Source organism: Achromobacter sp. 10T422 (assembly GCF_056394065.1).
This window is the reverse complement of the sequence record NZ_JBFTHD010000005.1, coordinates 281,172-395,206: the sequence shown is the minus strand read 5'-3', so window position 1 is coordinate 395,206 and position 114,035 is coordinate 281,172. Positions and strand designations below refer to the sequence as shown.

Below are 114,035 nucleotides of genomic sequence, written 5' to 3'. Positions count from 1 at the left end.
GCTGGCCGCGGCGGTGCGCCGCCTGGCCTACGACGGCGAAATACGCGAACAACTGGCCGCCCAAGGCCCCGAACGCGCCGACGCCTTTTCCCTAGAGCGGCATTGCCGCAACGTCATCGCGCTATTCCAGCCGCTGATGCAACGCGGCACGCCCTGAACAGGACAGCATCATGCAGAAAATTCCGGTTTCCGTGGTCGTCATGACGAAGAATGAAGAACGCAATATCGCCAAGTGTTTGAAGGCGCTGGTTGAGTTCGACGAAGTCTTCGTGGTGGACTCCAACAGCACCGACGCCACCTGCGCGATGGCGACGGCGCTGGGCGCCCGCGTCTCCAACTTCCAATGGAATGGCAAGTATCCGAAGAAGAAGCAGTGGTGCCTGGAGCAGTTGCCGTTCTCGCACCCGGTCGTGCTGTATGTGGACGCCGATGAAGAAATGACGCCCGCCCTTGCTGCCGAAATTCGCGACGTGCTGCCGCGCTTTGCCGCGGGGGCAGGCGGCGCGTTCGTGCCGTTTGACTACGTGTTCTGCGGCAAAAAGCTGGAGCACGGCCACCGCGTCTACAAGCTGGCGCTGCTGGCGCGCGACCAGTCCCGCTTCCTGGATTACGACGACCTGGACGTGGCGCACATGTGGGAAGTGGAAGGCCACTATCAGCCGCAGGTTCAAGGCGAAACGTTCGCGTTGCGCCAGCGCATRGTGCACAACGATCACGATTCGCTGTTCCATTATTTCGACAAGCACAACCGCTATTCGGACTGGGAAGCGAACCTGCGCACCAAGGGGCTGATGAACGATCCGCGCGAAGCCAACGTCGGCGCACGCGCCTTGCTCAAGCGCATTTTCCAGGCCCTGCCCTTCAAGGCGCCGATCTCGTTCCTGCATTCCTACGTCTTCAAGCTGGGCTTCCTGGATGGCAAGGCCGGCTATGACTACGCCGTTGCGCGCGCCATGTACTACTGGCAGATCCGCATCAAGACCGAAGAATTGCAGAAGGCGCGGCTGGCGCAAGATGACACGCAAGCCGACACCGTAGCGGGGGCCGCCAAATGAGCACCCTTCAGCAACTGGATCGCTTTGCGCTGGCCCCGGGCCAGCGTGGCCGCTCCGCGCTGACGGTGCAGCTGTGGTGGACGGTGCAAAGCACATTGTTTCGCTGGTCGCCCCAAGTGGCGTATGGATTTCGCCGCTGGCTGCTGCGCTGCTTTGGCGCGCAGGTGGGCCGCAAGGTGCTGATCCGCCCGACCGCCACGGTGACCTATCCGTGGAAGGTCGAGATTGGCGACTACGCCTGGATCGGCGACGACGCCGTGATCTACAGCCTGGGTCCCATCCACATCGGCGCACACGCCGTGGTGTCGCAACGCAGCTATCTGTGCGCGGCCGACCACGACGCAGGCCAGCCGGATTTTCCATTGCGCGAACGCGCGGTGCGGATTGAGGATGGCGCCTGGGTTGCAACAGACGTCTTCGTGGGGCCGGGCGTGACGATCGGCCGTGAAGCCGTGGTGGGTGCGCGCAGTTCGGTGTTTCGCAACATGCCGCCCGCGATGGTGTGCCACGGCAACCCCTGCCGCCCCGTGCGCCCTCGCATGGCGACATCGCCATGAAAATACTGATCTACGGCATCAACTACGCGCCCGAACTCACCGGCATCGGCAAGTACAGCGCCGAGCTGGCCGAATGGCTGGCCGCGCACGGGCATGAAGTCAGCGTCGTCACCGCGCCGCCCTATTACCCGCAATGGCAGGTACACGACGGCTATCGCGCGGGCCGCTACCAAAAGGAAGACCGGCGCGGCGTCACCGTGCGCCGCGCGCCGCTGTGGGTGCCGAGCAAGCCGGGCGGGCTGAAACGCCTGATTCACCTGGCCAGCTTTGCCGTATCCAGCTTGCCGTCATTGCTGCGCGCGGCAGCCGGCCGGCCGGACTTGATTCTGGTGGTGGAGCCCGCGCTGTTCTGTGCGCCCGCCGCGTGGATCACCGCACGCTTGTGCGGCGCGCGCGCCTGGCTGCACATTCAAGACTACGAGGTCGACGCCGCGTTTGAGCTGGGGTTGCTCAAGGGCGCCGGCTTGCGGTCACTGGTCAAGCGTGCCGAACGCTGGCTGATGCGCCGCTTTGACCGCGTGTCGACGATATCGAACCGCATGCTAGACCTGGCGCTGGCCAAGGGCGTGGACGCCGATCGCGCAGTGCTGTTGCCCAACTGGATCGACGTCAACGCCATCACGCCGCGCGCTGACAGTGGCGACTACCGCGCCGAACTCGGCATTCCTGCCGATGCAGTGGTGGCGCTGTATTCAGGCAACATGGGCGGCAAGCAAGGCTTGCAGACGCTGGCCGATGTGGCGCGGCGGTTAAGCCACGACAAGCGGCTGTGGTTCGTGTTCTGCGGCCAAGGCCCCGAACGCGCCCCGCTTCAGGCCGCCTGCGAAGGCTTGTCGCAAGTCATCTTCCTGGACTTGCAACCGGCCAACCGCCTGGGCGCGCTGCTGAACACCGCCGACATACACCTGCTGCCGCAACGCGCCGGCGCGGCCGACCTGGTCATGCCGTCCAAGCTGACCGGCATGCTGGCCAGCGGCCGACCGGTGGTCTGCGGCGCGGCGCCTGGCACCGAGCTTGCCAGTGTCGTCACGCATTGCGGCCTGCTGACGCCGCCTGAAGACGCCGACGCCATGGCCGAAGCCGTGCGCAAGCTGAGCTGCAACGCGCAGATCCGCGAAACGCTGGGCGCCGCAGCGCGCCAGTACGCGTTGAATCATTTGCATGTGGACGCCGTGCTGGCCGCGGCCGAGCGTGAATTCGAAGCCGTGGTGCAAGGCCGCGCGAAACCGCTGGACTCGCGTACGCGCGAAGGCGATATCTAAGCCCTGTGTTGCGTCTGATGCGCACGCCGCGGCCCTCTGGGCATTGGCATTGGGCAGCGAAAACTCAGACCGTTATCGCGCGTGACCCATCACTGCGCCAGCGCTGCACCATCGCTGCACCATCACCCCACCGTCCGAACGACATCCGAACGATGCCTGACGCGCGCGTGGCCACTCCGTTCTTGCGAACGTCGTGGCGCGCTTCATTTCTCTTACGGATCATTCCTTTCCGGGCGGCACATTGTTGCCGCTGCGCACCAACCCCATCTGCACAGCGATATAAGCCGCCTCTGCCTGGTTCCGCGCATTGAGCTTCCAGTACAGCGTGCGCGCATGACTCTTTACCGTCGCCACCGAAATGCCGACCTGCTGGCCGATCTCGCGCATTGTCTTTCCCTGCACCAGCAGTTGCAGGATTTCTTCTTGCCGTTGCGTCAGCTCCCGTAGTTCTTGCGTGGGCGCATGCGTTGCGCCTTGGGGCCGGCCGGCAGGCTGCGGATAGCATTCACCGCCCGCCATCACCAGGCTCACGGCCGCCGCCAGCGCGTCCGGGTTGGACGCTTTAGGCAGATAGCCCGCCACGCCCGCCCGCGCGCATGTTCCCATCACGGCGGGGTCCAGTATCGAGTACAGCACCAGCACCAGCCGGGGCATGAAAAAAGCCATCGCCTGCGAGATAAGCCCAATATCCTGCTCGGCCACGCCACTACAACCAACGACCAGTAATTCCACTGGGCGGTTGATCGAACTGGACATGTTGAGCAGGTGAGCTGGCGAGATGGCCAGGATGTCGTCGGCGTTCCGTACACGTTCCAGGACATGCTGGATTGCGACGCGAAGCAGAGCGTAGTCTTCGATCAGTACGGTTGTCATCCCGGGAAGAACCTTGTGACACATGGCCCATACACGGTTCCCACGGTGTTGGCGCATCACGCTGCAATGGCAGGTTCTTGTGCGGCGACGCCCCCTTGGGAATCTCGTCCGCGCTATTGGATCGTGATGGCGAGGCGTTGTGATTCGCGCTCTCAACCCATGCTTGCGGACACAACCCATGCTATCAGCGGCTACGTTCGCTGAATCTCGTTCAGGAGGATGAATGGTGGTTGAAAGGTGCGCCAGCAAAGGCGCTGCGAACTGCGATGTATGTATTAGGCGGGATGGTGGGGCGAACCCGGCAGCAACAGAACAGAACCTGTTCCTGGGCTGCCGGGCAGGCGGCGCGGCCTGTTAACTACCCAAGCTTGCGCCCATAGAGCTGCCCGGCGTCCGAATCCCTGTTATTGGGTTCATGCCACTCCAAGGTTGCGCCGCGTTGCAGCGCTGCATACACGGCTTCGCCCTTGTTCTTGACATGCAGGCGCTGGTAAAGCGTGCACGCGTGCGTCTTGGCGGTTGCAACCGAGATGTTGAGCATGCGGCTGACCGTCTTGATCGGATAGCCTCGGGCCAGCAACACCAACACTTCATATTGACGGGGCGTGATCTGCAGCAATTGCGCACCCGCACTGACCGGCATCGTGCCCTTGCTGGACACGTCATCGGCATCACGGGACGGCAAGGCGCAGACCGCAGCTGCGGGCGCTTGCATCGCCTGCTCGCTGGGAAAGCACTGTCCACCCGCCATCACCAGGCGTATCGCAGCTTCAAGAATCTCGACCGAGGCGGTCTTCATCAGGCAGCCATACACGCTTGCGCCAGGCAGGCCCTGCACCGGCATGGGCAGGGGCATCACATCCGTCAGAAGCAGAATCCGCTTCGGCGTGAGCACGCGCTGAATTTCGTGCAGCGCGCTCCATGCTTCATCGGTATCTACCGGCAACCCATAGATCAGGAGATCGGCGCCCGCGTGCGCGCCATCGGCCTTGGACAAATCTGCCAGGCCCATCCCCTCGATTTCCCACACATCATCCAACTTGCTAAGTATCTGCCACAACCCCAACCGCAGTAGCGGATGGGCTTCAATCAGGACCATCTTGGCCATGGTGTCCTCCCGGTTTTTCGACGGGCCTAGAAGGGATCTTCGCTGTGCTGAAGACTATTTTTTTTCCAGCCCCACGGGGGTGGTCCGCAATATCCCGGAATATCTAATGAAGCTGGACCGGGACATTTGGGCTGGGCAACTTTGGTAGCCAACATAACGGATGGCATGAACCCATCTTATGGTTCGAAACCTTCAAAATCAAGACGTTTCAGGGCGATATAATCCGATAAAAACAGAAATCATTCGTTAGCCTTAATCACCATCCTAAATAGGGATGAGATGACGTCCTCAACCTTTTAACCGCTAGGGTTTTTACTAGCTGTCGCCTTGCGCCCTGGGGATTCCCTCTATGAGGACCTGCCGCCAGCGCCAACATCAACGGGGTTTTGACCCCGTTACCTGCCGAAAAAAAGCCGCGACCCGGCACATGCCGGGCGCGGCAAGAAAGAGGCTTTTTCGACGAAAAGACTGTCGATATGTTTCCGCCGACACAACCTGCCCGTGCCGGGGATGCGCAATCGAAATATAGGTAACATTTTTATTTTTGTGCCGGACCTTCCATTTACTCCATATAGGCGAAGTCAAATACCGTATGACCCCCCTGATGGTGCCAATGGTGCATTGAAGCATGACGCTTCCTCAGGAAGCTTGCGTAGTGGATTTCGCCGTCCGTTTCAACGTAAGTGGACGGCGTGAGCTCTTCGATGCGGTTGAGCGACACGCCCTTTCCGTAGTGGCAAAAGCCCTGGTACTGGGCGCAGCGGATCACCTCTCCGCTAGGCGAGACAACGATTCCCGCGTTGCGGGCCCGCATGGGGTTGCGAACGATGGGGTTGCAGGCGTGAGGCGTCCACTCGGTCGAGCGCGGCGAATCCGAGAAAAATGCGAAAAGCTCGTCGCAATGGCTTTGGCCATCTGTTCGATCAATATTCGTTAATAACCACCAGTATTCGCCGTGTTTAAAAATAATAGTATCCACGGCGGATATATTGGTCATTAACGTGACATCTAATTCCCATTTAAGCGGAAATTCAGTGCACTTCCACAGCTCTATACTGCGATTTCCGCACGTCTCCGGCACCATGTACGTGACGCCTTCGTGCTCAAAAATATACGGAAAAGATAAATGATAGGGCAGGTTCAGCGCCGTGCCCAACAGCCGGAAAGCCCCGTCGGAGTAGGTCGCAACGGAAATTGTGCCCTTGCGGGAAGTGAAGTCGTAATCTTCAAAAAATATATAAGGTTTTTTATCGTGGGTATAAACAAACGGATCTGCGAAGAACCTGCCTTTTGGAGGTTGCAGCACCATGGCTTCGGATACCACCGCCTGTTGGCGGGATGACGGGAACATACCAATCCGCCATCGCACATTGCGTTTCATGATGCGCCGCACAATCAAATCCGAAATTAACCAAGCTTGTCGCGCAATATACGAAGCGCTGTCCCACTCCGCCGGGTCGCCCCGCCGAGGCCCGCTCATGATCTGCATCTCGGGCGTGGCAACGGCTTGCCTGGCCCGCGCCAGCGCCTGCAACGCGTCGTAGACCATGAAATTTCCCAGGCTGAATGCGCGGGCCTGATTTTTCAGCCAGAACACTTCCGTGTTGAAACTGCGCTGGTCCAGCAGTTCGTCCTGATCGGCTTCCGGCCCGACGCGCCAGAGTTTCACCGTGGTGTGATCCTCGCGCTGATAGACCTCCCAAAATCCGGCGTAGCGGCTGGTCGACACGGCAATGTCGGAATAACTCAGCTGCCAGACCCCCAAACGCGCCCACCCCGTCATTTGCGCGCGTGTGGCCAGCGACGCTCCCAAGGTGATCACCAAGTCCAGCCCCAACGCCTCCACCGCCTCTTGCGCCCCCGCATCGGGCTCGCCCGGCTCAAGCGGCAACACCGGCGTACTGGCCGGCAGGCTCTGGCGCAGATCACGGCAGTCCGCCAGCATCTGCCGCTGCTTGAGTGGCAGCATGCGGGCCTCTAGGCGCGACAAGGTGCCGAACAACGCCCTCATCCCCAGCCTTGGCCCTTTGGTGACGCCCGCCGCCGTCATCACCAGCACCGCGGACATGACGAAGTCCTGACTATGGATCAGCCAGTCAACCATCTCATGCATCCAGCCGGGTTGCTCATACCCGTCAACCAGCAGTCCCACTCGGTAGGTCTTCATTTTGTCCTGCTCCTGTGTCAGGGCGTGCGGTTCGCCGGGGCTACGCATAGGTCTTCGCGCTGATACTGATGCGTTTTCGCCCTGCCTTCCAGACCACATTCATCCTAGGGCGGCCGTCCGAGGACAAACGATTCACCTACCCCCCTGTGACCGACGCCCGGCTCGTCCGACCGCGCGAGCCGCCTCATCCATCTGAGCTAACTGTCCCGGTGCGTCAGTACCTGAAGGGTGCACATCGTGGAACCACGCAGGAACGTTAGGGGTAAACCCTATTGGGGATAGCCGAGGCTCGCGTCTCCTTCATCCCTCACGCATAATGATTTTTAAACGAACGTTTGAATTCAACCATATGCAAGAAATCAGAACACCCAACACTCGCGAAACCATCCTCGACACGGCCGAAGCCCTGTTTGCGCAACAAGGTCATGACGGCACGTCGATGCGTCAAATCACCGGCGCGGCAGGCGTCAACCTGGCTTCGGTGAACTACCACTTCGGCTCGAAGGAGTCACTCGTGCAGGCGGTGCTCAAACGCCGCCTGGAAGTCCTGAATCACGAGCGCCTGCGCCTGTTGGACGAACTTGAGGCGCAATCCGGCGGCAAGCCCTTGAAGCCGTCGCAAATCGTCGACGCCTTCTTCGGCACCCTCTTGCGCCTGGCCGCCGATCCAGCCCAGGCAGGCAGCACGTTCCTGCCCCTGCTGGAACGCACCATGACCGACCCGTCCGACTTCATCCGCGCGCTGTTCGCCGAGGAATACGCGGATGTGCTCGAGCGCTACCGCAACGCCCTCTTTGCCGCGCTGCCCGATGTGCCCAAGGCGGAAATCATGTGGCGCTTTCAATTCATGTTGGGCGCGACGTCCTACGCCATCATTGGCACCGACCTGCTGCGCTCCGTGACGGGAATGACGGTTGATGAATCCGAACAGCCCAACAACCCCGAACTGCTGCTGCCGCGCCTGATGAGCTTCCTGCTGGGCGGCCTGCGCGCGCCGTTGCCGCCGGTGGCGGGCACCTAGCCGCGCCGCCCGGGCGGCGGCAAGGACAGCGGCAAAGACAGAACAAGACAGAACCCCTACGGAGACAAAGAAATGAACGCAGTCATCCTCGCGCTGGTCGTCATCGCGCTCCTTGCCGTCATCGTGTTGGCCGTGCGGCCCGTGCGCCGCGCACTGCTGTCGGCGCCGATCTTCAATCTGTACCGCAAGGTGCTGCCGCAGATGTCCGACACCGAGCGCGATGCGCTGGAAGCCGGCACCGTGTGGTGGGAAGGGGAACTGTTCCGCGGCCGGCCCGACTGGAGCCGGCTGCTGGCCTATCCACGTCCGCAGCTGACTGCCGAAGAACAGCACTTTCTGGACAATCAGGCCGAAGAGGCCTGCCGCATGGTCAACGACTGGAGCGTCACGCAGGAACGCTACGATCTGCCGGCCGACGTCTGGAACTATCTGAAGACCCAGGGCTTTCTGGGCATGATCATCCCCAAGGAATACGGCGGCCTGGCGTTCTCGGCCTATGCCCATTCCGAAATCGTGACCAAGCTGTCCACGCGCTCGTCCGCGCTGGCCGTCTCGGTGATGGTGCCCAACTCGCTCGGCCCGGCCGAGCTGCTGCTGCACTACGGCACCGAAGAACAAAAGAACCACTACCTGCCGCGTCTGGCGCGCGGTGAAGACGTGCCCGCCTTCGCGCTGACCAGCCCCTGGGCCGGGTCGGACGCCGCCGCCATTCCCGACAGCGGCATCGTTTGCAAAGGCGAATGGCAAGGCCGCGAAGTACTCGGCATGCGCGTCACCTGGGACAAGCGCTACATCACGCTGGCGCCCGTCTGCACGTTGCTGGGGCTGGCGTTCCGCCTGTACGACCCCGATGGCCTGTTGGGCGGCAAGAAAGACCTGGGCATTACGTGCGCGCTGGTGCCGCACGACCACCCTGGCGTGGACACCGGCCGCCGCCACTTCCCGCTGAACGCCATGTTCATGAACGGGCCGACCCGCGGCGATGACGTCTTCATGCCGCTGGACTTCATCATCGGCGGCCCGGCCATGGCCGGCCAAGGCTGGCGCATGCTGATGGAATGCCTGGCCGCCGGCCGCTCAATTTCGCTGCCCTCTTCCAACACCGGCATGTCCAAGCTGACGGCGCGCGCCGTGGGCGGCTACGCCCGCGTGCGCAGCCAGTTCCGCATGCCGGTTGGCAAGTTCGAAGGCGTGGAAGAAGCGCTGGCCCGCATCGGCGGCAACACCTACATGATGGACGCCGCGCGCAGCATGACGGCGGGCGCGGTGGACCTGGGCGAGAAGCCTTCGGTGGTATCGGCCATCGTCAAATACCACGTCACCGAACGCGCGCGCCAAGTCGTCAATGACGGCATGGACGTGATTGGCGGCAAGGGCATCTGCCTGGGCCCCAACAACTTCCTGGGCCGCGCGTATCAGCAGATTCCCATCGGCATCACGGTCGAAGGCGCAAACATCCTGACGCGCAGCCTGATCATCTTTGGCCAGGGCGCCATCCGCTGCCATCCGTACGTGCTGGCGGAAATGCGCGCCGCGCAATCGCCGGATCGCAAGCAAGGCCTGACCGATTTCGACACCGCCTTCTGGGGCCACGTGGGCTTTGTCGTGCGCAACAAGCTGCGCGCGTTGGGCACCGCACTGACCGGCGCGCGGTTCGTCACCGTGAACGCCGATGTCGCACCCGGCATGAAGCGCTACTACCAACTGCTTAGCCGCTATTCCGCCGCCTTCGCGCTGCTGGCCGATACATCGATGCTGGTGCTGGGCGGCAGCCTGAAGCGTCGCGAGCGGCTGTCGGCGCGCTTAGGCGACGTGCTGTCGCAGATGTACCTGGTGAGCGCCACGCTCAAGCGCTATGAAGATGAAGGCCGCCAAGCTGCCGATGCGCCGCTTGCGCACTGGTCCATTCAAGACGCGCTGTACAAGTTGCAGGAAGCCATTAATGGCGTGCTGGAAAACTATCCCAACCGATTCGTGGCCTGGGGCCTTGCCCGCATCATCTTCCCGTGGGGCCGCACGCAGATGCTGCCTTCTGACCAGTTGGGTCAGGATGTGGCGCGGCTCTTGATCAACCCCTGCGACACGCGAGACCGCCTGACCGCCGGCTGCCATTTGCCCGCCACCGAAGACGAACCCGTGGGCGCGATCGAACAGGCGCTGACCGCAACGCTGGACGCCGAACCCATCGAAGCCAAGATCCGCGAACTGGAAAAGCGTGGCGCGCTGGAAGGCAACCCCCAAGCCAACGTGCGCGATATTGCCGACGCCGCGTTCGCCATGGGTGGCATCACGGCGGAAGAATATACGGTTGTAAAACGCCGCAATCGCTTGCGCGATGCCGTCGTGAAAGTGGATGATTTCCCCTTTGATCTTGGCGCATCGGACGCAATCAAGCCTGCGGCCGAACGCAAGGTCGCTTAAGGGAGGGTACGGATGGCATTCAAACCGGTTTACGTCGTTGACGGCGCCCGCACTCCATTCCTGAAAGCCCGCACCGGGCCAGGGCCCTTTTCCGCCGGCGACCTGGCGGTGCAAGCGGGCCGCGGCCTGCTGCTGCGCCAGCCCTATGCGCCCACCGACCTGGACGAGGTCATCATCGGCTGCGCGGCCCCCTCGCCCGATGAAGTMAACATCGGCCGTGTGATCGCGCTGCGCCTGGGTTGCGGCAACAAAGTGCCCGGCTGGACGGTGATGCGCAACTGCGCGTCCGGCATGCAGGCATTGGACTCCGGCATCGCCAACATCCAGTCCGGCCGCTCGCAATTGGTGCTGGCCGGCGGCACCGACGCGCTGTCGCGTGCGCCGCTGTTGTTCTCAGACGACATGGTGCGGTGGCTCGCGGGCTGGTACGCGGCGCGCGGCATGGGCGCAAAATTGGCGGCGCTGCGCGGCTTCAGGTTGAAAAATCTGGCGCCCGTCATCGGTCTGCTCAAAGGCCTGACGGACCCCGTCGTGGGCCTGTCGATGGGGCAGACCGCCGAGAACGTCGCGACCCGCTTCGGCATCGACCGCGCCGCCATGGACGCCTACGCGGCCAGCAGCCATCGCCGTGCGCTGGCCGCCCGCGCCGCCGGCGCCATGACCGAAATTACCCCGCTGATCGACACGCAAGGCAAGCTCTACCCCGACGATGACGGCGTGCGCGAAGATTCAACGCCAGAGAAATTGGCCAAGCTCAAGCCCGTGTTCGACAAGCCCTGGGGCAACATCACCGCCGGCAACAGCTCGCAAGTGACGGACGGCGCGGCCATGCTCGTGCTGGCCTCCGAAGAAGCCGTCGCCAAATGGAACCTGCGCCCCATCGGCCGCATTGTCGACAGCCAGTGGGCCGGCCTGGACCCGGCGCAGATGGGGCTGGGCCCGGTGCATGCCGCCACGCCCATCCTGCAACGCCACGGCCTGGGCTTGAACGACCTGGACTTGTGGGAAATCAACGAGGCGTTCGCCGCCCAAGTGCTAGGCTGCCTGGCAGCATGGCAAGACGACGCCTATTGCCAAGAACACTTCGGTACGCCAGCATGGGGGCCACTCGACCCCGACAAACTCAACGTGGACGGCGGCGCCATTGCGATCGGGCACCCCGTGGGCGCTTCCGGCGCCCGCATCGTGCTGCACTTGCTTGACGCCCTGAAGCGCCGAGGCGCCAAGCGCGGCATGGCCGCCATCTGCATCGGCGGCGGACAAGGCGGTGCGATGCTGGTTGAAACCCTGGACGAGGACCGCCCATGACGACACTGGACACGCTTTCCCACTGGCGCCTGGACCGCGACCCTGACGGCCTGGCCTGGCTGACGTTTGACCGCGCGGGCAGCGCCGTCAACGCGCTGTCGGCCGACACCATGACCGAGCTTGGCATCGTGCTGGACGCGCTGGACGCCGCGCCGCCCCCGGGCCTGATCATTCAATCCGGCAAGGCCACGGGATTCATCGTGGGCGCCGACGTCAACGAATTCGCCAGCCTGGATACCCCCGAACAAGCGCGCGCGCTGGTAGCTCGCGGCTGGAATCTGTTCAAGCGGCTGGCCGCCGTGCGCTACCCCACGCTGGCGCTGATCCAGGGCCACTGCCTGGGCGGCGGACTGGAACTGGCGCTGGCCTGCCGCTACCGGCTGGTGGCGGACCAACCCGGCACTTCCCTCGCGTTGCCCGAAGTGATGCTGGGCATCTTCCCGGGCTGGGGCGGCATGCTGCGGCTGCCGCAGGTGATTGGCGCGCCCGCCGCACTGGACATGATGCTGACCGGCCGCGGTGCGGATGCGCGCCGCGCGGCCGCATTGGGCTTGGCCGATKCGCGCGTGCCGCCGCGTTTGCTGCTCGCGGCCGCCCGCCAGACGGTGCTGTCGAAAAAGCCGCCGCGCCGCGCACGCGGCTTCGGTGCGCTGGCCAATCTCTGGCCGTTGAAATTGCTCGTCGCCAACCGCGCCCGCAAGCAGATTGCCGCCAAGGACCCCTTGGGCCACTACCCCGCCGCGCCCGCCATCGTGACGCTGTGGGAAAAGCATGGCGGCAATGCGCTGCAAGCACCGGAACTTATCGACGGCATCATCTCGTCCGACACCGCCCGCAATCTGCTGCGCGTGTTCCGCCTGCAAGAACGCCTGAAGGCGAACGGCAAACAACCGGGCGTGACGCCTGCACGGCACGTGCATGTGGTGGGCGCGGGCGTGATGGGCGGCGACATCGCCGCGTGGTGCGCGCTCAAGGGCATGACCGTCACGTTGCAAGACCAGGACATGGCGCGCATTGCGCCCGCCATCAAGCGCGCGGCCACGCTGTATGCGCGCCGGTTGAAAGACCCGCGTCTGGCGCGCGCTGCGTTTGACCGGCTGATCCCCGACCCTGCTGGCGGCGGCGTGCCGCTGGCCGACATCATCATCGAAGCCATCAGCGAACAGCCCGAAGCCAAGCGCGCGCTGTACGCCTCGCTGGAACCGCGCATGAAGGCCGGCGCGCTGCTGGCCACCAACACGTCCAGCCTGTCGCTGGAAACGCTGCGCACGGGGCTCGCCCGCCCCGAGCGGCTGGTCGGCATTCATTTCTTCAACCCGGTGGCGAAGATGCCGTTGGTGGAAATCGTGCATGCCGAGGGCGATGCCGGCGACGCCACGGCACGCGCCTGCGCGTTCGTCGGCCAGATCGACAAGCTTGCGCTGCCCGTCAAGAGCGCGCCCGGCTTTCTGGTCAACGCGGTGCTGGCGCCCTACATGCTGCAAGCCATGCGCAGTGTGGATGAAGGCATCGCGCCCGAAACCATCGACGCCGCCATGGTGGCCTTTGGCATGCCGATGGGGCCATTGGAATTGGCCGACACGGTGGGCCTGGACATCGCACGCGCCGCAGGCGAAGAACTGGCCGGCGGCGCCGAACCTCCGCGATGCCTGGCCGAACGGCTGGCGCGCGGCGATCTCGGCAAAAAAAGCGGCAAGGGCTTCTACACATGGCGCGACGGCAAACCGGTCAAGCAAGGCGGGGCCAGCCCCGCCGCCGCGCCCGCAGGTTTGGCGGAGCGCCTGATTCAGCCCCTGGTGGACGCCACCCGTCAGCGCGTGCAAGCCGGCGTCGTCGCCGATGCCGATCTGGCCGACGCCGGTGTGATTTTCGGAACAGGGTTCGCGCCATTCACGGGCGGCCCCTTGCATTACCAAGGCAGCAATGCGTAGTACCACGGCAAAACCCGCGGCAAAAGCCCACGGCAGAACCCGCGGCAAAAACCCGCAGCAAAACGGCTCACGCCGATTAGACCGGCCAGCATGCAGACCGGCAGTGGAATAGAGACATCATCCAACTCGAGGAGGCAGTACCATGCGCAGACGTTCATTGTCCCTGAGCACCTTGTCGGCCCTAGTGGTCGGCCTGGGCGCATCCGCAACGTCCTACGCTGCCGGCTTTCAGCTTTTAGAGCAGAACGCCAGTGGCCTGGGCAACGCTTATGCAGGCTCAGCGGCAAATCCGGAAAACGCCAGCATCATCTACTACAACCCGGCAGGCATGACGTACTTGCCCGGCGTGAACTTTTCGGGCGGGGTCAACCTGATCAAACCGTCCTTCAAGTTCAAGGACAACGGCGACAGCCGCAACCCCAGCGTGCCCGGCCTGCCCGGCTCGGGCCTGAACGGCTCGGTTCCCACGGGCGGCAATGGCGGTGACGCCGGCAACCTGGGCGTGGTCCCGAACCTGTACGCCTCCTGGCAGTTGAACGAACAGTGGTATCTCGGCCTGGGCGTGGGCGCCCCCTTCGGCCTGATGACCGAATACGACGATGGCTGGGTCGGCCAATACCATTCCAACAAATTCGAGATCAAGACGATCAACGTCAACCCGTCGATCGCCTACAAGGTCAACGAAAAATTCTCGATGGGCTTCGGCGTGAACTGGCAGCACATCGACGCCAACTACAAGAAGAAAACGGTGGTGCCGATTGCCGGCCTGCCGGTCGCCACCAACGGCGACGCCGACTTGAATCTGAAGGGCGACGCCTGGGGCTGGAACGTCGGCTTCATGCTGCAACCCACGGAAGACACGCGCATCGGCCTGTCGTACCGTTCGAAGATCAAGCACACCGCCAAGGGCGACACCGAGATCACCAGCATCGGCCCCACCAAGCAGTCGGTGTCGTTTGACGCCAAGGCCTCGGTGGACCTGCCCGACACGCTGATTCTCAGCGCCGCGCATCAGTTGAACGAACGCTGGGAACTGCTGGGCGACGTATCGTGGACGGGCTGGAGCAGCATTCCCGACCTGAAGATCCGCAACTCCGGCGCAGGCGCGCGCGATGACGACCTGCCGCTGAACTTCCGCGACACGTGGCGCGTGGCAGTGGGCGCGAACTACAAGTTCGCCCCGGACTGGAAGTGGAAGTTCGGTCTGGCCTACGACCAATCGCCCGTTCACAAGGAAGCCGACCGCCCGACCTCGCTGCCCGACAACGACCGCTACTGGTTCTCGACGGGCGTGCAGTGGCAAGCCACCAAGAGCACCACGCTGGACCTGGGCTACACCTATCTGTACCTGCGCAAGACGGACATCGACACGACGTCCGGCAATCAGCTGACCAAGGGCCGCGTGGCGGGCACCTATGACAGCAGCGGCCACATTCTCGGCCTGCAACTGTCGTCCCGCTTCTAGCCTATGCGCGGGCGGCCGGCCACGCGCCGCCGCCCGCTTTTTCAGGAGAATCCCTTGAGCAAGTTCGTCGTCAAACACGTTGCCGTGCTGGGTGCCGGCGTCATGGGCGCGCAAATCGCCGCCCACCTGGCCAATGCCGGCGTGCCCGTCACGCTGTTCGATCTGGCCGCGGCCGAAGGCGACCGCAACGGCATCGTCAACAAGGCGCTGGCCGGCCTGAAAAAGCTGGAACCCGCGCCGCTGGCGGGCGCCGCCCGCATCGCGCTGATCACCCCCGCCAATTACGACGACCATCTGGACGCGCTACGCGGCTGCGATCTGGTCATCGAGGCCATTGCCGAACGCATGGACTGGAAGACGGCGCTGTATGAGCGCATCGCCCCGCATGTGTCGCCCGACGCCATCATTGCGTCGAACACGTCCGGCCTGTCGATCGACGCGCTGGCCAACGCGCTGCCCGCAAGCCTGCGCAACCGTTTCTGCGGCATCCACTTTTTTAATCCGCCCCGCTACATGCGGCTGGTGGAAATCATCGCCACGTCGCACACGCAGCCGGCCGTGCTGGACCAGCTGGAAACCTGGCTGACGTCCACGCTGGGCAAAGGCGTGATCCGCGCACTGGACACGCCCAACTTCGTGGCCAACCGCATCGGCGTGTTCTCCATTCTGGCCGCCATGCACCACACCGCGCGCCTGGGTTTGGGCTTTGACGAAGTCGACGCGCTGACCGGCCCGAAGATTGGCCGCCCCAAGAGCGCCACGTACCGCACGGCGGATGTGGTCGGCCTGGACACGCTGGCCCACGTGGTTGGCACGATGGAAAAGAATCTGCCGAACGACCCGTGGCACCGCCACTTCGCGCTGCCCGCGTGGTTGTCTGCACTGATCCAAAAAGGCGCGCTGGGCCAGAAGACGGGCGCAGGCGTCTACCGCAAGCAAGGCCGCGACATCCTGGTGCTGGACCTGAAGGCGCAAGACTACGTGCCCAGCGCCGGCAAGCTGGCTGACGAAGTCGCCGCACTGCTGAAAGAACGCAACCCCGCCAAGCGGTTCGCCGCCTTGCGCGCAAGCGAACACCCGCAGGCCCAGTTCCTGTGGAGCCTGTTCCGCGACATCTTCCACTACAGCGCCGTGCAGCTTGAGCACGTGGCTGATAACGCCCGCGACCTGGACTTGGCCATGCGCTGGGGCTTTGGCTGGTCGCAAGGCCCGTTCGAAACCTGGCAGGCTGCGGGCTGGCAAGACATCGCCGCTGCGGTGGCCGAGGACATCGCCGCAGGCCGCGCCATGAGCGATGCGCCGCTGCCCGCCTGGGTTCAGGAGCCCGATCGCCAGGGCGTGCACACGCCCGAAGGCTCGTATTCCGCCCGCACCGGCACGCTGCACCCGCGTTCGTCGCTGCCGGTCTACCAGCGCCAGCTGTTCCCGGAACGCGTCTTTGGCGAAGGCGCCGACGACCGTGGCGTCACCGTCTGGGAAAACGAAGGCGTGCGCCTGTGGAACCTGCCCGACGTGGATGCCGGCATCGCCATTCTGTCGGTCACGTCGAAGAACCACACGCTGGGCGGCGAAGTGCTGGAAGGCGTGCTGCAAGCCGTGGCCCGTGCGGAACGCGAATTCGACGGCTTGGTCATCTGGCACGAACCGCCGTTTGCCGTGGGCGCCAACTTGYAGCAAGTGGTCGAAGCCTGCGCCGCCGGCCAGTTCGACATGCTGGAAGCCATGGTCGAAAAATTCCAGCGCGCGTCCCAGTCGTTCAAGTACGCGCAGATTCCTACCGTAGCCGCCGTGCAGGGCATGGCGCTGGGCGGTGGCTGCGAATTCCTGATGCACGCCTCACACCGCGTCCTGGCGCTGGAAAGCTATATCGGCTTGGTCGAAGCGGGCGTCGGCCTGATTCCAGCGGGCGGCGGCAGCAAGGAATTTGCGGGCCGCGCCGCTGCATTGGCGGCCAAGACCGCAACCCCCGGCGAAGTCTTCCCCTATCTGCAACCCGTGTTCCAGACCATCGCCATGGCGCAGGTGGCCAAGAGCGGCCTGGAAGCCATCGACGCCGGCTTTGCACGCGAGCACGACATCGTGCTGTTCCATCCCGACGAGCTGCTCTTTGTGGCCATCGGCCAGGCGCGCGCCGCCGCCCAGGCCGGCTACACGCCGCCCCCGCGCCTGTCCAACGTACCGGTCGCAGGCCGCAACGGCGTCGCCAACTTTGAAATGGTGCTGGTCAACATGCGCGAAGGCGGCATGATCAGCGCGCACGACTACCGCGTGGCCCGCAGCGCCGCCGTGGCTTTGTGCGGTGGCGAAATCGAAACCGGCACCAAGGTGGACGAGGAATGGCTGCTGGCCGTGGAACGAAAGGAATTCGTTGCGCTCTTGCGCACGCCTGAAACCCAGGCCCGCATTCGCCACACGCTGGAAACCGGCAAGCCCTTGCGCAACTGAGGAAACGATCATGACGAAGCAGATTCAAGACGCCTACATCGTCGCCGCCACGCGCTTGCCGGTGGGCAAGCGCAACGGCGCCTACATCACCACCCGCCCCGACGACATGCTGGCCGCCGCGCTGAACGGCGCGCTGGCGCAAGTGCCAGGGCTGGACACTGCGCGCATCGAAGACGTCATCGCCGGCTGCGCCATGCCGGAAGCCGAGCAAGGCATGAACGTGGCGCGCATCGGCCTGCTGCTGGCGGGCCTGCCGCAAAGCGTAGCGGGCGTGACCGTCAACCGCTTCTGCGCATCGGGCCTGCAAGCGGTGGCGGACGCCGCCGCCCGCATCCGCACGGGCGAAGCCGACATCATGATCGGCGCAGGCACCGAGTCCATGAGCGCCATGCCGCAGATCATGGGCAACAAGGTGTCGATGAACCCCGCCATCTTCGCGCACGAGGAAAACATCGGCATGGCGTTCGGCATGGGCCTGACCGGTGAAAAGGTGGCCGAGCGCTGGAAGGTCTCGCGCGAAGATCAGGACGCCTTTGCGCTCGCCTCGCACCAGAAGGCCTGCGCCGCCATTGCCGCGGGCCATTTCCGCGCCGAGACCACGCCGTTTGAAGTGGTGCAACATCTGCCTGACGGCGCAAGCGGCGCAGTGCGCGTCGTGCGCCGGCTGGTGGAAGTGGACGAAGGCCCGCGCCCGGACAGCAGCGCCGAAGCGCTGGCCCGCCTGCGCCCCGTGTTCTCGACGCGCGGCAGCGTCACCGCCGGCAACAGCTCGCAGATGTCCGACGGCGCGGCCGCCATCGTGCTCGTGTCCGACCGCATTCTGCGCGAATTCAACCTGAGCCCGCTGGCGCGCTTCGTCAGCTTTGCGGTGGCCGGCGTGCCGCCCGAAGTGATGGGCATCGGCCCGGTGGCCGCCATCCCCAAGGTGCTCGACCGCGCGGGCATCACGCAAGACGCGCTGGACTGGATCGAACTGAACGAGGCGTTCGCCGCGCAATCGCTTGCTGTGATCCGGGAGCTGAAGCTGGACCCCGCCAAGGTCAACCCGCTGGGCGGCGCCATCGCGTTGGGCCACCCGCTGGGCGCGACCGGCGCCATCCGCACCGCCACCATCACGCACGGCTTGCGCCGCACGGGGGGCAAGTATGGTCTGGTCACCATGTGCATCGGCACCGGCATGGGCGCGGCCGGCTTGTTCGAAGCCTTGTGATTCCGGCCCCGTGATCCCTGCCCCATGATGCTCACCCAAACGGACCCCGCGTGAAGCCTTATTGGTTCAAGAACCTGTCGCCAGAATGGCGCGCGCGCCTGATGCGGGTGGGCTTCAACCTGCATCCCGCGTTTCGCGCCACCGGCGGCCGGGTGTTGCACGTGTCGCCGGACTTTCAGCACATCCGCATCAAGCTGCCGCTCTTGCGGCGCACGCGCAATATTGTTGGGTCGATGTACGGCGGGTCGTTGTTTGCGGTGACGGACGGCGCCCATCCCACAATGCTGATGTCCGCGTTGGGCGCGGATCACATCGTGTGGGACAAGGCGGCGTCCATCCGCTACCGCAAGCCCGCCTACACGACGTTGTATGTCGACTTCCGGTTGCCGCCCGGAGAAATCGCGGCCATCCGCGAGACCCTTGCGCGCGACCATGAAACCACCCGCACGTACACGGTGGAATTGAAGGACAAGGACGGCGTGGTGTATGCCGTCGTGGAACGCACGATCTATATCGCAGACAAGAAGTTCTACAAGCGAAAAAACACTGGAGGAGACACATGCAACGCATCTCTGGAGGGCGATCCGCCGCCCTGAGCCTCATCCTTGCCGCCAGCCTGGCGGCCGCGCCCGCGTTCGCCGCCGACATCGAGGTTGCCGGCAAACGCGTCCCCGAACAATTGTCCGACGGCAGCCATGCGCTGGTATTGAATGGCGCGGGCGTGCGCACCAAATTCGTCGTGAAGGTCTACGTGGCCGCCTTGTACGTCACCGCTAAAAGCAGTGACGCGGCCACCGTGATCAACAGCACCGAGCCCCGCCGCATCCGGCTGCAATTGCTGCGCGAGGTCGATAGCCAGAGCCTGAACGAAGCGCTGCAGGAAGGTTTGCGCGACAATACGCCCAAGCAGGAACTGGCCGCGCTGAAGGCGGCTGCGGATCGTTTGTCGCAAATGATGGCCGAGATCGGCAACGCCAAAGAGGGCGATGTGGTCGATCTGGACTTTGACGCCCGCGGCGTCACGTTCACCGGCAACGGCAAGCAACGGGGCCGCATCGACAACCCTGCATTCGCGCGCGCCTTGCTGCGCGTCTGGCTGGGCGACAAGCCGGCACAGACCTCCCTGAAGAAAGCCCTCTTGGGCAACTAGGCGGAACCTCACCACGATGGAACGAATCTGGCATAAGAGCTATCCCTCTGGCGTCCCCGCAGAGATCGCGATGGACGGCGTCACCACGCTGGTCTCGGTTGTGCGGGACAGCTGCCGCCGCTACGCCGAGAAGACGGCGTACATCAGCATGGGCAAGTCCATCCGCTACGCCGAGCTGGACGCGCTGACCCGCGACTTCGCCGCCTGGTTGCACGCCAATGGGCTGGGCAAGGGCGACCGCATCGCGCTCATGATGCCCAACCTGCTGCAATACCCCATCTGCCTGTTCGGCGCGCTGCGCGCCGGCTGCATCGTGGTCAATTGCAACCCGCTCTACACCGCGCACGAGCTTGAACATCAATTGGCTGATTCCGGCGCGCGCGCCATCGTCGTCGCCGACAACTTCGCCGCCACGCTGCAAAAGGCCTTGCCGAAGACGGCAGTCGAACACGTGCTGGTAACGTCCATCGGTGAAATGCTCGGCCCCGTCAAAGGCCGGCTGGTGGACTTCGTGATTCGCCGCGTCAAGCGCATGGTGCCGGCGTGGTCGCTGCCACGCGCCATTCGCTTGGGCGACGCGCTGCGCGAGGGGCGCAAAGCGCCTTTCACCGAAGTGCCGCTGGACCAGCGCGACCTGGCCTGCCTGCAATACACGGGCGGCACCACGGGCGTGGCCAAGGCTGCAATGCTGTCGCACGGCAATCTGGTGGCCAACCTGAGCCAGGCGCATGCGTGGATCAAACCGTTGGTGAAAGAAGGCGAAGAATGCGTCGTGACGGCGCTGCCGCTGTATCACATCTTCGCGCTCACAGCGAACTGCCTGACCTTTATGAAGATCGGCGCCAGCAACCTGCTGATCATCAACCCGCGCGACATTCCCGGCCTGATCAAGGAAATGAGCAAGGTGCCGTTCTCGGCCTTCACGGGCGTGAACACGCTGTTCAACGCGCTCCTCAACCATCCCGATTTCGCCAAGCTGGATTTCTCGCGCCTGCGCTTGACCATGGGCGGCGGCATGGCGGTGCAACGCGCGGTTGCCGACCGCTGGCGCGCCGTCACCGGCAAGTCGCTGGCGCAGGCCTACGGGCTGACCGAGACCTCGCCCGCCGTGACCGTCAACCCGCTGGACGTCAAGGTGTTCACGGGCTCGATCGGGCTGCCGGTGCCATCTACCGAGATCTCCATCCGCAACGATGACGGCGAAGAACAAGGCATCGGCGAAAGCGGAGAAATCTGCGTGCGCGGGCCACAGGTCACGCAAGGCTACTGGAACCGCCCCGACGAAACCGCGCTGGTCATGTACCCCGACGGCTTTCTGCGCACGGGCGACATCGGCTACGTGGACCAGGATGGCTACGTGTTCCTGATCGACCGCAAGAAAGACATGATCTTGGTGTCGGGCTTCAACGTGTATCCCAACGAGGTCGAAGACGCCGCCGCGCTGCATCCCGGCGTGCGCGAAGTGGCGGCCGTCGGCGTGCCAGACGAACGCTCGGGCGAAGCGGTAAAGCTGTACGTGATCCGCAAAGACCCGGGGCTGGATGCCGAAACGCTGATCGCCCATTGCCGCACGCAACTGACGGGCTACAAGGTGCCGCGGTACGTGGAGTTTCGCGATGACCTGCCGCGCACCAACGTGGGCAAGATTTTGCGTCGGGAGTTGAAGCCGGAAGCGCAAGACGCGGCCCCGGAAAAAGCCGAGGCACGGTTTACAACTTAACACATATAGTATTTACTCCCCCCTTTTCGACTCACGCGAATTCGGAAAGGGAAGAATGAAAAATAAGAATGTAGAGACTCGCAATCGCGGAAACGGGCCGCGATTGCTCCCCCTGGCAGCAGCGTTGATTGCCGCGTTTTCCGTGCTGCATGGGGCAGCGCCTGCTCATGCGCAATCGATTGTGGTGACGGGCGACGTCTCGCCGGGAATGCCCAGCCCTACAGCAACGAATTGGGTCGTGGACGGCGGTCTGTTCGTCGGCATGAACGGCGTCGGCACCATGCGCATCTCGAATGGCGCTACGGTATCCAGCGACAGTGGACATCTTGGTTCTTTTCCATCCGGTAATGCGACAGTAGACGTGTCAGGACTAGGTTCGACCTGGGCGAACGCTGGTGTTCTTTCAGTTGGGGTGATGGGGACGGCATCGCTCACCGTACAGGACGGCGGAACGGTTTCCGCCAGATCGGTCCTTGTCGGAGGAGCCACGCCGGGTTACCAGAGCCGCGGGGCATTGCGGGTGTCAGGGAGCGGATCGCAACTCCTTAGCGGCGGCATATACATTGGTGGAGACCTGCCCGCCAACATACGCATAGAAGATGGCGGCGCCGTCAACAGTGCCTCCAGCACTCTGGGCTCCTCGCGCAACGAGGTTGGTATCGCCACAGTCACCGGTGAGAACTCTAGTTGGTCACTGTCCGGAACCCTCCATGTAGGCCTATCTGGTGCCGGCACCCTGATCCTGGAAAAAGGCGGTAGGGTCGACGCGAACAGTATTTCCCTAGCTTCGAACAACAGCGCGGCTGGAACGCTTAATTTGTTCGGCGACGCCTTGCACGGACGTGGAGTCCTTGCCACAGGGCAACTCATGAAGGGATCTGGCCTTGCCTCCCTGAATCTAAACGGTGGCATCCTCGAAGCCACCGAACAACAGCACAATTATTTCTACGGTTTCGACTCCCTAGCGGTCGGTGCTGAAGGCGCTTGGTTCAACACCAACGGTCATGACATCGCCTTTGGCACCCGCTTGTCATCCGCCACGCAAAGCAGCTTGAACAAGCTTGGGGCGGGGACGCTGAGCCTGCGCGGCGACAGCTCGGGTTTCCTGGGCGATACGAACGTGGAAGCGGGTACGCTCCTGCTCGCAGGAGGCAAGCTCGCCAGCGTCAACGGCTACATCGGCACGCGCAGCGGGAAGTCGGGTTCTGTGATGATGGTCGACCCGACATCGAGTTGGATTAACACAGGGGAACTTGTCGTCGGGCAAGAGACAGGCAGCGAGGGCGCCGTCACGCTTAGGAACAGGGGCAGTCTTACGGTGGGCGGTGGCGCCGGCACGGTGACCTTGGCGCGTGCGGCAAACTCCGTGGCGAACCTCAATATCGGCGCGGACGCCACGCAAGCCAACGCCGCTACGGGCGCAGGCAGACTCGAGGCTGCCAACGTCGTGTTCGGTGCGGGCCGCGGTTCACTGAATTTCAACCACGAGGACCTGAATTTCGATTTCGGAGCATCGCTGAGCAGTCTGGGCTCGGGCACTCACCAATTGAATCAATACGCAGGCCATACCCGGTTGACGGGTGATAGCTCGGCCTTCCAAGGGCTAACGTCGGTCCATGGCGGCGTCTTGACCGTGTCCAGCGCGCTAGGCGGGTCCGCAGCCGTCATGGGGGGCCGCATGCAAGTGGACGGTCGGTTCAACGGCCCCGTTTCTGTCGCACAAAGCGGCTTGCTAACGGGGCACGGCACGATCTCCGGCAATGTCGATCTAATCGGCGGCGAATTATCCGGCGTGCAGGGACAGACGTTGAAAATCGCCGGCGATTTGGTCATGGATCCCTCCAGCCGCGTCAACGTCCAGCTCGGCGGGACGGCGGCCAACACGCTTTTCGATGTCCAAGGCAACCTGGCCTTGAATGGAACGCTCAACCTGGAAAGTCCCGGCGGATTTGGCTCCGGTGTGTACCGCCTGTTCAACTACGGCGGCACACTCAGCGGCAATGGATTGACGATTGGCAACGTTCCCTTTGGACTAGACGCTCGGAAGCTCTCGGTCCAGACGGCAATCGGCGGCCAAGTCAACCTTGCCTCGACTAACGACGCTAATGTCGTCTACTGGGACGGCGGGGATACGTCCAAGCACGACAACGGCGTGATCGATGGGGGCTCTGGTAGCTGGGGGCTCGGTGGCCGAAACTGGACCAACGCCGATGGCACGGTAAACGGTTTCTTGCCTTCAGACCCCGTATTTGTGGTGTTCCAGGGCGCTGCCGGATACGTATGGAGCAACAGCTTCGACGACGACTTCGGCATGGCTGGCATGCAGATCGCCACTGATGGCTATCACATCCAGGGTATCCCTATTGCCCTGAAGGGCAAGGGAGGCGAAACGATTATTCGCGTTGGCACTGGACTGGCCGACAGTGCAAATACAACGGGTACCATCAGCGCGACGCTGATCGGCGCCAGCAAACTGGTCAAATCGGATTTCGGCACGCTGGTGCTGACGGCGTACAACCGCTACACCGGCGACACGGAAATTCGCGGCGGCGTATTGTCCGTGAACCTGGACGCCAATCTGGGCGAAGGCGGTGGAATCATATTGAATGGCGGCACGCTGCGAACAACAGAGAGCATCCAAAGCAACCGCAGCGTCATCGTGGCCAAAGCAAGCAGCATTGATGTCCCAGATCTTTACGACTGGACGGTCTTCAGGGGCAACGTTTCCGGCCCCGCAGATCTGACCAAACTCGGAGCGGGAACGCTCGAGCTGGCCGGGACAAACAGCTATGGCAACACACGCGTGGAGGCCGGCACGCTGATTGGCAATACGGCGTCAATTCGTGGGAACGTGCTGAACAACAGCATGGTCCGCTTCGATCAACTCGTCGACGCCAGCTTTGCCGGCCAGATCACAGGCATGGGCACGATGACCAAGCAGGGCATAGGGACGCTGACACTCAATGGAGCCAGCAGCCCGCGTTGGGATGTGCTTGCGGGCACGCTGGTGAGCAGCGCGAATCGCTATGCAAGCGATTCATTCATCAACGGGAACAGCACATTGCGACTGGACGACGCATCAAGCGCAACCTACGCAGGGCTGATGTGGGGAGGCGGCACCTTCGTCAAAACAGGCGCGGGCCGTCTGCAACTGACCAATGATAATCCTGCCTTTTTCGGCAAGACGCTGGTCAATGAGGGCACGCTTTGGATTTCCGGCACACATGGCGGCGATATCATTGCGACCCACGCCAACCTGCAAGTTGACGGTCTGCATGAAAGCTCCGCGACCATTCTCGGTGGCACGTTGTCCGGATCAGGCAAGATCGCAGGGCCCACCCAGATCCAAGGCGGTATTCTCGCTGGCGAACAAGGGCAGACGCTGAAACTGAGCGGCGGATTGACTTTGGACAGCGCCAGTCAGGTCAATGTCGCGTTAGGCAAAGCGCCGACAGCCGCCCTTTTCGATGTTGGAAGCAACCTGACCCTGAACGGCACGCTCAACATCAAGGACCAGGGCGGCTTTGGCGTTGGTATTTACCGGCTGTTCGATTACCAGGGGATGTTGACCGGCAACGGACTAACAATAGGAACCACGCCGTCCGGCATCGCTTCCGCCGATCTTTCCATCCAGACCGCAGTCCCCGGCCAGGTCAATCTGGCCTCGACGGGCGGTGCGACCCTGGCCTTCTGGGATGGCGGCAATGTCTTGCTGCACGACAACGGACAGGTCAACGGCGGCGTTGGCGTATGGAGCGTCGGCGGCCGCAACTGGACGGATGCCAATGGCGCCGTCAACGGTCCCTTGCAGCCGGCTCCCACCTTCGCCGTGTTCCAAGGCGCCGCAGGCACGGTCACCGTCGATGACTCTGCCGGCCCAATCGGCGTGACCGGCATGCAGATCGCCAGCAACGGCTACCGCATCCAGGGCGCCCCCATCGCGCTGCAAGGCGCGGGCGGTGAAAGCATCATCCGCGTGGGCACAGGTGCAGCGGACAGCGCCGGCATAACCGGCACCATCGCGTCAACGTTGACCGGCGCGGGCAAATTGGTGAAAGCGGACTATGGCACGCTGGTACTGGCCGGCGACAACCGCTACAACGGCGGCACCGAAATCCGGTCGGGCATCTTGTCGATATCGTCCGATGCAAATCTGGGCGCGGCCGGGGGTGGCCTGGAATTGAACGGCGGCACCCTGGCCACTATCGCAAGCTTCGTCACGGGCCGCGCCATCAACGTCACCCAGGACAGCGGTATCGACGTGTCGGCCGCCACGTCGCTCGGACTGACCGGCAGCCTTTCGGGCAACGCCAGCCTGACCAAGCGTGGAGCAGGTACGTTGGTGTTTTCGGGCGACGGCAGCGCCTATACCGGACGCACCGTGGTCCAGTCGGGCGCGCTGAACGTCGCTGCGCAGAGCGTGCTTGCTGGCCCCGTCACCGTCGCCAATGGCGCCGTGCTGCAAGGCGCGGGGCAGGTGGGAACGACCACGTTGGAAAGCGGCGCAATACTTGCCCCAGGCCACATCAACGGCGCGCTGCGCGTCGCGGGTGACCTGGCGTTCATGCCTGGCTCGCTGTTTCAGGTGTCGGCCAACCCGGACTCGTCCTCCAGCGCGCGTGTCACGGTCAGCGGCACGGCCAGCCTGGCGGGATCTGTGGTGCACGTCGGCCCCGACGGCGGTTTCGGCACCACGCGCCAATACACCATCCTGACCGCCGATTCGGTGCAGGGGCAATTCAGCTCGGTCAGCTCCAACTATGCCTATGTGACTCCCGAGCTACGCTACGGCACCCAAGATGTCACGCTGCAACTGGAACGCAAGCAAGCGTCCGTCGACCCGGGCGTCCCGACACGTCCTATCTCGTTTGCCGACAAGGCCCAAAATTCCAACCAGCGCGCCGTGGCCAACGCTTTGGACAGCCTGCCAGCCGGCAATGCATTGCACGAGTACATTCTGACCCTGCCAGAAGGCACGCCCCCGGACGCGTTTAACAGTCTGTCGGGCGAAGCGCATGCCAGCGTAACGTCGGGCCTGGTCAACGCCGGGGCCACAACACGCACGCTGCCCCTGTCGCATCTGCGTGCCAATCTGGGCGCTGGAATGCGCCCAGGCGCGCCCACTGCGCAGGCTGGCGGCGATCTGCTTGCCTCGTCCTTGCCCACTTCCAATGCCCAGCCTGCATGGGCCGAACTGGTGGGCAACTGGCAGACCCAGCAAGGCAATGGCAACGCGGCCCAGCTCAAGCAACACACCGGTGGCGTTTTCGTCGGCGCAGACCATGCCGTGGGCGGCGGCTGGCGTCTGGGCGGCGCGTTGGGCTACACCGACGGCAAGATCCGCGTCGATGACCGCTCATCCAAGGCGGATGTCTCCAGCTACAGCGCCGCGCTCTATGGCGGAAAATCGTTCCAGGCTGGCGCAGGCAAGCTGAACCTGATGGCGGGTGCGTCCTACACCTGGCACGACATCGGCACCGAGCGCCGTGTCGCCATCGCAGGCACGCAGCAGGAGCTGACCGCTGATTACGGAGCCAGCACGACGCAGCTGTTCACGGAACTGGGTTACGCGATGCCGCTATCGGAACGCGCCAGCATCGAGCCCTTTGCGGGCCTGGCCTGGAGCGATTTGCGCAGCCGCGCCTTTGCGGAGTCGGGCGGCCTGGCTGCACTGCGCGGCCAAAGCAGCAGCGACAAACAGACCAGCAGCACCTTGGGCGTACGCGCGCAAACGGACTTCACGCTCGGCCAAGCCGAAGGCCGTCTGCAAGCCACCCTGGGATGGCGCCATGCCTTTGGGGATGTCGTCCCGCAGTCGACGATGGCGTTTGACGGCGGGCAGGCCTTTACCGTCGCCGGCACGCCCATCGCTCGCAACGCGGCACTGGCCGAACTGGGCGTGGATGTCGCTGTATCGCGCTCGGCCACGCTGGGCCTGAACTACAGCGGCCAGTATGGCGGCGGCAATCGTGAGCACGCGGGCGCGCTCAGCGTGCGCTGGCGCTACTGATCCAGCGACACGAAGCGGCGGCTCCGGATTTCTCTTGAGCCGCCCCTGCCCCTACCACTGCCCGAAAAACACCCCCGCCCGCTTGTGCGCGTTCGTGGCTTTTTCAATGGCTTCGTCGCTGATGGTGGTTCGGCGTTTGCCGCGCAGCATCCAGTCCAGCAGGCGTTCGCGCAATGCTGCGCGGACGTCTGCATGCGCGCTGCTTCTGCCCAGGTCCTGGAACTCGTCGGGGTCGGCGTGCAAATCAAAAAGCTGTTCGGGTTCGTCCAGCCAATGCACGTAGCGCCAGCGGTCGGTGCGCACTGACCATGCGCGTGCGTTCTGCGGCGTTTTGCCGCGCAGGATGCGCGCTTGGCGGAAGCTGTAGTCCAGCTCCGAAAACACGCAGTCGCGCCAGGGCGTGGCGGCATCCCGGCCGTGCAGCAGCGTTTGCAGTTCGCGGCCTTCCAGCCGATGCGCAGGCCCCAGTGTGCCTAATGCGCGCAGCACGGTTGGCACGACGTCCACGCTTTCGACCATGTCGTCCAGCGCCTGGCCGCGCGTGGCGTTGGCGGCGGTGGACGGGTCCATCACGATGAACGGCACGCGTTGCACGGTGTCGTAGAACAGTTCCTTTTCGCCCAGCCAGTGGTCGCCCAGGAAGTCGCCGTGATCGGCCGTGAAGACGATCAGCGTGTTCTGCATCAGGCCCGCGCCTTCCATGTAGTCGAACAGACGGCCAAGGTGATCGTCCAGTTGCCGGATCAAGCCTTGATACGCAGGGCGCACGACGCGCACGCATTCGTCCGTGGAAAAGCTGATGCTTTCTTCCTGCTGCCGATAGGCGGCCACAACGGGATGCGCGTCACGCAGCTCTTCCTGGTTGCGCCGCACCGGCAGGCATTGATCGGCGGTGTAGCGCTGGTGGTAGGGCGCAGGCGCCATGTAAGGCCAGTGCGGCTTCACGTAGCTTAAGTGCAGCACCCAGGGCTGGCTGCCGCGGCGCTTCATGAAATCCAGCGCCTGGTCCGTCATGTAGGCGGTTTCGGAATGCGGCTCGGCCACTCGGGACGGCAGATGCACGTTGCGCATGTTCCAGCCGCTGACGACCTGGCCGCTGGCGTCCACGCCCGCGATGACGTAGTCGGTCCAGGGGTCTGCGCTGTCGTAACCGTGGCGGCGCAAGAAGGCGGGGTAGCCGCTTTCCTGACCGGGGGTGTGGTGGCCGTCGTAGCGGTCCAGTTCGGTGAAACCGCCCTGGCTGAGCAACACGCCCAGCTCCGACGCGCCATCGATGGCCAGGCGTTCCATGCCGGCGCGGTCAGGGATGATGTGGGTTTTGCCAGCCAGGGCCAATTCCCGCCCCTGCCCCGCCAGGTACTCGCCCAGCGTGATCTCGTTGACGGACAGCGGCACGCGGTTCCACGTTGCGCCATGACGCGACGGATAGCGGCCGGTGTAGTAGCTCATGCGTGACGGCCCGCACACGCCGGAATTCACGAAGGCGCGATCAAAGCGCACGCCGCGCGCGGCCAGCGCGTCCAGGCTGGGGGTCTGCAAGTACGGATGGCCATAACAGCTGAGGTGGTCGGCACGCAGCTGGTCGGCCATGATGAACAAGACATTTTGTACAGTGCTCATTGCGGCGCCCCTTATTGTGTGGCCGTGAAGCCGGAGGCCCGCACCACGGGTTCCCACTGCTTGCGGTAGGCGGCCAGCGCGTCAGCGGTGGCGGCGGCGTCCAGCGACACCGGCTCCAGGAACACGCCGCGCACGGCCTCCTGCATGGCGGGTTCGCGCAGGATGGCGGCAATGTCGGCGCCCAAGCGGTCGATCTTTGCTTGCGGCATTGCTGCCGGGGCGAAGAAGGCGTTCCAGCCGTCTGCGGCCAGATCCACGCCACTTTCCTTGAAGGTGGGCACGTCTTTCAGATCAGCGTCGCGCGTGTCGCCGGAGGTTGCCAGGATGCGGATCTTGCCCGCGCGGTGTTGCGGCAGCAGCGTGTCCAGCGTGTCGATGCCTTGCGGCAGGATGCCGCCGATCAGTTCCGAGATCAGCGGGGCCGAGCCGCGGTAGCCAATCACTTCTGGCTCCTGCTTGATTTCACGGCCCAGCATCAGCGCGAAAAAGTGCGGCAAGCTGCCGGTGGCCGGCACGCCGACGGTGAACTGTTTGGGGTTGGCGCGCAGCCACTGGCGCAATGCCGGCACATCTTGAATCGGCGAACTGGCCGGCACAGCCAAGGCGAACTTGTAGCGGCTGGCCAGCGACACGGGTTTGAAGTCCTGTTGAGCGTCGTAGCCCGGTTGCGCATACACCAGCGGCGCCACCACCATGACCGCCGGGTTGGCCAGCATCAGCACATTCTGATTGGCGGGCGCGGCGTGCAGGCCCTGCGCCGCGATGCGGCCGCCCGCGCCCGTCTTGTTCTCGACCACGACGGGCACGCCGACCCGGTCTTTCAGACGGTCAGCAACCAGCCGCGCAATGCGGTCGGAACTGCCGCCCGGCGGATAGCCAACCACGATGGTCAGCGCGCCGTCCAGCGCCGGTTGCTGCGCACCGGCCAGCGGCGCCAGCCCCGTCAACGCGGTCGCCGCCAGGGCGCTCGCCATCCATTTCCGCATCGTCTTCTCCTGGAGACAGTGGCCTGCTGTCGGTTATGGTTATTGATGCCTGGCCGATACCCAAATAAGCAAATTGAATGTAGCAACGGGGCCATTGCTTGATCTAATCCAGCACTATCCATAACGATATGAAGAACGCGATGCGCGCTACACGCCATCCGACCCGGAAAGAGACGCCATGCCTGAATTGCCCGCCCCCGCGCCCGACCCCCGCCATCTGGCCGACATGCTGATGTACCGGCTGTACCAGGCCTGGTCGCAGTCCAATCCTGTTTTTGTGCGGCTGTGCGAAGGGCGCTTTGGCATCACGCGGCGCGAATGGCGCATCCTGGCCTGTGCCGTGGAAGGCGGCATCATGAATTCGGCCGAACTGGCCGCGGCCGCCAAGCTGGACCTGGCCCGCACCTCGCGCACCTTGGGCGCGCTGTGCGAAAAAGGCTGGCTGCGCCGCTTGCACGACAGCGCTGACCGGCGCGTGGTGCGCGTCGAAGCCACCGTCGAAGGCCTGGCCCGCTATCACGCCCTGCTGCCGGAAGTTGCGGGCTTGAATGACCTGCTGGTGCAAGACCTGAGCGATAGCGAAATCGCGGTCTTGCGTGACCTGTTGGGCCGCATCGAACAACGCGGCCGACGCATGGCGGAAGACAACATCGTGTCGGAAAAAGCCAGCCGCCGCGAAGGCGGCACGCGGCGGGCGCAGTACGCCTGAGGCGACGGTTGTCGCGTGCGGCCAACAACGCGATCATTGGCCCATCGCCACAAAGAACTGCGCCAAACCCCTGAAAAATAGGCCTATTTTTCTATCTGCCCTGCCCGCCAACGTGCCTTGCAGGGCTTTTTTACATCTGCGTTGGGCGCAAATGCCGGTGGTCCCATAAACATTAATTAATAATAATTATCGTTGCTATTCCTATATGTAATCGGCGGCCGACGGGCCGCGAGGGGACTCTCTTGAAACGCCACCTAGTCCATGCCGCCCACCGGGTGCGGCCTCAACCGCTATTGCCCATCGCCGCCGCGCTGGCGGCCTGCTTAAGCGCGGCCACGCATGCCCAGACGGCCGAACCCACCACCGTCCTGCCCGCGGTGCAGGTGACCGGCACGGGTGAAACCGCGACGGGGCCGGTTGATGGCTACGTCGCCACGCGCAGCGCCACCGGCACCAAGACCGATACGCCGCTATCGGAAACGCCGCAGGCCATCACCGTGATTCCGCGTGACCAGATCGTGGACMAGGGTTCGCAGAACGTGCAGGACGCCATGAACTACGCGGCCGGCGTGCGCCCTAACGCGTATGGCGTGGACAACCGCGGCGACTATGTGCGCATCCGTGGCGTGGAGCCCGCCCAGTACCTGGACGGCCTGCGCCAGTACTTCAACTACAACAACCCGCGCACCGAGATCTACGGCATGGAACGCGTGGAAGTGCTGCGCGGCCCGTCGTCCATGCTGTACGGACAGGGCAGCACCGGCGGCATCGTGAACCTGGTCAGCAAGCGCCCGCAGGCCGAAGCCCAACGCGAGATCGGCGTGGTGCTGGGCAACGACCACCGCCGCGAAATCCAGGCCGACCTGACCGGCCCGGTGACGGAAGACGGCCAATGGCTGTACCGCGTGGTGGCGGTGGGCCGGGACAGCGACACGCAAGTGCAGCACGCCCCCGACGACCGCCTGATGCTGGCGCCGTCCCTGACGTGGCGCCCCAGCGCCGCCACGTCGCTGACGTTGCAGGCCTTGTGGCAAAAGGACAAGGCCGGCACGACGCAATCGTTCCTGCCCTGGAGCGGTTCGGTACAAGAGAACCCCAACGGCCGCATTCCCACCCGCCGCTTCGTCAGCGAACCGGGTTGGGACGCCTACGACACTGAACAGTTCAGCGTGGGCTGGCTGTTCGAACACCAGTTCAACGACACCTGGAAATTCCGCCAGAACTTCCGCAACACGGTCAGCCGCGTCGACTATCAATCGCTGTACCCGAACGTGTATGGCGAGCGCCGCGGCAATTCCTATATCGACCCGGACCAAACCACCACCGACCGCTTCTTCTACGTCAACAAGCCGCGCATGCGCACGCTGCTGGCCGACCAGAACATCGAAGGCAAACTGAACTGGGGCCGCACCGAACACACCGTGATCGTCGGCATGGACTATTCGCATTACCGCGAAACCAGCCAGACGGCCAGCGGCCTGGGCGCGCCGCTGAACCTGTACCACCCCGTGTACGGCAACATCCCGGAATACGAGCTGTCAGACACCCCCAAGCAAAAGCAGCAGCAACTGGGCTTTTACGCGCAGGACCAGATCAAGTTCGACAAGAACTGGATCTTCCTGGCGGGCATCCGCCGCGACCGCGCCGACAACCGCATCGATGGCCAGGACAAGGAAACCGATTACGCCACCACGAAGCGCTTCGGCCTGATGTACGCGGCCGACAACGGCTGGTCGCCGTACCTGAGCTACAGCGAATCATTCACGCCGATCGCCGGATCGAACTTCTACAACCAGCGCTACAAGCCGATGCGCGGCAAGCAGGTCGAGGCCGGCATCAAGTACATGCCGAAGGACGCCGACATCGAATTCACCGCCGCCGCCTACGACCTGCGGGAAAAGAACCGGCAGACGAACGACCCCGAAAACCCCAACAACCAGCTCCAGGCCGGCAAGACGCGCACGCGCGGGGTGGAACTGGAACTGCGCGGCCGCGCCACCAAAGACGTGGACGTGATCGCCAACTACATCTACACCGACCCGGACCCGCAGCTGGAAGGCCTGCCCAAACACATGGCGTCGTTGTGGGGCAAGTACCGCTTCGCACTGGCCGGCCAGCCCGGCTTTGCCGTGGGCGCGGGCGTGCGCTACCTGAGCGCATTCCGCGATGGCGGCGCGCCGCAAACGCCCGCCGTCACCTTGTTTGACGCCATGGTCAGCTACGACAACGGGCCGTGGCGCTATGCGCTGAACGTCAACAACATTGCCGACCGGACGTACGAAGTGGTTTGCCTGGATCGGGGCGACTGTTTCTACGGCGCGCGCCGCACGGTGATGCTGAGCGGGGCCTACCGCTTCTAGGCGGCATCGCGCACTCCAGGACGGGTTAACCTGTACGTACAGCTAGTACGTACAGGTGTACACTACGCGTTTTCAACCCCCACTGACAGACGCGTCAACGAACGTCTGCAACCCACCAGAACCGTCCTGGAGACTTACGCAAGTGTCGACCGCTGCCTCTTCCCGTTCGCCTTTTTTTGGCACCATGCAGAAAATCCCTGGTGGATTGATGCTTGTGCCGCTGATCCTGGGTTCCCTGATCGGCACCTTCGCCCCTGATGCGCTGGCCATCGGCGGCTTCACCACCGCCCTCTTCAAGAACAGCGCCCTGCCGCTGATCGCCCTGCTGATCTTCGCGACCGGCACGCAAGTCAACACCCGCACCGGCGGCCCCATCCTGGCTACCGCCGGCACCATTCTGTTGATGAAGACGCTGGTACCCGCCACGCTGATCATCATTCTGGGCAGCTACGTCGGCCTGGACGGCGTGCTGGGCGTGTCGATCCTGGCCATGCTGGCCGCGTTCGACAACAGCAACGGCGGCCTGTGGCTGGCCTATACCGGCCAGTACGGCGACGCCCGCGACCGTGGCGCCTATGTCGCCAGCGCGGTCAACGATGGCCCCTTCTTCAGCCTGCTGTTCCTGGGCGCGTCGGGCCTGGCCGATATTCCGATGATTGCCCTGGTGGCGGCCCTGGTGCCGTTCCTGCTGGGCGTCGTGGTCGGCAACCTGGACCCGAAGTGGCGCGACGTGCTCAAGCCCGTGCCGAACATCGTCATCCCGTTCTTCGCCTTTGCGCTGGGCACCGGCATCAACCTGGGCGCGGTCGTCAGCGGCGGCATGAGCGGCCTGATCCTGGGCCTGATCATCAGCCCCATCACCGGCGGCCTGGTCTACCTGGGCTATCGTATGATCCTGCGCCGTGGCGGCAAGAGCGGCCTGGGTTTTGCAGCGGGCACGACGGCCGGTAACGCCATCGCCACGCCCGCCGTGGTGGCGGCAGCCGACCCGAACTTCCAGCAGTACGTCGCGACCGCCACCGCGCAGGTCGCCGCGTGCGTGCTGATCAGCTCGATCCTGGCGCCGATTTTGGCTTCGTACTTCCTGAAGCGCGCGGGTGAACTCAAGTCCGAAGATGCGGACACAACCAGCGGCACGCCCACCTTGGGCGAGGCGCGCGGAGAGGCGCTTTGACTCCCACCATCGCCATCGTCGCTGATGATCTGACCGGTTCCGGTGACACCGCGGTGCAGTTTGTGCGCGCCGGCTGGAGCACGCACCTGTCCATCGGCGGCGCCGACGAAGCGTTGTCCGGCCCGGCGACGGCCGGGGTCGAAGTGCTGGCCGTCACCACCAACAGCCGTGCCCTGCCCGCCGCCGACGCCGCCCGCGTCATCCAGCAAAACGTGCAGCAGCTGCGCGCGGCCGGCGTGTCGCGCCTGTACAAGAAGGTGGACTCCACCTTGCGCGGCGCGTTCAAGGCCGAGATCGATGCGGCGCGCGAGGCCTGGGGCCCGAACACGGTGGCGGTGATCTGCCCCGCGTTCCCGGCCACCGGCCGCACCGTCGAGCAAGGCATTCTCTACGTGAACGGCAAGCCGGTCACCGAGACCTCGGCGGCAACCGACCCCGTCACGCCCGTGACCGAAAGCCATATCCCCACGCTGCTGGGCTGCGCCCACGTGGCCGCGCAAGACGGCGATACGCCGGAAACGCTGGCCCAGCGCATCCGCCAGGCCGGCAACACCGTGGTGGTGGACGCCGCCTCGGACGCTGACCTGGAGCGTCTGGCGCGCGCCATCGGCCTGCTGGGCGAACACGCGCTGCCCGTAGGCGCGGGCGGCCTGGCCGTGCCGCTGGCCCGCGTGTGGGCGGGTGCGGATCAGACGGCGCCCGTCGTGGTCGTCGTCACGTCGCAGCACAGCGCGGCGCGTGCACAAGCGGCCGCGCTGCAAGCGTCGGGCGCCGACACCTGGACGCCGTCGCTGGCGCAACTGGCCGACGACGCCGCGTGGCAGGCCTGGAGCCAGCCGCTGCTGCAATCGCACGCGCAAGCCCCCGCCGAGGCGGGCACGGTGCTGCTGCTGGCGCCCGAAGGCCAACTCGACGGCCTGGATTCTGAAAAAGTCGCTGACAGGCTGGGCAGCCTGGCGGCGCAATTGATCACCACCTCGCGAGCCGCGGGCGTGGTCGCCACCGGTGGCGACGGCGCACGCAGCGTGCTGGTGGCGCTGGCCGCGCGCGGCATTGCGCTGGTGGATGAAGTGATGGGCGGCGTGCCTTTGGGCACGCTGACCGGGGGCACGGCCGCGGGCCTGCCCGTGGTGACCAAGGCCGGCGGCTTTGGCACCGAAGACGTACTGGTTCGCGCAGTGCGCGCGATCCGCGACAGGAGATTCAAGCGATGACACAACCCCAACCCAACAAGCTGCCTTTGCTGGCCGTCACCCTGGGCGACGTGGCGGGCATCGGGCCGGAAATCACGGCCAAGATGCTGATGGGCCACGACGAACTGCGCCAGAAGGCCCGCCTGCTGGTGGTCGGCGACGTGGACGTCATGGTCAACGCCGTGCGCAGCCTGGGCGGCGACCCCGCCATTGTGAAAAAGCTGGACCGTCCGGCTGACTGCACCAACACGCCCGGCACGATTGAAGTGCTGCAAGCCGGCCCGTCGCTGGCCCACGTCAAGCTGGGTGAAATCAGCGCCGATGCAGGCGACGGTTCGGTCCGTTTCGTGACCACAGCTTGCGCCCTGGCCCGCGCCGGTGAAGTCGACGGCATCGTCACCGCGCCGCTGAACAAGGCGGCCATGCACGCCGCTGGCCACAAGTGGCCCGGCCATACCGAACTGCTGGCCCACGAGTTCGGCGTCAAGACCTTCTCGCTGGTGCTGTCGGCCGGCGACCTCTACATCTTCCACGCCACCACCCACGTGTCGCTGCGCCAGGCCATCGAAGACCTGACGCCCGTGCGCATGCGCGCGGTGCTGCGCCTGGCGGGTTCGTTCGCCAAGGCGCTGGGCCGTGGCGACCAGCCGGTTGCCGTGTCGGGCCTGAACCCGCACGCCGGCGAAAACGGCATCTTCGGCAGCGAAGACGCCGACATCCTGGCGCCCGCCGTGGCCGAAGCCAACGCGGCCGGCATCCTGGCCGCCGGCCCCATTCCGGCCGACGCGCTGTTCCCGCAAGCCGTGCGCGGCAAATGGCAGTTCGTGATCGCCTGTTACCACGACCAAGGCCACGCGCCCTTCAAGGCCGTGTACGGCGACGACGGCGTCAACATCACGGTCGGCCTGCCGGTTGTGCGCGTGTCCGTGGACCACGGCACCGCCTTCGACATCGCCGGCAAGGGCATTGCCCGCGAAGACAGCCTGATTCTGGCCGCCGAGCGCGCCGCGCATCTGGCCCCGGGCTGGACGCATGTGTGGGAAACTGCGCGGGCACAAACCGGAGGTTGATTTCCATGGCGCCCGCCACGCACGACGCATTGCCCGTTCTTGATCGCTCCGGCGATATCCCGCTGCACGCGCAGGTGGCCACCCTGCTGCGCGGCGTCATCCGAACGAACAAGCTCGCGGCGGGCGCCGTGCTGCCCAGCGAAGCCGCGCTGTGCGAACGCTTTGGCGTGGCGCGCAGCGTGGTGCGCCAGGCCCTGGCGGCGCTGGCCGCCGAAGGCCTGATCCAGCGCGAAACCGGCCGCCCCGCCACCGTGGCGGCGCCGCAAGAGCATCGCCGTCTGGTGCAGCGGTCTACCGGCCTGTACGAACAATTCGCCCAATCGGGCGTGGCTCTGCAAACCCGCGTGCTGGCCTTTGCACGCGCCGAGCCGCCCGCAGACGTGGCGGCATTCTTCGGCACGAATAAGTTATTGATGCTGGAACGGCTGCGCCATGTGGCCGATGCGCCCTTGGCCTACGTGCGCACCTGGCTGCCCGCTGACGCGGTGCCGGGCCTGCGCGCCGATGATCTGGCGGATGCATCGCTGCATGGTGTGCTGACCCGCCGTTTTGGTCTGCGCCCTGGCGCGGGCCGCAATCAGATTCGCGCCGTGGCCGCTGACGCCACGCTGGCGGAATTGCTGGATACCCAAACCGGCACGCCCTTGCTGATGCTGCAAGGCCAGGGCATGGACCAGCACGACCGGCCGCTGGAATGGTTCACGACCTGGCACCGCGCCGAACAGCTGGTGTTCGATGTGGACGTCAGCATGGGCCACGAAAGCGTGCATCCGCGTTTGCAGGATGCGCCTGCCGCCACCTCGGAAACATCCGCCGTGGCGGCACCGGATGCCGACGCAGACCCGTTGGCCCGCGCCGAAGCGCTGGTGGCGGAACTGTCAGCCGAACTGGCCCGACTGCGGCGCGCCTCCTGATTCGCTTTGCTCAAGCGCTGGCCGCCGCCTTCACCTGCTGCGCCAGCGCCTTGCGATCCACCTTGCCCACGGCATTCTCCGGCAGGCGTTCAACCCAAAGCACATCGCGCGGCACATAGATGCGGCCTAGTCCGGCCAGCACACTGGCCTGGATCTGCGCGCCTTCTTCATCCCGGCCCGCAGCGCCCCCCGTCGCACCTTCTAATGCATCGCCCTTGCGCTGCACGAAGATCACCGGCACTTCGCCCAAGTCTTCGTCGGGCGCGCCCACCACGCAGCATGCAGCGACAAAGGGCAACCCGGTGACCACGCCTTCGATCAGCGCGGGCGACAAGTTCTCGCCGCCCCGGATGATCACGTCCTTGATGCGGCCGGTAATGCTCAGGTATCCGTCATCGTCAAAGCGCCCAAGGTCGCCCGTGCGCAGCAATTGCAGCGCGCCATCCTCACCGTTGTCTACGCCCAGATAGCCCAGCATCAGGCTGTCGCCCGCGATGCAGATTTCGCCTTCGCCACCGCGAGCGGCTTCGGTGCCATCGGGCAGGCGCAGCGTGACGCTTTGCCCCGCCAGCACCGTCCCAACCGTCCCGACACGGCGCGCCGCAGGCGGGTTCATGGTTGACGTGCAGGTCGCTTCCGACAAGCCGTAGGACACCACCAGCGGGCAACCCAGAAAGGCTTCGATGCGCCGATGCAGCGCCTCGGTGATGGGCGCGGACCCACAGCGGGCAAAGCGCAGGCCCGACAAGCTTTGCGCATCGAACGCCAATTCCAGCATGCGCGCATACATGGTCGGCACGCCGGTGATGATGGTGGGCGCAAACGCGCGCAGCAGCCCTGGCATGTCGTCGGCGCGAAAGCGCCCCGCCAACGCCACGCTTGCGCCCGCCAGCAGCGGCGCGAAAATTTGATTGTTCAGCGCATTGGTGTGATGCAGCGGCATCACGTGCAGCAAGCGGTCGGCCGGCGTCAGGGCCGTATGCGCCAGCACGCCACGCGCATTGTTCGCCAGGCCCCGATGGCTCAGCAACACGCCCTTGGGGTTGCCCGTGCTGCCGGAGGTAAACAGCAGCAGACCCGGGGCGTCAGGGGCCAGTTCCGCACCCAAACCCGCACCCGACTCCCACCCCATCCCCGCTTCGCCATCGACGCGCTCCTGCGCCACGCGTGCCGCATCAAGCAGCCGTGCCGAAGCCATTCCGCTCGCCTGCGCCGTGGCCGTGTTGGCGTCGTCGTGCACCATCCACGTGAGCCCCACCGCCGTCACCCGGCGCGCGGTTTCTTCAACCGATAGCCGGGGCTCCAACGGGCAAGGGCACGCCCCCGCCACCATCACGCCCAGAATCGTCAGCACCTGATCGAGCGACCGCTCCATCGCAATGGCCACGTAGCTGCTGGGCGCGACGCCCGCGGCTCGCAAGCCCGCGGCGATTTGCCCGACCCGGCGGTGCAAGCCGGCATACGTCAGCGTCTCGTCCGCCGTCACGATGGCGGGGCGCGCCGCCCATTCGGGCTGACGCCATGCGCGCGAAAACGCCGCCACCAGCGTGGCATCGGCAATCGTCATGGCGGTCTCCTAGCGCAGCGCGACAGCGGCGTCGCGTTCGAACTGCCCGTCCGCGTCCAGCTCGCGCAACGCGCGGGCTTCGGCAGCGGTGGGCGGTTCCGATGGCGCGGCGCCCGTGGCGTCGAACTCAAAGCCCGTGCGCTCGCGCACTTCCGACAGGCTGGACTCCGGATGCCACGATTGCAGCGCCAAGCGCCCGTCGCGCTTCACGAACACGGCGATCGGCGTCACCACCCCATGGAACCCGCCCCACGACGTCATGAAGTCCAGCTTCGGCACGAAGGTGCGGCGCGAATGTTCCGTGCGCCACGTGCAGGCGCGACGGGCGGTGGGCAGCATCACCGCGCCGCCACCGCCGCCCGGCAAGCGCACCTTGGGTGCATGCCAGTCGCCAATGCAGGAGTTGTTCGCGCAGCCCGCGCCATCGATCTGCGCCGCGCCCAGAAAGGTCAGGTCCATGCGGCCGCGCGTGCACAGGTCGTAGAAGTCTTCGTTGGAAAAGATCGACGCCGTGTGCTCGGCCAGCACCGGATCAGAGCTTGAAATGGGAATGTGCGAAGGGCGCGGGTTCACGCCGCCCGCCACGTTGATGTAGACGAAGTCCCAGTCGTAGGCGCGCTTGGCCAGCAGGCACGCCAACATCGGCATGGTGGAATTCACGCCGCTGAAGGTGATTTCATCCGGGCGGATGAAGCGCGCCAGGTTCGTGACGATGTACGAAAAAGCCGACCATTGCTCAGCCATGATTGCCCCCTTGCGCTTCCGGTGCGGCCGCCAGATGCGCCGCCAGATCGCTGTTCTTGTCCATGTAGGATTCCACCGCCGGATAGTCGATGGCGTAGTCGGGCCAGCACGAACCCGGCCACGCACTGCCCGGCGCCACCGCGTAGGCCTGCACCATGAAGTACGGCACCAGCGTGGACTCCGGCTGCGCTTCGAACACGGCGCTGTCCACCACCTTCTCGGCCACCACCAGCACGCTGCCCGCCGCGCGCGACATGATGCGGTCCCAATGCGCCGTGCCGTGCACGCGCACATTGCCCAGCGCATCCACTTCGGACGCCTGGATCACGGCGAAGTCCGGGCGGATGGCCGGCACCACATACGTCTTTTGTCCGCTGCCATACGGGTCGTCCAGGCACGCCCAGCCATTCAATTCCGGCAAGCCGCTGCCGTGCAGGCCGCCGCAAGGCTGAAACGGCACGCCGAAGGCCGCCGCCCGCAGCCCCGCCGTCAGGCTGGCGCAGGCGTGTTCTTCCAGTTCGATTTCATGCCGTTCCACGGCGCGCCGATACCACGGCGCCAAACCGAAGTTGCCTTCCATGGCGACGATGCCTGCGCGCACGCGGCGCAACACGCCCGCGCGGCACAGGATGTCTACGTCGTAACCCGGCGACTGCTTGATCAATTCCAGATCGCGCTTGCCCTGGCGAATCAGTTCACGCACGAACGCGAACGGCCCGCGATGCAGAAAGCTGCCGCCCAGCGCAATCGAGGCGCCGTTGGGCACCAACGCCGCCAGTTCCGCCACCGAGCACTGCTTGTTCTTTTGATTGAAACCCGAAGCCATTGTCTTCCTCCCTGCTGTTTGTTCTTGGCGTTAGCGCGCTTGCAGATAGGCGGCCACGCGGTCTTTCAAACCGGGCGCGGCAGCGGACCGCACCAGCCGCGCCAGATCGGCGTCCGGCGATTCCTGCGACAGCGCGGCATACAACTGCGCACGGCTGGCGTCCGTCAACGCGGCCGCGGTGTCGGCCGCCTGCTGCTCGATCTCCGCCCATTCCTGCGCCACGGCCAGCCGCGTGGCGAAGCCGTCGCGCAAAGCTTCTTCCGCGCTAAAGGTCGCCGCTTGCTCCAGCACCGCGCGCGCGCGCTCGGCGCCCACCAGCGCGGCAAAGCGGCGCGTGCCCAGCACCAATCCAAACTTCAGGCCCGGCATGCGGAACGTAGCGTCCGGTGCGCTGACGCGCCATTTGCAGGCGCCAAACAGATCCACGCCTGCGCCAAAATTACGGCCATGCGCCAGCGCCACCGTCAGGCAGGGTGAGCCCGCCAGACGTTGCAGCAAGGTTTCGATGCGCACGAAGCGCAGCAACAGATCACCTTCGCTTTGCGTTTGCCAATCGCCAAAATCAAACCCCGCGCTGAAGTTCTTGCCTTCGCCCTTCAGCACGATCAGCTTGGCGCCTTGCGCTTCGGCATCGTCCAGCGCCGAGATCAGCGCTTCCACCAAATCGGCAGACAGCGCGTTCATTTTTTCAGCGCGCGCCAGGGTCAGCACATGGCGCGCGTCTTGCTTGTCGATACGCAGAACGGCGCTCATGCCTGGCCTCCCTGCTTGGCGGCGCGCAATGCGCCCAGCACTTCGTCGTTGTGCTCGCCCAGCGCAGGCGGACGCAGCCGCAGCGCCGTCGTCTGGCCGTCAAAGCGCACGGGCAGGCCGAAGGTGCGGGTCTGCACGCCGTTGGGCAATTCCACTGGCTGCACCCAGCCCATGTGTTCGACTTGCGGGTCGGCCAGCACTTCGGAATACGTGTTGATGGGCGCGCACGGCACGCCTGCCGCGCGAAAGCGCGACAACCAGGTCTGGGCATCATCGCCGGCGAAGATCGCTTCCAGAATTTCCCGCAGCGCCGTCTGGTTGCGCGCACGTGCGCTGGTGTCGGTAAAGCGCGGGTCAGCCAGCAGGTCTTCACGGCCCACCGTGACGCACACGGCCTTCCACAAGGCCTGATTGCCCGCGGCCATGCCGAAGTAACCGCCCTGGCAGCGAAACGCCTGATACGGCGCATTGCGCGGATGCGCGGAACCCAGCTTGACGGGGTCTTTGCCGCTGCCGAAGAACTCTGACGTTTGCAACGCGGCGATGCCCAGCGTGGCGCCCAACATCGGCACGTCGATATGCGTGCCCTGCCCGCTAGCCTGCGCCGCGCGCAAGGCCGAGGCAATGGCGAACGCGCCATACAGGCCCGCTGAAAAATCCGCCACCGGCACGCCGCATTTGACGGGTTCACCGCCGGCTTCGCCCGTCACGCTCATGATGCCGCTCATGGCCTGGATGGTCAGGTCGAAACCGCCTTCCTGCGAGCGCGGGCCGGATTGGCCGTACGCCGAGATCGAGCAGTACACGAGCTTGGGATTGGCTTCGCGCAATTGCGCATAGCCCAGGCCCAGACGGTCCATCACGCCGGGGCGGTTGTTTTCGATCAGCACGTCCACGGTTTGCGCCAGCTCGCGCGCCAGCGCCAGGTCGGCCGGGTCTTTCAGGTTCAGCGTCACCGACTTCTTGTTGCGGTTCAGCGACGCGAAGTTCTCGCTATAGCCATCGGAAATGGGCGGCCAGCTACGCAGCGTGTCGCCGCCTTCCGGGTTTTCAACCTTGATCACGTCGGCGCCCATATCCGCCAACAACATGCCGCAAAACGGTCCCGCCGCGACATTGCAAATTTCCAGCACGGTGATGCCGGTAAGTGCCGAACTGGGTGTCATGTCTGACCTCTCGTTATGAAAATTCAATATTTGGGATGCGAAAAATATTATAAGAGCGCGGCTTTCAGGATGGCATCATGCCCGGCGAGCGGTGGGCCGCCGTGTCTTGCACCGCGTGAATCCTAGTGCAATCCCTAGGTGCCGCGCTTAATTGTTGACCAGCATATCACCGTGTGGAATTCTAGGTAAACCATTTATTGGAATTCGAGTCCTATATTTTAGGATTTATAAAAACGGACCGCAGCCAAGCAAACGCCCGCCAACGCGGCGCCGGCTCGCGCATGACGGCCCGATCACACCAAGGAGACTTTCATGAAGCAGACGTGGCGCATTGCCCTCGCGGGCGCCGTCCTGGCGCTGGCCGCCGGACCCGTATCGGCGCAAGCCTGGCCCGCCAAACCCGTACGCATGGTGGTGCCGTTCCCGCCGGGCGGGGCCACGGATGCCGCGGCCCGCATCTACGCGCAACACCTGGGCGACTTCCTGGGCCAAGGCGTTGTCGTTGAAAACAAGGCGGGCGCGGGCGGTGAGATCGGCGCCGAATACGTGGCCAAGTCTGCGCCCGACGGCTACACGCTGTTGATGGGCGCGGTGGGCAGCCATGCCATCCACGCCGCCATGCCAGACAAGCCCGGCTATGACTTCGCCACCGCGTTCGTGGGCGTTTCCATGGCCACCAGCATGCCCATGGCCGTGGCCGTCAACAGCAAGGTGCCGGCCAACAACGTGCAGGAACTGATTGCGCTGGCCAAGAGCAAACCCGGCACGATCACGTTCGGGTCTGCCGGCCCCGGCACCTCGCAACACATGGCGGGCGAGCTGTTCCAGGTGGTGACGGGCACCAAGCTCATGCACGTGCCGTATCGCGGCAGCGGCCCTGCCATCACCGACTTGCTGGGCGGCCAGATCGATATGGTGATCGAGACCCTGCCCGCGCTGCTGCCGCAAGTGGCCAGCGGCAAGATCCGGCTGTTGGGCGTCACCACCGCCACCCGCGCCACGGCGCTGCCTGATCTGCCCACGCTGATGGAGCAAGGCGTGAAAGACTATTCCGTCGCCACCGCCTACGCGCTGCTGGCACCGGCCGGCACGCCGCCCGCGGTGGTCGACAAATTGTCGGCCGGCATGCAGAAGGCCGCCGCGATGGCGTCGGTGCAGCAGGCCGCGCTGAAGCTGGGCGCGGATGCCGTGGCCACCTCCCCCGCTGACACCAGCCGCGTGCTGAAGCAGGAAGTGGCGCGCTGGGGCGATGTGGTGCGGATGTCGGCGGCGAAATGACGACCGGCATGATGCAACACGCAGACCTAGCCATCGTGGGCGGCGGCTCCGTCGCCGTCAGCTTCCTCTACCAGTTTCTGCTGTCGACGGAATCGGCGGACGCGCGCCGTCCGCTGACGATCGCGCTGTTCGAACCGCAAGCCGAGCCTGGCCCGGGCGGCGCGTATCAGGACGACCTGCCCAGCAATCTGCTCAACATCCCCGCCGGCAATATGTCGGCGCGGGCAGACCAGCGGATGGACTTCGTCGAGTGGCTGCGCGGGCAGGATGCCGAGTGGCTGCGTGGCTATGGCGTTCAAGCCATTGCGCCGTCGGACTTTCTGCCGCGCCCCCTGTTCGGCGCGTACTTGCGCGATGTGTACGCGCGCTGCCAGACGCTGGCGCGGGCGCTGGGCGTGTCGCTTGCGCATGTGCCACAGCGGGTGCAACGCGTGTCGCCCTTGCCTGATGGCGGGATGCGTATCGAGCCGGATCAAGGCGCGCCTTGGCAGGCCCGCTACGCGGTGCTGTGCAATGGCAACCTGCCCTCGCAAGCGTTTCCCCACTTGCAGGATGCGCCGGGGTATTTCAACAGCCCCTATCCCGTCGCGGAATTGGCGCGCGGCATCCAGCCGGATGCCTCCGTTTGCATCGTTGGCACCAGCCTTAGCGCGGTGGACGCCATCGCGGCGTTGACGCGCTCGGGCCATCGCGGCCCGATCCTGTGCGTGTCGCGCAATGGGCGGCTGCCGTCGGTGCGCAGTCCGCACAATCAGCCGCCGGCCGCGCTGCGCCACTTAAGCCGCGACGGCGCACGGCAACTGGCGGCAGACCATGGCGGCGCACTATCGGTGGAAGTGATTTTGCGCGCGTTGCAAGATGAGGTGCGCGCCATGAACGGCGCGCTGGATGCGGACGACGTGTTGGGCTTGGCCGCCGATGCGCACACCGCGCTGGACGACGAGATACGCCGATCATCAGGCGCCGCACGCCCCTGGCAAGCCGTGGCGGCCGCCACCAACGCGGCGGTGGATCAGATCTGGCATCTGATGCCGGACGCCGAGCGCCATCTGTTCCATTCGCGTTTTCGGTCATTGTGGATGGCGCGGCGCGCAACCTTCCCGATGCGCAACGCGCTCACCCTGCAAGCCTTGTTCAAGACCGGCCAGCTGCAAGTGCGTGCAGGCTATCTGGATACGCGTTACGACCCGGCCGACGGCCAGTTCCATACGCGGCTGCGTGAGGCGCAAGCAGACACCACCACGCGCAGCCCTTACCTGATCAACGCCACCAGCTTCTCGGTGGATGCCGCGCGCACCGGCGACCCGCTGATCTCCGCCTTGCTGCGCGAGGGCCACGCATGCGCCGACCCATTTGGCGGCATGGCATTGGACTACGACACGGGTTGCGTGAAAACGGCGCATGGCGCCGTGCTGCGTCAGCTATCCGTGCTGGGCAGCCTGGCGGGCGGCACGTACTTCTGGACCACGTCCATGGATGTGAACGCGCGGCTGGCGCAAGATCAGGCACAGCGCATCGCTGCCGCACTAACGCAGCCCGTGCCGCTTATTGATCCAGATAGCCGCGCCGATATCCCATCCCCTGAGAGATGGACTGCGCACAGGCCGACACATCCGGCGCCAGCTGCTTCATCCTAGCGGCGCTCAGGCGGTCAAGCGGGCCAGAGATGCCCACGGCCGCCACGGGCTGGTCCAGGCTGTTGAACAGCGTCACGGCCAGCCCGCCCACGCCCTCGCGCCATTCGCCGCGATTCACGGCGTAACCGGCGCGGGCAATCTTGCGCAGTTCATCTTTCAGCAAGGGCATGGAAACGATCGTGGACGGCGTGTGGCGCACCAGCTGCTCGGCGTAACGCTCGACATAGCCTTCGGGCTGATAGGCCAGCAGCGCCTTGCCGGTGGCCACCGCATACGCCGGCGCGCGCCCGCCCACCATCGAGTACGCGCGGATGGGCTGCGGGCTGTCGATCTTGTCCACGTAGACCACATCAAAACCATCCAGCACCGACAAGTGCACGGTCTCGCCCGTTTGATCGGCCAGCGTGCGCATGAAGGGCGCGGCCAGCTTGCGCACGTCCAGCTGCGCCAACTGGCGGGCGGCCAATTCAAACAGGCGCACCGCACCGCGATAGCCGCCGCCGTCGTCGTCTTTGATGACGTAGCCCGCGTGGATCAGCGTCTGCAACGTGCGATGCGTGTTGCTGCGCGTGAGCCCGACCCGGGCGGCCAGCGCATCGATGGTGCGCGGCGGATTGTCCACATCGGTCACCGCCTCCAAAACCATCAATCCCTTGAGCAGCGTCTTGTCCATCTTGATTTTCCTAATATTTAGGACGGGAACATAGCACGAGACGCGCCCGGGCGGACAGCGCTTTCGGGCGCCGCGGCGCTCAGGCCTTCAAGCCGGGAATGGTGGCGCGCACAGCCGCCGAACGATCCCACAGGTTCGGCAGGCTGGGCGACGAATAGCCCGACACAAACGGTTTGGGCTGGCCGGTTTCGGGGTCATACACATGGCGCGACACCGCGCCGATGTTGCCGCCATACAGATGCACGCTGATCGACACGCGGTCGGCAAAGGCATTGGAAACGCGGTGGATGTCACCCTCTTGCGGCGACAAGCGCTCGACGTCACCGGGCTGCAAGGTGGTGGGCTCGCCCGCCGCCGTCAACCGGCCATCCGCATGGCGCACGTAGCGCTGATTGATTTCGGCGCCACGCAACATACCCACGTAGCCCCAGACCTCGTGGTCATGCACCGGCGTGAATTGGCCCGGCCCCCACACGAAGCTCACCAGCGAAAAGCGCTCCAGCGGATCGCAATGCAGCAGGTATTGCTGGTAGTACTGCGGATGCGGTGCGGTACAGGCGTCGGGCAGCCAGTCGTCGTGGCGCACCAGATCGGCAAACGCGGCTTGCAGCGCGGGCGTCTGCGCCAAGGCGTCTGGCGTCGCCAAGCGAGTCGCCGTCGCGATGAAACGGCGAAGCCGGTCCAGGCCGGTAACGGAATCGGGCATTGCGGGTCTCCAGATCGATGGGAATATCCCAGATGAGAAAAGCAGTATCCACCATTCGGGACGCCCATGCACAGGTGAGCCTGACGCGAGTGTGGTGATCACGCCGATACCGGCGCACGCCACGTCACGCCAGGCTTGACAGGCCGGCGCCCCAGCGCGCAGCGTATCGGACTGTCTTGAAGGTTGGAAATGAAAAACCCGCATCACGATATTCCGCCCGCGTTGGCGGACGCATTACGCGGCGCGCAGCGCGTCGTGATCTTTACTGGCGCCGGCGTCTCCGCCGAAAGCGGCATCGCCACGTTTCGCGATGCGCTGACGGGTTTGTGGTCGCGCTTTGACGCGCAAGCCTTGGCCACCCCCGAGGCGTTTCGCGCGCAGCCCGACGTGGTCTGGGGCTGGTATGAATGGCGGCGTGCGCAAGTGCTGCGCGCCGCGCCGAACGCCGCGCACCATGCCATCGCGGCATTGGCGCAGCATGTGCCCGAACTGATCGTCGTCACACAAAACGTGGATGACTTGCACGAACGCGCAGGCAGCAAGCATGTGGTGCATCTGCATGGCAGCCTGCACGCGCCGCGCTGTTCCGTATGCGCCGCGCCCTATGTCTTTGGCGATGAGATCCCAGTCGAACCCGACGAAGGACGGCGCATCACGCCGCCCGCTTGCACCGCATGCGGCGCGCCGGTGCGCCCCGGCGTCGTGTGGTTTGGCGAAAGCCTGCCGGGCGACGCCTGGAGCACCGCGTTGCGCGCGGCGGAACAATGCGATGTGCTGTTTGCCATCGGCACATCAGCGCTGGTCTATCCCGCCGCGGAATTGCCGCAACGCGCCTTGGCCGCAGGCGCCACAGTCGTGCAGGTGAACCCCGGCGTGACACCGCTGGACCCGCACGCGCACTGCAATCTGCATGGCCTGGCCGCCGACGTGATGCCGCGTGTGCTGGCCGCCGCAAGTGAACATTTGTGAACATCTGCCCATCTGATCTGCGGTAGAAAGAAGCCAGCTGCACCACTCGAGGGGAAACCCCAAATCTCACCGCTTGGCCACCGCGATACAGTGGCGAGTGGTTTTGGCTGTGGAGAGCATCATTCCGTTTTCCTGGAGACTTCCCGACATCTTCGTGCGTTCATCAGACGGTGCCTTGCATCGTGTGGTGCGCCACGCCACGACCACCGAAACCATTGCCAAACTTGAGAGTATTCCCAGCAATTACCACCTGGATTGCGAGTGCAAGCTGGACAACGGTGAAACGCTTTCCTGGATCGGAAATAACCAGTATCGTCAGACTAATGGCGGCGCAATTTATACCGCCGAAACCGACGTCACGACGCCTCGTGGCGATGCCCGCAAAGGCAGCGCCAAGCGGAATGCGCCGGAGGCATACCGGGCGGCCCCGCACCAGAAACTGAATGCCGGGCACAGTCCGCTACCACTAGCTGTCATCAATCTAAAAACCGGCAACGATTGGAGTTTGATACGCGCCTGGCGCGAGCACCTCAATATCTCCACTGCGGATATGGCGGCTCGTCTGGGAGTAGATCACTCCATCTACATTGAATTGGAACGGCCACGTCCAAGGCCTCGGCAAGTCGTCCTGGACCGCGTGTCGGAGGCGTTAGGCGTGTCACCAGACCAACTCGATGATTCATTGTTAGGAGGGCGGCTTCAATAGCGCCACAGCGGGGGCATCCGCCTTTCCGCTACGCACGTTGAAACGTCCACGTGACTTTGGCGCCGCAAAAAAGACGGCCCGCAGGAGGTACTGAGTATGCTCGGCACCGCAAGACGCTTGACCGATGTGCTTGTCACATCGCCTGATGGCACCCTGTATCGCATCGAACGCTTCGTTGCGGATCTTGATGCGTATTCCGCGCTGGGCACGTCCCGGTTCGACCCCAAGATGCATTGCATCTGCCGCACGAGCTCAGGTGAAAAAGTCACCTGGCTGGGCGGCCAGGCGTATCAGATGCTGAAGAACGGCATCGCGCTGACGGCGGTAGACCGGCGACGGCGCTGAACGCCCCCTTCCCTATCGCGTAAACCGATCCACCAGAAAGTCTACGAAGGTCGTGAGCTTCGGCAGCGCCTGCCTGTCCTTTGGATACAGCAGCGAGATCGGCCGCGCCACGGGCCAGTACGGCTGCAAGATCGGTACGAGCCTGCCTGCGCGCACATCGTCGCCCAGCAGCAGCTCGGGTTGCAGCACGACGCCAAAGCCCGCCAGCGCGGCTTGTCGCAAGGCCTGGCCATTGTTCGACACGAAGCGGCCGGTGGGGTAACCCACCCGGCTGCCATCGTTGCTGGCCAGTTGCCAGCCCGTGCGGCGGCTCCAGTAGGAAAAATCCAGGCATTGATGACGCATCAGATCATCAGGCGAGGCCGGTGTGCCATAGCGTTCCAGATACGCGGGCGCGGCGCAGATGATCATCTGGTAGCGCCCGATCGTGCGCGCGACCAGCCCCGAGTCGGCCGGCTCGCCAATACGCACGGCAAGGTCGTAACGCGCGGCGACGATGTCCTCGACCATATCGCTCAGCACCAGTTCAACGCTGACATCGGGATAGACGGACAGGTAATCGGTAATGGCGGGCGTGAGCGAGAACGATCCGAAGGTGACCGTTGACGTGATGCGCAGATGCCCGCGCGGCGTCAGCCGCAAGGCCTCGGCGCCCTGCTCGGCCTCACGGATATCCGACAAGATGGTTTTGCAGCGCGCGAAATACGCCTGCCCCGCTTCGGTCAGACTTTGCCGGCGCGTCGTGCGGTTCATCAGCCGCAGGCCCAGCCGCGCTTCAAGGCCCTTGATGTGCTTGGCCGCCATCGCGGCAGACATCTGATGGCGCGCGGCGGCCGCCGTCAGGCTGCCCAATTCCACAACCGCCACAAAGACTTCCATGCTGAGCAAGCGGTCCATGAATTACGCACCCTGAGTGTGAAGTGTTTCCACCATTCCCGGATTTTTCCATGGAAATCGAACGGCGAGAATGCTTGCATGCCCTGGCGCTTGGCCGGGGCGCCCTTTTACAAACCAGCAAGCTCGGGAGCACTCCATGAAAATCATCCTTATCGGCGCCACCGGCACCATCGGCCGCGCAGTGGCGGAAGCGCTGGGCCAACGCCACGACATCATCTCCGTCGGCAAAACCCATGGCCAATATCAAGTCGACGTGACGCGCAGCGACAGCATCCGCGCCTTGTTTGAACAGGTCGGCAAGGTGGACGCCATCGTCTCCACCACCGGCGCGCTGCACTTCGGCCCGCTGTCGGAGATGACGGCCGAACAATTCAAGATCGGCTTGCACAACAAGCTGCTGGGCCAAGTGGACCTGGCGCTGATCGGCCAGCACTATGTGAACGCAGGCGGCTCCATCACGCTGACCAGCGGCATCGTCAGCGACGAACCCATCCGCCACGGCGCCAACGCATCCGCCGTGAACTCCGCCATCGACGGCTTCGTGCGCGGCGCAGCAGTTGAACTGCAAGGCATCCGCATCAACTCGGTCAGCCCGACCGTGCTGCAAGAATCGATGGGCAGCTACGGCCCCTTCTTCCCCGGCTTCGAAGCCGCCCCCGCCAGCCGCGTCGCTCTGGCGTATTGCCGCAGCGTGGAAGGCGTGCAAACGGGACGGGTGATCCGGGTTTGGTGATGGGGTTTAGTGATCGTTTTTGGTGATCGGGCTCAGTGACTCCGATCCTGCGATCAGACAAAAGAAAAGCGGCTTGATGGATAACCATCAAGCCGCTTTTTTGTCTTGCTTTGCCTTTCGGCTGAACCGCGATATCAACATCATCGCAAGTTCTGAATAAGGTGGCGCGCCCGGCAGGATTCGAACCTACGACCCCCTGGTTCGTAGCCAGGTACTCTATCCAGCTGAGCTACGGGCGCTCCGAAAGAGGCGTGTTTATAACATGAAAAAAACACATCACGCAAATCGCTTGGGGAAACTCGCGAAGTGCTGTGCGAATTTTCTGCTTAAACGCTTTGCTTGAGCCCTTTGCTTCGGTCCTTTGCTTCGGTCCTTTGCTTAGGCTCTCTGCGTAACTTTCATGCGAAGTATCTTCGCCGCCTGTTGCAGCTTCTGCATCGACATGCATTGGCTGTCACTAAACAAAAAGGCCTTCGATTCAAGATCAAAGGCCTTTCCATTTTTACCGCTGTTGTCTTGCGACATTCTTTGCTTTGGCGCGCCCGGCAGGATTCGAACCTACGACCCCCTGGTTCGTAGCCAGGTACTCTATCCAGCTGAGCTACGGGCGCTCCGACAAAGAGGCAAAATTATATCAGAAAATTTTGCCGCTGTAAGCTTGATGCGGTTGTTTTTTACTTTCGTGTTTTTCGCGGCTTTCGCTGCAATTCACACCCAACAACATCAAACATTCCAGCATTGCAATCTTGGCGCGCCCGGCAGGATTCGAACCTACGACCCCCTGGTTCGTAKCCAGGTACTCTATCCAGCTGAGCTACGGGCGCATCAAAAAGCAAGCCTTGAATAATAGCGTTGTTTCAGAAAACGTGCAAGTCGAGCGATGAAAACATCGCATTGCACACGCACCTTGCGCACGCCCCATTTACTCGCCCTCTACGCCCGCATTCAGCTTCATGCCCTCCGCATTCAGCTTCACAACATTCACGCTCAGCTTTCCGACAGCGGATGGTCACACCGATTGAACCTTGTCTCTTTAGCCTAGCGGCCGTTAACGATGCCGGCTGTCATCCGGCGATCTCGCAGCGCAATGACAGTGCGCTGCGCCACCCGCTAGCTGAAGAGCCTCTTTCATGTCTGACAAAGAAAAAAATTCCGGCGCGCCGACCGACGCCACGGATAACGCATCCCCCGTGCGCGCCACGCGCCGCGGCTTCCTGACCGGCATCGCCGCACTCGGCGCCAGCGCCGCCGCGATGGGCGCGCTGTCCGGCTGCTCAAGCGATGATGACAATGACAGCACCCCCAGCACGCCCGCGCCCGCACCCACGCCAGACCCCACGCCCACGCCCGCCCCTGACCTGACGAAGCAATTGCGCGACAACGTGAAGACAGTCGTCGTGATCTTTGCCGAGAACCGCAGCTTCAACAATCTGTTCGCCAACTTCCCTGGCGTTGAAAAGCCCTTGTCCGCACTCACCGCCGCCGACACCACGCAGTACGATCGCGACGGCATGCCGCTGTCCGTGCTACCGCCCGTGTGGAACGGCATGGTGCCCACATCGCAACAGGCCAACCACATCACGTATCAAGTGGATCAGGCCGCGCCCTACATGAACAACCTGGCCAACGCGCCATTTGCGCTGCTGGGTCCGCAAGGCGAACCGCTGCCGCAAGGCGTCGTCACGCGCGACTTGTGGCATGTGTTCTATCAGAACCAGATGCAGATCAACGGCGGCAAGAACGACCGCTTCGTCGCATGGGCAGATTCCGGCGCGCTCGTCATGGGGTACTACAGCGACTCGGCGTACAACCTGCGCCTGTGGAAGCTCGCGCAAGAATTCGTGCTGTGCGACAACTTCTTCCAAGGCGCGTTCGGTGGCTCGTTCCTGAACCACCAATACCTGGTGGCAGGCCGCCCGCCGTTCTATCCGGATGCTGCGGACTCGGTCGCCAAGACGCAGATCGCGCAGCTGCAAAGCGCCGACCCCACCGACACGCGCCTGCAACCCAAGGCCACGTCGCCCGCCAGCGCGCTTACCGGTATCCCGCAGTTCGGCGCCAGCGCATTGACGCCGGACGGCTACGGCGTGAACACGATGGCCCCGCCCTACTGGCCATCATTCAGCCGCGACACCACTGACCCCACGCTTGCCGACGCCACCAGCCCGCAAACGATGGTGCCCCAAGCGCACAACAACATCGGCGACCTGATGACCGCCAAGGGCCTGGATTGGGCTTGGTACGCCGGCGGCTGGCAGGCCGCGGTCGACTCCACCGCCAGCACCGGCTTTCCGTCGTCGCCCAACTTCCAGGCGCATCACCAGCCCTTCAACTACTTCAAGAGCACCGCCCCCGGCACCGCCGCGCGCACCGCGCATCTGCGCGATGGCGGCCTGGGCGATCTGTCGTCCACCAACAAGTTCCTGGCCGACGCCGAAGCCGGCAAACTGCCCCCGCTAACGTTCTACAAGCCGCAAGGCAACTTGAACATGCACGCGGGATATGCCGATGTGGATTCGGGCGACCGCCACATCGCGCACATCGTCGACAGCCTGAAGAAGAGCGCGCAGTGGGACAACATGGTGGTCGTGATTACTGTGGATGAAAACGGCGGCTGGTGGGACCACGTGGCCCCGCCGCAAGGCGACCGCTGGGGTCCAGGCACGCGCGTTCCCGCGCTGGTCGTCTCGCCGTTTGCGAAGAAAGGCACCGTGGATCACACCGTGTACGACACGGGTTCCATCCTGCGCCTGGCCACCCGCGTGTTCGACCTGCCGATGCTTGAAGGGCTGAAGGCGCGTGACGACGCGATGACGGCTCGTGGGCAGCAACCCATGGGGGACCTGACGAATACGTTGCAGTTCAGCGCGTAAGGGATAACGACGAAGGCGTGCGCCGCTGCGACGCACGCCTTCGGTGTTCAGTACAACGCCAGCGTCGGCCGCCTGCCTGCGCTGCCGTTCCACGTGACCGGCAATCCGGCCGCTTCAGCCGTGCGAACGATCAGCGCGCCCGCCGCCAGACACGCACGCACCCGCTCCACATCGCCGCCGCGCGCAACTTGGAAAATATCGTCAACGTTCAAAAGGGGCTAGCAGAATTAAGCGCCATCGGCGCCATGCACCAGCATCGCGTAGATTTCCGCGACCCGCTCCACGGATATCCCCTCGCGCTGCTCAACGGCAAGCGGATGGCTGGTGGGTTCCAATTCAATCAGCGGCCGGATACCGCCGTCACGCAAATGCACATGCGTCTTCAGACTCAGCGTGTCGGGATACGGCGACAGCTGCGTATTCAGCCAGCCAAAGAGCGGCGGCGTTTGCGAGCGCTCTGGCGCATCGGACGTGCGCACCCAGGTCTCGTAGCTGGCCAGGCTCACCGACACCCACACGCCCCACACAAACGGCTCAGCATGTCCATGAATGGGAAGCTCAATGCAGCCACGCACGAAAAAATGCTGTTCATCGATCACGCAATCATCGCTGCCCAGATCGCCGCGTTGCGGCCGTTCTTCAGGCGCGATGCGGTAATAGCTTTCGGGCGCATCGGCGCCAAAACTCGGCAAGCCGTGGTGAACCTGATTGCAGGTCGCGCAATGAAAAGAGAAATCCATGTCCGGGTTCGAAGGTATGTGTGATGCGGGAAAGCATTATTCTAGTGGCCGTCTCCCACCGCATTCCTCCTCGCATCGGCCGTCATCGTGAAACACCTGTTAGTCACCCTGGACAAGCTGCACGACTTCGATGAAATCATCGACGTGCGTTCGCCGCTTGAATACGCCGATGACCACATCCCCGGCGCCATCAACGCGCCCGTGCTCAGCAACGAAGAACGCGTCGTCGTCGGCACGCTGTACCGCCAGACCTCGCCATTCGAGGCCTCACGCACCGGCGCCGCCATCGTGGCCCGCAACATCGCCCAGCACCTGGAAACCACCTTCGCCGATCGGCCGCAAGGCTGGCGCCCGTTGATCTACTGCTGGCGCGGCGGCAAACGATCCGGCTCCATGACGCTGATGTTCAACATGATCGGCTGGCGCGCACGCCAATTGGACGGCGGCTACAAGAGCTACCGCCGCGCCACCCTGGACGCATTGGAAGCCTTGCCTGCGGCGTTGCGCTTTGTGGTGTTGGTTGGCCCCACCGGCAGCGGCAAAACGCGCTTGTTGAGCGCGCTATCTCAAGCCGGCGCCCAAACGCTGGACCTGGAACAACTGGCCGCGCATCGCGGCTCATTGCTGGGCGCCCTGCCCGGCATTGCGCAGCCCACGCAAAAGCACTTCGACACGCTGCTCGCAGAACGCCTGTGCACGTTCGACACCACGCAACCCGTCTTCATCGAAGCCGAAAGCCGCAAGATCGGCGCCATCGAAATCCCGCCCGCTTTACTGCAAGCGATGCACCAAGGCGCGTGCGTCGATGTTGTCTCCACCCGCGAAGCGCGCGCCGCGTTCCTTCAACAGGACTACGCGCAACTGTTCGAAAACCCCGAATGGTTGAAAGCCCAGCTGCAACGCATGCTGGGCCTGCACAGCCGTGACGTGATCAAAAGCTGGCAACAGATGGTGGACGACGGCCGCCGCATCGACCTGGCCCGCGAACTGATCGACCGCCACTACGACCCCGCCTACACCCGCAGCAGCAATGCGCAGTACACGCAGCTGCCGCAAGCCACGCCGATGACGTTCAGGCCGAATGATGAGGATGTGGTGGAACAGGCGCAAAAACTGCTATCCGCGCTGCAATGAAAAAAACCCGCAATCGATTTCGCGATTGCGGGTTTTTTAATTCAGCGCTGGGTGTTTAGGCCAGCGCCGAAGATCTGGCGGAGACGGTGGGATTCGAACCCACGATGCAGTTTTTAGCCACATACTCCCTTAGCAGGGGAGCCCCTTCAGCCTCTCGGGCACGTCTCCGAAAAGAGAACGAGATTCTAGCACGAATTTTTTAGGTGTGTCCCGCAAGTGGGGACATCATGCAAAAAAATTCGTGCCGGAGCCGTTGCCTTTATTCCTTGGCGGCCGGCGCCTGGTCCAGGCCAAAGGCCTTGTGCAGTGCGCGCACGCCCAATTCCATGTACTTGTCGTCGATGATGACCGACGTCTTGATTTCGCTGGTGCTGATCATCTGGATGTTGATGCCTTCTTGCGAAAGCGTCTGGAACATCAAGCTGGCGACACCGACGTGCGAACGCATGCCGATACCCACGATCGAGACCTTGGCGACCTTCTCGTCGGTGGACAGTTCACGCGCGCCCACGGCGGGGATGACTTCGCGCTTGAGCAATTCCACGGCGCGCGCAAATTCATTGCGGTTCACGGTGAACGAGAAGTCGGTCGTGCCAGCCACGGACTGGTTTTGCACGATCATGTCGACGTCGATATTGGCGGCGGCGACAGGGCCCAGGATGGAGAAAGCGATGCCCGGTTTGTCGGGCACGGCCAGCAGGGTGATTTTGGCTTCGTCGCGGCTGAAGGCGATGCCGGAGACAACGGCGGCTTCCATTTTTTCGTCTTCCTCAAAAGTAATCAGCGTGCCCGAAGTCATTTCTTCGTCGAGCGGGATGAGCGGGTCGGTCAGCGAGGACAGGACCCGGACCGGTACACGATATTTGCCGGCGAATTCAACCGAGCGGATCTGGAGGACCTTGGAACCCAGCGATGCCATTTCCAGCATTTCCTCGAAGGAAACGACGGCCATGCGGCGCGCTTCAGGCACCACGCGCGGATCGGTCGTGTAGACGCCATCCACGTCGGTGTAGATCAGGCATTCGTCTGCCTTGATGGCGGCAGCCACGGCCACGGCCGAGGTATCCGAACCACCACGGCCCAGCGTCGTGATGTGGCCTTCCGGGTCGATGCCCTGGAAGCCCGTCACGATGACCACGCGGCCAGCGTCGAGATCGCCGCGGATGCGGGCGTCGTCGATGGAGCTGATGCGGGCTTTGGTGAACGACGAATCGGTGCGCACGGGCACTTGCCAACCGGCATAGCTACGCGCCGGCACGCCTTCGGCCTGCAACGCAATAGCCAGCAAACCGCTGCTGGCCTGCTCGCCGGTGGCGGCGATCATATCGAGTTCGCGGCCGTCGGGCTGGGGCGAAATTTCGCGCGCCAAGCCTAGCAGGCGATTCGTTTCGCCCGCCATTGCCGACGGCACTACAACAACCTGGTGGCCGGCGGCATGCCACTTCGCGACGCGACGCGCCACGTTTCTGATGCGCTCAACCGAGCCCATCGAAGTACCGCCATATTTGTGAACGATCAGGGACATCTCGTACTCTGGCTGGGAACCCGCCGCGAAAGTGATGACGGGCAAAACCATACATTCTAGCGCGACGGTAAAAATTTGCTCAATTTGAGGAAATTTATGTTCATTCTGCGGCTATTTTTCTACGGATTCTTTCCGAAACGGCAGTTTTCATCGCCGCGTTTCCACCCAGACACGGCCGCGATGGCAGCGGATGACATGGCCCGCCTGCTCGACGCGCAATTGGCGGTCATGCCCCAGGCTATGCAATTCACGCAGCTGGCGCAGCAGGTCGCGCAGGCGCGCATCCGTCGGCATGCGCGCGCCGTTCTGGCTCAGCCAGTGGCGCAGCACCTGCGCCTGACGCGGCGCGGACAACTCGCGCCACGCCTTTAACGAAAAACTGGCGCCGTCATCACTCGGGTCAAGGCGCGCAAAATCTTCGCGGGCAACTTCATCCAGGATCTGGGCCGCTTCGGCCATGTGACCGGCGTGGCGCGCGACGATGGCGCGCCAGCCGGGCCAGCGGCTGTCCAACACCGGCGCCAGCAATTCGCGCAGCGCGGCGCGGGTGTAGTGGGGGTCGGCGTTGGTGGGATCTTCTACCGGACGCCAGCCGCAGGCCGCTTCGACGGCATCAGCGGCTTGCAAAATAACGGCGCGGTCCTGGCCCAGCCACGGACGCAAATACGTCAGGCCGTCGCGCTGGGACACCGGCGCCATCGCCGCCATACCGGCCAGCCCGGTTCCGCGCAGCAAACGCAGCAACACGGTTTCGGCCTGGTCGTTGCGGTGATGCGCCAACAGCACGTGGGCCACGCCCTGCGCATGCGCCAACTGCGCCAGCGCGGCGTAACGGGCGTCGCGCGCGGCGGCCTCGACACCCTTGCCGCCGGCCTGCTCGACCTGCACACGCGCCTGGGCGACTGGCAGGTCCAGCAAGCGGCCCAGCGCGTTGACGTGTTCGCTCCAGGCATCGGCAGCGGCCTGCAAGCCATGGTGCACATGGAACAAGGCCACGCCGACGCCAAGTTCGCGCGCAACCGCCGCTGCGTGCACCGCCAGCATGGCCGAGTCGGCGCCCCCACTGAGCGCCACGCCGATGCGCGCAGGACGCTCGGGCAGCGCCAGCAAGGCTTGGCGCAGCGACGTGATCAAGGCGGGAACAAGAGGGAGCCCTGCGGGTGGCGAAGCCGGCAGCGCGTCTGGTGACGCGACTTCTTCGGCTCGCGGAGCCTGCCCCCCGGCTTGCGGCGCCGAATGCGACACGCCCGACTCGGCCGCAAGGGGCGTGTCGGGCGTGGGCCGGGCAGTCATGCGAGAGGGCGCGGTGGACGCGGCCGTGGCGCTGGCGTGTTCGCCCGCGCCGCTGCCTGCATCAGGCGCGCACTTCCTGGTAGGCGCCGTAGGACAGCAGGCGTTGCACGCGCTGTTCAACGAGCTGTTCGGGCGTCATGCCTTGCAGCTGGCGCAGGGCGTCGCCCAGTGCGCGGCGCAGCAGGCGGGCCATGACGCGCGGGTCGCGATGGGCGCCGCCCACCGGTTCGTTGACGACGCGGTCAACCAGGCCCAGGTCCTTCAGGCGCGGCGCAATGATGGCCAGCGCTTCGGCGGCGTCAGGGGCCTTGTCGGCGCTGCGCCACAGAATGGATGCGCAACCTTCGGGCGAGATCACCGCGTAGGTGGCGTATTGCAGCATCAGCACGGCGTTGCCCACGGCAATCGCCAACGCGCCGCCCGAGCCGCCTTCGCCGATGATCGTGCAGATCACGGGAACCTTGAGCTCGGCCATGGCGTACAGGTTGTGGCCGATGGCTTCGGACTGGCCGCGCTCTTCAGCGCCGATGCCGGGGTAGGCGCCCGGGGTGTCCACGAAGGTGAACACGGGGATGCCGAATTTTTCAGCCAGGCGCATCAGGCGCAGGGCCTTGCGATAGCCTTCGGGACGCGGCATGCCGAAATTGCGGGCGGCGCGTTCCTTGGTGTCGCGGCCTTTCTGATGGCCGATGATCATGCAGGGCGTGCCGTTAAAGCGCGCCAGACCGCCGATGATGGACTGGTCGTCGGCGTACATGCGGTCGCCGTGCAGCTCATGGAAGTCGGTGAACATTTCGCGCACGTAGTCCAGCGTGTAGGGACGCTGGGGGTGGCGGGCGACAAGCGCCGTTTGCCACGGCGTGAGCTTGGCGTAGATTTCCTTGGCCAAGGTCTGGCTCTTTTGCTGCAGACGTCCGATCTCGTCGGAGATGTCTACCGCAGAATCGGCCTGCACGTAGCGCAGCTGCTCGATCTTGTTCTCAAGCTCGGCCAGCGGCTGTTCAAATTCCAGAAATGTATTGCGCATGTAGTGTGGTTCCGTAGATGGGCTGCCTGGTGTGCATCAGTATTGAACCGGTGTCGGTTCCAGACTGCGCCACAAGTACCAGGTCGCCACGGTACGCCAGGGTTGCCACGCCAGCGAGACTTCGCGAGCCTCGAAGCGCGAGACAGGCTCGCCACTGAAATAATGTAGCGAGATTGCCTTGAGCAATCCGGGATCATCCAGCGGCAGAACGTCAGGCCGCTGTAGATTGAAAATCAAAAACATCTCCGCCGTCCAGCGCCCAATGCCCCGGATGGCGACTAATTCAGAAATAACGGCCTCGTCGTCCATGGCCGCCCATTTCTCGGGATGCACCCGGCGTTCGCCGAAGTGCACCGCCAGATCCAGCACGTATTCGGCTTTGCGCTGGGACAGGCCGGCTTTGCGCAGCCCGTCCACCCCCACACGCAGCACGGCTACGGGCGTCGGGCGCTTGCCCACCGCTTCGATGAATTTGGTCCAGACCGCGTCGGCCGCCTTGGCGGACACCTGCTGGCCGATGATCGCGCGCGCCAGCGTAATGAATGGCGTGCCGCGCGAGGTCAGCCAGACTTCGGGGTGCTGGGGGATGACTTTTTTCAGGATGCGGTCGCGCCGCATCAGATGGGCGACGGCCGCTTCCCAATACTCAGGCTTGGGAACGTCGATTTCAGCGGTGGACATGTCGGGGGTATCCACTGGGCTCAAGCCCGCCGCCATTGCGTCAAGCCACCCGGCTTGTCGTCGAGTTCGATACCCGCCTCGCGCAGTTCGGCGCGGATGCGGTCGGCTTCGGCGAAGTTGCGGGCTGCCTTGGCGGCAGCGCGCGCGTCGATCAGCGACTGGATGGCGTCGGCGTCGAGCGTGGCGCGCGGGCCTTGCTCGATGGCCGCGGCCGAATAGCGGGTGGGCGACTGGAAGTACGCGGCCGGGTCTTGTTGCAGCAAACCCAGCAACGACGCCAGGGCCTTCATCTGGCCGGCGCTGCGTGCGCATTTGTTGCGGTTGGCGTCGGACGCCAGCTCGAACAGCGCTGCGATCGCGCCCGAGCTGTTGAAGTCGTCGTCCATGGCGGCCTTGAAGGCCTGGGCCTGCGGCTCGTTCCAGTCGATGCCTTGATCGTCGGCAGGCACGTTCTGCAACGCCTGGTACAGACGGTCCAGTGCGTTTTGCGCGTCGATCAGGTTGTCGGGCGTGTAGTTCTGCGAGCTGCGGTAGTGGTTACGCACAATGAAGAAGCGCACCATTTCGGCTTCGCGCGGGTTCACGCGGTAGTTGGCGTCGTCAGCGGCCGGGTCGCCCAGCGCCACGGTCTGGCGGATGGTGCGGAAGTTGCCCAGCGACTTGGACATCTTGTCCGAATCGACCATGAGCGGGCCGCAGTGCATCCAGATGTTGGCCAGCGTGCCGCCGAAGGCGCCTTCGGTCTGGGCGATTTCGTTTTCGTGGTGCGGGAACTTCAGGTCAGGACCGCCGCCGTGGATATCCAGGGGCAGGCCCAGCAGCGACTTGCTCATCGCCGAGCATTCAATATGCCAGCCGGGGCGGCCCATGCCGTAGGGCGATTCCCACTTGGTGTCGTCGGGTTCGTCGGCCTTGGCCGATTTCCACAAGACGAAGTCCAGCGGGTCGCGCTTGGCCGAGCCCACGGCGACGCGTTCGCCCGCGCGCAGGTCGTCCAGCGTCTTGCCGGAAAGCTTGCCGTAGCCGGCAAAGCCGCGCACGGCGTAGTTCACGTCGCCGTCGTCGGCCTGGTAGGCCAGGCCGTTTTGCTCGAGCTTGCCGATGATGTCCAGCATGTCGCCCACGTATTGGGTGGCGCGCGGTTCGCGGTCGGGCGATTGCACGCCCAGCGCGCGTTCGTCGGCGTGCATGGCGGCAATGTAGAACTCGGTGACGTCACCGATGCGGCGGTTGGTTTCAACGGCGCGGCGGATGATCTTGTCATCGATGTCGGTGATGTTGCGCACGTAGTCAACGGCCAGGCCGCTTGCGCGCAGCCAGCGCTGCACGACGTCGAACGACACCAGCATGCGGGCATGGCCCAGATGACAGAAGTCATATACGGTCATGCCACACACGTACATGCGCACCTGACCAGCCTGGGCCGGTTTGAACGGTTCTTTGGTACGCGATAACGTGTTGTAGATTTGCAGCATGGCGCTTATGGATTCGTCTAAATATTCCGTGGCGGATTCGGAAAGTTGCTCGCGAAGGACAATACCTTCGAAGCGTGCCGCCTGCCCCCGATCACGCCCGTGGCATGATCAGCCGGATTCAGCCCTGCTTTCAGGCTCCGCAATCGGCCCGGCGCCGACCCCGGCCTGGTCGCTATACGCGTTGTCACACGAGGTCTCGGACCCAATGCCGAACCAAAAACGCAACCGGGGCTAAAATGGCGGTCGTCAAGTATAGCAAGCGGCCCGGTCGCGCGCGTAAGTGCGGCTCGGCCACGACTTTTAACGGATAACCTACGTGACTATCAAGCCGCGTTTTTGTGTCGCCCTGCTCGCCCTGGCTTTGGCCGGCGCGCCGGTTGCAACCGCCCTTGCCCAGTCCATGGCCGGCGGCTCGGGGGCCAACCCCAACGCCACCCGGACCACGCTGGACCCCATCCCGCCCGAAGGCGGCTGGGAAGGCCTGGCCAACCTGCTGGAAGCCGCCAAGCCGGGTGTCGACACGCGGCTCACGCCTTCGGCCTCGCAAATTACCGGCCGCATTGAAATGCTGTTGAATCGTGGCGACAACGAAGAAGCGCTGGCGATGATTGAAAAGCGCGAAGCGCAGATCAAGGATCAGCGCGGCACCGATGTGCAGCTGATGTTCCAGCACGCGCGCGCGCTGGCCGCCCTGAACCGCACGGGCGAAGCCATCGATATCTATACCGACATGACGACGCGTTTCCCCGAGCTGCCGGAACCTTGGAACAACCTGGCCGCTCTATATGCCAGCCGCGGAGAACTTGAAAAAGCGCAAGATGCCCTGCAAATGGCATTGCGCGCCGACCCGGGTTATGCCGCCGCCCGCGCCAATCTGGGCGATCTGCAACTTCTGCAGGCAATGCAAACCTACAAAAAGGCCGCCCGCGATGGCGTGCCGGGCATGCAGGACAAAGCCCGCGAAGTCGAAACCATGCTGAAGGATAAACAAGGCAAATGATGTCCCGATACTCTCCTTTCCACCTGCTGCGCCTGACGGCGTGCTCGTTCGCGCTGGCCGCATTTGCCCCAGCCCTCGTCAGCGCCGCCCCTGCGGCCACCTCTTCCACCTCCACTTCTGAAGGCACAAAAGCCATGAGCACCAATCCCCGCGTCAAGCTCGTCACGAACCAAGGCGACATGGTCATCACCCTGGACGCCGCCAAGGCGCCCAAGACCGTCGAAAACTTCCTGACCTACGTCAAGGAAGGTTTCTACAACGGCACGGTGTTCCATCGCGTGATCGACGGCTTCATGATCCAAGGCGGCGGCTTCGAACCCGGCATGAAGCAAAAGCAAACCCATGCCCCGATCGAAAACGAAGCCAACAACGGCCTGAAGAACGACAAGTACACCCTGGCGATGGCGCGCACCAGCGACCCGCACTCGGCCACCGCCCAGTTCTTCATCAACGTGTCGAACAACGATTTCCTGAACTTCACGTCGCCCACGCCGAACGGCTGGGGCTACGCTGTGTTTGCCACCGTCACCGAAGGCACCGACGTTGTTGAGAAGATCAAGGGCGTGAAGACCGGCAACAAGGGCTTCCACCAGAACGTGCCGAACGAAGACGTGATCATCGAGAAGGCCGAAGTTCTTGAATAAGATTGCCCTGTCCGGTCCGATCTGGCTGGCGTCCGACCTGCATCTGGGGCCGGCCACGCCGGCTACCTCGGAGGCCTTTCTGGCCTTCTTGCAGGCCGCACAAGAAGACGCTGCCGCCCTGCTGCTGCCGGGCGACATCTTCGATGCCTGGATTGGCGACGACGTGATTCGCGCCGCACCGCCGTGGCTTGCCACGGTGTTGACGGCGCTGCGCGAAACGGCCGCACGCATTCCCGTGTGGCTGGGCCGCGGCAACCGCGACTTCCTGATCGGGCAAGAGCTGGCCGATGCCGTGGGCGCCAAGCTGCTGCCGGAACCCGCCCTGCTGGAAACCGACTTCGGCCAGGTGCTGCTGACGCACGGCGACGAATTCTGTACGGACGACGCCGCGTATCAGCAGTTCCGCACGATGGTTCGCAATCCGCAGTGGCAGGCCGAATTTCTGGCCAAGACCATTCCGGAACGGCTGGCGATGGCGCAGCAGGCCCGTGGCGAAAGCCAGGCGGCCAACCAGACGAAGTCCATGGAAATCATGGACGTCAACGGCGCAGCAGTTGACGCCATCTTCCGCGAGACCGGCGTGCGCGTGCTGGTGCATGGCCACACGCACCGCCCTGCCCGCCACGTGCTGGATATCGACGGCAAGAAGCGCGAACGCTGGGTGCTGCCCGACTGGGACTTCGACCACGTGTCGCCCCCGCGCGGCGGCTGGCTGGTCATCGACCAGGACGGCCTGGAGTTCTACGATCTGGAAACGGAATCGTAAGACGTCAGCCGCAAGCCCCGGCCGTAAGACGTCAGCCTCAAGACCCGGCCGCACGACGGCCTCAGGCCTTGCCGGCACGCCAAAGCAAAAGAGCCTCGCACTGCGAGGCTCTTTTTTATCGTGCGGCGCTAACGATTTAGCGCGTGAAGATCCAGGCCGCGACCACCGCGCCGAACACGATGCGATACCAGGCGAACACGCGGTACGTGTGGTTGGCCACGAAGCGCAGCACCGCGCGCACCACGACCATCGCGCTCAGGAAGGCCGCGATGAAGCCCACGGCAATGCCCGACAGGTCGTGCTGGGTCAGCGCGCCGAAGTTCTTGTACATGTCGAACACGGCCGCGCCCAGCATCGTGGGCATGGCCAGGAAGAACGAGAACTCGGTGGCGGTCTTGCGCTGGATGCCGGCGATCATGCCGCCGATGATGGTGGCACCCGAACGCGACGTACCCGGAATCATCGCGAAGCACTGCGCCACGCCTACGCCCAGCGCCTGCTTCCAGGTGATCTGCTCAAGCGTGTAAGCGGACGCCCGTTCGTCCGATGCCGTGTCATCCGCCGCGCCCGGCTGGTCGCCCGGCGTGTGGTGCGTCTTGCGTTCAACGTACAACATGATCAGGCCGCCCAGCACCAGCGTCACCACCACCACGCCGGGGTGATAGAACACCGATTTGATGGTCTTGATGAAGATGGCGCCGATGACGGCCGCCGGCAGGAAGGCGATGATCAGGTTGCGGGCGAAGGCCACTTCGCTGGGCACGCCGGTCAGCGCGCCGCGAATCAGCTGCATCAGCCGCGCGCGGAACACCCACATGACGGCCAGGATGGAACCCAGCTGGATGACGACTTCGAACACCTTGCCGTCGCCGGACTGGAAGTTGATCCAGTCGCCCACCAGGATCAGGTGGCCGGTGCTGGAGACGGGGATGAATTCCGTCAGGCCTTCAAGAATGCCAAGAATGAAAGCCTTGATCAGGTAGAGCGCGTTTTCAGTCACGATGCGTGGGCGGTCCTGGTTAGTCGTTGGCTAAAGAGGCTTCGTCGGACAACATTTCCTGGGGCCGTTTTTCCACGCGCACCAGCGCGATTCGGCGGCCATCCATTTCCAGGACTTCGAAGCGGAAATGCTGATGATGGATTTCGTATTCGCAGACGTCGCCGGGCTTGGGCAGGTGGCCAAAGCGCGACAGCAGGTAGCCGGCCAGCGTCGAGAAGTCTTGCGCTTCGTCGACCAGCCCTTCGGTTTCCAGCACCTGCTCAACGTGGTGCAAGTCCGCTGCGCCGTCGATCTTCCAGGTGTTGTCGCCGTCGGCCACGATGTCGGGCAGTTCGTCTTCGTCGGGGAATTCGCCGGCAATGGCTTCGAACACGTCGATGGGCGTGACCAGGCCTTCGATGGCGCCGAACTCGTCAGCCACCAGCACGAGCTGTCCGCGCGAACGCTTGAGCGTGTCCATCAGGCGCAGGATGCCGATGGACTCGTGCACGATGATCGGGTCGCGCAGGCGGTTGCGGCGCACGCGGCCTTCGGTGATCAGGTCGGCCACCAGGTCCTTGGCGCGGGCAATGCCCAGCACTTCATCCAGCGACCCGCGGCAGACCGGGAAAAAGCTGTGCGGGGCTTCGGTCAGCTGGCGGCGGATGAGTTCGGGATCGTCGTCGATGTTGATCCACGACACATCCGTGCGCGGCGTCATGATCGACCGGATGGACCGTTCGGCCAGCGTCAGCACGCCGCTGACCATGTTGCGTTCTTCGACGCCGAAGGCCGGCATGGACGGGCCATCCGCGTTGGGCAGATCGGGTTCGTCGCTGGCCGGCGGACGCTTGCCCAGCATGCGCAGCACCGCCGAGGCGGTGCGTTCGCGCATGGGACGGCCACCGTCCAGCTTGAGCAGGTTGCGGCGCGCAACCTGGTTCAACGCTTCGATAGCCACCGAGAAACCGATGGCGGCATACAGGTAGCCCTTGGGCACCTTGAAGCCGAACGCTTCCGCCAACAGCGAGAAGCCGATCATCAGCAGGAAGCCCAGGCACAGCACCACGACGGTGGGGTGCGCGTTGACGAAGCGCGTCAGGGGCTTGGACGCCAGCAGCATGATGCCGATGGCGATGACGACGGCAATCATCATGATGGCCAGGTGGTCGACCATGCCCACTGCGGTGATGACGGAGTCCAGCGAGAACACCGCGTCCAGCACCACGATCTGCGTCACGATGACCCAGAAGCTGGCGTACACGCGCGGGCCCGACGAGCCGGCATGCTGCCCGCCCTCCAGGCGCTCGTGCAGCTCCATGGTGCCCTTGAACAGCAGGAATAGACCGCCCACCATCAGGATCAGGTCGCGCCCGGAAGGCGACACGGGTCCGACGGTAAACAAGGGGGTGGTCAAGGTGACGAGCCACGACATGACGGACAACAGGCCCAGGCGCATGATCAGCGCGAGGCTCAGCCCCATGATGCGCGCGCGGTCGCGTTGCGCAGGGGGAAGTTTGTCCGCCAGGATGGCGATGAAAATCAGGTTATCAATGCCCAGGACGATCTCAAGGACGACCAGGGTAAGCAAGCCGACCCACGCTGCGGGGTCTAGCAGCCACTCCATCAGGAGCTCCAGAAGTTACACGACCGGTAATCGTACATGGAAAATTCGTGACATGCCGGTGACACGCCCCCGTCCGTATGCCTGATGGCCATTGGTTTTGCGCCATGTGCAGGGGTTGCATCAAGGTTGCATTGCGCTCCTCGCAACCGTGCGCGCAAAGAAAAACCGGCCCGAAGGCCGGTCTCGCACAACGCCGGATCGGCGCTGGGAATCAGGCAGCCGACGGCGGGTTCAGCGACGTCAGCATCTGCGTGAAGATCTTCGGGCTGGCGGCCAGCACGTTGCCGCTGTCCATCCAGCCTTGTTCGCCGTCGAAGTCGGCGATCAGGCCGCCGGCTTCCAGAACCATCAGGCTGCCAGCCGCCAGGTCCCAGGGCTTCAAGCCCACGCCGCAGAAGCCATCCAGACGGCCGCTGGCCACGTAGGCCAGGTCCAGCACGGTGGAGCCCATGCGGCGCACACCGGTGACGCTTTCAGCCATATGGCGGAAACGCTGCGAACCCTGTTCAAGGTCGCCAGCGTTGGGCCAGTGCGCGCCCAGCAGCGCTTCGTGATAGCGGGTGCGGCCCGAGACGCGCACGCGGCGGTCGTTCAGGAAGGTGCCGCTGCCACGGCTGGCCGTGAACAGTTCGTTGCGCGACGGGTCATAGATGACCGCTTGCGTGACCTGGCCGCGCTGCGTCAGCGCGATGGACACGGCGTAGTTGGGCAGGCCATGGATGAAGTTCGTGGTGCCGTCCAGGGGATCAATGATCCACTGGAATTCAGCCTGGTCGGGACCTTGCAGCCCGAATTCCTCGCCCAGCACGGCATGGTCCGGGTAAGCGGCATGCAGTGTTTCGACGATGGACTCCTCGGCGGCGCGATCGACTTCCGTGACATAATCGCGCGGCCCCTTGCGAGCCACGCTGAGTCGTTCCAAATCCATGCTGGCACGGTTGATAATGGTGCCGGCACGCCGGGCCGCCTTGATGGCGATGTTGAGCATCGGGTGCATAAAATTCCGTACGTATGCGGTGGGTTCGCGTGATGGTTGGCCACTTGCCGCCCCCCGGGTCCGTCGTTGCCCCAACCGGGGAAATCGACCCAAAAAACCAGGAAGGCACTTAGCCAAACGTGCCATTTTAAATGACTCAAGCATTTTCACGTGTTCGCTTCGTTATGGTGAACCCCAGCCACCCCGGAAACGTCGGTTCGGCGGCCCGCGCCATCAAGACGATGGGCTTCTCGGAACTGGTTCTGGTGGAGCCAAAGTTTCCAGATGTAACCAGTCAGCCCGAGGCCGTCGCCCTGGCCAGCGGCGCGCTGGATGTGCTGGAAAATGCGCGCATCTACCCGTCGCTGGAAGACGCGCTGGCGCCCGTCACCATGGCCTTCGCCCTGACCGCCCGCGTGCGCGACCTGGGCCCCCCGCCCTGCGACATCCGCCAGGCGGCCGATCTGGCCTGCGCCCACTTGGCTGAAACGTCCGAGGGCGTGGCAGCCGTGGTGCTGGGCACCGAACGCGCCGGGCTGACGAACGCCCAGATCGCCCTGTGCCATCGCATCTGCCATATCCCGGCCAACCCCGAGTACAGCTCGTTGAACGTCGCCCAGGCCCTGCAATTGGCGGCCTGGGAGCTGCGTTACGCGTTGCTGGTCGATGAGGGTGCGGCGCTGCTGCCGGTGTCCACCGCGCAGGAACCCTCGCGCGGCGCCGAACCGGCGTCCAGCGAAGCGGTGCAGGCGTTTCTGGCGCACTGGGAAGAAGCGCTGGTTGGCGTGCAGTTCCTGGACCCCGCCCACCCCAAGAAGCTGATGCCGCGGATGCGCCACCTGTTTTCCCGCCCTGCCCTGACGCGCGACGAAGTCGACATGATGCGCGGCGTGTGCACCGCCATGCTGGCCACCGCGCGGCGCAACGGCGGCGCAAAAAAATAAGGACAGGCTTCATCGCCCGAGAAGTCAGGACAGTCCTCACTGCCTGAGACTTCAGGACCGGCCTCAGCACCCGCCCTAGCGATAAAAAAAGGACAGGCCTCAGCCTGTCCTTTTTTTTGAACTCGCCCCCGGCGGCAAGCCGGCCCGGAGGGCGTGCCCGTCGTCTGCGACGATCAGTCCACCTTGGCGCCCGAGGCCTTCACCACCGGGGCCCAACCGTCCACTTCCGACTTGATGAACGCGCCGAATTCGGCCGGCGTGGTCTTCACGCCGACTGCGCCCAGCTTTTCATAGCTGGTCTGAACCGAGGCCTTGTCCAGCGCTTTCTGCATGGCGGCGTTCAGCTTGTTGATCACTTCCGGCGGCGTGCCGGCCGGGGCCAACAGGCCAAACCACGACGACACGTCGAAGTCGGTAAAGCCCGATTCCTTCATCGTGGGCAGGTCCGGCGCGCTCTTGGAGCGTTCGCTGGTGGTAACGGCCAAGGCGCGCAGCTTGCCCGATTGGGCGTGCGGCCATGCCGAAGGCATGTTGTCGAACATGAATTGCACCTGGCCGCCGATCAGGTCGGTCATGGCCGGCGCGCTGCCCTTGTACGGCACGTGCAGGACGTCAATGCCCGCCTTCATCTTGAACAGCTCGCCCGCCATGTGAATGGAGGTGCCGCTGCCCGACGATGCGAACGCCAGCTTGCCCGGGTTCTTCTTGGCGTAGTCGACCAGTTCCTGGACCGACTTCACCGGCACTTGCGGGTTCACGACCAGGATGTTCGGCACCTTGGCGCCCAGCGCCACCGGAGCAAAATCTTTGGTCAGATCGAACGTGACGTTCTTGTACAGCGATTGGTTGATGGCGCTGGTGACCGCCACGAACAGCAGCGTGTAGCCATCGGGCGCGGCGCGTTGCACCTGGTCGGTGGCGATGTTGCTGCCGGCGCCCGGCTTGTTTTCAACCACGAACGATTGGCCCAGGCTCTCGGTGAGTTCCTTGGCCATGATGCGGGCGATTACGTCGGTGGTGCCACCGGCGGAAAAACCGACCACGATGCGGACAGGTTTGTCAGGGTAGGCAGCATGGGCGGAACCCATGGCGAATGCGCTTGCGGCGGTGGCCAGAAGGGTGGCGGCAAAACGCCGCAGTCCAGGCTTGTGACCTGTAGTCATAGTGTCTCCGTGCAGGTACTGTCCATTGAGTGGACGATTTGAATTATTGGATGACGCATTTTGAGCTATACACGGCGGGGGCATCAAGGTAGAGTCCACGCTACGGACAATGGTTTTCCCTTGACCGTCCCGGAATAACCCAAAGTTTTCAGAGATTTGCATGCAAGACAGTGATGCCGCGGCCGCAGGCCCACGCACGTTGCGGCGGGGCCTGGCCGTTCTGGCCGCCCTGCGCGATCAAGGGCCCGATGGCCTCAGCGTGACGGATATTGCCCGCCTGACGGGCATACAGCGCCCCACCATCTACCGATTGCTGGCCGCCCTGCTCGACGCCGGTCTGGTGTTGCCGGTGACGGGCACCAAGAAATACCGCGCGCAACTGGCGGTGGACCCGGACACGCGTTCGCGCGATCCGCGTGTGCGCCAACTGCTGCCCGTGCTGCGCCGCCTGGCCGACCGCACCGGTGACGCCGTCTTCCTGGTGGTGCGCGACGAGGACGACTCGATCAGCCTGCATCGCGAAATCGGCAGCTACCCCGTGCAGATTTTGGCCACTTACGCCGGCAAGCGTCAGCCGCTGGGCGTGGGTTCTGGCGGCATGGCGCTGCTGGCGGCGCTGCCGGATGACATCGCGCGCAGCATCGTCGAACGCAACTCCGGACGGCTGGACGAATACGGCGGCATGACGCCGCAGGAAATGTACCGGCTGATTGAAAACACCCGTGCGCGTGGCTATTCGGTGGTGGGCAACCACGCCGTGCGCGGCGCGCTGGGCGTGGGTTGCGCGCTGCTGGATACGCAGGGCCAGCCGCTGCTGGCAGTCAGCGTCACCGCCATCATCGACCGCATGCCGGCCCAGCGCCAACGCGAGATCGCGGGCTGGATCAAGTCGGAACTGGCGCGGCTGGCTGTGCAGGCCTGATCGAAATGGCTGCGCTGCCTGGCCTGTGAGGCGACGGGCATAAGACAGCGAAAATAAGACAGCGGACATAAGCAGCGAACATAAGACAACGGGCGCCCGAATAAGGGCGCCCGTTGTCTTGTTGGCGATAGGCGATACCCGCAAGGATCAGGTTGCCGCCCCACCCGAGGCCGCATCGGCCTTGCCTGCCACCTTGGGGTTTTGAATTTCGCGCACCGGGATCGGCGGCTGGAAGCCGGCCGCTTCCAGCGACGTGCGAATCTGCTGGTACAGGCCCCAACGCAGGTCCCAGTACTTGCCCGCTTCGGCCCACACGCGCACGTTCACGATGACGCCGTTTTCCTTGTACTCAAACACCTTCACCTGCGGCTCGGGGTCCTTCAGCGCATCGGGACGCGACGCCACGATTTCCTTCAGCTTGGTCAACACCAGTTCCAGGTCATCGCCATAGCGCACCGGTACCGGGATATCCAGACGACGCGTCGGGTTGCGGCTGTAGTTGGTGATGGTGGCGTTCCACACGGTGCTGTTGGGCAGCGTCAGATGGATGCCATCGCCCTGCACCAATCGCGTCAGGAACAAGCCCACTTCGGCCACCGTGCCGTCCGCGCCCGAGCTCAGCGCGATGTACTCGCCCGCGCGAATGGGGCGCAGCATCAGCAGCATGATGCCCGCCGCAATGTTTTGCAGCGTGCCTTGCAAGGCCAGGCCCACGGCCAGACCGGCGGCGCCCAGCACGGCAATCAGGCTGGCCGTTTGCACGCCAAAGCGCGCCAGCACGGCAATGATCGTAAAGATGCGCACTGCCCAGACGACCGTGGTGTAGAACATCGGCACGATGGTCGGATCGATCTTGCTGGAGCGCGTAGACGCCCGTCGAACCCAACTGCCCAGCAGTGACGATATCCACCAACCCGCGATCAGGATAAGCAGGGCAACCAACAAATTGATGCCCATATCCACGAACCTGGGAGCCCAGGCGTTAAATTCCCTCAAGGCGTCTTCCATGGAATCTCCTGCGAAAAATGACAACCGAAAACTCTATCAGATGAAGAAGTCGCAAAGGGCCGCAATGCGGCCCTGGTATGTCAAGCTTTGTAAGAATACGCCCGATGCGCGAACTGAGGGAGTCAGCGGGGAACGATGCGGAAGTGATTGTCCCAAGACACCTCGCGCGACGGCGGCAGCACCGGCGTTTCGTGGCCGGCGGCATCGGTGCGCAGCATCGCGCCCAAACCGCTGCTGACCAGAAAGCCCGCCTCGGGCGCAGGCGCCACGCCGCAGCCGTCGGCAAGCGCCGTCGTGCCCAGGCACCGGCCGCTGGCCGTGTCCCAATAGATCACCTGCCCGCCTACGGGGCTGGACGTCGCGACGATGCCGCCCGACGCATCCACCGTGACCGAGCCCACGTAGTTGCGCATGTTGCGCAGCGTCTCGGCAGGCCCTTCGAACAATTCCAGTTGCGCGCCGCGCCGATGCCGCCCGACCAGCGCAGGGCGGTCGGCCACCGGCCCCATGTACTGGCAGCCGAACCACACGCTGCCATCGCCCGCCAGCGCCAGATGCCGGATCGACAGGCGATGCAGATCAGGGGCAAGCTCCACCTTTTCCAGCAACTGCCCGCTGGCCGCATCGATGTAGGCCAGTGACGGCCGCATCGTGTCCAGGTTCAGCTCCAGCTTGCCGTAATCGGGATGCGTAAGGATGCCGCCGTTGGCCACGCAGAGCGTCTTGCCGTCGGGCATCAGCACCACTTCGTGCGGGCCGATGCCGCCCGTGTCGAACTCGCCCACCCGCCGCCACGCGCCGCCCGGCGAGGCATCGTAAATGCCCAGCACGCCGCGCCCCGCTTCAAAATCGTTTTCGGTGGCGGCCAGCAGCCGCCCCTGTTCCATGAACGCGCCGTGGCCGAAGAAATGACGCTCGTCCGGCATGGGCAATGCCTGCGGCTCGCCCCCATCGCGCAAGGAAAAAGCCACGGCAAAAAAGCCGGGCTGACGGCCGAACACCACGGCGCGCTGGCTCGATGCGTCGATCGCAAAGCTGTGCCCGCGCGCGGGCATGGGCACCACCAACTTGTCGTGGCCCGCGTCATCCAGCAACACCGCTTCATCGCGCCCGCCGCGCTTGCGCGCGCTCAGATACAGCGGGCCGCCATCGGCGGGCAACACGGCACGCGCCGCGCCGGGCGACAAGCCCAGCGCCGCGGCCAAGGTCAGAAAGCGGCGGCGGTCAATCACCATCGAGCGCATTGAATCCAATGGTGACGCCCAGTGCCGGGGCCAGGTCCTGGTCGACGATCGCCTTGGCATTCTTGATGGTCAAGGACGCCAGCTCCAACAGGCGGCGGCCGTCTTCCTCTTTCAGCGCGGCCTCAAGCGGCGCCGGCACATCCAGCAAGGTCTGCGCGGCGCCTTTCAGCTCGCCTTGCACCGACACGTCCATCCAGTCACCGCCTGCCGGCAGCGGATACGCGCCGGCTTGGTAGAACGCCTTCAGGCTGCTCAGGTTCGCCGCCAGCAAACGCGTGGACAAATCACTGCGCCAGAACGCCGCGCGCTTGGGGCGCGCCGCATCCGGCGTTGCGCCCAGCACGGGCAGAATCTTCACGTCGCGCGCGAATTGCAGGCCGGTGGACAGCGCCTTCATGGCTTCCGCCGCCACTTCCTGCGGATCGCGGTACAGGTCGTTCGCGGCTTGCGGCTTGGCGAACTGCCGGCCGAATTCGCCTTGGGCGCTCCAGGCCTGCGCCACATCGCGCGAGATTCCCGTGACGTTCGCCGTTACCGCGCGGGCATAGCCGCAGGCGTAGGCAAACGTGGGGTCGCCCGTGTTCTTCAGCAGCGCCGGTTCGCCATACAACACGTATTCCAGCGCGGGCAGGCCCTGAACCGCCACGCTGCGGCCGGCAAGCGCCCCCGGCGCGAGCAGCGCGTCGTCCTTTGCGGCGATCAGCTGCTGCACCTGCCGGGGCATCACGCCGCGCGTGTCGGGCCAGAACGCCAGCCGCTCAAAACGGTTGGCTTGCACCAGCGGGCCGAAGCGCAGAATCTCGACGCCGGACCACGCCAACGCCAGATTCGTGAACGCGTCACCAACACGCGTGGCGCCCGCGGCATCCGGCTTGGCGCACCAGCTGCCCAACGCGCCATCCAACGCCGCCGCGGCATCCACCATCTTGCTGACGGCGGGCCGCGCGTAATCTCGCGCCAGGCGTTCGCCCAGGTCGGCGGGCAATTGGGCCTGCGCCGCCAGCGGGGCTGCGGTCAGCAGCACGGCCACCAGCGCGGGTTTGAACACAGGCGGGAAGGATCGGGCCATCACAGCGACTCCAGGAAACGAATGAGGTCTGCGCGTTCGTCAGGCGTCATCGCCACCACGCGGTCACGCGCAGGCTTGCCCGCGCCGCCGTGCCACAGCACGGCTTCCAGCAAGGTGCGGGCGCGCCCGTCGTGCAGCCAGGTGGCGTTGGGGTTCACGGTCTTGGTCAGGCCGATGCCCCACAGCGGCGGCGTGCGCCATTCGCGGCCGTTGGCCTGGCCGTCAGACACGCCATCGGCCAGGTCGTCGCCCATGTCATGCACCAGCATGTCGGTGTAGGGCCAGATCAGCTGGAAGCGGTGCTCGGGCTGCTTGGCGTTGCGGCTCGTCACGTACTTGGGCACATGGCAGGCCACGCAATTGGCTTCGTAAAACAGCTTCTTGCCCGCCAGCACCCGCGCGTCGTCGGCATCGCGCCGCGCCGGTACGGCCAGATTGGTGGAATAGATGGTGACGAAGTCCATCAACTTCGCCGGGACTTCTTCCGGGCCGAAGCGCGGCTGTGCGCCGTGCGGCATGTCCAGGCATTGCTTTTGCGCGGGCGTGCAGTCGCCCGAATGCTTCGGGAACATCGGCGTCGACAGACCCATGTCGTTCGAGAACGCGGCGGCGCTTTGCTGCTCAACCGTGGGCTGACCAGCCTTCAGGTTGAAGCGGCCCAGCGCGCGCGCGCCGGTGCGCGCATCGGTCACCCAGTTGGGTTTTCCTTTGATGCCATCGCGCGTGTCGGCGCCCACGTTGGCCAGAATGTCGGCTTCGTGAATGGATTCCAGCAGGCCCAGGCCGATCATTGGCGGCGCCAGACGCGGCGAAATCTGCGTGTCGGCGCGCATCGGGCCATAGCCCAGGTTCTCGATGCGGTACGTGGGCTTCATCAGCGTGGCGGTCTCGCCACCGTTTAGCGCCACGGGTATCGGTTCGTACTCGATCTCCATGCGGCCTTCGGCCGGCAGGCCCGCCACCGCAAAGTTCTGCAACTGCACGCCGTAAATGGGTTCGGGCAGCTCGGCGATTTCACCTGCGGCAAGCTTGGGATGCCCACGGTCAGGGCCGTGCGGCACGGCCAGACGCAGCAGCAGCGCCACGGCATCCGTGCGTTCCAAAGGATCGAAACCCGGCACCGTGCCGCGTCCGTCCTTGGTATGACAGGCCTGGCACGACCGGGCGTTAAATAGCGGCCCCAGGCCGTCGGACGCTTGCGTGGAGGCAGGCGCCGACACCCAGTCCTTGCGGAACAGGCCGTTGCCAACCTGGAATTCCTGGCGCCCCTCGAAGCTCATGTTCGCCGACGGCTGCGAAAAGATATCGGCGTTGATGAGCTTGTTGGTGGTCGCAGCACCCGCCTGCATGGACTCAAAGGTCTCGACCTTCGAGAAATCGCGCGTGGGCGCGGTGATGGCGGTGACGCGTTTTTGATCTTCGGGCGTAAGGTCATCACGCCCGGCTGGCACTTCAGGTGCGGCGGCGGCGCCGGCGTGAGCCGACGCCGCCAGTACGGCGGCTAATACGAGTTTCACTTGAATACGGCGTCGGGTTTATCCAGGCTGTCGGAACCTTCGATGGCGACCTTGCCCAGGTCCAGCAGCGTGATCACACGCTCCAGGCTGCGGGTCTGATCCACCAGGCGGTCGATGGCGGCCTGCACCACCGCGTTGCCTTCCTTGTTGCCGTCGGCAATCATCTGGTCATAGGTTTCGACGGTTTCGGCGCGCGTCTTCATCGCCTGCATGGCCGCCACGGTGGCGTCCAGCTTGGCGCGCACTTCAGCGTCCAGCTTCGGGTCCTTGGCCTTGACCAATTCCGACAGGCTGGCGCCCTTGACTTCCTTGCCGTCGATGCGCGTGTAGGCGCCCACGTACACGTTGCGGATGCCGATCTGGTCGTAGTAGTGCGAGTTGTGCGTGTTGTCCGAGAAGCAGTCGTGCTCTTCTTCGGGATCGTGCAGCATCAGGCCGAGCTTCATGCGCTCACCGGCCAGCTCGCCGTACGACAGGCTGCCCAGACCGGTCAGCATGGCGATCAAGCCCGCCTTGGGATCTTCTTCGACGGCCTTGCGCGCCGCGCCTTCCTTCTTCCAGTTGCCCACCATTTCTTCCAGATCAGTGACCAGCAAATCCGTCACGGCCTTCAGGAATTCAACGCGGCGTTCGCAGTGGCCGCCCGTGCATTGCTTGGTGTCGAAATCCGTGTGCGGGCGGTTGCCCGAGTGGCGCTCTTGCGGCGTGCCCTTGCGGTCAGCCGGCGCCGGGCCGGTGCCGTTCAGGTCCTGGCCCCAGAGCAGGAATTCGATGGCGTGGTAGCCCGTGGCCACGTTGGCTTCGTTGCCGTCGGCTTCGTGCAGCACTTCAGACAGCAGCTGCGGCGTGATCTTGCTGACATCCACCGTCTTGCCGCCCACCGAAATCTTGGAATTGGCGATGACGTTGACGGCGTAGTACGCGTTCTCGTCGTTGTCGGTGCCGTACGAGGCGTCCACATAATCGATCAGGCCTTCGTCCAGCGGCCAGGCATTAACGCGGCCTTCCCAGTCGTCAACGATGGGGTTGCCAAAGCGGTAGGCTTCCGTCTGCTGGTACGGCACGCGAGCGGCCAGCCAGGCTTCGCGGGCGGCTTTCAGCGTGTCGGGGCTGGGCTTGGCGATCAGTGCGTTGATGGCGGTGCGCAGCGTCTTGGCGGCGGTCAGCGAGTCTTCATAGCCCGCCAGCGCCAGATCCGAATAGGTGGCGACGACGGCCTTGGGCTCAACCGCGGCGTGTGCCGTTCCCCCGAATACCGCGGCTGCCAGCACCGCTCCCAAAAGCAACTTGCGCATCAACGTTCTCCCGTAACTTCGAACGGCGACCACCCCCGCGGCGGGCCGTTACGACTTTAATTTGCGGATGAGAGTGTAAACAATTTTCGTTTGATGTTCAGCGATAAGTCAGCTACCTGACGCTTTTTTGAACGTAAAACTTGAGCAATTCCGCGCAACCCCCGTGGCTGGCCCGCTACTATCCCGCTATTGCCGTCCCCGTTTTGAAGCCCATGGAACTCCGTCAACTCCGCTACTTCGTGCGTGTCGCTGAACTTGGCAGCATCGGCCGCGCCGCGCGCGATCTGGGCGTGGTGGCGTCTGCGCTCAGCCAGCAGATCAGCCGCCTGGAAAGCGAGCTGGCGACGCGGTTGCTGATGCGCACGCACACGGGCGTGGTGCCCACGGCCGCCGGCACCGCCTTTTTGCGGCAAGCCCGCTTGACGTTGCGGCACGCGGAAAACGCCGTGGCGGCGGCCCGCGAGGCGCGTTTGTCCGGCATGGTCAGCGTGGGTTTCGCCCCCACCACGGCATCGGTGCTGGCCAAGCCGTTCTATGCGGCCATGGCTGAACGCTATCCCAACGTGCGGCTGCATCTGGTCGAAGGGCTGTCGGGCAATCTGGGCGAACAGCTCAGCAACCGGCGGCTGGATCTGGCGGTGCTGTTCCAGAATGACAGCAGCCAGGGGCGCAGCGCCATTCCCGTGCTGGACGAAAAACTATTCCTGCTGGCGCAGCGCGGCATGTTCGCCTTGCCTGACGGCGAACCCGTCACCATTGCCGAACTGGCGAGCCTGCCGCTGGCGGTCACCAGCAAAGCGCACGGCCTGCGCGCCTGGGTGGAAGCCGCCTTCGAACGCGCCGGCATCGAGCCCTGGGTGGCCGTCGAAGTGGATGGCCTGACGACCTTGATGGACCTGGTGCAGGCCAACGCCATCGCCACCATCCAGCCGGGCGCCGCCGTGGCGCGGGCCGAGGCCGGGCTGCTGAACATGCACCCCATCAACGACCCCTTTCTGTACCGCCGCAACGCCGTTTACTGCATCAACGATGAAGAACTATCGCCCGCGGCGCTGGCGGCGCGCGTCGTGCTGGTGGACGTGATGCGCGCGCAAGTGCGCCACGGCGGCTGGCCGGGCGCCACCCTTCTCGATTCGTGATGCCCCCATGCCGGGCGCATGGCTAGGCCCGAGGAAGTCCCACGGATACATTGCATTCGTGAACGCTGCGGCAATGGTGCCGGGGCGACGGACCTTCTCGAACGCTGATGACGACTGACTCCCGACGCCCGGGCACGCTACCCATCCCCTCCATGCGGCCGCACTGTTCCGAGCAGGAATGGCAGGCCCGTGTCGACCTTGCCGCCTGTTATCGGCTGGTTGAGCTCTACGGCATGGCCGACATGATGGCCAACCACATCTCGGCCCGCGTGCCGGGCGAAGACAACGCCTTCCTCATCAACCCCTACGGCATGATGTACGAAGAGATCACGGCGTCCAGCCTGATCAAGGTGGACCTGGACGGCACCATCCTGGCCAAACCCGATTTCGGCGACATGGACTACGGCATCAACAAAGCCGGCTATGTGATTCACAGTGCCGTGCACGCGGCGCGCCATGAGGTCGACTGCGTGATCCACACGCACAGCTGGGCGTCGATGGCGGTGGCGTCGCTGGATTGCGGCTTGCTGCCGCTCACGCAGACGGCCATGCGCTTTCTGAAGATTGGGTATCACGATTACCAAGGCGTGGTGCTGGACCTGCAAGAGCAGGAATCGCTGTTGAAGGATCTTGGCCAGGGCGAAGCGCTGATCCTGCGCAACCACGGCGCGCTGACCGTGGGCCGCACCGTGGGCGAGGCCTTCAACTGGATGCACCGGCTGGAGCTTGCCTGCCGCGCCCAGCTGGCCGCCATGGCCACCGGCTCGCCGTTGCGGCAGGTCAGCCCGGCCGTGCTGCAAGAAACCTGGAACAACTACCAGCCCGGCACCCGGCGCCCGTACGGCGTCATGGAGTGGCCGGCCCTGCTGCGCAAACTGGACCGCATGGACCCCGGGTTCCGGGACTGAAGTGTCGGACTGAAGTGTCGGACTAAAACCCCGGACTGAAACCCCGGGACTGAACTCCAAAGCGCCGGCCGACGTGGCGGCACGGCGCTCGCAAGCCCAAACGACAACCACGAACGGAGACAACAATGAACACTGCCCGAGCCCTGCTCGCCGCCGCAGCGGCGGCCTGCGCCTGTACCGTACCGCCCGCGATGGCGGCGGACTATCCCGACAAGCCCGTCAAAGTGATCGTGGCGTTCACCGCCGGCGGCACCACCGACACGCTAACGCGCAGCATGTCCAATGCGCTGGCGAAGAAGCTCGATCAGCCCTTCGTCGTAGAAAACAAGCCCGGCGCGGGCGGCAACATCGGCACGGAATATGTGGTGCGCGCCGCGCCCGACGGGCACACCTTGATCGTGAATTCCGTCGGCCCCATTGCGGTTAACGCGTCGCTGGCCAAGCTGTCGTTCGACCCGCTGACCGATCTGGTGCCCATGGTGCAAATCGCCACCGTACCAAACGTGCTGGTCGTGCCGCCGTCGTCCCCCGCGAAGGACATCAAGAGTTTTCTGGCGTACGTGAAAACGGCGAAGCACCTGAACTACAGCTCGACCGGCGTGGGCACGTCGTCGCATCTGTCCAGCTACATGCTGATGGATGAGCTGGGCGTGCAAGCCACGCATGTGCCATACAAAGGCGCCGACGCGGTCAACGACCTGCTGGCCGGGCGCATCGACTTCATGTTTGCGACCATCCCATCCGTGATCGGGCAAATTCGCGCGGGCAAGCTGCGCCCGCTGGCCGTCAGCACGCTGCAACGGTCGGCAACGCTGCCCGAGCTGCCCACCATCGCCGAGTCCGGCTATCCGGGCTTTGATGCGGGCTCGTGGTTTGGCTTCTTCGGCCCCAAAGGCACGCCGCCCGCCGTGGTGGACGTGATCAACCGCGAAGTGAATGCCGCCCTGCCCTCGCTGAAATCGCAGATGCTGCACGAAGGCGCGGAACCGGTTGGCGGCACGCCCGCGCAGTTCTCGACGTTCATTCGCAGCGAACACGACAAATGGGCCGCGCTGGTGCGCAAGTTCCAACCCAATCCCAACTGAAGCCCGCCGCGGGCAGTTAACCCTAATGACGCAACACGACGACATCCGCATCCTCTGCTCGCCCGCCGCCGCTGACACGCTGCGGCAGGCGCTGCCCCATGATGGCCGGCGCTATACCCTGCGCCATCCCGAGCCCGGACAAGCCTGCGATGCGCAAGTGGCCTTTGTGTCGCGCGACATCACGGGCGCATCCACCAAGTTCAGCATCACGCCCGACACGGCGCGCTACTACGAGGCGATGCGCCACGCGCCGGCGCTGCGCTGGGTGCATGTGCATTCGGCGGGCGCCGACCGCGAGATCTATCAAAGCCTGCATGCGCGCGGCGTCACCATCACCACGTCCCAAGGCGCCACGGATGCCGTCGTGGCGCAAACCGCCATCGGCGGCGTGCTGGCGCTGGCGCGCCGGTTTCCGCTGCTGGCGGCTGACCAGCGTGACCGTGCCTGGCGTCCGCTGCTGGGCGCCCGCACGCCGCGCGACCTGTCTGGCCAGCATGCGGTGCTGGTCGGCTGGGGCGGCATCGGGCAGCGCATCGGCGCGCTGCTGATGGCGCTGGGGTTGACGCTGACCGTCGTCCGGCATTCGGCCACCGCTGTGCCACAAGCGCGACGCACGGCGGCCTATGGCGACCTGCCGGGCCTGCTGCATGATGCCGACTGGCTGGTGCTGGCATGCCCGTTGACACCGGCCACGCGCGAACTCGTCAGCCGCGACGCCCTGGCCGCCCTGCCCGCCCACGCCATGGTGGTCAACGTGGCGCGCGGCCATGTCATCGACGAGCCCGCGCTGATCGACGCGCTTGCCCATGGCCGTCTGGGCGGCGCGTTTCTGGACGTGTTCCAGCAGGAACCGCTGCCACCGGACTCCCCGCTATGGGGGCTGGACAATGTCATCGTCACGCCGCACAGCGCGGGCTTCTCGGACGGCAACGCGGCGCGAGTGCGCGAATTGTTCCTGAATAATCTGCGCCGCTGGGCGCAAGGTGAACCGCTGATCAATCCCCTGATCGGCTGACATCGGCTGACATCGGCAAACTTCAGCTGACGCCGCTCGAAGCAAAAAAGCCCGGACCATCGCCCGGGCTTTTTGCTGCTTGCGTAGCGGCGATCAGCGTTGCAACGGCGCCTTGGCCGTTTCCTTCGCCGCCAGCAGCGCCACCGCCGTCACGGCCAACGCAGCCGCCACGTACAGCGAAATAGCCAGCGTTGAATTCCACGACTTGTACAGGCTGGCGATGATCAGCGGCGCAAACCCGCCGCCCACAATGCCGGCCAGCGTGTACGCCAACGACGACCCGGCGTAGCGCACCCGGCCCGGGAACTGTTCGGTGATGAAGGCGGCTTGCGGGCCGTACATCAGAGCGTGAATCAACAGGCCCACCACGACCGCCGCGCAGATGGCGATGGGGTGCGCCGTGTCCATCAGCACAAAGAACACGAACGCCCAGATCATGCCCAGCACCGCGCCCAACAGATACACCGGACGGCGGCCGATCTTGTCGGACAGCGCGCCGCACAGCGGCACCGCGATGGCGTTGAGCGCCGCGCCCAGCATCGTCGCCGTCAGCGCCATGGGCCGCGACAAGTGCAGCACCGTCGTCACGTAGGTCAGCGTGAAAACCACCACCAGCGCATACAAGACGTCGGAGCCAATGCGCGAACCGCCCGCGATCAGCAGCTGGCGCCAGTGCTGGCCCAGCACTTCCTTGATGGGCGTGCTGGCGGTTTCACGCTTTTCTTCCATCTCGCGAAACACCGGCGTTTCTTCGACGCCGCGGCGCAGCCACAAGCCGAACATCACCAGCGCCACGCTGGAGACGAACGGCACGCGCCAGCCCCACGACTGAAAATCTTCCGCGCTGAGAAACGCGGTGACGATGGCGATGAAGCCCGTGCCGATCAGCGTGCCGCACGACGGTCCGACCTGCGTGAACGAGGCGTTGCGGCCACGTTGGTGCGGCTTGCCATGTTCCATCGACAACAGCACCGCGCCCGCCCATTCGCCGCCCAAGGCCACGCCCTGCACGAAGCGCAACGCCACCAGCGCCACTGGCGCCCAGACGCCCCACGAGGCATAGGTGGGCAGCAGCCCCATCAGCCCGGTCGAAATACCCATGATGACCAGGGTCGCGACCAGCACGAACTTGCGGCCCAGGCGGTCGCCCAGATGGCCGAAGACGAAGCCGCCCAGCGGCCGCGACACATAGCCCACCGCGTACGTCGAGAAGGCCAGGATGGTGCCCGTCAGCGGATCGAACGACGGGAAGAAGATCGAGTTGAAGACCAGCGCCGCCATCAGGTTGTAGATGGTGAAGTCGTACCACTCCAGCGTGGTGCCGACCGAGCTGGCCATTGCCAGCCGGCGCATCTTGTTGGGCGCACCGGCGGTGTCGGCCGCGGCCGACGCCGCGGGCAAGGTGTGTTCAGCCATGAGGTTCCCCTTGTTTTGTGATTCAGTGTTAGCGCAGATCGGACGCGTTCAGCTTCCAGCCCAGCTCAAGCAGCCAGGCTTGGGACGCGTCGGCCTTGAAGGCGGCGGCGGCCTGGTCACGCAAGGCCAATGCGCCCGCTTCGGTGCTGGCTTCCACGATGAAGATCGGCGCCAGCTGGCGCTGCTCGGTGGATTCACGCGGCAGCGGCGTGCTGAGCACCGGGTCAGGCACCAGCAAGTACGACTGCACGAACCCATCCGCGCCTGACAACATCAGGCCCAGCTCGCGCGCCTGCACGATCAAGGCTTCGGTGGTATCCGTCATCGGCAAGGGCAGCACCACCAATTGGCTGCCGCTGCCCGCGCCGATGACGGCTTCGACCGCGCACACGCGGCGCATCGGGTCGCGCATGCGGTCCAGGTTGGCCACCGACCACGGCGTCTGGCGTTCGAACGCGGCGCGGTAGTCGGTGGTGGTGAAGGCGCCCAGCGATTCGGTGCGGTACAGGCCCAGGTACTTGCGCCCGCCGTGGCGCGACACATAGCGTGCGCCAGACAGAAAACCGGGAATGCGCACGCGTTCTTCCACGTGTTCGCGGTCGTACCAGCGGTTGAAATCGGGTTCGTCGGCGGCGGCCACGTCAGAAGCGACGAACAGCAGGCCATTGGGAAGCGAGGCAGAGGCGGCGGAATAGCTCATAAGCGGAAGACCAGGGTTCCAACAATTTCGGAAGGCCCAATCTTCGTCCGCCAGGCGGGGCGGCGACAAACGAGTAATTCTTCCTCACGGCAACAGAATTACTGAGCGCCACCCTAGGGATAACACTATTGCGCAGACCCGAAACGCGGCGCCACCACCGATGTCGTGAACTGGTCAGACGCGCGGCTGGCCAGCTCCGCCACCAGCCGGATGGCGTCCGACCCGGCGCTTTCCAGATAGCTCACCACCAGCAATTGCGGCGGCACGGGCACGTCACTGCGGATGACCTGCACTTCGCCGCGCGCCACGTATTCATACATGGGCGGCAGCGGCACCAGCGCCCGGCCAAAGCCGCTTTTCACCAGCCGCGCCAACGCCGACATCGAGCTCACGCAATGCACCTTGCCTTGCGGCATGCCCGCTTCGCGATACAGCGCCTTCAAGGCCTCATGCGGTTGCGAACCCGGGCTCATCGTCAACACCGGCTCGCTCAGCAGTTGCTGCACGGTCAGCGATGGCTCGTCGCCCGCCGGCCCCACCCAGCCCATTTCCATCGGCAGGCAGGCGGTGCTGATGATGCCCGTGTCGCTGAGCAAATCGGTTTGCAGGGCGATGTCCAGCGTGCCTTCGCGCAAACCGCGATGCAGTGCGCGCGTGGTTTCGGATGTCAGCTGCACCTCGATGCCGGGATAGGTGGACTTCAGGTTCGTCAGGAAACCGATCAGCCACGTGTGCACCACGGTTTCGATCGCGCCAATGCGGACCAGGCCGAACACTTCGTCGCCGCGCTTGCCTAGCGACAGAATCTGCTGGCGGATTTCCAGCAGCCGTTCGCCGTAGTCCAGCAGCCGCGTGCCCACGGCTGTCAGGCGCAATTCCTTGGCGTCGCGCTCGAACAGCCGCGCGCCGATATCTTCTTCCAGCGAGGCAATGCGATTGGCCACGGCGGCCTGGGTGATGTGGAGACGGTCGCTGGCGGCCCGGAAACTGCCCAGGCGCGCCGACCAGAGAAAGGCTTCGACGAAACGCGTATTCATGATCCATGCGCCGCGTGACGGCGCTCAACTCTTTTGCAAGCTCCGCGACGGCGGGCCACGGCATGGCGACCATGCTACCGCCTTCCAGGCCGCTGCGCCGTGGCTGCTGCGGCCTGGAAGGCGCTAGCGGCTGCTTCTGGCGGACTGCCGCCGCGTTATGTCCCCTTCTATGGTGCGGCATGCACCAATGTGGCGCGCGCAAGGCACCAGCCCGATGCCCCGCGCCCCCGCGCCCCAGGGCGGAGCCGGCTTGCGCAAACCTGGCACGCGTTTTGCTTGATGACTGGTATGCAAGCTTGTCTACAAGACAGGCAACCGATCACTGCAACCCAGAACTCACCCCGCGCCCTTCAGGAGCCCTCATGATCAACCGCAATGCGCCCTTCGCTTTCAACGCCACCCGCCGCCGCCTGATCCAAGGCGCCGCAATGGGCGCCGCGACGCTGGCCGCGCCCGCCCTGGTGCGCGCGCAATCGGGCCCGGTGATCCGCATCGGGTTCTGGCCGGTTGCTGCCGGCCTGCCGTTCTACGCCGCGGTTGAGAAAGGCTATTTCAAGGAAGCGGGCCTGAACGTCGAACCGCTGAAGTTCGCCGGCGCGCAGCAGGTCATGGAAGCCATGCTGGCGGGCCGCGCAGACGGCAGCGCCAACGGCACGGGCTCGGCCAACCTGGCCATTGGCGAAATCGCGTCGCCCGGCTTGTTCAAGATTTTTGCGTCCAACCCCAGCAACGCCAAGAACGTGCTGGATGAGTTCATCGTCGCGAAAGACAGTCCCATCAAATCCATAGCAGACCTCAAGGGGAAAAAGGTCGGATCTGGACCCGGCATCCAGAACGCCACGCTGGCCAAAGCAGTACTGGAGCGCGCCGGCGCAACCGGGGCAACCGTGGTCGAGTTGGCAATCAGCCAGCACGTCGCCGCGGTTGCCGCCGGCCAGTTGGATGCGTGCTACACGCTGGAGCCCACGGGCACGGTGGGCCGCTTGAACGGCACCACGCGCGTGCTGGAAACGGGCGTCATCGCCAAGTACGTATTGGGCGATCCGATGGCGCCGTGGTTCGGCGGGTCGGCCTCGCTGACCACCGCCTTCCTGAAGAAGCACCCCGAGGAAAGCAAGAAATTCATCGCCGCCTATGCGCGCGGCATCGAACTGATCCGCACCAAGCCGGCCGAGGCGCGCCCCTTCATGAAGGGCTACACCGCCATCGAAGGCCCCATGACCGAAGAAGTGCCGCTGGCCGCCTACACGCTCTACAACGAGTTCACGGCAAGCGACATCCAGTACTTCCAGAAATTCTTCGACCTGTTCACCGACAAGGGCATCTTTGCGCAAAAGGTCGACGTGTCGAGCATGCTTTACAAGGGCTGACCCATGCCAGCAACGACCGCAACTTCCGCAGCGGCAGCGGCAACGGGAAGCACCGTGGCCGTGGCCGTCGCACCAACGAAGGCATCGAGCGCCATGACATCCCCCTCCGCCACGAGCGCTGCGCCCGCCAAGCAGCCGCCTCGCAAATTCAACGGGACGCGGTTTCTGCCGCTGATCGGCCCCCTGGCGCTGTTCATCGTGTGGGACCTGGTGGTGCGCCTGCAACTCGTCAGCCCCGTGCTGCTGCCCACGCCCAGCGCCACCATCGTCGCGCTGGTCAAGGGCCTGGCGGGCGGCCCGCTGCTGTGGGACTTCCTGGCGTCCTTGAACCGCACGTTGCAGGCGTTCGTGATTGCCGGCGTGATCGGCGTGCCGCTAGGCGTGCTGTTGGGCAGCAATGAAAAGGCGTATCGCAGCGTGGAGTTCCTGGTGGATTTCTTCCGCTCGACGCCGTCGTCTGCGCTGATCCCGTTGTTCCTGATGATCTTCGGCGTCACCGACATGAACAAGATCGCCATCGCCGCGTTTGCGGCCGTGCTGGTGATTCTGTTCAACAGCGCCTATGGCGTCATCAATGCGCGCAAGCAGCGCGTGATGGCGGCGCGGGTGATGGGCGCCTCGCGCTGGCAGATCTTCAAAGACGTGCTGATCTGGGAAAGCCTGCAACCCACGTTCGTAGGCCTGCGCAGCGGGGTGTCGATGGCGCTGGTGATCGTGATCGTGGCCGAGATGTTCATCGGCTCCGACAGCGGCCTGGGCAATCGCATCATCAATGCCCAGCAGGTGTTGAACGTGCGCGAGATGTACGCGGCTATCTTGGCCGCGGGCGCCTTGGGCTATGTGCTGAACATCCTTTTTCTTGTGCTGGAAAAGCGCGTGGTCCATTGGAGCGGCCGATAAATGTCCACCGTCATCAACCCCATCATCGCCCCCGGCCCTGCCGCCGCGCCCTTTGCGCCTGGCCCGCTGGGCACCCACATCACCATCCGCGGCCTGACCAAGTATTTCGCGGGCTGGCCGCTGTATGAAGACTTCAACCTGGACATCCCTAAGGGCAAGATCGTCTCGGTGTTCGGCCCCAACGGCTGCGGAAAATCCACGCTGATCAACATGATCGCGGGGCTGATTCCCATCGACGCAGGCGAGATCCTGTTCGACGGCAAGTCGCTGGCGCAGACGAAGATCGGCTACGTGTTCCAGAACTATCGCGAGGCCATGTTCCCGTGGCTGCGCACCATCGACAACATCGCGTACCCGCTGCGTCTGGAAGGCCGCAGCAAGGCCGAAGTGGATGCGCGCGTGGAAGAGCTGGTGGCGTCGTTTGACGTCAAGTTCGACCTGAAGCGGTATCCCTATGAATTGTCGGGCGGGCAGCAGCAGACGGCGTCCATCATGCGGGCGCTGGCCCCCGGCCCCGAAGTGCTGTTCCTGGACGAGCCGTTCTCGGCGCTGGACTTCGAGATGACGCTGTTCATCCGCGAAAAACTGCAAGAAGTGTTCTTGCAGACGGGCACGACCATGCTGCTGGTGTCGCACGACCTGGAAGAGGCCGTGTACCTGGCGGACCAGGTGCTGCTCTTGACGAAGCGGCCCACGCGCGTGGCCGAGATTCTGGACTACACCGACGCCCGCCCCCGCACCGTGGATACCTTGTCGGAACCCAGCTTCATCCAGATGAAGAAACTGAGCCTGGAGATCTTCCAGCGCGAAGTGCGCAAGTGATTTTGAGTACGCTTTAACCCCCAGCAGCAACCATCCAGTCTATCGGGAGCATCCGCCATGACCCAGGAAACCATCGATCAATACGTGCGTAGCGCCTTGGCGTTATCGGGCTACGCGTTGCGCGAATCCACCACGGCGGAAGTCGTGCAGCAGTTCTCGCGCATCCACGACATTGCGGCCAGCTTCGTTGACGAGCCGCTGCCGGTGGAACTGGAATCGGCTTCGGTGTTCCGTCCGTGAGCGGCCCCGCCATCGACATCGCCCGCCAGGTCGCCAGCGGCGAACGCACCGCCGTTGCGGTGCTGGACGCCACGCTGGCCGGCGTGCGCGCGCGCGATCCCCACTACAACAGCTTCACGCTGGTCACCGAAACCCGCGCGCGCCAGGAAGCCGCCGCCATCGACGCGCGCCGCGCTCGCGGCGAGGCCTTGCCGCCGCTGGCGGGCGTGCCGTACGCCGTCAAGAATCTGTTCGACATCGCCGGCGAAGTGACACTGGCGGGCGGGAAGGTCAACGCGTCCAATCCCCCTGCCCGGCACGATGCCCGCCTGGTCACGCGTCTGCGCGATGCGGGCGCCGTGCTGATCGGCGCGCTGAACATGGACGAGCACGCCTACGGCTTCACCACGGAAAACTCACACTACGGCGCCTGCCACAACCCGCATGACGTGACCCGCATTGCGGGCGGATCGTCCGGCGGCAGCGCGGCGGCCGTCGCGGGCGGACTGGTGCCGCTGACGCTGGGGTCGGATACCAATGGCTCCATCCGCGTGCCGGCGTCGCTGTGCGGCATCTTCGGCCTGAAGCCCACGTATGGCCGCCTGCCGCGCACGGGGTCGTTTCCCTTTGTGGGCAGCCTGGATCATCTGGGTCCCTTCGCGGCCAGCGCCAGCGACCTGGCCGCCGCCTATGACGCACTGCAAGGGCCGGACGCGGATGACGCCGCGTGCGCGCAACGCGCGGCTGAGCCCGTGCTGCCGACGCTTGCCCACGGCGCGCGCAAGCTGCGCGTGGCGGTGCTGGGCGGCTACTTCCATGACTGGGCCGGCCCGCAAGCCCGCCGCGCCGTCGAGATCGCCGCGCGTGCATTGGACGCCACCGCCATCGTCGAACTGCCCGGCGCCACGCAAGCCCGCGCCGCCGCGTTCATCATCACGGCAGCCGAAGGCGGCGCCTTGCATCGCGGCAAACTCATCACGCATTACGACGACTACGAACCCAATTCGCGCGACCGCCTGGTGGCTGGCAGCCTGGTGCCTGCGGCCTGGGTGCAGCAGGCGCAACGCATCCGCCACCGCGTCTACCGCGAGGCGCTGGCGCTGTTCGACCAGTACGACGTACTGATCGCGCCTGCCACACCCGTGTCGGCCACGCCCATCGGCACCGACTGGCTGACGCTGGCCGGCAAGGAACTGCCCGCGCGCGCCAGCATGGGCTTGTTGACGCAGCCCATCTCGTGCATCGGCCTGCCTGTCTGCACCGCGCCCACCTGGCCGGAAACGGAACAGGACGGCCACTTGCCGTTGGGCGTGCAACTGATCGGCGCGCCCTGGCGCGAGGCCGATTGCCTGAGCGCCGCCTATGCGCTGGAACAAGCCGGCGCCGCACGCGTGCGGCCCGTCTGACCGATCAGCCCCTTCGCCACGTTCTCACGCTCGATTCGCACCCAAGGCCACGCAATGGAAACCGCTTTCGCCGCCATCGACATGCCGCGCACCCTGGCCGATTCGGCCTATAGCGCGCTGAAACGCGACATCCTTGATTTCCGGCTGGCGCCGGGCGACCGCTTCACCGAAACCGAAATCGCCGACCGCTTGCAGGTCAGCCGCACGCCGGTTCGCGAAGCCTTGTTCCGGCTCGAGCGCGAAGGCTATCTGGAAGTGCGCCAGCGCAACGGCTGGCTGGTGAAGCCCCTGGACTTCAACACGCTGGACCACTTCTACGAACTACGCAGCGTGCTGGAAACCGCCGCGGTGCACGCGTTGTGCGCGCCCGGCCAGGGGCCAGACCCGCTACGCGCGCTGCAATCGCTGGCGGACGTCTGGCTGGTCGATGAAAGCGGCCATTCGAGCGACGGCGAATGGCTGGCCGACCTGGACGAACGCTTCCATATCGACCTGGTGGCGGCGGCCGGCAACCCCGAAATCTCGCGCGTGCATCGCGCGGCCACGGAACGTATCCGCATTGTGCGCAGGCTGGACTTCACGCAGCAGGACCGCATCCACAAGACGTATGAGGAACACGGCGCGATCTTGCGCGCCGTGCTGGCCCGCGACGCCGCCAGCGCCGTGCCGCTGCTGCAAGCGCATATCCAGGACAGTCAGAACGCCGTGCGCAAGATCACCTTGCACCGGCTTTATTCCACGCGCCATGCGAAGGCGGCATGACGCGCGGAGCACGCTGCGTGTTTCCCCGCAGAACGCGCGCAGCACGCTGAGTGTTTCGCCGCATAACGCCCCGAATCACCCCGCGCGCAGCCAGCGTTGCAGCACGCGCGAGATGACGGGGATGCAGATGAACACCATGATGGGCGTCAGGATCACGCTTGTGATCAGCACGCGCCAGAACACCGGCAGGATGCTCAAGTGCTCGCTGACCAGAATCGAGAACACCAGCAGCACCGGAAAGTAAGCCAGCCAGATGCTGACGGCTTGCTTCCAGCGCGGCGGCGCGCTGGCGGCGGTGGGCGCGAACCAGCTGTCCGTGCCGCTGACCTTGCGTTCATGGCTGGCGCGTACCAGCTTCGCGCCGCGTTCCAGCCACATGCGCCGCGGCAGCGACTTTTCCCAACGGTTCAGGCTCGCCTCATCCGTGAAGCGCAGCACGATCTGATATTGATCGCCGCCTTCGGGCGGTTGCAGCACGCCCGAGCCCAGAAAGCCGGGAAAGCCCGCCGCCAGAATTTCGCCCTGGCGCATCCAGGACAGAAAATCGCTATAGCGTTCAGGCGCAATATGGCGGGTGACCAGCATGGTGACCGGGGCGGAAACAGCGGAACTGGACATGATGGAACTCCTGGGCAGCGGGTGTAGCTTGTTATGTCGTGCGGTGCAGTGCGGACATCGTGCGGACGCAGTGCAAATGCAGTCTGAATGCAGTGCGCAAAATGCAGTCTGAATGCGTACGAATGCAGTAGTAACCCTAGCAAGCTGCGTGCCAGGTATTCGGCATCGCTTTTTCCCCTGGGGCGAGTGCGTACCAACGGAGCCTGTTGGAATTGACGCACCGCAGCAGACACCATATTGGTGATTACCCCTATAACTCGCACCGTTTTGGTGCAACCGGAGTCTTACGCATGGACATCAATTTGCCCGACGTCGTGGCTGAAGTGACAGCCGCATTTGAGCAGTATGAAACGGCGCTGGTCGCGAACGACGTCGAGGTGCTGGACACGCTGTTCTGGAACAGCCCGCATACGCTGCGCTACGGCGCCAGCGAAAACCTGTATGGCTACGACGCCATCCGCGCATTTCGCGCCGGACGTTCGCCGCAAGGCCTGGCCCGCCGCGTGCTGCGCACCGCCATCACCACCTACGGCACCGACTTCGCCACCGCCAACTTGGAATTCCAGCGCGACGGCAGTGACCGCATTGGCCGTCAGAGCCAGACATGGATGCGCACACCGCAAGGCTGGCGCGTGGTGTCCGCGCATGTCAGCCTGATGAGCTGAAGCGTTGGCCGACCGCGAACGGCACGGCATAACACTGAAGCGTTGGCCGGACTGCGCTAGACGGGCATAACAATCGTTGGCCGCACCGCGCCAGACGCGCCATAACAATATGTGCAATCAGGATTGAGCACGTCACCGTCCAGGTCTACACTGGACTTTCCCTTTTCCGTTGGAGCCCCCACCCATGAGCACATACAAGATTGCGGTTTTCGTCGGAAGCCTGCGTGCCGCATCGATCAATCTGCGACTGGCGCGTGCGCTGGAAAAGCTGGTCCCTGCCGACTTCAAGTTTGAGTATGTGAGCCTGGGCGACATCCCGCTCTACAACCAGGACAACGAGAACAACTTGCCCGCGCCGGCTGCCAAGCTGAAGCAACAGATCGCCGATGCGCAAGGCATCCTGTTCGTCTCCCCCGAACACAACCGTTCGCTGCCCGCCGCACTGAAAAACGCCATTGACTGGGGCTCGCGCCCGTGGGGCCAGAACTCGTGGCCGGGCAAAGCCGTGGGCATTGTCGGCGCCTCGCCCAGCGCTGCGGGTACGGCGATGATGCAGCAGCACCTGCGCAACATCCTGGCCGCCGAAGGCGCCAACGCGCTCACCACCCCGGAAGTGTTCTTGCAGTACGCCGAAGGCTTGGTCGATGATCAGTTCACCATCACCAACGAAGGCACGCGCAAATTCCTGCAAGGCTGGATCGACCGCTACGTCGACTGGGTCAAGAAACAGAACGCCTGATCGCCGCCGCTGCCGGCAGCGCGCAAGCCTGCCGGCGCCGATCGCCCGATCTACCTCCGGGCGATCAAGCCCCCCGATACGTCGGGGGGCTTTTTTTCGCCGGGAGACGCTTGCGTGCGGAACCCGTCCGATATCGATGACAAAACCGTCCCTATGCACAACCAAGGCCAGCATCCTCTGACTAAGATGCTCAGACCCAACACCTTGTCACGCATATCGATGGAGGAGTGATGCTTGTCGCGCTTCTGATTCTGAGCCCACTGGCCTTCATGTGGGCGGTTGCCCACTGGTGCCACGCGCCTTCGCGGCGGGCAGCACAATCGCTTGCACAGCGCTTGATGCTGCCGCTTTGGCATGGGCTCGTGAATCCCGTGGGCCGCCAAAAAGAGGCATTCGCGCAGTTCTATGTGGGCATCGCCATTGCCAGTTCAATTGGCGCCGCGAGTGTGGCATTTGGCACGGACTGGTCGGTCATCACCTGGGTTCCCTGCCTGAAGCTTGCGGGCTTGTGCGTGGGGGTCCCGCTGTCATTGATTCTTGCCTGTTGGCATTACCGCACCCATTAGGAAATTCAGATGGACATTGGAACCTTCGTCGGCCTGGGCCTTCTTGCCCTGCTCATCGGTTTCGGATTCATTGTTGCGAACAACGTCGCCAAGACGGATCTGAAACAGCAACGCGAACAATCTGCCCGTAATCGCCGCCATTCGGTCTGAGGTGTTTTGGTCTCGGCTCACACTTATCCCCGCCAACTGTGGAGAAGGTTGAGGACAGTCTTGGGGTAGAGTCAAAATTCCCTGCCCTGCCAAGCACTTGCAAGGGCTGGTCAAACACTGCGCAATCCTCCTTTTGGATGAGTTTTGGCGTGTTTATTCACAAAAAGCCTGGATGTCCGTCCAGGCTTTTTTCATACCTGCTTTCGCATGTGGATTTGTCCCAGCATTCTGTGGACAAGCATGAGGACAGTCTGAGGGCAGGTCGGAAATAGCCTGTGATATCAATGCCCTGCAGGGGGTGGTCAAGAAAGGCCCATTGCCGCGTTTTGACGCCCGGGGTTGTCCCCGCCAAATGTGGATAAGCCTGAGGACAGTATGCCGGTACTCGCGAAAAACCTTTGCACACCAACGACTTGCAAGATGCGGGCAAGAAACGCTCAACAGCGCATCATCGCCGCCCTGCCCGCCAGACCCTCGCCGCACTCGCCATCCGCTGGGGATAACGGCATAGGCTTGTCCCCATGGAATGTGGACAAGCCTATGAACAGTCGGATAACAAGCCTGAAAAGTCCTTACCCGACAAGCACTTGGAAGGCGTGCTCAAAAAAGGCGCAGCGACGGAATTACTTGTCGCCTTCCAGACGCATGCCGATCTTCAAACCGACCTGCCAGTGCGCCACTTTGCCGTCCTTGATGTGGCCACGCACTTCGGTGACCTCGAACCAATCCAGATTGCGCAGCGTTTCCGAAGCACGCTCGATCGCTTTGGCGATGGCGTCGTCGGTGGACTTGGTGGAAGAACCCACCAATTCTATTTGCTTGTACACATGATTCGACATAGCTCGTCTCCGCTAAGGGGGGTGAGTTGTGAATCGCCGGCGTGCGGCCATGTTCCGGTGCTTACGACCGGCAATTCATTCGAACACACAGCATACGCCCGCAGCGCTATCGTGGTGTTACGAGTTCCGTCGCACGGTCTCGACCCGCGACGATCTGCGCGGCGCATTGAAATGCATCTGCCCATGAGCGAGCTAGCCCGCGTCGAACTGCCTGAAGCGTTCCTGCAAAAACTCGCGCATGCGTTTGACGGCGGGTGACAGCAGCATGCGATGCACGCACAGCAGGTAGAGCGGCGACGGCTCGGTGACGTAGTCGGGCAGCAGTTCAACCAGCCGGCCCGCGCGCAGGTCGGACAGCACGTCGTAACGCGACTTGTAGGCGATGCCGTGGCCGGCCAGCGCCCAGCGGCGCACCAGGTCGCCATCGTCGCCGACGCGGTCGCCCTTGATGGGCACGGTGGTACTGGTGCCGTCGCGTTCGAACGTCCAGCGGTCGTGCAGGGTTTCGCCCAGCACGAACGACAGGCAATTGTGGCGGCGCAGGTCGGCCGGTGCTTGCGGCACGCCATGGCGCGCCAGATACGCGGGCGATGCACACACCACGCGGCGGTTGTGTTCGGCCAGCGGCAAGGCCACCAGCGCGGAATCGTTGGGCGTGCCGTAGCGGATGGCGATGTCGACCGGCTGGCGGTACAGATCCGCAAGCCGGTCGCTGATGCGCACCTGGAAGCTCACGCGTGAATGCTGCTGCTGAAAGTCATCCAGCCACGGCAACAGCACATTGCGCCCCAGGTCGGACGGTATGGAAACGGACAGCGTGCCAGAGATGGCGGTCTTGTCGCGCGCCATGGCGTTCTTGCCCGCTTCCAGCGTCGAGATCGCCGAGCGCGCGTACTCCAGGTAACGCTCGCCGTCGCCGGTCAGGCGCAGGCTGCGTGTGGAGCGCACGAACAATCGGGTTTCAAGCGTCAGTTCCAGGCGCTTGAGCGCAGCACTGGCGACGGCGGGCGTCAGATCCAGTTCCCGCGCGGCGGCCGAAAAACTGCCGTGGTCGGCCGCCGCCACAAAGATCCTCAAGTCCTCGAACCGGACCATGATTGCCCCATTTTCAAAAAATTATTGAAACTGAGTGCGATGCTAGCCGGTTTTTCATCGCTGCAGAGTGGGTAATCATGGACCCGTTCCCCCACATTCCTGGAGTCACCGCAATGAAGATCGAACTGAACGGCAAGAAGGCCCTGGTCACCGGATCGTCCGGCGGCATCGGGTTGGCCATCGCTTTCGGGCTGGCTGAAGCAGGCGCAGAAGTTGTGCTGCACGGGCGCAGCGCCGACAAGCTGGCGCATGCGGCAGCCGCCATCACGCAGAAATTTCCGGACGCCAAGATCGGCACCGTGCAAGCCGACCTGGCCACCGCCGACGGCGCGGCTTCGTTGTCCGCCGCGCATCCCGACGTGGACATCCTGGTCAACAACGCCGGTTTCTTCGCGCCCAAGTCCTTTACCGAAATCACCGACGACGACTGGCAGCAGATGCTGGACACCAACGTCATGAGCGGCATCCGGCTGTCGCGCTACTACCTGCCGCGCATGATGGCGGCCAACTGGGGCCGCATTGTCTTTATCTCTAGCGAATCCGGCGTGCAGATTCCCGCCGAGATGATCCATTACGGCGTCAGCAAAACCGCGCTGCTGGGCGTGTCGCGCGGCTTGGCCGAACTCACGGCCGGCACCGGCGTCACGGTCAACGCCGTGTTGCCCGGCCCCACGCGTTCCGAAGGCGTGTCGGATTTCTTCGCCGAAATGGCCAAGGAGCAAGGCGTGTCGCAAGACGAGATGGAACGCGACTTCATCGCCCAGCATCGCCCGACGTCGTTGCTGCGCCGCCTGGCCACGGTGGACGAAGTGGCCAACATGGTCGTCTACACCTGCTCCACCCAGGCCGCCGCCACCAATGGCGCGGCGCTGCGCGTCGATGGCGGCGTGGTCCGCTCCATCCTCTAAGCAATCGCCCCTAACTCTCAAACGAGCCCCAACCCCATGAAAGCCATCGCCTATTTCAAGAACCTGCCCGCGGACAACGCCGACGCGCTGCAAGACATCACCCTTGACGCCCCCACCCCCGGCGACCACGACCTGCTGGTCGACGTACACGCCATTTCCGTCAACCCCGTGGACGTGAAGATCCGCGCCAACCGCGCCCCCAAAGACGGCAAGCCCGAAGTCATCGGGTGGGATGTCGCAGGGGTGGTGCGTGCCGTGGGCGCCAAGACCAGCCTGTTCAAGCCGGGCGACCGAGTCTGGTACGCCGGCGCGCTGAACCGGCCGGGGGCCAACAGCGAGCAGCACGTGGTGGACGAACGCATCGTCGGCCGCATGCCCGAGAGCCTGGACTTCGCTCAGGCCGCGGCGCTGCCGCTCACCACCATCACCGCCTGGGAACTGCTGTTTGACCGGTTGCGCGTGCTGGAAAACCACGCCCCCAGCCAGCGCACCCTGCTCATCATCGGCGCAGCCGGGGGGGTGGGATCGATCCTGACGCAACTGGCCCGTCAACTGACCGGCCTGACGGTGATCGGCACCGCCTCGCGCCCCGAGACCCAGGCATGGGTGCGCGAACTGGGCGCGCACCACGTGATCGACCACAGCAAGCCGATTACGGATGAACTCAAACGCATCGGCGTGAACCAGGTGGATTTCATCGCAGGCCTGACCCACACCGACAAACACTTCCCACAGCTGGCGGAGGCGATTGCGCCGCAGGGCAAGATCGCGCTGATCGACGACCCCGCCGCCATCGACGTGCGCCTGCTGAAGGGCAAGTCTGCGTCGCTGCACTGGGAGTTCATGTTCGCGCGGCCGCTGCACAATACGCCCGACATGATCGCTCAGCACGAACTGCTGAACCAGGCCGCCCGCCTGATCGACAACGGTACGCTGCGCACGACGCTGGGCGAGCACTACGGCACGATCAACGCGGCCAACCTGCGCCGCGCACACGCCTTCATCGAAAGCGGCAAGGCACAGGGCAAAGTGGTGCTGGAAGGGTTCTGACCCCGAAAGCCCGGCGAGACCTCCGGGCGGGGTTACGCCCGGGTGTAGTCCCGGGTGTAGTCCCGGGTCCAGTCCGGGGCTTAGCCCAAGGATTTCACCCGGCGGTTTCGCCCCGGTTTCGCCGAACCCTCTCGCCAGCGCCGCCCGAAAGCAGTACAACCTCGTTCGACCCTGCCCCACGCACCTTGAACGGAGTTTCCCCTGCTTGCCCATCTCATAGACCAGACGCTGGAACCGGTCCTCTGGGCCATGGTCGCGTTCACGTTGCTGATGCTCCGGCTCTTTCCGCTGCAAGGGTGGAAGGCCATCATCGTTGCAGGGTTTTCGGCGGGGCTGGTGTTCGACACCATTCAATTCCGCGTCGGGCCGCCGCGGCTCTGGGACGCGCAGGTGCTGGCGTCCGTTCTGGCCGCCCTGGCCGTCGCCACCGTACTGGGAACTGCCTTCCATCTGCTGCAACGCGCCCGCGCCGCGCGGCTGCCTGCCAGCCGATAAGCGCGGCCTTCGCAGAACTGTTCTGCGTAACGGTGGGGTAATCGGCAAGTCCGATAAAAATTATCATCGACGACAGTGACAACCCAAGGCTGGCGCGCTAGCGCCAGCCGCCCCAGCTGCCCATGACAAGACGCAAAGCCGGCCCGCAGAAGGCTCGGACAGGCATGGCGGCGGGAACAAGGAGACAGACAATGTTCAAGCTCACGCGCCGCGGCTTCATCGCGGCCGGCACCCTCATGATGCTTAGCCCGGCACTGCGCGCCGCCCCCAAGCCCGTGACCCTGATCGTGCCTTACGCCGCGGGCGGCCCCAATGACAACTTCGCGCGCTTGCTGGCCGAAGGCATGAGCGCGCAGTTAGGCATGCCGTTCATCGTCGAGAACAAGCCCGGCGCCAACGGCATCATTGGCGCTGCCCTGGTTGCGCGTGCGCCCGCCGACGGCAACATGCTGCTGATGGGCGGCTCCGGCCCCGTGTCGCTGAACGTGTTGCTGCGCCCCAGCCTGCAATACCGCTTCGACAGCTTCGATTCGGTGGCCATGATGTTCGATGGGCCATTGACCATCACCGTGCCCGCCACCATCGGCGTGAATTCCATCGCGGACCTGGTCGCCTACGCCAAGAAAGAAAACCGCGCGCTGACCTATGGTTCCCTGGGGCCGGGCAGCGTCACCGATCTGTACGGACTGATTCTGTCGAAGACGCTGGGCATCCCGCTGACCGCCGTGCCCTACAAGAGCACGCCGACGAGCCTCATCGACCTGATCACCGGCCGCAACGACTTGTCTTACATGACGCCCATCGCGTTGGCCGATCACCAGAAGGCGGGCGCCGTGAAGATCCTGGCCTTGACGACCGATCAACGCGACCCTGCCCTGCCCGATGTGCCATCGGTGGCCGAGCTGGGCTATCCGCAATTGAAGGCCAGCTACTGGACGGGCCTGCACGTTCCCAAAGGCACGCCCGCCAATGTGATCCAGGCCTATTCCGCCGCCGCCATCAAGACGGTTCAATCCGAAAGCTTCCGCCAATTGCTCGTCACCAACGGGCAGACCGAGAAAGCCGGTGGCCCGCAAGCCCTGGACGCCCAACTGGACGCCGACCGCCAATACTGGGGCAAGGTCATCCAGGAAAACCACATCGTTCTGGACTGAACGACAGGTTTCCGCCAGAAAAAATAGGCCCGCCAATCTGGCGGGCTTTTTCATGCATGCAGGCGACCACCTGCCACGGTTATTGCAGCCGCACCGGCGCAATCCGATGGGTGGCGGAATTGAAGTTGATGACGGGCTGCGCCGCGCGGCACGCCGTCTTGCGGATCTTGCCCACGATCAAATCATGCGTGCCCAGCACTTCGGTGCAGACGATATCGCATTCGATACTGGCCAGCGCATCCGGCAACACCGGCGTGCCTTGCTCGTTCATCACCCAGCCGCCTTGCGCAAACCGCGCCATGCCCTGCGGCTGGCCCAGAAACGCCTGCATGACGGCTTCGTGCCCTTCGCCCAGCACGTTGGCCACGAAGCGTCCATGGCGCAGCAAGGGCTCGCGCGCCGATGACGTTTGCTGAACGAAGAAGCCGACCATCGGCGGGTCCGCCGAAATCGACGTCAGGCTCGACACGATCATGCCGGCCACGTGCTCGCCATCGCCCGTGGTGACGGCGCTGATGCCGGCCGGCAGCGACCGCATCGCCGCCTTGAAGTCATCCACCGACACTACCTCGTCATGCTCGTTGACCACCATGTGCGCGCGGATGTCGCCACGTTCGTCCACCCATCCGTGACGCGCCGCATAGTCGACCATCGCGGAAAAATCCGCTTCCCACTTCGGGTCGCCCGCGTGTTGCGACAAGAAGCGCAGCACCGAAGGCGACAAGCGCACATGGCGCTCGTCTTCGCGCCGCCCCACCCGGGCAATCGCGTGCTCAAGCCGTTCGCGCGGCTGCGGATCGGCCAGTACATCCAGCCGCCGGAAGTCCGCGGGATGGCGCAGCGTGATGGCGCCCGCGTTGCTCAGATAGATCTGCATGGTGCGCTCCTTTACGCAATGGCTGCGGTACTGCCGACTTCCTTGCGGATGGCCGGAATGATCTTGTCGCCCCACAGTTCAATCTGCTTGAGCATCGTCTTCTGATCGAAGTCGCCCAGCTGCGTCTGCAAGGCAATGTGCTTGGGGCGCAGGATGCTGATCTCTTCCAGCATCTTGTCGATGACTTCATTGACGGAGCCCACCGGCAGGTTCTTGCGCAGCTGCTCGAACGTGGGGTCATTTTCCGACGGCACTTCCTTGACCATGTAGCCGTCGTCGCTTTGCGCACGGCGGAACTTCAGGCTTTCGGAAATGCGGCGCTGAAAGCGCGCGCAATCCAGATACGCGTCAATCTCTGCCTTGTTGTCCGACGCGTATCCGCAGCGCAGGAAGCCGAACTTCACGTCGCGATCAAGATCGCGGCCATTGTCTTGCGCAACCTTTTCCAGGCGGCCGCGCAGCTCGGCAATCGCATCGTTGCCCTTGAGCAGCGCGGTGACGAACAGGTTGTGGTTCTCGCGCACGCCCCGGCCCAGCGTCACCGGATTGCCTGAGGTGATCCACAGCGGCGGCATCGGGTCTTGCAGGCAGCGCACCGCGATCGAGCTGGGCGGAATCTTCAGGAACTGGCCGTCGTGCTCGAAGATCTTCTGCGTCAGCCCCTTGGGGATGACGTCCAGAAATTCGTTGAAGATCGCCCCCGATTCCGCGATCTGCACACCAAAGCGTTCGAACTCGAATTCCTGGTAGCCCGACCCCACGCCCAAGTCCAGACGGCCATTGGACACCGTGTCCACGAAACCGACTTCGGCCAGGAACCGCGCGGGGTGATACAGGGGCAGAATGCACACGGCCGTGCCCAGGCGGATGCGGTGCGTTTTGGCCGCGGCGTGCGCCACCGTCATCAACGGCGACGGCGACAACGAGTAGTTGTTGAAGTGGTGCTCGGCGTACCAGGCGGCGTCGAAACCGGCCTGCTCAGCCACCACGGTTTGCTCGATGGAGTTGTTGATGACTTGCTTTGAGGACTGGTGGTAACCTCGCTGCTGCGCCAGAATGAACACGCCGAATTCCATAATGTCTCCTCATTGATTGCTTGACGTCTGAGGAAATTCTAGAGGCCGGCAGTCATCGACTGAATACAAGAAAAGCGGCGTTCTGTGCTGCATAAAGTGGAGGAATGATGGACAGACTGCGCGCGATGGAGCTCTTTCTGTCGATCTCGAAAACCGAGAGTTTCTCTGAAACCGCGCGGCAGTTTGGCGTGTCGGCAACGTCGGTATCACGCATGATCACCGAGTTTGAAAACGAGTTGAACGTCAAGCTGCTGCTGCGTTCAACCCGCCAGGTCGTGCTGACCGAAGCCGGCCAGGAATATGCGCAACAGCTTGAATCCATCCTCTGGAACATCAACGAAGCGCATCGCAACATCACCGAAATCCGCGCGGCGCCCAAAGGCATTCTGCGCGTGCATTCGCGCATGATGTTCGGCCTGGGCGTACTGCCCCCGCTGGTGGCGGCGTTTCGCCAGCAGTACCCCGACATCCACATTGAGCTGGTGCTGTCGGAAGCCAAGACGGACCTGCGCCGCAACAACTTCGATATCGATTTCCGCATTTCGCCGCCCGTGGAAGCGGGCCTGAAGCGGCGCATCCTGTTCAAAAGCGAACGCTTTCTGGTGGCCTCCCCCGCGTATCTGGCGAAGCATGCCCCGCCCGGGAAACCCGCCGATATCGCGCAGCACGATTGCCTGGCCTATCTGCTGCCCGGCGATCAAACCTGCTGGCGCTTCAAGCAGGGCGAGGCCATCGAGGAAGTGCTGATCAAGCCGCGCCACGTGACGAACAACGGCGTGGCGCTGCTTGAGCTTGCGCTGCTGGGCGAAGGGGTGGCGCTGCTTGACGACTACACCGTGCACAACGATATTTCGCGCGGCACGCTGGTGCGCTTGTTCCCCGATTACCACGTCACGAACACGACCTTTGAAGAAGGCATGTACGCCACCATTCTGGACACGGCGATGATCCCGGTGAAGATCCGGCTGTTCCTGGATTTCGTGGCATCGCACGTGTCGGGTTCCGCGCTGCGGTTCACGGCGTACAACAAGATGGCGGCCGCCGAAAGCCCCTGATCAGGGGCGGCTATCAAGGGTGAATGCGGCATTGCCCGCGCGGCGCGCCCACAGCGCCTGCGCCCCGGATGCGCAGCAACGCGCCGTCCAGCGGGCCCTTGGCCGACAAGCGGCCGCTGTCGCTGATCGTGGTCACGAAAATATCCGACAGATCAGGCCCGCCGAAACACAGTGATGCAGGGTGCGCCACCGGCAATTCGATGCGGCGGTCGAGCTTGCCGTGCGCATCGAACCGCGCAATGGCCGCGGCATGCACCAGCGCCGTCCACAAGCCGCCCTCCTGATCAAAGCAGCAGCCGTCAGGCGCGGACCCCAGCGCGTCCGTGTCCACGAAAACTTCAGGGGATGACAACTGCCCTTGCGCATCCATGCGATAGCGGAAGATCTTGCGCTGCGCACTGTCGCAAACATGGAAGTGCATGCCGTCGGGATGCATGGCGGGGCCATTCACCACGCCCAGGCCTTGGGCGATCCGGCTCACCTTGCCTTGCAGGTCCACGCGGTACAAACCGCCCAGCGGGGGCTGGCCCGCTTGCCGGTGGATGTGCATGGTGCCCGCCACAAAGCTGCCGTCCGGCAACGGTGCGCCATCGTTCAGCCGCAGATGCGGATGGCTGTCTCCGATGTGCCCCAAAGAACGCATCGCCCCATCTGACAACCGGTACAGGGCAAACGTGTCTTTCAACGCCACGATGATGTCGTCGTCACCATTGAACGCAAACGACCCCACCGGGGCGGGCAACTGCCAATCTTGCGTGGCGCCGGTGTCGGGGTCCACCTGCATCAGTTGCCCGCTGCGGCAATCCAACATCCACAACGTGTTCCTGGCCGCGTCCCACACCGGGCATTCGCCCAGCGCCGCGCGAACCGTGCCGATACGCTCGATCTGCATCTGCCGACCGCCTCTGTTTTGCTCGTCCGGCGGACGATTTCCCATCCCATGGTATCGGCTTGCAGGCCCCTGGAATATGGCGTTTTCATGCAGAACACAACCAACAATTTTGGCCTGAATCCGCAGCAATACCCGTCCATATAATCCAAAAAAAGCCGGCGCCCCCGGGCAGCAATGCAGGGCGAGACCGGTCCATCCGACTCTAGGAGACACGCGATGCAGCATGCCACCGGCGCCCTGCGCCCCTCTGCTTTTTCCCCCGCATTTTCTACCTTCAACAAGGTGACGGCATGAGCGAATCGACCGTCACGCTGGACGTCAATGAGGGCGTTGCGCTCGTCACGCTGAACAGCCCGCCCGTCAATGCGCTGAACCGCGCCATGCGCCGCCGCATTGTGGCGATCTTCGATGAAATCTCCGAACGCGACGACATCCGCTGCGCCGTACTGACCGGCCATGGCAAGGTCTTCTGCGCGGGGGCCGACTTGAAAGACCGCCCCAACGCCGACATCGCGGGAGACTTTCTTGAACACAACCGCATCACGCGCGAAACCGGCAACGCCATCAAGGAATGCGCCAAACCGGTAATTGCCGCCGTCAACGGTGCGGCGCTCGGCGCGGGACTGGGCCTGATGGCGGCGTGCGACATCATGTACGCGTCCGACAACGCCACCTTCGGCATGCCCGAAATCAATGTCGGCCTGGCGGGCGGCGCGTCCATGTTGCGCACGCTGGTAGGCCGGTCGACCCTGCGCCGCATGTTCTTCACCGGCCAGCGTCTGAGCGCCCACGATCTTCTGCGCCGCAACGTGCTGGAAGAAGTGCTGCCGCCCGACCAACTGCTGCCTGCCGCGCTGGCGTTGGCGCATGAGATCGCATCCAAAGCGCCGCTGGCTGTGCTCTACGCCAAGCGTGCGGCCAATATGGTCGACCTGATGCCGCAGCGCGATGCCTACCGCTTCGAGCAGGACTTCACCATGGCGCTCGCCAAGACGGAAGACGCCCGGGAAGCGCGCATGGCCTTCCTGGAAAAGCGCCAGCCGCAGTTCAAGGGGCGCTGAGATGGCGGCTCTGGCACAAGCACTTCCCGCCGGCGCGGGGCTGTCTCCGTTTTTCAAGGCGGCGAGCATCGCCATCGTGGGCGCTTCGGATGACATCACCAAGATCGGCGGCCGGCCGGTGCATATGCTGATCAAGCACGGCTATGCCGGCGCGGTCTATCCCATCAACCCCAAGGGCGGCGTCATTCAAGGGCTGCCTGCCTATGCTTCCGTGCGCGACACACCCGCCGCGCCCGAGCTCGCAATTCTGGCCGTACCCGCCAGCGCCACGCCCGCCGCATTGCGCGACTGCGCGGCACGCGGCACCAAAGCGGCCATTGTGCTGTCGGCAGGCTTCACGGAAGCGGGCCCGGCGGGCGCCGCGCTGCAAGCCGAGCTGGTGGCTATCGCGCGCGAACACGGCATGCGCGTGCTGGGGCCGAACTGCCTGGGCGCGGTCAATGTGGCCGACCGCTTGATTGGCTCGTTTTCCATCGCGCTGGAAGAACACATGCCGCCCGCCGGCCATGCGGGCATCGTGTCGCAGTCGGGCAATGTGGGCAGCCACACCATGCAAAGCGTGGCGCGGCGCGGCATGGGCGTCAGCCGTTTCATTGCCACCGGCAACGAGGCCGACGTCGACGTGGCCGACGGCATCGCCGCGCTGGCCGAAGACCCGGACACGCGCATCATCTTGTGCTGCATGGAAACCTGCCGCGACGCCGCCAAGCTGATCAGCGCCCTGCAACGGGCGCGCGAACTCGGCAAGCCGGTCATCGTGTTGAAAATCGGCTCTACCGAAAAAGGCCAGCAGGCGGCCGCCTCCCACACCGGTGCGCTGACGGGTTCGGATGCCGTGATCGACGCCGTCTTCCGCCGCCACGGCGTGTTGCGCGTGCGCTCGGTGGAAGCGCTGATCGACATCGGCCACGCCGCGTCCTTGCTCATGCCGACCCGCTTGCCGCACAACAATGCCGTGACGCTGGTCGCAGCGTCTGGCGGCTTCGGCATCATGATGGCCGACGCCATGAGCGAAGCCGGCCTGGCCCTGCCCGCCTTGGCGCCGCTGACGCAACAACGCATCCTGGATGCCGTGCCCACCGCCAGCACCGGCAACCCGGTCGACGCGTCGGCGCAAATGTCGAGCCGGCCAGACATTTTGCTGAAGATGCTGACCGCCTTGCTGGACGACCCGTCCGACAGCGCGCTGGTGCTGTTCATGTCGCTGTCGCTGTACAACACGCGCTTGCGCGGCATCTATCTGGAAGCGCTGGCGCAGGTTCGCGCGAGCCATCCCGGCCGCCTGTTGATGATCATCAGCCAGGGGCCGGCCGACGCCATCGAGCAGATCAACGCGCTAGGTATTCCGGTGTTCTCCAGCATCGACGCCGCGGCGACGGGCCTGGCGGGCCTGGCACGGCTTGGGCAATTGCGTGCGGCCAACGCGCCCCAACGCGCACTGCCCGCCGCCGAACCTGTCGACCCCATCGTCTTCCAGAACGAATTCCACGCCAAGCAGGCGCTGGGCAAGGTGGGCATTGATGTGCCGAACGAAGTGATCGCGGGCGATGCCGACGCCGCCGTGCGCGCCGCCGACGCCATCGGCTACCCCGTTGTGTTGAAGATTGCGTCGGAAGATATAGCGCACAAGACCGAGGCCGGCGGCGTGATGCTGAACGTGGCCAACGCCCATGCCGTGCGCGACGCGCATGCGCGCATCCTGGTCAACGTCGCGCGGCATGCCCCCGCCGCCCGCATCGATGGCGTGCTGGTGGCGCCGATGCTGCAAGGCGGCACGGAGATGATCGCGGGCGTGTCGCAAGACCCGGTCTTTGGGCCGATCGTCATGGTGGGCATGGGCGGCATCTATGCCGAAGTGCTGAACGACGTGGCGGTGCAAGCCGCCCCCATCACCGAAGACGAGGCGCTGGCGATGATCCGGTCGTTGAAGATGTTCCCGATTCTGGACGGCGCACGCGGACAGGCCAAGGCCGATATCACGGCGGCGGCGCGCAGCGTGGCGCGCTTGTCGGAGTTCGCGTTTCGGCATCGCGACGACGTATCCGACATCGACATGAACCCCATTCTGGTGCGGCCGCAAGGCCAAGGCGTGGTCGTGCTCGACGCGCTGATGATCCCGCGCGCCGCGCCCGCTCTGTAAGGACCAAGCATGCAATTCGAACAACAGGTGGCGGTCCCAGACCCGTCCGCCGGGCCAGCGGCCTATCGTCAACATGCGCGCACCTGGCTGCGCGCCAATCTGCCCGACTTCATGCGCGCCGACAGCCTGAACTGGCGCGCCGCCACGCTGGCCGAAAGCAGCATGTGGGAAGCGGCGATGCATCAGGCGGGGTTGGCTGGCATGACCTGGCCCAAGGCCTATGGCGGCCACGGCCTGACGCTGCGCGAACATCTGGCGGTGAACAAAGAAATCGGCGCGCTGCCCATGCCCGAAAGCGTGAGCTCGATCGGCAAAGAGATCGCCGGCCCCATCATCATGGCTGTGGGCAGCGAGGCGCAGAAGCAAACGTTTCTGCCCGACATCCTGACGATGCGGCAGTACTGGTGCCAGGGCTTTTCGGAACCCGACGCGGGCTCGGACCTGGCGCGTCTGCGCACCAAGGCCGTGCAGGAAGGCGAACACTGGCGCATCAACGGCCAGAAGATCTGGACCAGCGGCGCGGCCAAGGCGCACTACTGCCTGCTGCTGACGCGCACCGGCACCGTTGCCGACAAGCACCGTGGCCTGCTGATGTTTGCCGTGCCCATGGATACGCCGGGCATCCGCGTGGTGCCAATCAAATCCATCGACGGCAAGGAATCGTTTGCCGAAGTGTTCTTCGACGACGTCGTCGTGCCTGACAGTGCGCGCCTGGGTGCGCCGGACGAAGGCTGGAACGCCGCCATCCGGGTGCTGTCGATCGAGCGCGCCACCAACCGCATGTACCGCCCGTGGCGCTTCGAATGCGAACTGCGCCAGCTGATCGCGGCGTGCAAATCCGACTCCCAGCTGGCCCCCTCTCTGGACGACGGCTACGTGCAACGCCGCGTGGGCGATCTGGTGAGCGAGATCGACGGTTTGAAGGGCCTGGTCGAACTCACGGTGGAACGCATGCTGCGCGGCGAATCACTCGGCGCGCGCGGCTCGCTGACGAAGCTGTATTGGTCGGAATGCCACCAGGCCTTCGCCAGCCTGGCGCTATCGATGTTGTCGCCCGTGGGCCCGCACTCCAGCCCCGTGGCGCAGCGTGCGCACAAGGCCTTTACCAACGCGTATCTGTTCTCGCGCGCTGAAACGATTTACGCCGGCACCACCGAGGTGCAGCTGGATGTGATCGCGCAGCGCGTGATGAATCTTCCCAAGGACCTGACATGAGTAGCGAAGAACTGCGGCCGGAAGAATTCGCACAGGCCGCCGACGCGGCCATTACCGATGCGCTATCGCACAACGACCCGCACGATCAGGCGGCCGTGCTGGCCCAAGCCGGTCTGTGCGGCGTGATGGCGGATGAGGCCGATGGCGGCCTGGGGTTGGATCTGGCCTTTGCCTTGCCCATCGCGCATGCCGCGGGCCGATTGCAATTGCCCTTGCCGTTGGCCGAACAGATGCTGCTGGCCCGGGCTTTTGCCGGCACGCCGCAAGCCGCGGCATTGGCGGCCGGCGAACGGCTCGCTGGCATTGCCTGGCAAGGCACGCTGCAATCAGGCAGCGTCCGTTTGGACCACGGCCCGGCCGACTGGGTGCTGGTGGCCGATGACAACGGCGCGGCGCTGGTGGACGTGAGCGCGGCAACGTGCGACGCGCAGGCCGCGCTTGACCCCGACCATCCGCAACGCTGGCTGACGCTGGAAGGCGCGCCGGTGCTGGCCCGGCTGGATACGGCGGCTTTCGAAGCGGTTCGGCGGCAGGCGCAGCTGTTGCTGGCCGAGTTCGCAAACGGCGCTGCCGAAGGTGCGCTGCAAATGGCGGCCAGCTATATGGCGACGCGCGTGCAGTTTGGGCGGCCGCTGTCGGCCAAGCAGGCGGTGCGCCACTTGCTCGCACGCATGCGCTTGCTGCAAGACGTGTCCAGCGCCTCCATCCGCCGCGCCATGCACGCGGACGAATTCGGGGCGCCACGCGACACCCGCCCCGCGCTGGCGGGCGCTATCGCCCATGCCGCCTTCGTCATCGAAAAGGCCATCCATCTGCACGGCGGCATGGGCTTCACCTGGGAGCTGCCCTTGCACCCTGCGCTGCGCGCGGTGCGCAAGCTGGATGCGGCGTTCAACGGCTTGTCGCGCCAGACCGGCCGCGATTTCATTCAATCGGTGTAGGAAGAAACCATGCAACAAGATCTGGCTGGGCGCGTTGCGCTCGTCACGGGCGCCGGGGCCGGCATCGGCCGCGCCACGGCCCGCGCACTTGCCGCGCGCGGCGCCATCGTCGGCGTGAATGATTTGAAGCAGGAACTGGTGGACGCCACCGTCGCCGACATCACGGCATCGGGCGGCCAAGCGTTTGCAGTGGTGCAGAACGTGGCGTCGCGTGAAGGCATCGCGCAAGCGGTGCGCCAGGCCGCCGAACACGGCTCGCGCTTTGACATCCTGGTCAACAACGCGGCGTGGGTCCGCTACCAAAGCGCGGCCGAGATTCAGGCAGACACCATGGACCGCATGCTGGACATCGGCTTCAAGGCGGTGATCTGGGGCATCCAGGCTGCCGCCGAAGCGATGGACCCCGAACGTGGCGGCTCCATCGTCAACGTGGCCTCCACCGCCGCGTTGAAATCCGCGCCCAGTTCGATGGTGTATTCGGGCATCAAGGCGGGCGTGCTGGGCATCACCCGCGCGGCCGCAGCCGAGCTGGGCGGGCGTGGCATCCGCGTGAATGCCGTGTGCCCATCGGCCGTACCCACGGAAGGCACGCAGCGCAACCGCAACGCCGAGCGCGATGCGCGCCGTATCGCCAGCACGCCGATGGGGCGGCTGGGCACCGTGGAAGACGTGGCCAGTGGCATCGCTTTCCTGGCCAGCGACGAAGCGCGCTTCATCACCGCGCAGGCGCTGGTGGTGGATGGCGGCATCACGTTCACCACGCTCTGATGGACACCGTCCTGTTGACGGGCGCCGCCAGCGGCATCGGCCGCGCCACGGCCTGGCGGCTGGCCCGTGAACGCCAGCGCTGCGTGCTGGTGGATCGCAATGCCGCGGCGCTTGAAGCGCTGCTGACGGCGCTGCGGTCGGAGGGCGCGGCCGTGGATCATCTTGCCCGCGTGGCGGACTTGACTGATCCTGACCAGATTCACGCGCTGGCCGATGGCCTGCCCCCGCTTGACGCCATCATCAACAACGCGGGCATGACGGACGCCAGCAATCTGCCTGCCGTCGCACAAGCCGATGACAACTGGCAGCGGCTGCTGGACCTGAACCTGCATGCGCCCGCACGGCTGCTGCGCGCCCTGCACGGACGGCTGACGCGGCATGCGCGCATCGTCAATGTGGCCTCCGGCGCGGGGCAGCGTGCGATTCCCATGCGCGGCGCGTACAGCCCCAGCAAGGCCGGACTGATCGCGCAGACTCAAGCCTTGGCGCGGGCGCACCCGGAACTGCGCGTCAGCGTGCTGTGTCCGGGATTCGTGCAGACAGAGCTGGTCGACGGATTGATCGCATCCGGCCGCCTGGACCCCGTGTGCGCGGTCGCCAAGATTCCGTTGGGCCGGTTGGCCGCCCCCGAGGAAATCGCCTGCGCGCTGGCGTTTCTGGCCAGCGACCACGCAGCGCTTGTCTCGGGCGGCCGCTTGTCCGTCGATGGCGGATCGTCGGTGTTCGGCGGCAGCCAGGCCTATGCCCCCAGCGCCATCGCCCCGGCGTCTTGTGATACGCCGTTGTCGTTGACCGTGCATGGCCACTGGCCGGCGCTACGCAGTACGCAGGTGACCGACGGCTACCCCGCTGTCATTGACGTCACGGTGCTGAATAGCCCGCCCGGCGCGCGCCTGGCCGCCACATTGGCCGCCGCCCGCCGCCATGGCGCCGGCGATGCGCCCGGCAGCCTGACGCTGCTCTTGCCGCGCGCCGCCGATACCGATTGGGAACACGCGGGGGACGACGCCGCCGCACGCATGTTGATCGCCACGCTTGCCTGCGAATGGGGCCCGCGCGCGCGCCGCATCAACGCCGTCGAAGTGGCTTCGGCGGAGCCGAACGCTGCGCTATCGCCGCTGCTGCGCTTCGTGGCGGGCGCCCAAGCGCAATACCTGACCGGGCAAACGCTATGCACGCGCTAGAGGATCTAGACGCCATCAAATCGCGCTTCATCGCCGCACGGGGCTATTGGCGGCCGTGGACCGAGGCACTGCTGTACGCCAACCCTGCGTTTCTGTCGCGCTACGCGGACTACGCGGGGTATCCGGCGCAAACCGGCCCGTTGACTCCCCGCATGGTCGAGCTGGTTTATGTGGCGCTGGACGCCTCGGCCACGCATCTGTACGAGCCCGGTCTGACGACCCATCTGCGCATGGCGCGCGAGGCCGGCGCCAGCCAAGCCGATGTGTTCGACGTGCTGCATTGCGTGACCGTGCAAGGCCTGAGCGCCGTCCTGCAAGCGGCCGACGTGCTGCATGACGCGGCCGCGCCATCGCCTTTGGCTGCGGAAGATCCGCTACACCATCGCATCCACGTGCTATGGCCGGAACAGGCGCCAAGCCTGCTGCGCCTGGCGGCGCAAGACCCCGGCTATGTTTCGGTGCTGTTGGACTTTGTTGAAGGCGGCGCGCCAGCCGGTGGCTTGACTCCCGCCGAGCGGCTGTTGGTGCGCATCGCGCTGCACGCCTGCTTCACGCAGGCAGACGGGCAGACGTTGCACACGCTGATCCCGCATGCGCTGGCCCAAGGTGTGGCGCGTGCCGAGATCCTGCAAGTGATTCAGCTGGGCGCGCATCTGGCGGTGCATGGCGCGTCATTGGGCGCGACGGCTTACGCAAAAATGGCCGGTAGCGTTGCGCCACCGGCGGGCCGCCCCGCTTGACCCGTCAGGCCTGCCCTTCGCGCTTGGCGCGAGCGTGCGGGTCGTTGATTTCGGATTCCAGTTCGGCGATGAGCCAATCGAACCACCCCTTTTCGGTACGGGCGTACACCACGGCGGCGGGCGTCTTGCCATCGCGCCAGCCGGCCTGATGCGTATCCATCCACGACGCCAGGCTCTTGTGCGGCGCCAGCAGGCCCGACAACCACGTCCACAGATACTCCGGCACATTGCGCCGAAAACCCTTTGCGCTGGCGTAGAGCGTGGGCTCCAGCGGCAGGCTGCCCGAGCGGGCCAGCTTCGTCTGCACCCGGCGCAGCGTTTCAGCCGCGGCCTGCAATTGTTCGGTGCTGAGCTTTTTCACGTGAGGACTCCTGGATTGGGGTTGCCGGATTATCGCCGGAGGAAGCCGGCCTTTCAAAGCGCCGCGTTCAGCCATGTCAGCCGCTTCGGCCGTTCAGCCATTCCGCCATGCAGCGGCTTCGGCCTTTCAGTCGCTTCAGCGTTTGGCCCGAGGCGGCGTCAGCGCCATCAAGGCCGTTGCCGCAAAGCGCGCCCCCGGTTCCAGCACCTGCATCCCCGTGCGAGTCTCACCCGCCGCCGCCAGATTGAACGCGTCCGCCACGTTGGTGACCGGCTCCACGCACAGAAAATCCGACCCCGGCGCCGTATAAATGACGACGTGCGCAAACGCCGGGTCCGCGTGCAGCGCCAGCTCGTGGCCGTCGGCCCAAGAGAGCGTGGCGCGCCCTTCCCATTGCGACAGATAGGTATCGCAGCCTTCGGCCGACCGGCGCACTTCACGCACATGCTTGACCTTGCTGCCCGTGGGCAACCCGTTCGCGTCCGCCGGCCACAGACGGCGCGCATTCAGCGCCACGCGCTCGGCGGTGAAGTACGGATGAATGCCCAGCCCGCAAGGCATGGGTGAATCGCCCTGGTTGATCAGGCTGAGCGACAGGCTCAAACCGCGCGCATCCAGCCGATAGCGCTGCACGCACTCAAACGGCCAGGGCCAGCCCAACACGCCCGCCGGCTGGCTCAGCACCAGGTCGACACTGTCCGCCGTGTGATTGCGCACCTGCCAGGGCTGAAACAGCCCCGAGCCATGAATGGCCTGCGGCCGGCCCGGCACGGACTGAAGCTCATGGCGCGCGCCATTGAACGTGAACACGCCGTCGCGAATCCGGTTGGAATACGGCGCCAACGGGTAAGACCCCGCGCGCGGCCACTTGCCGGCCGGCCACTCGGTGGCGGTCAGCGGCACAATCCAATCATGCGACCCCGTCGACAATCGGGTCAGCCGCCCCCCGCCCCCCGGCGCAAATTCCGCCTGGTGCGCCCCGCTGGCAATGGTTAAGCGCTCGACCGCATTCACGGGGTCGGCGAAAGGAAATTCCGGCATCTGCTGCTCCCGCGGCCAACACGGGGCCGCGTCGTGCGATTGTGCCGGTAAAGTAAAGCCCTTGCATAATTTGACCCACGCTTTCCCCCGTCCGTTGCCCCCCGTCCGTTGCCCCCTATACCCGCCCGCGCATGCCAATGACCGTTGACGACATTTACCTGATCACCCCTAAGTTGTCGCTCGCTCGCCCCGGCGACGTCGACGCCTTGAAACCCTGGCTGGGCGCCGACCTGCCCGGCGGCTACGCCCGCTTCGTCACCTTGCTCGGGCAGGGCACGTACTGCGGACGGCTGATGGTGTGGATGCCGGCGCAGATCCTTGCCGATTGCGAATCTGAACGCGAGTTCATCCGTGAGTACTTCGACGATTTCTGGGGGGATGACGGCACGATCACTATGGAAGAAGCGGCGCGGGGCGTGCCGTTTGCCAGCACGGTCGATGGCGACAAGGTCTTGTACAGCGTCGATCGCCGGCAGATCTTCGTGCTTCCCCGGCACGGCCAGGAGGTGATCTGGATGCCGCAGGGCGCGGACGATCCGCGGGATTGGGGGTTGCGCAACCGCGAAGATAAACACGCCGAAAGCGAATGGCGATACTTCGATTCGCACGTGGATCGCGGCATCATCGAGCTTTTCTCGTCCGGCAGCTTCGCTATCCACGATATGGCGGAACGGATCGCCGCGCGTTTTCCCCCCGCGCACCAGATCGATGCCCCGTGGGGCGCCCGTCTATTCCTGCCCGGCATCCATGGCATGGCCCAACTGACACAAGCCCCCGGCGACAAGCGCGTTGGCGTGCGGCTGGAGTTTGACCTCGCAGCGGCGGCCCAGTTGCAACCCTTGTTGGGCGAACTGGCGAACCTGGGTTTCCGGGAGACCTGGCGCTTCCCGTCGCTTAAGGGTCACGATTAGGCGAAGAAAGGGGGACCGGGCTCACTGATAGCGGCCGCGCTCAGTGAAATGATCAACAAGCGCCAAAACCATCCCGCCCTGCCCCGCACGCCCTCGCCCGCCCCGATACAATCACGGGCATGAATTCAGCAACACAACCCACCGCCGCCGACGCCCACGCGGGCCATACCCCGATGATGCAACAATACCTCCGCTTAAAAGCGGAGGCTGGCCCCTTGCTGCTCTTCTACCGCATGGGTGACTTCTATGAAATGTTCTATGAAGACGCGGAACGCGGCGCGCGTCTGCTCAACCTGACGCTGACCAAGCGCGGTTCGTCCAACGGCATCCCGATTCCGATGGCCGGCCTGCCCGTGCACGCCATGGAGCAGTACCTGGCCCGGCTGGTCGCGCTGGGCGAATCCATTGCCATCTGCGAGCAGATTGGCGACCCGGCCACGTCCAAGGGCCCGGTCGAACGCCGTATCGTGCGTATCGTCACACCGGGCACGCTGACCGACGACGCCCTGCTGCCCGCCAAGGCCGACCGCGCACTTGCCGCCGTGTTCGTCAGCGGCAACGCCCGCGCGCCACGCGCCGGGCTGGCCTGGCTGAACTTGGCCAGCGGCGAGTTCCGAGTCACCGAATGCGCGCCGGCTCAATTGGAATCAGAACTGCATCGCGTCGCGCCGGCCGAGATCATCTGCGCCGACAGCGCCGAATTTGATTTCCCGTTCGATGGCGCCCGCGCCCGGGTGCCTGATTGGCACTTCGAAAGCGATGGCGCACGTGCGCACCTGCTGGCCCACTTCAAGACCGACACGCTGGCCGGCTTTGACATCGAAGACATGCCAGCGGGCATTTGCGCGGCGGGCGCGCTGCTGCGCTACGCAGCGCGCACCCAGTCGCAGGCCTTGGCCCACGTGCAAAGCCTGTCGGCCGAGCGCCCGGGGCAGTACGTGCTGCTGGACCCGGTCACCCGCCGCAACCTTGAACTGACGCAAACGCTGGCCGGCGAAGATTCGCCCACGCTGTTTTCGTTGCTGGACGGTTGCCGCACGCCGATGGGCAGCCGCCTGTTGCGCCGCTGGCTGCATCACCCCTTGCGTGAAAACGATCAAGCGCTGGCGCGCCAGCAAGCCATTTCGGCCCTGCTGGCTGGCCGCATGGATGTCGAGCAGACGTTCGGCTCTGCCGGTCTGCTGGAAGCGCTGCGCAGCGCCCTGAACGCGTTCCCCGACATCGAACGCATCGCCGCCCGCCTGGCGTTGCGCTCAGTGCGCCCGCGTGAACTGGCCAGCCTGCGCGATGCGCTGGAATCTCTGCCGGCCTTGCGCGATCTGCTCGAACCCATGGCCGCATCGCCGCGTCTGGGCGAGCTGATCTCGCATCTGTCGGTAGACCCGGCGCTGGCCGCGCTGCTGATGCGCGCGATTGCGCCGGAACCCGCCGTGGCCATCCGCGACGGCGGCGTGCTGGCCGCAGGGTTTGACGCCGAGCTGGACGAGCTGCGCGGCCTGGCCGCCGACGGTGGCGACTTCCTGCTGCAACTGGAAGCCCGCGAACGCGAACGCACCGGCATCAGCAACCTGCGCGTGGAATTCAACCGCGTGCACGGGTTCTATATCGAAGTCAGCAAGGGCCAGACGGCCAAGGTGCCGGAAGACTACCGCCGCCGCCAGACGCTGAAGAACGCCGAACGCTACATCACGCCCGAGCTCAAGACCTGGGAAGACAAGGTGCTGTCGGCGCAAGACCGTTCGCTGGCCCGCGAAAAATGGCTGTTTGAACAACTGCTGGATGTGCTGGCCGAACACGTGCGCCCGCTGTCTGATTGCGCGGCTGCCCTTGCCGAGCTGGACACGCTGGCCGCCCTGGCCGATCACGCGCGCCGCCACGACTGGATCGCGCCTGACTTGTCGGAACAGGCTGACATCGACATCGACGCTGGCCGCCATCCCGTCGTGGAACATGCCATCGAACGCTTCACGCCCAATGGCTGCCGGCTGGACCCGGCGCGCCGCATGCTGCTGATCACCGGCCCGAACATGGGCGGTAAATCGACGTACATGCGGCAGGTGGCGCTGATTGTGCTGCTGGCGCGC

The 114,035-nt window shown here is 64.6% G+C and carries 102 protein-coding genes and 4 tRNA genes (2 of these 106 cut by a window edge); 62 read left to right on the top strand and 44 right to left on the bottom strand.

Annotated elements, in window-relative coordinates; all coding sequences use genetic code 11:
* The 4 genes in view from AC1DB0_RS15420 to AC1DB0_RS15405 are tightly spaced (at most 13 nt apart) and all read left to right on the top strand, a layout consistent with a single transcriptional unit that may run on beyond the window.
* Positions 1-157: the 3' portion of a glycosyltransferase gene (locus AC1DB0_RS15420; protein WP_476757244.1), read on the top strand. Its footprint begins 971 nt before the window's first position; 157 of the gene's 1,128 nt are visible here — the last part of the coding sequence; the start codon falls outside the window, past its left edge; the stop codon is at positions 155-157.
* A gap of 13 nt (positions 158-170) precedes the next feature.
* On the top strand, positions 171-1,055 hold the full coding sequence (locus tag AC1DB0_RS15415) for a glycosyltransferase family 2 protein (RefSeq protein WP_476758696.1): 885 nt from the start codon (positions 171-173) through the stop codon (positions 1,053-1,055).
* Positions 1,052-1,612, top strand: a complete 561-nt coding sequence (locus AC1DB0_RS15410) for a putative colanic acid biosynthesis acetyltransferase (protein WP_054426533.1) — start codon at positions 1,052-1,054, stop codon at positions 1,610-1,612. The genes AC1DB0_RS15415 and AC1DB0_RS15410 overlap by 4 nt, the downstream gene beginning before the upstream one ends.
* A complete protein-coding gene (locus tag AC1DB0_RS15405) occupies positions 1,609-2,874 on the top strand; it encodes a WcaI family glycosyltransferase (protein ID WP_476757243.1) in 1,266 nt (421 codons plus the stop codon). Before AC1DB0_RS15410 ends, AC1DB0_RS15405 begins: the two co-directional genes overlap by 4 nt.
* Positions 2,875-3,093: 219 nt before the next feature.
* On the opposite strand, the gene AC1DB0_RS15400 is transcribed toward AC1DB0_RS15405, so the two are convergent.
* The 3 genes from AC1DB0_RS15400 to AC1DB0_RS15390 form a co-directional block, all read right to left on the bottom strand.
* Positions 3,094-3,747: a helix-turn-helix transcriptional regulator gene (locus AC1DB0_RS15400; protein ID WP_054426535.1), complete on the bottom strand. Its 654-nt coding sequence runs from the start codon at positions 3,745-3,747 to the stop codon at positions 3,094-3,096.
* A gap of 358 nt (positions 3,748-4,105) precedes the next feature.
* Positions 4,106-4,855 (bottom strand): response regulator transcription factor, encoded by a 750-nt coding sequence (locus tag AC1DB0_RS15395; RefSeq protein ID WP_054426536.1) that lies wholly within the window; start codon positions 4,853-4,855, stop codon positions 4,106-4,108.
* Positions 4,856-5,417: 562 nt separating this feature from the next.
* Entirely contained in the window at positions 5,418-7,022 is a 1,605-nt protein-coding gene (locus tag AC1DB0_RS15390; RefSeq protein ID WP_054426745.1) for a glucosamine inositolphosphorylceramide transferase family protein, read from the bottom strand.
* Between the two features lie 349 nt (positions 7,023-7,371).
* Here AC1DB0_RS15390 and AC1DB0_RS15385 point away from each other — a divergent pair, with 349 nt between their 5' ends.
* From AC1DB0_RS15385 to AC1DB0_RS15335, 11 genes are all read left to right on the top strand, one after another.
* On the top strand, positions 7,372-8,043 hold the full coding sequence (locus AC1DB0_RS15385; protein ID WP_054426537.1) for a TetR/AcrR family transcriptional regulator: 672 nt from the start codon (positions 7,372-7,374) through the stop codon (positions 8,041-8,043).
* 72 nt (positions 8,044-8,115) lie between these two features.
* On the top strand, positions 8,116-10,464 hold the full coding sequence (locus AC1DB0_RS15380) for an acyl-CoA dehydrogenase (RefSeq protein ID WP_447578245.1): 2,349 nt from the start codon (positions 8,116-8,118) through the stop codon (positions 10,462-10,464).
* 12 nt (positions 10,465-10,476) lie between these two features.
* On the top strand, positions 10,477-11,772 hold the full coding sequence (locus AC1DB0_RS15375) for an acetyl-CoA C-acetyltransferase (protein WP_476757242.1): 1,296 nt from the start codon (positions 10,477-10,479) through the stop codon (positions 11,770-11,772).
* A complete protein-coding gene (locus tag AC1DB0_RS15370) occupies positions 11,769-13,703 on the top strand; it encodes a 3-hydroxyacyl-CoA dehydrogenase NAD-binding domain-containing protein (RefSeq protein ID WP_476758695.1) in 1,935 nt (644 codons plus the stop codon). Before AC1DB0_RS15375 ends, AC1DB0_RS15370 begins: the two co-directional genes overlap by 4 nt.
* A 142-nt stretch (positions 13,704-13,845) precedes the next feature.
* On the top strand, positions 13,846-15,168 hold the full coding sequence (locus AC1DB0_RS15365) for an OmpP1/FadL family transporter (protein WP_054426541.1): 1,323 nt from the start codon (positions 13,846-13,848) through the stop codon (positions 15,166-15,168).
* Positions 15,169-15,222: 54 nt separating this feature from the next.
* On the top strand, positions 15,223-17,613 hold the full coding sequence (locus tag AC1DB0_RS15360; protein WP_476758694.1) for a 3-hydroxyacyl-CoA dehydrogenase/enoyl-CoA hydratase family protein: 2,391 nt from the start codon (positions 15,223-15,225) through the stop codon (positions 17,611-17,613).
* Positions 17,614-17,623: 10 nt separating this feature from the next.
* The gene (locus AC1DB0_RS15355; protein WP_342066714.1) at positions 17,624-18,823 is read left to right on the top strand and encodes an acetyl-CoA C-acyltransferase; all 1,200 of its coding nucleotides are present in this window, start codon (positions 17,624-17,626) and stop codon (positions 18,821-18,823) included.
* A gap of 50 nt (positions 18,824-18,873) precedes the next feature.
* On the top strand, positions 18,874-19,419 hold the full coding sequence (locus tag AC1DB0_RS15350; RefSeq protein ID WP_175171381.1) for a DUF4442 domain-containing protein: 546 nt from the start codon (positions 18,874-18,876) through the stop codon (positions 19,417-19,419).
* Positions 19,383-19,973, top strand: a complete 591-nt coding sequence (locus tag AC1DB0_RS15345) for a chalcone isomerase family protein (protein ID WP_175171382.1) — start codon at positions 19,383-19,385, stop codon at positions 19,971-19,973. Before AC1DB0_RS15350 ends, AC1DB0_RS15345 begins: the two co-directional genes overlap by 37 nt.
* A gap of 16 nt (positions 19,974-19,989) precedes the next feature.
* Positions 19,990-21,693 (top strand): AMP-binding protein, encoded by a 1,704-nt coding sequence (locus tag AC1DB0_RS15340; RefSeq protein WP_476757239.1) that lies wholly within the window; start codon positions 19,990-19,992, stop codon positions 21,691-21,693.
* Between the two features lie 55 nt (positions 21,694-21,748).
* Complete coding sequence (locus AC1DB0_RS15335) at positions 21,749-27,703, top strand: autotransporter domain-containing protein (RefSeq protein ID WP_476757238.1); 5,955 nt, start codon at positions 21,749-21,751, stop codon at positions 27,701-27,703.
* A 51-nt stretch (positions 27,704-27,754) separates the two neighbouring features.
* Here the strand turns inward: AC1DB0_RS15335 and AC1DB0_RS15330 are convergent, their stop codons facing one another.
* Positions 27,755-29,323, bottom strand: a complete 1,569-nt coding sequence (locus tag AC1DB0_RS15330; protein WP_476757237.1) for a sulfatase-like hydrolase/transferase — start codon at positions 29,321-29,323, stop codon at positions 27,755-27,757.
* 11 nt (positions 29,324-29,334) lie between these two features.
* On the bottom strand, positions 29,335-30,309 hold the full coding sequence (locus tag AC1DB0_RS15325) for a Bug family tripartite tricarboxylate transporter substrate binding protein (protein ID WP_342066710.1): 975 nt from the start codon (positions 30,307-30,309) through the stop codon (positions 29,335-29,337).
* A 178-nt stretch (positions 30,310-30,487) separates the two neighbouring features.
* On the opposite strand from AC1DB0_RS15325, the gene AC1DB0_RS15320 reads away from it, so the two are divergent.
* The 6 genes from AC1DB0_RS15320 to AC1DB0_RS15295 all read left to right on the top strand — a co-directional run bounded on the left by AC1DB0_RS15320 (position 30,488) and on the right by AC1DB0_RS15295 (position 37,729).
* Positions 30,488-31,018, top strand: a complete 531-nt coding sequence (locus AC1DB0_RS15320) for a MarR family winged helix-turn-helix transcriptional regulator (protein WP_346550706.1) — start codon at positions 30,488-30,490, stop codon at positions 31,016-31,018.
* Positions 31,019-31,293: 275 nt separating this feature from the next.
* Entirely contained in the window at positions 31,294-33,378 is a 2,085-nt protein-coding gene (locus AC1DB0_RS15315; RefSeq protein WP_476758706.1) for a TonB-dependent siderophore receptor, read from the top strand.
* A 184-nt stretch (positions 33,379-33,562) separates the two neighbouring features.
* Entirely contained in the window at positions 33,563-34,552 is a 990-nt protein-coding gene (locus AC1DB0_RS15310; protein WP_054426746.1) for a 2-keto-3-deoxygluconate permease, read from the top strand.
* Positions 34,549-35,766 (top strand): D-threonate kinase, encoded by a 1,218-nt coding sequence (gene dtnK / locus AC1DB0_RS15305; protein ID WP_447578253.1) that lies wholly within the window; start codon positions 34,549-34,551, stop codon positions 35,764-35,766. The genes AC1DB0_RS15310 and dtnK overlap by 4 nt, the downstream gene beginning before the upstream one ends.
* On the top strand, positions 35,763-36,815 hold the full coding sequence (gene pdxA, locus AC1DB0_RS15300; protein WP_054426552.1) for a 4-hydroxythreonine-4-phosphate dehydrogenase PdxA: 1,053 nt from the start codon (positions 35,763-35,765) through the stop codon (positions 36,813-36,815). The genes dtnK and pdxA overlap by 4 nt, the downstream gene beginning before the upstream one ends.
* Before the next feature lie 5 nt (positions 36,816-36,820).
* Complete coding sequence (locus AC1DB0_RS15295; RefSeq protein WP_054426553.1) at positions 36,821-37,729, top strand: GntR family transcriptional regulator; 909 nt, start codon at positions 36,821-36,823, stop codon at positions 37,727-37,729.
* Between the two features lie 10 nt (positions 37,730-37,739).
* On the opposite strand, the gene AC1DB0_RS15290 is transcribed toward AC1DB0_RS15295, so the two are convergent.
* Genes AC1DB0_RS15290 through AC1DB0_RS15270 form a run of 5 tightly spaced genes read right to left on the bottom strand, consistent with a single transcriptional unit; the run spans position 37,740 to position 42,785 of the window.
* Positions 37,740-39,296 carry a class I adenylate-forming enzyme family protein gene (locus AC1DB0_RS15290; protein WP_476757236.1) on the bottom strand — a complete coding sequence of 519 codons (1,557 nt, stop codon included), beginning with the start codon at positions 39,294-39,296 and terminating at the stop codon, positions 37,740-37,742.
* 9 nt (positions 39,297-39,305) lie between these two features.
* Positions 39,306-40,040: a CoA-transferase subunit beta gene (locus tag AC1DB0_RS15285; RefSeq protein WP_175171390.1), complete on the bottom strand. Its 735-nt coding sequence runs from the start codon at positions 40,038-40,040 to the stop codon at positions 39,306-39,308.
* Positions 40,033-40,866, bottom strand: coding sequence for a CoA transferase subunit A (locus AC1DB0_RS15280; RefSeq protein ID WP_054426556.1), 834 nt, complete (start codon positions 40,864-40,866; stop codon positions 40,033-40,035). The genes AC1DB0_RS15285 and AC1DB0_RS15280 overlap by 8 nt, the downstream gene beginning before the upstream one ends.
* A 30-nt stretch (positions 40,867-40,896) precedes the next feature.
* Complete coding sequence (locus AC1DB0_RS15275) at positions 40,897-41,619, bottom strand: enoyl-CoA hydratase/isomerase family protein (RefSeq protein ID WP_447982167.1); 723 nt, start codon at positions 41,617-41,619, stop codon at positions 40,897-40,899.
* Positions 41,616-42,785 (bottom strand): CaiB/BaiF CoA transferase family protein, encoded by a 1,170-nt coding sequence (locus AC1DB0_RS15270; RefSeq protein ID WP_441371492.1) that lies wholly within the window; start codon positions 42,783-42,785, stop codon positions 41,616-41,618. Before AC1DB0_RS15270 ends, AC1DB0_RS15275 begins: the two co-directional genes overlap by 4 nt.
* A gap of 312 nt (positions 42,786-43,097) precedes the next feature.
* On the opposite strand from AC1DB0_RS15270, the gene AC1DB0_RS15265 reads away from it, so the two are divergent.
* Both AC1DB0_RS15265 and AC1DB0_RS15260 read left to right on the top strand, forming a co-directional pair.
* Complete coding sequence (locus AC1DB0_RS15265; protein ID WP_054426559.1) at positions 43,098-44,063, top strand: Bug family tripartite tricarboxylate transporter substrate binding protein; 966 nt, start codon at positions 43,098-43,100, stop codon at positions 44,061-44,063.
* Between the two features lie 8 nt (positions 44,064-44,071).
* Positions 44,072-45,700, top strand: a complete 1,629-nt coding sequence (locus tag AC1DB0_RS15260; protein ID WP_447982168.1) for an FAD/NAD(P)-binding protein — start codon at positions 44,072-44,074, stop codon at positions 45,698-45,700.
* Here the strand turns inward: AC1DB0_RS15260 and AC1DB0_RS15255 are convergent.
* Positions 45,609-46,373: an IclR family transcriptional regulator gene (locus AC1DB0_RS15255; RefSeq protein ID WP_082387195.1), complete on the bottom strand. Its 765-nt coding sequence runs from the start codon at positions 46,371-46,373 to the stop codon at positions 45,609-45,611. The genes AC1DB0_RS15260 and AC1DB0_RS15255 overlap by 92 nt on opposite strands.
* Positions 46,374-46,452: 79 nt before the next feature.
* Entirely contained in the window at positions 46,453-47,079 is a 627-nt protein-coding gene (locus AC1DB0_RS15250) for a cysteine dioxygenase family protein (protein ID WP_342066702.1), read from the bottom strand.
* Between the two features lie 189 nt (positions 47,080-47,268).
* Here AC1DB0_RS15250 and AC1DB0_RS15245 point away from each other — a divergent pair, with 189 nt between their 5' ends.
* The 3 genes from AC1DB0_RS15245 (at position 47,269) to AC1DB0_RS15235 (ending at position 49,099) form a co-directional block, all read left to right on the top strand.
* Positions 47,269-48,048, top strand: a complete 780-nt coding sequence (locus AC1DB0_RS15245) for an SIR2 family NAD-dependent protein deacylase (protein WP_175171393.1) — start codon at positions 47,269-47,271, stop codon at positions 48,046-48,048.
* A 109-nt stretch (positions 48,049-48,157) separates the two neighbouring features.
* Positions 48,158-48,754, top strand: coding sequence for a helix-turn-helix domain-containing protein (locus AC1DB0_RS15240; protein WP_447982170.1), 597 nt, complete (start codon positions 48,158-48,160; stop codon positions 48,752-48,754).
* 96 nt (positions 48,755-48,850) lie between these two features.
* Positions 48,851-49,099, top strand: coding sequence for a hypothetical protein (locus AC1DB0_RS15235; protein WP_175171395.1), 249 nt, complete (start codon positions 48,851-48,853; stop codon positions 49,097-49,099).
* 12 nt (positions 49,100-49,111) lie between these two features.
* On the opposite strand, the gene AC1DB0_RS15230 is transcribed toward AC1DB0_RS15235, so the two are convergent.
* Positions 49,112-49,996, bottom strand: coding sequence for a LysR family transcriptional regulator (locus tag AC1DB0_RS15230; RefSeq protein WP_476757234.1), 885 nt, complete (start codon positions 49,994-49,996; stop codon positions 49,112-49,114).
* 136 nt (positions 49,997-50,132) lie between these two features.
* Between AC1DB0_RS15230 and AC1DB0_RS15225 the strand changes: the two genes are divergently transcribed.
* A complete protein-coding gene (locus tag AC1DB0_RS15225) occupies positions 50,133-50,729 on the top strand; it encodes a short chain dehydrogenase (protein ID WP_054426566.1) in 597 nt (198 codons plus the stop codon).
* A 162-nt stretch (positions 50,730-50,891) separates the two neighbouring features.
* Here the strand turns inward: AC1DB0_RS15225 and AC1DB0_RS15220 are convergent.
* From AC1DB0_RS15220 to AC1DB0_RS15210, 3 genes are all read right to left on the bottom strand, one after another.
* Positions 50,892-50,968 (bottom strand) — tRNA-Arg (locus tag AC1DB0_RS15220).
* Between the two features lie 295 nt (positions 50,969-51,263).
* A tRNA-Arg gene (locus AC1DB0_RS15215) sits at positions 51,264-51,340 on the bottom strand.
* A gap of 136 nt (positions 51,341-51,476) precedes the next feature.
* Positions 51,477-51,553 (bottom strand) — tRNA-Arg (locus AC1DB0_RS15210).
* 306 nt (positions 51,554-51,859) lie between these two features.
* On the opposite strand from AC1DB0_RS15210, the gene acpA reads away from it, so the two are divergent.
* Positions 51,860-53,602 (top strand): acid phosphatase, encoded by a 1,743-nt coding sequence (gene acpA / locus AC1DB0_RS15205; protein WP_476757233.1) that lies wholly within the window; start codon positions 51,860-51,862, stop codon positions 53,600-53,602.
* A 47-nt stretch (positions 53,603-53,649) separates the two neighbouring features.
* Here acpA and AC1DB0_RS15200 read toward each other — a convergent pair whose 3' ends face one another.
* Positions 53,650-53,814, bottom strand: coding sequence for a hypothetical protein (locus tag AC1DB0_RS15200; RefSeq protein WP_476757232.1), 165 nt, complete (start codon positions 53,812-53,814; stop codon positions 53,650-53,652).
* A 15-nt stretch (positions 53,815-53,829) separates the two neighbouring features.
* Positions 53,830-54,342: a DUF2199 domain-containing protein gene (locus AC1DB0_RS15195; protein WP_441371489.1), complete on the bottom strand. Its 513-nt coding sequence runs from the start codon at positions 54,340-54,342 to the stop codon at positions 53,830-53,832.
* Positions 54,343-54,429: 87 nt separating this feature from the next.
* Between AC1DB0_RS15195 and mnmH the strand changes: the two genes are divergently transcribed.
* The gene (gene mnmH / locus AC1DB0_RS15190) at positions 54,430-55,476 is read left to right on the top strand and encodes a tRNA 2-selenouridine(34) synthase MnmH (RefSeq protein WP_476757231.1); all 1,047 of its coding nucleotides are present in this window, start codon (positions 54,430-54,432) and stop codon (positions 55,474-55,476) included.
* Positions 55,477-55,551: 75 nt separating this feature from the next.
* Here mnmH and AC1DB0_RS15185 read toward each other — a convergent pair.
* The 6 genes from AC1DB0_RS15185 to cysS all read right to left on the bottom strand — a co-directional run bounded on the left by AC1DB0_RS15185 (position 55,552) and on the right by cysS (position 61,477).
* Positions 55,552-55,644 (bottom strand) — tRNA-Ser (locus tag AC1DB0_RS15185).
* Between the two features lie 91 nt (positions 55,645-55,735).
* Positions 55,736-57,001 carry an aspartate kinase gene (locus AC1DB0_RS15180; RefSeq protein ID WP_054426748.1) on the bottom strand — a complete coding sequence of 422 codons (1,266 nt, stop codon included), beginning with the start codon at positions 56,999-57,001 and terminating at the stop codon, positions 55,736-55,738.
* Between the two features lie 147 nt (positions 57,002-57,148).
* Positions 57,149-58,123: a tRNA lysidine(34) synthetase TilS gene (gene tilS / locus AC1DB0_RS15175; protein WP_476757305.1), complete on the bottom strand. Its 975-nt coding sequence runs from the start codon at positions 58,121-58,123 to the stop codon at positions 57,149-57,151.
* Positions 58,124-58,355: 232 nt separating this feature from the next.
* Positions 58,356-59,321, bottom strand: a complete 966-nt coding sequence (locus AC1DB0_RS15170) for an acetyl-CoA carboxylase carboxyltransferase subunit alpha (protein WP_054426570.1) — start codon at positions 59,319-59,321, stop codon at positions 58,356-58,358.
* 36 nt (positions 59,322-59,357) lie between these two features.
* Complete coding sequence (locus AC1DB0_RS15165; RefSeq protein WP_054426750.1) at positions 59,358-60,002, bottom strand: DNA-3-methyladenine glycosylase family protein; 645 nt, start codon at positions 60,000-60,002, stop codon at positions 59,358-59,360.
* A 20-nt stretch (positions 60,003-60,022) separates the two neighbouring features.
* Positions 60,023-61,477 carry a cysteine--tRNA ligase gene (gene cysS / locus AC1DB0_RS15160; RefSeq protein WP_476757229.1) on the bottom strand — a complete coding sequence of 485 codons (1,455 nt, stop codon included), beginning with the start codon at positions 61,475-61,477 and terminating at the stop codon, positions 60,023-60,025.
* A 316-nt stretch (positions 61,478-61,793) separates the two neighbouring features.
* Between cysS and AC1DB0_RS15155 the strand changes: the two genes are divergently transcribed.
* The 3 genes from AC1DB0_RS15155 (at position 61,794) to AC1DB0_RS15145 (ending at position 63,887) form a co-directional block, all read left to right on the top strand.
* Complete coding sequence (locus AC1DB0_RS15155) at positions 61,794-62,477, top strand: tetratricopeptide repeat protein (protein ID WP_054426572.1); 684 nt, start codon at positions 61,794-61,796, stop codon at positions 62,475-62,477.
* Between the two features lie 134 nt (positions 62,478-62,611).
* Positions 62,612-63,121: a peptidylprolyl isomerase gene (locus AC1DB0_RS15150; protein WP_054426573.1), complete on the top strand. Its 510-nt coding sequence runs from the start codon at positions 62,612-62,614 to the stop codon at positions 63,119-63,121.
* A complete protein-coding gene (locus tag AC1DB0_RS15145; protein ID WP_054426574.1) occupies positions 63,114-63,887 on the top strand; it encodes a UDP-2,3-diacylglucosamine diphosphatase in 774 nt (257 codons plus the stop codon). Before AC1DB0_RS15150 ends, AC1DB0_RS15145 begins: the two co-directional genes overlap by 8 nt.
* 136 nt (positions 63,888-64,023) lie before the next feature.
* Here AC1DB0_RS15145 and AC1DB0_RS15140 read toward each other — a convergent pair whose 3' ends face one another.
* From AC1DB0_RS15140 to AC1DB0_RS15130, 3 genes are all read right to left on the bottom strand, one after another.
* Positions 64,024-64,887 (bottom strand): undecaprenyl-diphosphate phosphatase, encoded by an 864-nt coding sequence (locus AC1DB0_RS15140; protein WP_054426575.1) that lies wholly within the window; start codon positions 64,885-64,887, stop codon positions 64,024-64,026.
* Positions 64,888-64,906: 19 nt separating this feature from the next.
* The gene (locus tag AC1DB0_RS15135) at positions 64,907-66,493 is read right to left on the bottom strand and encodes a TerC family protein (RefSeq protein ID WP_054426576.1); all 1,587 of its coding nucleotides are present in this window, start codon (positions 66,491-66,493) and stop codon (positions 64,907-64,909) included.
* A gap of 211 nt (positions 66,494-66,704) precedes the next feature.
* A complete protein-coding gene (locus AC1DB0_RS15130) occupies positions 66,705-67,490 on the bottom strand; it encodes an inositol monophosphatase family protein (protein ID WP_054426577.1) in 786 nt (261 codons plus the stop codon).
* 131 nt (positions 67,491-67,621) lie between these two features.
* On the opposite strand from AC1DB0_RS15130, the gene AC1DB0_RS15125 reads away from it, so the two are divergent.
* Positions 67,622-68,413 (top strand): RNA methyltransferase, encoded by a 792-nt coding sequence (locus AC1DB0_RS15125; RefSeq protein ID WP_156336901.1) that lies wholly within the window; start codon positions 67,622-67,624, stop codon positions 68,411-68,413.
* A 173-nt stretch (positions 68,414-68,586) separates the two neighbouring features.
* Here the strand turns inward: AC1DB0_RS15125 and AC1DB0_RS15120 are convergent, their stop codons facing one another.
* Positions 68,587-69,576 (bottom strand): Bug family tripartite tricarboxylate transporter substrate binding protein, encoded by a 990-nt coding sequence (locus AC1DB0_RS15120; protein ID WP_054426579.1) that lies wholly within the window; start codon positions 69,574-69,576, stop codon positions 68,587-68,589.
* A gap of 160 nt (positions 69,577-69,736) precedes the next feature.
* Here AC1DB0_RS15120 and AC1DB0_RS15115 point away from each other — a divergent pair, with 160 nt between their 5' ends.
* Positions 69,737-70,498 (top strand): IclR family transcriptional regulator, encoded by a 762-nt coding sequence (locus tag AC1DB0_RS15115; RefSeq protein WP_054426580.1) that lies wholly within the window; start codon positions 69,737-69,739, stop codon positions 70,496-70,498.
* A gap of 147 nt (positions 70,499-70,645) precedes the next feature.
* Here AC1DB0_RS15115 and AC1DB0_RS15110 read toward each other — a convergent pair whose 3' ends face one another.
* The 5 genes from AC1DB0_RS15110 to AC1DB0_RS15090 all read right to left on the bottom strand — a co-directional run bounded on the left by AC1DB0_RS15110 (position 70,646) and on the right by AC1DB0_RS15090 (position 76,631).
* Complete coding sequence (locus AC1DB0_RS15110) at positions 70,646-71,506, bottom strand: mechanosensitive ion channel family protein (protein ID WP_054426581.1); 861 nt, start codon at positions 71,504-71,506, stop codon at positions 70,646-70,648.
* 122 nt (positions 71,507-71,628) lie between these two features.
* Positions 71,629-72,741 carry a DUF1513 domain-containing protein gene (locus AC1DB0_RS15105; RefSeq protein WP_476757228.1) on the bottom strand — a complete coding sequence of 371 codons (1,113 nt, stop codon included), beginning with the start codon at positions 72,739-72,741 and terminating at the stop codon, positions 71,629-71,631.
* Positions 72,731-73,819, bottom strand: coding sequence for an imelysin family protein (locus tag AC1DB0_RS15100; RefSeq protein WP_476757227.1), 1,089 nt, complete (start codon positions 73,817-73,819; stop codon positions 72,731-72,733). The genes AC1DB0_RS15105 and AC1DB0_RS15100 overlap by 11 nt, the downstream gene beginning before the upstream one ends.
* Positions 73,819-75,336, bottom strand: a complete 1,518-nt coding sequence (locus AC1DB0_RS15095) for a di-heme oxidoreductase family protein (protein WP_054426584.1) — start codon at positions 75,334-75,336, stop codon at positions 73,819-73,821. Before AC1DB0_RS15095 ends, AC1DB0_RS15100 begins: the two co-directional genes overlap by 1 nt.
* On the bottom strand, positions 75,333-76,631 hold the full coding sequence (locus AC1DB0_RS15090) for an imelysin family protein (RefSeq protein WP_054426585.1): 1,299 nt from the start codon (positions 76,629-76,631) through the stop codon (positions 75,333-75,335). Before AC1DB0_RS15090 ends, AC1DB0_RS15095 begins: the two co-directional genes overlap by 4 nt.
* Before the next feature lie 212 nt (positions 76,632-76,843).
* Here AC1DB0_RS15090 and AC1DB0_RS15085 point away from each other — a divergent pair, with 212 nt between their 5' ends.
* The 4 genes from AC1DB0_RS15085 (at position 76,844) to AC1DB0_RS15070 (ending at position 80,778) form a co-directional block, all read left to right on the top strand.
* Complete coding sequence (locus tag AC1DB0_RS15085) at positions 76,844-77,770, top strand: LysR family transcriptional regulator (protein ID WP_054426751.1); 927 nt, start codon at positions 76,844-76,846, stop codon at positions 77,768-77,770.
* Between the two features lie 107 nt (positions 77,771-77,877).
* Positions 77,878-78,678, top strand: a complete 801-nt coding sequence (locus AC1DB0_RS15080) for a class II aldolase/adducin family protein (RefSeq protein WP_447578263.1) — start codon at positions 77,878-77,880, stop codon at positions 78,676-78,678.
* 125 nt (positions 78,679-78,803) lie between these two features.
* Positions 78,804-79,763: a Bug family tripartite tricarboxylate transporter substrate binding protein gene (locus AC1DB0_RS15075; RefSeq protein ID WP_054426587.1), complete on the top strand. Its 960-nt coding sequence runs from the start codon at positions 78,804-78,806 to the stop codon at positions 79,761-79,763.
* A gap of 25 nt (positions 79,764-79,788) precedes the next feature.
* The gene (locus tag AC1DB0_RS15070; protein ID WP_175171771.1) at positions 79,789-80,778 is read left to right on the top strand and encodes a D-2-hydroxyacid dehydrogenase; all 990 of its coding nucleotides are present in this window, start codon (positions 79,789-79,791) and stop codon (positions 80,776-80,778) included.
* Positions 80,779-80,871: 93 nt separating this feature from the next.
* On the opposite strand, the gene AC1DB0_RS15065 is transcribed toward AC1DB0_RS15070, so the two are convergent.
* The 3 genes from AC1DB0_RS15065 to AC1DB0_RS15055 all read right to left on the bottom strand — a co-directional run bounded on the left by AC1DB0_RS15065 (position 80,872) and on the right by AC1DB0_RS15055 (position 83,931).
* Positions 80,872-82,194 (bottom strand): MFS transporter, encoded by a 1,323-nt coding sequence (locus tag AC1DB0_RS15065; protein ID WP_175171773.1) that lies wholly within the window; start codon positions 82,192-82,194, stop codon positions 80,872-80,874.
* Positions 82,195-82,222: 28 nt separating this feature from the next.
* Positions 82,223-82,894, bottom strand: a complete 672-nt coding sequence (locus tag AC1DB0_RS15060; RefSeq protein ID WP_476757226.1) for a hypothetical protein — start codon at positions 82,892-82,894, stop codon at positions 82,223-82,225.
* Positions 82,895-83,019: 125 nt separating this feature from the next.
* Positions 83,020-83,931, bottom strand: a complete 912-nt coding sequence (locus AC1DB0_RS15055) for a LysR family transcriptional regulator (protein ID WP_175171777.1) — start codon at positions 83,929-83,931, stop codon at positions 83,020-83,022.
* 362 nt (positions 83,932-84,293) lie between these two features.
* Between AC1DB0_RS15055 and AC1DB0_RS15050 the strand changes: the two genes are divergently transcribed.
* From AC1DB0_RS15050 to AC1DB0_RS15025, 6 genes are all read left to right on the top strand, one after another.
* Positions 84,294-85,301, top strand: a complete 1,008-nt coding sequence (locus tag AC1DB0_RS15050; protein ID WP_054426592.1) for an ABC transporter substrate-binding protein — start codon at positions 84,294-84,296, stop codon at positions 85,299-85,301.
* Positions 85,302-85,394: 93 nt separating this feature from the next.
* Entirely contained in the window at positions 85,395-86,201 is an 807-nt protein-coding gene (locus AC1DB0_RS15045) for an ABC transporter permease (RefSeq protein ID WP_054426593.1), read from the top strand.
* Entirely contained in the window at positions 86,202-87,023 is an 822-nt protein-coding gene (locus tag AC1DB0_RS15040) for an ABC transporter ATP-binding protein (protein ID WP_346550750.1), read from the top strand.
* Between the two features lie 57 nt (positions 87,024-87,080).
* Complete coding sequence (locus AC1DB0_RS15035; protein ID WP_054426595.1) at positions 87,081-87,263, top strand: DUF4089 domain-containing protein; 183 nt, start codon at positions 87,081-87,083, stop codon at positions 87,261-87,263.
* Positions 87,260-88,648, top strand: a complete 1,389-nt coding sequence (locus tag AC1DB0_RS15030; protein WP_175171780.1) for an AtzE family amidohydrolase — start codon at positions 87,260-87,262, stop codon at positions 88,646-88,648. The genes AC1DB0_RS15035 and AC1DB0_RS15030 overlap by 4 nt, the downstream gene beginning before the upstream one ends.
* 54 nt (positions 88,649-88,702) lie before the next feature.
* Positions 88,703-89,410 carry a GntR family transcriptional regulator gene (locus tag AC1DB0_RS15025; RefSeq protein ID WP_054426597.1) on the top strand — a complete coding sequence of 236 codons (708 nt, stop codon included), beginning with the start codon at positions 88,703-88,705 and terminating at the stop codon, positions 89,408-89,410.
* A gap of 75 nt (positions 89,411-89,485) precedes the next feature.
* Here AC1DB0_RS15025 and AC1DB0_RS15020 read toward each other — a convergent pair whose 3' ends face one another.
* Complete coding sequence (locus tag AC1DB0_RS15020) at positions 89,486-90,028, bottom strand: antibiotic biosynthesis monooxygenase (RefSeq protein ID WP_054426598.1); 543 nt, start codon at positions 90,026-90,028, stop codon at positions 89,486-89,488.
* 290 nt (positions 90,029-90,318) lie between these two features.
* Here AC1DB0_RS15020 and hpxZ point away from each other — a divergent pair, with 290 nt between their 5' ends.
* The 4 genes from hpxZ to AC1DB0_RS15000 all read left to right on the top strand — a co-directional run bounded on the left by hpxZ (position 90,319) and on the right by AC1DB0_RS15000 (position 92,148).
* On the top strand, positions 90,319-90,693 hold the full coding sequence (gene hpxZ / locus AC1DB0_RS15015) for an oxalurate catabolism protein HpxZ (RefSeq protein ID WP_054426599.1): 375 nt from the start codon (positions 90,319-90,321) through the stop codon (positions 90,691-90,693).
* A gap of 184 nt (positions 90,694-90,877) precedes the next feature.
* Positions 90,878-91,432 carry an NADPH-dependent FMN reductase gene (locus tag AC1DB0_RS15010; RefSeq protein WP_054426600.1) on the top strand — a complete coding sequence of 185 codons (555 nt, stop codon included), beginning with the start codon at positions 90,878-90,880 and terminating at the stop codon, positions 91,430-91,432.
* Between the two features lie 230 nt (positions 91,433-91,662).
* Positions 91,663-91,998, top strand: a complete 336-nt coding sequence (locus tag AC1DB0_RS15005) for a hypothetical protein (RefSeq protein ID WP_476757225.1) — start codon at positions 91,663-91,665, stop codon at positions 91,996-91,998.
* 9 nt (positions 91,999-92,007) lie between these two features.
* Entirely contained in the window at positions 92,008-92,148 is a 141-nt protein-coding gene (locus tag AC1DB0_RS15000; RefSeq protein WP_342067806.1) for a hypothetical protein, read from the top strand.
* A 623-nt stretch (positions 92,149-92,771) separates the two neighbouring features.
* Here the strand turns inward: AC1DB0_RS15000 and AC1DB0_RS14995 are convergent.
* Entirely contained in the window at positions 92,772-92,987 is a 216-nt protein-coding gene (locus AC1DB0_RS14995) for a dodecin (protein WP_054426601.1), read from the bottom strand.
* Positions 92,988-93,179: 192 nt separating this feature from the next.
* A complete protein-coding gene (locus AC1DB0_RS14990) occupies positions 93,180-94,082 on the bottom strand; it encodes a LysR family transcriptional regulator (protein ID WP_346550756.1) in 903 nt (300 codons plus the stop codon).
* Positions 94,083-94,195: 113 nt separating this feature from the next.
* Between AC1DB0_RS14990 and AC1DB0_RS14985 the strand changes: the two genes are divergently transcribed.
* The 4 genes from AC1DB0_RS14985 to AC1DB0_RS14970 all read left to right on the top strand — a co-directional run bounded on the left by AC1DB0_RS14985 (position 94,196) and on the right by AC1DB0_RS14970 (position 97,689).
* Positions 94,196-94,990 carry an SDR family NAD(P)-dependent oxidoreductase gene (locus tag AC1DB0_RS14985; RefSeq protein WP_054426603.1) on the top strand — a complete coding sequence of 265 codons (795 nt, stop codon included), beginning with the start codon at positions 94,196-94,198 and terminating at the stop codon, positions 94,988-94,990.
* A 36-nt stretch (positions 94,991-95,026) separates the two neighbouring features.
* Positions 95,027-96,040, top strand: coding sequence for a zinc-binding alcohol dehydrogenase family protein (locus AC1DB0_RS14980; RefSeq protein ID WP_476757224.1), 1,014 nt, complete (start codon positions 95,027-95,029; stop codon positions 96,038-96,040).
* Between the two features lie 249 nt (positions 96,041-96,289).
* Complete coding sequence (locus AC1DB0_RS14975; protein ID WP_054426605.1) at positions 96,290-96,535, top strand: hypothetical protein; 246 nt, start codon at positions 96,290-96,292, stop codon at positions 96,533-96,535.
* A 191-nt stretch (positions 96,536-96,726) separates the two neighbouring features.
* Positions 96,727-97,689, top strand: a complete 963-nt coding sequence (locus AC1DB0_RS14970; RefSeq protein WP_476757223.1) for a tripartite tricarboxylate transporter substrate binding protein — start codon at positions 96,727-96,729, stop codon at positions 97,687-97,689.
* 79 nt (positions 97,690-97,768) lie between these two features.
* Here AC1DB0_RS14970 and AC1DB0_RS14965 read toward each other — a convergent pair whose 3' ends face one another.
* Positions 97,769-98,566, bottom strand: coding sequence for a flavin reductase family protein (locus AC1DB0_RS14965; RefSeq protein ID WP_427951354.1), 798 nt, complete (start codon positions 98,564-98,566; stop codon positions 97,769-97,771).
* 11 nt (positions 98,567-98,577) lie between these two features.
* On the bottom strand, positions 98,578-99,642 hold the full coding sequence (locus AC1DB0_RS14960) for an LLM class flavin-dependent oxidoreductase (RefSeq protein ID WP_054426608.1): 1,065 nt from the start codon (positions 99,640-99,642) through the stop codon (positions 98,578-98,580).
* Between the two features lie 107 nt (positions 99,643-99,749).
* Here AC1DB0_RS14960 and AC1DB0_RS14955 point away from each other — a divergent pair, with 107 nt between their 5' ends.
* Positions 99,750-100,697 carry a LysR family transcriptional regulator gene (locus AC1DB0_RS14955; protein ID WP_054426609.1) on the top strand — a complete coding sequence of 316 codons (948 nt, stop codon included), beginning with the start codon at positions 99,750-99,752 and terminating at the stop codon, positions 100,695-100,697.
* Between the two features lie 13 nt (positions 100,698-100,710).
* On the opposite strand, the gene AC1DB0_RS14950 is transcribed toward AC1DB0_RS14955, so the two are convergent.
* The gene (locus tag AC1DB0_RS14950) at positions 100,711-101,589 is read right to left on the bottom strand and encodes an SMP-30/gluconolactonase/LRE family protein (protein ID WP_476757222.1); all 879 of its coding nucleotides are present in this window, start codon (positions 101,587-101,589) and stop codon (positions 100,711-100,713) included.
* A 290-nt stretch (positions 101,590-101,879) separates the two neighbouring features.
* On the opposite strand from AC1DB0_RS14950, the gene AC1DB0_RS14945 reads away from it, so the two are divergent.
* The 7 genes from AC1DB0_RS14945 to AC1DB0_RS14915 are packed head-to-tail and all read left to right on the top strand — an operon-like array spanning position 101,880 to position 109,638.
* A complete protein-coding gene (locus tag AC1DB0_RS14945) occupies positions 101,880-102,650 on the top strand; it encodes an enoyl-CoA hydratase/isomerase family protein (protein ID WP_054426611.1) in 771 nt (256 codons plus the stop codon).
* A gap of 1 nt (position 102,651) precedes the next feature.
* Positions 102,652-104,790, top strand: coding sequence for an acetate--CoA ligase family protein (locus AC1DB0_RS14940; RefSeq protein WP_476757221.1), 2,139 nt, complete (start codon positions 102,652-102,654; stop codon positions 104,788-104,790).
* Between the two features lie 9 nt (positions 104,791-104,799).
* Positions 104,800-106,005, top strand: a complete 1,206-nt coding sequence (locus AC1DB0_RS14935) for an acyl-CoA dehydrogenase family protein (protein WP_476757220.1) — start codon at positions 104,800-104,802, stop codon at positions 106,003-106,005.
* Positions 106,002-106,946, top strand: coding sequence for an acyl-CoA dehydrogenase family protein (locus tag AC1DB0_RS14930; RefSeq protein ID WP_476757219.1), 945 nt, complete (start codon positions 106,002-106,004; stop codon positions 106,944-106,946). Before AC1DB0_RS14935 ends, AC1DB0_RS14930 begins: the two co-directional genes overlap by 4 nt.
* A 9-nt stretch (positions 106,947-106,955) precedes the next feature.
* Positions 106,956-107,714, top strand: a complete 759-nt coding sequence (locus AC1DB0_RS14925; RefSeq protein ID WP_476757218.1) for an SDR family NAD(P)-dependent oxidoreductase — start codon at positions 106,956-106,958, stop codon at positions 107,712-107,714.
* Positions 107,714-108,898 (top strand): SDR family NAD(P)-dependent oxidoreductase, encoded by a 1,185-nt coding sequence (locus tag AC1DB0_RS14920; protein ID WP_476757217.1) that lies wholly within the window; start codon positions 107,714-107,716, stop codon positions 108,896-108,898. Before AC1DB0_RS14925 ends, AC1DB0_RS14920 begins: the two co-directional genes overlap by 1 nt.
* A complete protein-coding gene (locus AC1DB0_RS14915; protein ID WP_476757216.1) occupies positions 108,886-109,638 on the top strand; it encodes a carboxymuconolactone decarboxylase family protein in 753 nt (250 codons plus the stop codon). The genes AC1DB0_RS14920 and AC1DB0_RS14915 overlap by 13 nt, the downstream gene beginning before the upstream one ends.
* A gap of 4 nt (positions 109,639-109,642) precedes the next feature.
* On the opposite strand, the gene AC1DB0_RS14910 is transcribed toward AC1DB0_RS14915, so the two are convergent.
* Positions 109,643-109,999, bottom strand: a complete 357-nt coding sequence (locus tag AC1DB0_RS14910; RefSeq protein ID WP_342067819.1) for a hypothetical protein — start codon at positions 109,997-109,999, stop codon at positions 109,643-109,645.
* A 135-nt stretch (positions 110,000-110,134) separates the two neighbouring features.
* On the bottom strand, positions 110,135-111,040 hold the full coding sequence (locus AC1DB0_RS14905; protein ID WP_175171799.1) for an aldose epimerase family protein: 906 nt from the start codon (positions 111,038-111,040) through the stop codon (positions 110,135-110,137).
* Positions 111,041-111,177: 137 nt separating this feature from the next.
* Between AC1DB0_RS14905 and AC1DB0_RS14900 the strand changes: the two genes are divergently transcribed.
* Together AC1DB0_RS14900 and mutS are read left to right on the top strand one after the other, a co-directional pair.
* Complete coding sequence (locus AC1DB0_RS14900; protein ID WP_476757215.1) at positions 111,178-111,951, top strand: hypothetical protein; 774 nt, start codon at positions 111,178-111,180, stop codon at positions 111,949-111,951.
* Positions 111,952-112,070: 119 nt separating this feature from the next.
* Positions 112,071-114,035, top strand: partial view of a DNA mismatch repair protein MutS gene (mutS, locus tag AC1DB0_RS14895; RefSeq protein WP_254600769.1) — the 5' portion only. Its footprint extends 690 nt past the window's final position; the window shows 1,965 of its 2,655 coding nt (coding positions 1-1,965); the start codon lies at positions 112,071-112,073; its stop codon lies off the right edge, out of view.

Bases quoted from the DNA above. Each gene is read 5' to 3' on its own strand.
- AC1DB0_RS15290 (WP_476757236.1), bottom strand. From the start codon at position 39,296: ATGACGATTGCCGATGCCACGCTGGTGGCGGCGTTTTCGCGCGCATGG.
- AC1DB0_RS15345 (WP_175171382.1), top strand. From the start codon at position 19,383: ATGCAACGCATCTCTGGAGGGCGATCCGCCGCCCTGAGCCTCATCCTT.
- AC1DB0_RS15045 (WP_054426593.1), top strand. From the start codon at position 85,395: ATGACATCCCCCTCCGCCACGAGCGCTGCGCCCGCCAAGCAGCCGCCT.
- AC1DB0_RS14940 (WP_476757221.1), top strand. From the start codon at position 102,652: ATGGCGGCTCTGGCACAAGCACTTCCCGCCGGCGCGGGGCTGTCTCCG.
- AC1DB0_RS15050 (WP_054426592.1), top strand. From the start codon at position 84,294: ATGATCAACCGCAATGCGCCCTTCGCTTTCAACGCCACCCGCCGCCGC.
- AC1DB0_RS15110 (WP_054426581.1), bottom strand. From the start codon at position 71,506: ATGGAAGACGCCTTGAGGGAATTTAACGCCTGGGCTCCCAGGTTCGTG.
- AC1DB0_RS15230 (WP_476757234.1), bottom strand. From the start codon at position 49,996: ATGGACCGCTTGCTCAGCATGGAAGTCTTTGTGGCGGTTGTGGAATTG.
- AC1DB0_RS15245 (WP_175171393.1), top strand. From the start codon at position 47,269: ATGAAAAACCCGCATCACGATATTCCGCCCGCGTTGGCGGACGCATTA.
- AC1DB0_RS14975 (WP_054426605.1), top strand. From the start codon at position 96,290: ATGGTCGCGTTCACGTTGCTGATGCTCCGGCTCTTTCCGCTGCAAGGG.
- AC1DB0_RS15250 (WP_342066702.1), bottom strand. From the start codon at position 47,079: ATGCCCGATTCCGTTACCGGCCTGGACCGGCTTCGCCGTTTCATCGCG.
- AC1DB0_RS15295 (WP_054426553.1), top strand. From the start codon at position 36,821: ATGGCGCCCGCCACGCACGACGCATTGCCCGTTCTTGATCGCTCCGGC.
- AC1DB0_RS15270 (WP_441371492.1), bottom strand. From the start codon at position 42,785: ATGACACCCAGTTCGGCACTTACCGGCATCACCGTGCTGGAAATTTGC.
- AC1DB0_RS14900 (WP_476757215.1), top strand. From the start codon at position 111,178: ATGACCGTTGACGACATTTACCTGATCACCCCTAAGTTGTCGCTCGCT.
- AC1DB0_RS14920 (WP_476757217.1), top strand. From the start codon at position 107,714: ATGGACACCGTCCTGTTGACGGGCGCCGCCAGCGGCATCGGCCGCGCC.
- AC1DB0_RS15125 (WP_156336901.1), top strand. From the start codon at position 67,622: ATGACTCAAGCATTTTCACGTGTTCGCTTCGTTATGGTGAACCCCAGC.
- AC1DB0_RS15000 (WP_342067806.1), top strand. From the start codon at position 92,008: ATGGACATTGGAACCTTCGTCGGCCTGGGCCTTCTTGCCCTGCTCATC.
- AC1DB0_RS15335 (WP_476757238.1), top strand. From the start codon at position 21,749: ATGAAAAATAAGAATGTAGAGACTCGCAATCGCGGAAACGGGCCGCGA.
- AC1DB0_RS15060 (WP_476757226.1), bottom strand. From the start codon at position 82,894: ATGAGCTATTCCGCCGCCTCTGCCTCGCTTCCCAATGGCCTGCTGTTC.
- AC1DB0_RS15035 (WP_054426595.1), top strand. From the start codon at position 87,081: ATGACCCAGGAAACCATCGATCAATACGTGCGTAGCGCCTTGGCGTTA.
- AC1DB0_RS14965 (WP_427951354.1), bottom strand. From the start codon at position 98,566: ATGCAGATCTATCTGAGCAACGCGGGCGCCATCACGCTGCGCCATCCC.
- AC1DB0_RS15010 (WP_054426600.1), top strand. From the start codon at position 90,878: ATGAGCACATACAAGATTGCGGTTTTCGTCGGAAGCCTGCGTGCCGCA.
- hpxZ (WP_054426599.1), top strand. From the start codon at position 90,319: ATGGACATCAATTTGCCCGACGTCGTGGCTGAAGTGACAGCCGCATTT.
- AC1DB0_RS15165 (WP_054426750.1), bottom strand. From the start codon at position 60,002: ATGTCCACCGCTGAAATCGACGTTCCCAAGCCTGAGTATTGGGAAGCG.
- AC1DB0_RS15405 (WP_476757243.1), top strand. From the start codon at position 1,609: ATGAAAATACTGATCTACGGCATCAACTACGCGCCCGAACTCACCGGC.
- AC1DB0_RS15090 (WP_054426585.1), bottom strand. From the start codon at position 76,631: ATGCGCAAGTTGCTTTTGGGAGCGGTGCTGGCAGCCGCGGTATTCGGG.
- AC1DB0_RS15195 (WP_441371489.1), bottom strand. From the start codon at position 54,342: ATGGATTTCTCTTTTCATTGCGCGACCTGCAATCAGGTTCACCACGGC.
- AC1DB0_RS15380 (WP_447578245.1), top strand. From the start codon at position 8,116: ATGAACGCAGTCATCCTCGCGCTGGTCGTCATCGCGCTCCTTGCCGTC.
- AC1DB0_RS14985 (WP_054426603.1), top strand. From the start codon at position 94,196: ATGAAGATCGAACTGAACGGCAAGAAGGCCCTGGTCACCGGATCGTCC.
- acpA (WP_476757233.1), top strand. From the start codon at position 51,860: ATGTCTGACAAAGAAAAAAATTCCGGCGCGCCGACCGACGCCACGGAT.
- AC1DB0_RS15055 (WP_175171777.1), bottom strand. From the start codon at position 83,931: ATGAATACGCGTTTCGTCGAAGCCTTTCTCTGGTCGGCGCGCCTGGGC.
- AC1DB0_RS15330 (WP_476757237.1), bottom strand. From the start codon at position 29,323: ATGAGCACTGTACAAAATGTCTTGTTCATCATGGCCGACCAGCTGCGT.
- AC1DB0_RS15385 (WP_054426537.1), top strand. From the start codon at position 7,372: ATGCAAGAAATCAGAACACCCAACACTCGCGAAACCATCCTCGACACG.
- AC1DB0_RS15115 (WP_054426580.1), top strand. From the start codon at position 69,737: ATGCAAGACAGTGATGCCGCGGCCGCAGGCCCACGCACGTTGCGGCGG.
- AC1DB0_RS14925 (WP_476757218.1), top strand. From the start codon at position 106,956: ATGCAACAAGATCTGGCTGGGCGCGTTGCGCTCGTCACGGGCGCCGGG.
- AC1DB0_RS15410 (WP_054426533.1), top strand. From the start codon at position 1,052: ATGAGCACCCTTCAGCAACTGGATCGCTTTGCGCTGGCCCCGGGCCAG.
- AC1DB0_RS15255 (WP_082387195.1), bottom strand. From the start codon at position 46,373: ATGGACAAGACGCTGCTCAAGGGATTGATGGTTTTGGAGGCGGTGACC.
- AC1DB0_RS15065 (WP_175171773.1), bottom strand. From the start codon at position 82,194: ATGGCTGAACACACCTTGCCCGCGGCGTCGGCCGCGGCCGACACCGCC.
- AC1DB0_RS15310 (WP_054426746.1), top strand. From the start codon at position 33,563: ATGCAGAAAATCCCTGGTGGATTGATGCTTGTGCCGCTGATCCTGGGT.
- AC1DB0_RS15355 (WP_342066714.1), top strand. From the start codon at position 17,624: ATGACGAAGCAGATTCAAGACGCCTACATCGTCGCCGCCACGCGCTTG.
- AC1DB0_RS15070 (WP_175171771.1), top strand. From the start codon at position 79,789: ATGACGCAACACGACGACATCCGCATCCTCTGCTCGCCCGCCGCCGCT.
- AC1DB0_RS15180 (WP_054426748.1), bottom strand. From the start codon at position 57,001: ATGTCCCTGATCGTTCACAAATATGGCGGTACTTCGATGGGCTCGGTT.
- AC1DB0_RS15150 (WP_054426573.1), top strand. From the start codon at position 62,612: ATGAGCACCAATCCCCGCGTCAAGCTCGTCACGAACCAAGGCGACATG.
- AC1DB0_RS15135 (WP_054426576.1), bottom strand. From the start codon at position 66,493: ATGGAGTGGCTGCTAGACCCCGCAGCGTGGGTCGGCTTGCTTACCCTG.
- AC1DB0_RS15320 (WP_346550706.1), top strand. From the start codon at position 30,488: ATGCCTGAATTGCCCGCCCCCGCGCCCGACCCCCGCCATCTGGCCGAC.
- AC1DB0_RS15005 (WP_476757225.1), top strand. From the start codon at position 91,663: ATGCTTGTCGCGCTTCTGATTCTGAGCCCACTGGCCTTCATGTGGGCG.
- AC1DB0_RS15075 (WP_054426587.1), top strand. From the start codon at position 78,804: ATGAACACTGCCCGAGCCCTGCTCGCCGCCGCAGCGGCGGCCTGCGCC.
- AC1DB0_RS15260 (WP_447982168.1), top strand. From the start codon at position 44,072: ATGATGCAACACGCAGACCTAGCCATCGTGGGCGGCGGCTCCGTCGCC.
- AC1DB0_RS14960 (WP_054426608.1), bottom strand. From the start codon at position 99,642: ATGGAATTCGGCGTGTTCATTCTGGCGCAGCAGCGAGGTTACCACCAG.
- AC1DB0_RS15235 (WP_175171395.1), top strand. From the start codon at position 48,851: ATGCTCGGCACCGCAAGACGCTTGACCGATGTGCTTGTCACATCGCCT.
- AC1DB0_RS15225 (WP_054426566.1), top strand. From the start codon at position 50,133: ATGAAAATCATCCTTATCGGCGCCACCGGCACCATCGGCCGCGCAGTG.
- AC1DB0_RS15285 (WP_175171390.1), bottom strand. From the start codon at position 40,040: ATGGCTGAGCAATGGTCGGCTTTTTCGTACATCGTCACGAACCTGGCG.
- AC1DB0_RS15130 (WP_054426577.1), bottom strand. From the start codon at position 67,490: ATGCACCCGATGCTCAACATCGCCATCAAGGCGGCCCGGCGTGCCGGC.
- AC1DB0_RS15390 (WP_054426745.1), bottom strand. From the start codon at position 7,022: ATGAAGACCTACCGAGTGGGACTGCTGGTTGACGGGTATGAGCAACCC.
- AC1DB0_RS14955 (WP_054426609.1), top strand. From the start codon at position 99,750: ATGGACAGACTGCGCGCGATGGAGCTCTTTCTGTCGATCTCGAAAACC.
- AC1DB0_RS15085 (WP_054426751.1), top strand. From the start codon at position 76,844: ATGGAACTCCGTCAACTCCGCTACTTCGTGCGTGTCGCTGAACTTGGC.
- AC1DB0_RS15020 (WP_054426598.1), bottom strand. From the start codon at position 90,028: ATGTCCAGTTCCGCTGTTTCCGCCCCGGTCACCATGCTGGTCACCCGC.
- cysS (WP_476757229.1), bottom strand. From the start codon at position 61,477: ATGCTGCAAATCTACAACACGTTATCGCGTACCAAAGAACCGTTCAAA.
- AC1DB0_RS14930 (WP_476757219.1), top strand. From the start codon at position 106,002: ATGAGTAGCGAAGAACTGCGGCCGGAAGAATTCGCACAGGCCGCCGAC.
- AC1DB0_RS15080 (WP_447578263.1), top strand. From the start codon at position 77,878: ATGACGACTGACTCCCGACGCCCGGGCACGCTACCCATCCCCTCCATG.
- AC1DB0_RS15025 (WP_054426597.1), top strand. From the start codon at position 88,703: ATGGAAACCGCTTTCGCCGCCATCGACATGCCGCGCACCCTGGCCGAT.
- AC1DB0_RS15265 (WP_054426559.1), top strand. From the start codon at position 43,098: ATGAAGCAGACGTGGCGCATTGCCCTCGCGGGCGCCGTCCTGGCGCTG.
- AC1DB0_RS14980 (WP_476757224.1), top strand. From the start codon at position 95,027: ATGAAAGCCATCGCCTATTTCAAGAACCTGCCCGCGGACAACGCCGAC.
- AC1DB0_RS15280 (WP_054426556.1), bottom strand. From the start codon at position 40,866: ATGGCTTCGGGTTTCAATCAAAAGAACAAGCAGTGCTCGGTGGCGGAA.
- AC1DB0_RS15100 (WP_476757227.1), bottom strand. From the start codon at position 73,819: ATGGCCCGATCCTTCCCGCCTGTGTTCAAACCCGCGCTGGTGGCCGTG.
- AC1DB0_RS14915 (WP_476757216.1), top strand. From the start codon at position 108,886: ATGCACGCGCTAGAGGATCTAGACGCCATCAAATCGCGCTTCATCGCC.
- AC1DB0_RS14970 (WP_476757223.1), top strand. From the start codon at position 96,727: ATGTTCAAGCTCACGCGCCGCGGCTTCATCGCGGCCGGCACCCTCATG.
- AC1DB0_RS15395 (WP_054426536.1), bottom strand. From the start codon at position 4,855: ATGGCCAAGATGGTCCTGATTGAAGCCCATCCGCTACTGCGGTTGGGG.
- AC1DB0_RS14945 (WP_054426611.1), top strand. From the start codon at position 101,880: ATGAGCGAATCGACCGTCACGCTGGACGTCAATGAGGGCGTTGCGCTC.
- AC1DB0_RS14950 (WP_476757222.1), bottom strand. From the start codon at position 101,589: ATGCAGATCGAGCGTATCGGCACGGTTCGCGCGGCGCTGGGCGAATGC.
- AC1DB0_RS15325 (WP_342066710.1), bottom strand. From the start codon at position 30,309: ATGCGGAAATGGATGGCGAGCGCCCTGGCGGCGACCGCGTTGACGGGG.
- AC1DB0_RS15040 (WP_346550750.1), top strand. From the start codon at position 86,202: ATGTCCACCGTCATCAACCCCATCATCGCCCCCGGCCCTGCCGCCGCG.
- AC1DB0_RS15275 (WP_447982167.1), bottom strand. From the start codon at position 41,619: ATGAGCGCCGTTCTGCGTATCGACAAGCAAGACGCGCGCCATGTGCTG.
- pdxA (WP_054426552.1), top strand. From the start codon at position 35,763: ATGACACAACCCCAACCCAACAAGCTGCCTTTGCTGGCCGTCACCCTG.
- AC1DB0_RS14990 (WP_346550756.1), bottom strand. From the start codon at position 94,082: ATGGTCCGGTTCGAGGACTTGAGGATCTTTGTGGCGGCGGCCGACCAC.
- AC1DB0_RS15400 (WP_054426535.1), bottom strand. From the start codon at position 3,747: ATGACAACCGTACTGATCGAAGACTACGCTCTGCTTCGCGTCGCAATC.
- AC1DB0_RS15365 (WP_054426541.1), top strand. From the start codon at position 13,846: ATGCGCAGACGTTCATTGTCCCTGAGCACCTTGTCGGCCCTAGTGGTC.
- AC1DB0_RS14935 (WP_476757220.1), top strand. From the start codon at position 104,800: ATGCAATTCGAACAACAGGTGGCGGTCCCAGACCCGTCCGCCGGGCCA.
- AC1DB0_RS15340 (WP_476757239.1), top strand. From the start codon at position 19,990: ATGGAACGAATCTGGCATAAGAGCTATCCCTCTGGCGTCCCCGCAGAG.
- AC1DB0_RS14995 (WP_054426601.1), bottom strand. From the start codon at position 92,987: ATGTCGAATCATGTGTACAAGCAAATAGAATTGGTGGGTTCTTCCACC.
- AC1DB0_RS14905 (WP_175171799.1), bottom strand. From the start codon at position 111,040: ATGCCGGAATTTCCTTTCGCCGACCCCGTGAATGCGGTCGAGCGCTTA.
- AC1DB0_RS15170 (WP_054426570.1), bottom strand. From the start codon at position 59,321: ATGCGCAATACATTTCTGGAATTTGAACAGCCGCTGGCCGAGCTTGAG.
- AC1DB0_RS15120 (WP_054426579.1), bottom strand. From the start codon at position 69,576: ATGACTACAGGTCACAAGCCTGGACTGCGGCGTTTTGCCGCCACCCTT.
- AC1DB0_RS15105 (WP_476757228.1), bottom strand. From the start codon at position 72,741: ATGGTGATTGACCGCCGCCGCTTTCTGACCTTGGCCGCGGCGCTGGGC.